This is a genomic window from Hoyosella sp. YIM 151337 (assembly GCF_026041215.1).
Classification (GTDB): Bacteria; Actinomycetota; Actinomycetes; order Mycobacteriales; family Mycobacteriaceae; genus Hoyosella.
In genome coordinates this window covers 56,812-172,154 of sequence record NZ_JAPEIQ010000006.1, presented here as the reverse complement: position 1 = coordinate 172,154, position 115,343 = coordinate 56,812, and the positions used below count along the sequence as shown (strand labels likewise).

Genomic DNA, 115,343 nt, shown 5'->3' with positions numbered 1-115,343 from the left:
GATTGTTCGCGGAATCCGGCTGACGGTCACAAGAAAGGCGGCGTTGCTGTCGTCGCTTGGGCTGAGCAGTGCCGTGATCGTTACTTCCTTAGACGCGCCGACGAACACGCTGACGAGCGCGAGAACAAGGAGGAGTACACCGATGACCACTCCCACCCAGGTCCGATTGGACTGAACATCGGTGGGAGCGGCCGTTGCGGCAGTGATTGTGGTGGTGGCTGAGATCACGCAGCGATCTCGAGGATTTGGTCGATCATGATCTGCGTGGTGGTTATGCCGCCGAAGACGATGTACCACGCGGTGGGGTCAAGGTAGACGATCTGGTTCTCCCGGTGGGCAGTTGTCTGGCGAACGATGGGGTTGTCCAGCACCACTCGTGCTGAATCGCCGTTCGCCTCCCCTGTTGCTGCGTTCCGGTCGGTGACGAAGAGGTAATCGGGGTCGTGTTCCAACAGGAACTCGAACGAAATGGGCTCGCCGTGCGTTGCTGCTTCGATGTCAGTGACGACTGGTGTGACGCCGAATACGTCATAGACAAGGCCGGTACGCAGATTCCGGTCTGAGTAGTCGCCGTTCGATGGCTTGAGGGCGCTGATCCGGTCGCCGCTCACAATCACGCTGAGGCCGGTGCCGATTCCCGCAGTCACCTGGCGTGCCTCTTCGATACCGGCGGTGAGCTCATCGAGCGCGGTGGCGGCAGCGTCTTCCGCTCCGAGGACCTCGCCGAGGAAAGTGACGTTGCGCGCCATAGTTTCTTCGAAAGACCCCTGTGAGGTCAGGTCGACGGTGGGGGCGATTTGGCTGAGCTCCTGGTACAGCGTGGATGACCGTCCCCCGATGAGGATGAGGTCAGGCTGGTTGGCTTCGATGGTGAGGAGGTCGGCTTCGAAGAGCGTGCCGGCGTCGTAGGCGTCGTCGGCCAGGTATTGCTGCAGGTAGTCGGGCACCCATTCGAGCGGCGCGCCGGCTGCTTCGCCCCCGAGCGAGCCGAACGTGTCGAGCGTCGCGATATCGAAGATGACGACGTTGGCGGGATTCTTCGGGACTTCGACCGTGGTCTCTTGATACACGGGGTCGTCGTCCGGGCCGGATGCGTACTCGAAAGTGAACTCGAAGGTTTCACCGGCAGCGGCGTCGCCATTTGTGTTGTTTGCGGTGCCGGATCCGCACGCTGTGAGGATCAAGGCAACGGTGAGGGTGATCGAGGCGGTGGCAACGCCCGATTTCACGCTTCTTCGCACGGTAGCTCCTACCGCCGGGTCCAGTGCCCGGCGCGTCATCATCGCAATCATCAATGTTGGTCAGGTTAGGCAAGCCTCATGAGGTGTGCCTAAACATAACATGATGTTTCGTCGCGTGATGAACTCGCCCTTGGGGACGTGTGAAGCGCGAAAAAGCGCTCGTCGCGCGGACGGGGTGTGCGCGCGACGAACGCTTATCTACCCGATCAGCTGCCGAACCCACCTGAGACGGTGAAGTCCACAAACAGTTTCCAGAGGTGGAGTCCGAAGTCGACCAATAGTGTGAGGTCCATCGAGAACACTCTCCTTGAGTCCCGACCCGTGCTGGATAAGAAGGCGACTAATGTTCGCCTAATTCCATTTTCTCAAAACTTCCGCAGGATTTCGAGGAAAATCTTTCATCTGGAATTAGTTACATTCTGTTTCTGAGGCTAATGATGTACAGGGGTGTAGTTGTGACGCCTGAGGGCGGCGACGGCGGATGTACACCTACCGCTGAACGGACGCGGGCCGGACAACGGCACATAACACTTGAGCGAAGATATCCGACACAGCTGCGCCTTACGCTTGCGTAGGCGAACTTCGGTCGATCACAGTGGTCACAATGCTCACACCAGGGCATATAAGCCACACCCTATCGCACCAAAGGACGCTGTTATGGGCCATTACATCAGCAATACGCGCGATCTCGAGTTCAATCTCTTCGAGTCACTCAAGCTTGATGATGTGCTGGCAACCGGTGAATTCGGGGAACTGGACACGGAAACGGTGCGAATTATTCTCGCCGAAGCACGCCGGCTCGCTGAAGGGCCTCTCGCGGAGCCTTTTGCCGAAGCGGACCGCAACCCGCCCGAGTTTGATGTCGCGAGCCATAGCGTGCGGCTCTCGGAGTCGCTGAAGAAGGCTGTGCGATTGTGGGCTGACGCTGGGTACTACCGGCTGGGACTGAATGAAGCCGTCGGCGGTGAGCGGGCTCCACTCATGCTGGCGTGGGCAATCCGCGAATTGATCCTGGGTGCGCAGCCCGTGGCGTATATGTATCACTCCGGACCGAAGGCGGCCGACATTCTCTACGGCATCGGCAACGAGCAGCAGAAACATTGGGCTCAACTCGCGGCCGAACGAGGGTGGGGCGCCACGATGGTGCTCACCGAGCCAGACGCAGGCTCCGATGTCGGCGCGGGACGGACTAAAGCAGTCCAGCAAGTCGACGGCAGCTGGCACATCGACGGTGTTAAGCGGTTCATCACCTCCGCTGATTCAGATGATCTCGCGGAAAACATCATGCATCTCGTGCTTGCCCGTCCTGAGGGTGCGGGACCTGGCACGAAAGGCCTCAGCCTGTTCTTCGTCCCTAAGTTCCTGTTCGATCCGGAGACCGGCGCGCCGGGCGAGCGAAACGGCGTTTTCGTCACCGGCGTTGAACACAAGATGGGCATCAAAGCCTCAGTGACGTGCGAATTGACCTTCGGTGGGCATGGCGTGCCCGCCAAGGGCTGGCTCGTCGGCGACGTGCATGACGGCATCGCGCAGATGTTCCGCGTAATCGAGGAAGCTCGCATGATGGTGGGGACGAAAGCCATCGCGACCTTATCCACGGGTTATCTCAACGCCCTCGCGTACGCGAAACAGCGCGTCCAAGGCGCGGATATGGTCAACATGACAGACAAGGATGCGCCGCGTGTGTCCACCATGCGGCACCCTGACATCCGCCGGTCGCTCATGCTGCAAAAGTCCTACGCTGAAGGCTTGCGCGCAATCTACCTGTATACCGCGGCGCACCAAGATGCTGCCGTCGCTGCGCTTGTGTCCGGCGCTGACGCGGAAATGGCCGGCCGAGTCAACGACTTGCTGCTGCCAATTGTCAAGGGTGTGGGATCCGAGCGTGCTTACCAGTTGCTCAACGAGTCACTGCAAACGCTGGGCGGCTCCGGTTTCCTGCAGGACTACCCGATCGAGCAGTACATCCGGGATTCGAAAATTGATTCGCTCTACGAGGGCACCACAGCCATTCAGTCGCTGGACTTCTTTTTCCGCAAGATTGCACGCGATCAAGGTGGCGCGCTCGGGCACGTAGCCGGCCAGATCACGGCGTTTCTCGATAGCCCGGACGCGGATGAACGCCTCGCAGATGGACGCGAGCTGCTGAAGACCGCGCTCGATGACGTCCAGGCCGTCCTCGCGACACTGTTCGGTCACCTGATGGGCTCGCAGAAGGAGCCCAAAGAACTGTACAAGATCGGCCTAGGCTCGGTACGCTTGCTCCTTGCTGTCGGCGATCTGCTGATCGGCTGGCAATTGCTGCGGCACGCAGAGATCGCGCTGCGGGCATTGGACTCCGGGACGAGCGACGTCGCGTTTTACCAGGGCAAAGTTGCGAGCGCCCTATTTTTCGCGCGGAACGTCCTGCCGGCGATCTCGTCGACGCGAAAGGTCCTCAGCGGAATCGACGGGTCGATCATGGACCTCGATGAGGCCGCTTTCTGACACGCGCTGGAGTTCAGCGTGCAAGTGATGCGTGAGCGGCGTATCAGCATGCGCCATCCACATGTCGTAGGTGAGTACGTCCTCGATGAGGACGAACGCGCGGCGGATCTGCTTCACCGGTTTCGCTTCCGGCGAGACCGCCAGCGTGTGCGTCACGAAGTCGAGTGCCCCCCGGCTTAATGTTGCCCGATAGATCTCGTTGAGGCCGATGGGCTGGCTGACCAGCAGTTCAGCCTGCCCACTCACCGTCCGGCGAAGGTAACCGCATTCGGTGTGCATCGGCTGCCCGGTGATGCCGTTCCACGTGCGCGAACGATACGAAAGGAATGGTTTGCCGCTGGGGGTGAACTCGATTTCTTCGCGGTACGCAAAGCTCTCGATCGTGGGGTAATGACCTGCCCCGGAACCGGCCCAGCGACCTGCGAACGCGGCGAGTTCCCCTAGGGGCGAATCGGACACGGTGTCGTTGTTCCTTCCCGGTGCTGATTACGGCGCGTTCAGCTCAGCACATGCTCCGCGTACCTGGCAACAGCGAGGACGAGGTCGTCGGAGTGGCGCGGTCCCACAATCTGCAGACCCACGGGAAGTCCAGCCTTCGTCTGCCCAACGGGGATGCTGATCGCTGGCTGCTGCGTCATGTTGAACGGGTAGCTGAACGGTGTCCATTGCGCCCAGCTGCGCAGCCCACTTTCCGGGGGCACGTCGTGTCCCGCTTCGAACGCGGTTATCGGCATCGTCGGCGTAAACAACAGATTGTGAACACTGTGGAATTTACCCATCGTGATGCCGAGTTGAGCGGCGATCGCGCGGGCTTCCAGGTACTCGACTGCGCTGTGAGACTCGCCCTTGTCCCACACCTGACGCAAGCCGGGATCGACCTTTTCTTTGGAGCCTTCCGGGAAGCCGGCGAGAAGCGTGGCAGCGCCTGCGGCCCACAACAGTTCGAACGCGTCGATCGGATCGCTGAAGCCGGGGTCGGCCTCGGTGACGGGCACGCCGGCCTCGTCAATCTTGCGTACCGCACGTTCCACGATCTCCGCGACCTCCGGGTCGACGTGGACGTACCCGAGGTCCCTGGAGTAGGCGACACCGAGCCCCCGCACATCGCGGTTCATCTGGCCGCGGTAAGTGGTGAAGACCGGTCCGAGCGACGTCGGGTCGCGGTAATCGGGCAGAGAGAGGATGTCAAGGAGCAGCGCGGTGTCCTCGACGGTGCGGGCCATGGGGCCGCCGTGGGCGAGCGGGCCGAATGGGCTGGCCGGGAACATGGGCACACGCCCGTGGGTCGGTTTGAAACCGACTATTCCGCAGAAGGATGCGGGTATGCGGATGCTGCCACCGCCATCCGTGCCCACTGAGCATGGACCGAGCCCAGCGGCGACCGCCGCCGCGCTGCCACCTGAGGACCCACCGGCTGTTTTCGACGGGTCGACAGGATTACGCGTGATCCCGGTCAGTGGACTGTCTGTGGTCGCCTTCCAGGCGATTTCGGGCGTGGTTGTCTTGCCGATGAAGATCATGCCGTCTTCGCGCAGCCGGGCACTCACCGGACTGTCAACCGTCCACTCCTGCCGAGGGTCAACGCACTGCGAACCACGCAGGGTCGGCCACCCCTTTGTCAGAAAGATGTCCTTGATCGACATGGGAACACCATCGAGCAGGCCTTTCACGTGCCCGTTCTGGTAGCGCTTTTCCGAAAGCCGGGCCTGCGCTAACGCGCGCTCTGCGTCGACGAGGCAGAAGGCGTTGATGTCTGGGTCCCGGCTATCGATCGCGTCTAGCACCGCCTTTGTTGCTTCAACCGGGGAGAGCGCACCGGAGGTGTAGGCGGTAACGAGATCGACCGCGGTCAGGGATGTGATCTCGGTGGGATTCATCTGTGCTCCTTTATCCCGGGACGTAGCCGCGCTCTTTGTCGACGACGTTGAGCAACGTATCGCCCGCAGCCCAGCGCCGGTAGTTGTCGGCGAACAGGCGCGTCAGATCGTCGCGCCAGCCCACGACGTCACCGGCGTGGTGCGGAGTAATGACTGTGTTGGGTGCCTCCCACAAGGGATGGTCGTCCGGCGGCGGCTCGGGGTCAGTCACGTCGAGCGCGGCTCCGGCGATCGTACCCGCACGCAGTGCCGCGATGAGATCGTCGGTGACGACGAGGTCGCCGCGCGCGACGTTGATGAAACACGCGGTGTCCTTCATAGCGCGGAAGGTGGTGGCGTCGAACATGTGGTAGGTCTGTGGCGTGCTCGGTGCGATCGCGATCACATAATCGGCGTGCGACAGTGCGTCTTCCAGGTTTTCCTGCGCGGTGACGGTGCCGAAATCGGGGTCGTTCGCACGCGCTCGCCGCCCAGAGGCCGTCACCTCCACGCCCGCTGCTTTGAGGAGTCGTGCGATGGCCCGGCCGATGGGGCCGGTGCCGACTATGAGGGCTCGGCTCCCGCCGACTCGCCGGGAATCGCGGTGTTTCCACTCCCGTTGCTGCTGCAGTTGCCATGACCCAGGGAAGTCTTTGGCGAACGAAATGATCTGCCCGAGTACGTATTCAGCGATGGTGTCGTCGAATATCCCGCGTGAGTTGGTGACGATGACTCCGCTGTCCCGAAGCTCGGGGAATATGAAGCGCTCGACACCCGCGGAGGCAATGTGGATCCACTGGAGGCTATCGGCTGCGCGCCAGTTGTCGGGCAGCGCGTGGCTGAAGAAGTCGTACGCGAAAAGAACATGTGAACCGGGCAGCGCTTCGGGCAAGTCTTCCGCACCAGCGAAGCGTACGGTGGCATGCTCGGTGACAGGGGCGAGGAGGCCCTCATCCGGTTTCGCGTCCGCGTGGAGGACCGTAACAACTGGGTTCTCGGTCACGTTGACACCGTAGGAGCCGCTCGTATGATTGTCAACAATCTGATTTATCGCTTGGCGTAGCCACCGAGTGAAGGTGAGGGCGGCCGTGGACCTCAATATCCCGGAATTCGATGGCCCCATCGCGCAGCGCGGCATTGGGATCATCGCCCCGTTCGATCTTGCACTCGAACGGGAACTGTGGCGATGGCTGCCCATGGAGGTGAGCCTGCACCTCGCGCGCACTCCCTACGAGCCTGTCGAGGTCAGCGCCGAAATGGCGGTGCTGGTTTCTGACCGCAGCCGGGTCATGATGGCGACTCGCGATGTGCTGCACGTCGAACCAGAAGTTGTGGCGTATCTCTGTACGTCAGGCAGCTTCATCAACGGCCTCGCGCATGAGCGCGGACTCGTCGACGCGATGCTGGAAGCTGGCGCCCCCGACGCGCTCACAACGAGTGGGGCCCTCGTCGAGGCGGTGCGGCATCTGGATTTGAGCCGGGTCTCCGTCATCACGCCGTACGATGCCGTGCTGACCCAGAAGCTGAACGAATTCCTCGGTGAACTCGGGGTCGACGTTGTGCAGTCCGACCATCTGGGACTCGGCGGCGGCATGTGGCGAGTGAACTACCGCACAATCGCAGAGCGCATTATCAAGGCCGACGATCCGCAAGCCGAAGCGATCTTCGTGAGTTGCACGAATCTGCCCACGTACGACCTGATCGAGCCGATGGAACGCACCCTCGGCAAACCGATCCTCACAGCCAACCAGCTGACCATGTGGGCGTGTCTGGGCCGCATGAAATTACCCATGATGGGGCCAGGAAAATGGCTCCGCGACGTCTTTCAGGGAGAGTGAATGAGCACAGCAATCGGCTTCATCTACCCCGACCACGCCGCCGAAGACGATTATCCGCGCGCCGAAAAGCTTCTGAACGACGCGGGCGCGACGGTCAGCCTCGAGGTGGTGCATATCTACGGAACTGACCTCCACGCGATACCCGAACTGCTCGATCTCGGCAGCCCCGAGAAGCTGGCACGCGGAGCCTCGCTGCTGACTGACAAGAAACCTGAAGCGGTCGTGTGGGCGTGCACCTCCGGCAGCTTTGTCTATGGTCCCGATGGTGCATCCGGTCAGATCGCGGACCTGGCCGATGTCGCGGGCGTGCCGGCGTCCAGCACGAGCTTCGCTTTCGTCAACGCGGCCCACGCTCTCGGGATAAAGAAGGTAGCGGTAGCGGCGAGCTACCCGGCGGAGGTGGCCGACCTCTTCGTCCGGTTCCTCGCGGCTGGCGGCATCGAAGTCGTGTCTATGGCAAGCAAAGGGATTGACACAGCAGCGGAAGTCGGGACGCTCACCCCAGACCAGGTACTCGATTTCGCGCGCGCTCATGACCACCCCGACGCGGAAGCTGTTTTGATCCCCGATACCGCGATGCACACGATCGGTGTGCTGTCCCAACTCGAAGCGGAGCTGGGGAAACCAGTGCTGACCGCCAACCAGGTCACCATTTGGGAAGGGCTGCGACTAGCCGGTTTCACCGACAAACAAGAGGCACTCGGTGCACTCTTCACATGAAAGACCACCACGATGACGATCTTCGACCTCGAACCCGTTGCCCGGCAGTCGACCGCGGAACTCATCGCCGACCAGCTGCGGATGGGGATCATGCGGGGCAGCCTGGTTCCAGGGAGCCAACTCGGTGAAGCTGATCTCGCTGCGAAGTTTCAGGTTTCGCGGGGGCCCATCCGCGAGGCCATGCAGCGGCTCGTTTCTGAAGGCCTGCTGCACAGCGTGCGGCACCGTGGAATCTTCGTCATCGACCTGACGCTGGACGACATCGAAGACGTGTACCACGCGCGCGCCGCCATCGAGCGCGGTGCCCTTGAACGAGTGCTCGATGGTCGTCGGCAAGAAACAGCCGCGGCGCTGACACCGGTCGTAATCATGATGCGTGACGCCGCCGACCGAAACGACATCAGCGCAGTGTCCGACGCAGACCAGCAATTCCACGAAACTCTGGTGCAGAGTTCAGGTAGTGCCAGGCTGGTCCGCGCCGCTCGCACGCTGTTGATCGAGACTCGCATGTGCCTCGGTGCCCTGCAGTCGACGTATCCCGATATTCATGAGCAGGTCACCGAGCATGAGGTGCTGCGGGATGCGATTGAGGAGGGCTCCGAGGAGCGAGCGTTCACGCTGCTCGCCGCCCACATGGACGACGCCGTGCGTCGGCTGCGTACGCAGCAAGCATCAGTACCGAGGTGAACTGCCAGCCCGGCGCGGTCACTCCGCGAGCCGGTCTGCCACGAGGTGCGCGGCGCAGTCCTTCGCGCTCATCCATACATCGCCCTGCTCGCCTGGCACCTCACACCGCAACTGCACTGCGGGATTCGCGTAGCTGAGATGCCGATCAAGCGGTGTGATCCCAGCCGTCCCGCGAGCGTTAGCTGCATCATCGGGGTGCTCGACCGGGTCACACACATTGTCACCAGGGATGCAAAACGACATCGTCAGCGTAGGGTGCTCGCGCATCCACGCATCCTGGCTGCCGTCGAGGAGTCCGAGTATGCGGAATATGCCGACGCCGTGCTGCGCGCCCACTGCGGTGAGAGTCTGCCGGTCTGCGCGGCTCGGGTCACCGAAGAGAACGATCGACGCGACGTTCTGGAAGTCCCCGGTTGGGGTGCGCGCCTCCGTGCCGAGGGCCAGATTGATGACATCGGCGCCCTGCGAATTTCCGGCCAGCACGATAGTGGTGCCGGTGCCCGCGCACGCCGCGTTGATTTGCTGCAGCGCCAGCCGAAGGTTCTCGGCACCCGCGCCGATCGACGTTGTGTAGTTCGCGAAGTACGAGGCTCCGCCGTTGCCCACGCGGACGGCTGGGTAGACCACGCCATATCCTGTCGGCACCATGATCGACCGCTCCGCCGCCCGCTTCACGACAGCGGCGTAAAAGGCACTGAGCAACGGTCCCATACCCGCGGTCGCGGTGGCCGCCGGATACACGGGCGGATCGTAGGATGCGCCATCCTGGGGTGGTTCATTTGAGCCGCGCAGCGCCAGCACAAACCCCGCCTCGCACTGTGAGCCGAAGGCAGAAGCGGTTTCGCTAGCGTAGGCGGCAGGTGCGGTCAGCCCAGTCGCAAGCATGGAGCCCGCGAGAATGGCAAAAGACCGGCGCACCGCTGCAGCGAAGATCACGCGTCAACTCTACGGTGAGCACCGCGTCTTCGCCCGGCAGCGTTCAGCTGTCGGCGCTGCGTGCCAGCATCGTTTCCGGCAGCGTGCTGCCCTGATCGCCGTGGCCGATCTTATCGGCGACCATCTTGACCGCACATTCCTTCGCCGAAAGCCACGTACCTGCGCTGACGCTGCTGGTCAGGCACTCCAAAGTGATGTTCTCGGTGTGGTAGCTTTCGTGCCTCGCGAAGGGGGAAACGCCGACGATCCCGGCCGCGTTGTCCGAATCCTGGGGGTGCTCGAGCGGGTCACACACGTTATCGCCGGGTATACAGAACGAGATCACGCTGCCGGGGCGTTCCCGCATCCACTCGTCTTGCGCGCCGTCCCCAATCGGGAACATACGGAAAAAGCCATCTCCATGGGTGGCGCCGACCTTCACGGAAGGTTGCGAACTAGATCGGCTGGGGTCACCGAAAAGGGCGACCGCTGACACATTACGGAAATCATCGGCTCCTGCTGCCACCTCGTCGCTCAGTGCCCGGTTGATGACGTCGGCTCCCTGGGAGATCCCCGTGACCACGACATCGGTGTGCTTGCCCGCACACAGTGCGTTGATTTCCTGCAGTGTTTCCCGAAGCCGCTGTGCGCCTTCCTCGATCGATTCACGGTAGTTGGCAGGGTAGCGGAACCACCCGTCGCCCACCCGAACCGCTGGGTAGACCACTCCGAAGCCGGCCGGCTCGGCGGCTCCGCGATTCTGCTGCTCGCGCACGAATGTGTCATAGAAGTCGTTCAGCAGTGGGCCCATGCCGCGTGTTTCGGTGTCCGCGGGGTAGACGGGATCCTCATAGATGACCGCCCTGTCCTGGGGCGGCTCGTTAGAGCCCCGCGTTGCTAGGACATAAAGCGGTTCGCAGTCGGTTCCCAACGGGTGCGCGGAGCGCTCGACCACTGTTGCGTGCTCAGGAATGGCATCCGGATCGCTGGGCGGATTAGCTGCTGCGGTCGGTACCGCTACGAGAGCCATCATCATCCCGGCCGTGAGGGCCTTGTGCATCCGCTGCCGAAAAAGCGGATGGTGGCGATGGGCGCTATGTCGACTGGGGTGGCTCATTACACTCCCATTGTTACGAAAACTTTCATGAAGCGGAATATTGACAGCGTGAATCTCACCTGTTCAACGCAGGTCAGCCCCCGGAAATCAGCACAATGTGATGTACATCTCCCCGGTGGATGTCAAGGGGTCAGCGGAAAGGAATCGCGCCGAGTGCCAGCGAGGCAGCTAGCACGAGGACACTAAACGCCCACATCGGAACGAACGAGTAGCGAATGTGCTTTCCAATGTCAGCCCCTACCAGGCCAAGGCCTAGCCACAGCGAGGCGTTGAACGGGCTGATGTAGGTCCCTATGACGTTGCCGACAATCACGGTGTAGGTGACTGCAAGAGTGCTGACCCCTGCCTCCGCGGCGATACTCTCAACAAGGGGCAGCAACGCGAAGTAGTGTGCGTCGGTGCTTAGCATCAGCTCGAGCGGCAACCCGAGGATGCCAACAATCAGATGCAGGTAGGGCACGGTCGCCGCAGGCAGCAGTCCAACGGCATCACTCGCTAGTGACTCGAGCATGCCGGACTCTTGCAGGATTCCCAGGAAGCATGCCGCGGCGAGGATGATTGCGCCTGTGCCCAGAGCGGCGCCCCCGTGCGCGCGGATCTGCTGCATCTGATCGGTGACTTTGGGGTAGTTGATGAGCAGGGCCACGCTCAGTGCGACGATGAACGCGAGAGACGGCGGCACGATATCCGCGATCAGCAAGCCCATGACAGTGAACACGAGCAGCGTGTTGGCCCAGAGATTCCTCGGCTTCTGCTCATGGTTTGCGGGTCCAGCAGCCCAGTCGCCGGCCTCCATCGGGCCGGGGGCAGAACCGCCGCCCGACCGGCCGCCGCTTCCTGCTGCAGCGAGTTGCTTCGTGTTCATGCGCTGGCGAATCCTGATGCGCCTCTTCTCGCGGATGCCCAACAACACGGCCATGCCGATAAGCAGCACCATACTGATGACTTGCACCGGGATCAGCCCACGCCAAATACTCACCGGATCAAGCCCGAGTGCAGCGGCGGAACGCCCCACTGGGCCGCCCCAGGGCAGCATATTCATGATGCCCATGCTGGTAGCCACCAGTAGGAGCAAAAGATACGGGCTCATATCCAGTCGCTTGTACAGCGGCAGGAGAGCCGGGATCGTGATGAGGAAGGTTGAGGCCCCGGCGCCGTCGAGGTGGCAAATGGCGGCTAGGACCACTGTGCCGACGCAAATCGCGACGACATTCCCGCGCGTGAGCCGAACCGTCAGGTTGATCAGCGGATTGAAAAGGCCCACGTCGTTCATGATTCCGAAGAAGATGATGGCGAAGACGAGCATCACGGCGACATCCATCACGGAACCTAAGCCCGTTTCGAAGAAGTCGCTGATCTCGCCGGGGGTGAATCCAGCCAGCAGCGCGCCGATGATAGGTATTGTCGTCAGCCCCACTACAGGCGATATGCGCCCCAGTATCAGCAAGGTGGTTATACAAGCAATTACGGCTAGGCCGACGAGGCTGAGCATTGTTCCTCCAGGTGGTGCGTAGCCACTGCGATCTGACGCACAACCTTGCCTGACTCGTGACTGGCATCACCTGGTTGTGAACGAAGGCGCGATAATGGTCATATTGGTCACGGGCCAATACGAGCAGAATGGCTTGATGCGAATGTCATTGACGCGCTACCTCTTCATTCTGAATACCGTTCTGCTGACCACCACCGTCGTCGTGCTTGGGGGTATGTGGTTTGCGCATCACCAGCGAATGGTGCAGAACGATATGGAAGAGCGCGCGATGACGATGGCCCAGTCGGTGGCCGCGATGCCGGATGTCAAAGAAATGCTCGCCGACACCAATCGGTCGCAGGAGCTGGCGACCCTGGCTGAGAACCTTCGGCACGCATCAGGCTTCGAGTACATCGTTGTTGCTGATCGGGAAGGGATCCGGCATTCCCATCCGGTCCCATCCGCTATTGGGCAGCCGACGAGCGTCGATCCGTCGGCGGTGCTCGCTGGAGAGACGTGGACCGGGGTCGAGCGAGGTCCTGCAGGTGTCACCCTCAGAGCGAGGGCTCCCATTTTCGGTGCTGACGAGAATGAGAGCGGGACCATCGGCTACGTATCAGTGGGCATCCTCGCGTCGGATATCGCGGGGAACGTGAGTACGGCTTTGTTGACAATCGGCGGGACCGTACTTGTGGTACTGGCGGGGGGTGCTATCGGCGCTTACGTCATTTCACGGCGGATACGGTCGCGCATCTACGGGCTGGAGCCGCACGAAATTGCCGAACTGCTCGACAACAGGGAAGCGCTGCTCTACGCGATCAGCGAAGGAGTGCTGGCTGTGGGGTCAGACGGCAAGATTGTCTTGGCCAATGCCGCTGCGCGGGACCTGCTCGGGCTTCATGCTTCAGACATTGGCGACACACCGGAGTCGACTGGCATCTCGGGCGAATTGCGGGATCTGCTGGAAAGCGGGGAGCCGGTGACAGACAGACTTATCGCTCTAGACGATCGCATTCTGGTCTGCAGCCGGCGGCCAGTGCGCGTGCGTGATGCCGATGGGGGCATAGTGGTTACTCTGCGCGACCAGACCGAGATGACCAAGTTGAGCGACGAACTCGACGGTGCGCGCACCGTGACCCGTGGCCTTCAGGCGCAGCGGCACGAGTTCGCCAACCGGATACATACGGTGGCGGGCATGCTCGAGCTCGGCGCAGTCGACCGCGCCAAGGCGTATTTGACCGGGCTATCCACCGCGACAATTCGTGCGAACTCGGAGGTCTCCGTTCGGATCGCCGATATCACTCTGAGCGCCCTGATTCTCGCCAAGTCGGTCCAGGCTGCAGAGCAGGGCACTACCTTCGAGGTCTCGCCGATGAGTCATCTAGCCGATGAACTAGACGACCGGTTGCGTGCTGACGTGCTGCTAGTGGTGGGCAATCTGGTGGACAACGCGCTGGAAGCCACTGGCGAAGGAGAATGGGTGGAACTGCTCGTGCGCCATCATGTGTCAGTCGAGGGTGAACTGATGGGCGACATTATCGAGGTCCGCGTGACAGACTCGGGGCCAGGAGTGGCCCCCGATTTCGAAGAGCGAATATTCTCCGCAGGTTTCAGCACAAAGGAGATGCCAGGCAGCGAGCGGCGAGGTCTTGGCTTGGCGCTTGTGCGACAGGCCTGTAAACGGTGGGGTGGAAAAGTCGTGGTCGAGAGTGCGGAGGAGACTGTCTTCAGCGCATACCTCCCCACCCGCCGGTTTTCGCGCGGCGGGATCACGTCTACTTCGGAGGTGTCCCAATGATCGAAGTACTCGTGGTGGACGACGACGTTCGTGTCGCTCAGAACCACCACGAATTAGTCGATTCTGTGCCCGGATTCAGAGTGGTGGGCATCGCGCACACCGCCCGGCAGGCGGTAGCCCAGGTACGTCGGCACTCGCCGGATCTGGTGCTGCTCGACCTCTTCCTCCCTGACGCCTCGGGCCTAGATGTTCTCAAAGAGCTCCGCGGACCACAGGCTGAAGCCTCTGGGCGTCTCGTCGACGTTTTGGTGATCACGGCCCTTCGAAATGTGGAACACCTGCGCTCAGCGCTCCACAATGGCGCCATCTACTACCTGCTGAAGCCTTTTCCCTTGTCCGCTTTGAGGGAAGGGCTTGAGCGTTACGCCGCGGCTCAAAAGAAGCTCACCCGAATGGACTCGGCCACCCAGAACGATGTTGACAGCCTGCTCGGCATCCTGCGTCCGCAGACGAGCACGCGGGTGCTGCCCAAAGGGCTCACCACTGCGACGGCGCAGCTGGTGGCAGATGCACTTCGCGAAGCCGGAACGCTGCTTTCAGCGGCGGAAGTATCGGAGCGAACTGGGGTCGCGCGGGTCACGGCTCGCCGCTACCTCGAACACCACTGCGCGGAGGGCCGGGCTGAGCTAGAACTGCGCTATGGCTCTGCAGGGCGTCCCGAGCACCGATACCGCTGGATCCTCTGACACGTTGTGCGAAGTGCCCCCGACAGGAATCGAACCTGTGGCCTACTCCTTAGGAGGGAGTCGCTCTATCCGACTGAGCTACGAGGGCGCTCACGCCGCCGTCTGTGGCGGGCGGCAGTGAGTCTACCGCGTTGAGCTGAGGCTTGTCGCATGGGTGCGACGCAACCGTGACAACGAACCTTGTCGACATTGTGCTATTGGAAATCGTGCGATCCCGGTTACACTCGTGGACATTCGGATGGGGATTGTCAACGACAACTGGTTGGTAGAACGGTCTGCGCAGGTCAGGCCGGGGACGTTGCAGGGACTGGTGTGAGAAACGAAGCTCAGCGTATTCTGTCGCCGCGACCGACGGTCGAGGTTCTTCGCCGAAACGAGATCTGCTCGCGCATCCTGGACGCTGCAGAGGAATGCCTGCTGCAATCCGGGTTCCGGTCGCGGGTGCATGCAGCGATTGCCCAGCGAGCGGGCCTTTCGCGGCCCACGGTTTACAAGTACTTCGGTGATCAGTCGGCGATCATCGAAGCTCTGTTCGAGAGGGAAGCCGCACGGTTTCTCACGCGGCTCAAGCCCGTGGCCGATAGCACTCACCATGCGAAGGCGCGACTCGTCGAGAGCATCGTTCTCATTGTCAGTCATGCCCGTGAGCACGAACTGCTCCAGAAAACGCTACGCGAAGACCCCCAATTGATCATGCAGTTGTTCGCTGCGCGCGGTGGCACTCTGATCGAGCGTGTTGCCGAATTCATGTCCCCTTACTTCATGCGTGGCACCGATGATCCAGACCAGAGTTCGCTCGTTCCACTCGCCGAGTGGCTGTACCGCATGGTGACATCGCTGATCACCACTCCGGGGCTCGTGGACACAGATAGCCCGGAGAAGTTGCGTGACTTCGTGACCGAGCTGCTAGAACTTCCGTCACTGGGAAGCGCGCCGAAGACACGGCAGGTCAGCGTCAGCGCAACAGTGTGACTGTGGCACCGTTAGCGGTATGCGGACGCTTTATGTCATCGGTATTGGTGCTGGAGACCCCGAACATCTCACGCTGCAGGCAATCAAGGCCATGCGTCGCTCCGACGTGGTTTTCATCGTCGACAAAGGGGCAGGTAAAGCTGAACTTGTCGACGTGCGCCGCGGGATGCTCGCGGAGCACGCGCCCGACTGCCGGATTGTCGAAATACCGGACCCGCCGCGCGACCGCACTGCGACAGGCGTCCAAGCGGCGTATGAAGGACAGGTTACCGACTGGCATCACCGTCGTGCCGCACTGTTCGCGGACGCGGTGCGCCGCGAACTCGATTACGAGAGCGTAGGCGCGTTCCTCGTCTGGGGTGATCCGGCGCTGTATGACAGCACGCTGCGCGTTATCGACTTGATGCTTGCCGCGAAGTCGGTGGAATTCGAATACGAGGTCATTCCAGGTATCACCAGTATTCAGGCGCTCGCAGCGAAGCACCGGATCCCGCTGAATCGGATCGGCGAATCGATACACGTCACCACCGGCCGTCACCTAGCGGAGGGACTACCGCCAGGTGTCGACAATGCGGTCATTATGCTCGATGGCGCGTGTGCCTTCTCCGACGTTCCCGGAGATGACTTCGACATATATTGGGGCGGCAACGTCGGCACCCGCAACGAGGTGCTTGTCGCGGGAAGCCTGCGCAGCGTGGAACACGAGATCGAAGCGCGGCGATCGGAACTGAAAGACCGCGCTGGCTGGGTGATGGACACCTACATTCTGCGCCGCCACCGGCCGTGAACCGCGCTAGTACAGCGCTGAGGGGCCACCTGGCCGGCCGAGGCCTGGCTGGTCGCTGTCCCAGCTCTGCGGTACCAGGCCCCACTTTTCTAGTTCACGAATCGCGAGACTTCGTAGCGCTTTCGAATCGGGAAAGCGGAGCGGATTCACGCCGATGACAGACAGGGTGTAGCGGCTGCCGCTGCGCACCAGGCATAGGTCGAGGCTGAACGGGGACTCCAGTGCAGCCATAGGTGTCAGCCCAGGATGCACGGCCCGTGCGGCAGTCGACTCGATCTGGTAGGGGCCCAGCTGTGTCAGACCCTCGGGAAGCTCGCCAACGTATGTGGCGACGGCATCGGCCAGGCCGGTTGTTCGCACGAGCCGCGCCGCGATGCGGTCCGGCACGATATCCAGGATTTCCGTAGGCATGCTGGCTGGCCGGGCATCCTGGGGGAACTTCTCGGCGACGGCTTTGGCGAACGCCACGCGACACGTGTCCCGCACCAGAAACAGCTCGCCGTACCGGGTACCGCGGGGGCGAAGCGTCACGGGGGCGATTGTCAGTTCGTTGGTTCGCACCGGTGTCCGGCCCGCGATGGTACCCAGCTCTGACAGGTCGACGGGCACGCCGATCGTGACGGTCTCATTCGCTGTTCGGGCACCGCTGCTGAAAAGCAAGTTGGCTGCAATCCCAACGAGCAGGCTATTGGGGGTGCCACCGGATTTCGCAGCGACGGCATCCCACTCCGCGGCGTCGACGTCGATGATGGTGGCAGGCTCCCGCCACGACTCATCGAGTCTGCCACTTTTTGCCAGCGTGACCGCACGTTTGCGGCGCAGCACATCAATCCGGTTGAGCCGCAGGTACCGCACGATCTCGTCCCGGTTGGAGCCCTGGATGAAGATCGTGTAGAACGCCACGAAGGCGCCAGCGAGTAGCGCCCAGTACTGTCGGCAGGCGGTCGCCAGTTCCCGCCAGATGCTCAGCCGCGTCGCTGGCAACTCGGGCACGTCCGAGACGCTGGCAGTATCTCCGCTGATCGCCGCGCGCACCGCGGCGATCATGCCCTGCGCGTCGGTGAGGGCGTGCGAGCACACCAGCGACATCACCATGCCGCCGTCTTCGAGACGCGCGACGCTGAACTCCCACCCGATCCCGTGTTCGGGGTTCAACCGGACTTGAGCGCGCTCGTCTGCCCAGTCGACGATGTCTTCACGGCGGATCGGCTGCGGGGCGCGGTGCACCGGTGCGATGCTTGCACCGCGCGCCCAGTAGTGGCGGCCGCCGGGGATTCTGGGGCGGACCGCTCGACGGTTGAGCGGCCCCACGGCCAGTCCGCTATGCAGGTCCGCGAGCGTAGCCTCGTCGACGACATCGCGGAGCATCCACAGCCCCTGCATGGCGACCTGGACACCGTGACCGCGATGCATGCGGACGAAATGCGTGTCGACAATGCTCAGGTATTCGACGGTGGCCTTGTGCTCGCTCATGCGCGTCCGCGCCACCTCCGGTACTGCGCGAGAAGTGCAGCGGTCGATGAGTCAGCGTCGCCGGCTGTCGCTTCCGCGCCGGTCACGGCGGGCAACAACGCTTTGGCCTGGGTCTTTCCGAGTTCGACGCCCCATTGGTCAAACGGGTTTATGCCCCATACCGTGCCCTGCACAAGCACCTGGTGTTCGTAGAGGGCTATGAGTTGTCCCACGGCGGACGGGGTGAGTTTGTGAGCGAGGATCGTCGTGCTCGGCCGGTTACCCGGCATGACCTTGTGCGGCACAATTGCGGCGGGTGTGCCCTCGGCGGCGATCTCGTCGGCAGTCTTCCCGAAAGCAAGCACTTGAGTCTGGGCGAAGAAGTTCGACATCAGGAGATCGTGCATGCCCACACCGTCACCGCTGTCGATGTCACCAGTGGGCTCAGCGAACCCGATGAAGTCGCAGGGGATGAGCCGCGTGCCCTGATGCAGAAGCTGATAGAAGGCGTGCTGACCGTTGGTCCCGGGTTCACCCCAGAAGATCTCTCCGGTGTCGGTCGTGACTGGTTCGCCGTCGATGCGCACCGACTTCCCATTCGATTCCATCGTGAGCTGTTGCAGGTACGCGGGGAAGCGGGCAAGGTCGTTCGAGTAGGGGAGCACCGCACGGGATTCCGCGCCGAAGAAGTTGGTGTACAGCACTCCGAGCATCCCGAGTACCACTGGTGCGTTCTGTTCTAAGGGCACTTCCCGGAAGTGCTCATCGATTCTGCGGAACCCGGCGAGGAACTCCGCAAACTGTTCCTTGCCGATGGTGAGCATAACGCTCAGTCCGATCGCCGAATCGACCGAGTAGCGGCCCCCCACCCAATCCCAGAACCCGAACATGTTGTCGGTGTCAATGCCGAATTCCGAGACACGGTCCGCGTTCGTGGACACCGCGACGAAGTGGTGCTTGACCGCCGTCTCGTCCGTCCGCAGTTTTTCGAGAAGCCACGTGCGCGCCGCACGGGCGTTGCTCAGCGTCTCGAGCGTCGTGAACGTCTTCGACGCCACGATGAAGAGCGTAGTGGCGGGATTGAGCCGGTCCAGCGTCGCAATGAGATCGGCGGGGTCGACATTCGACACGAAGTGAGCGGTAATGCCCGCGTTGGAATAGGCGCGCAATGCCTGGTAAACCATCGCTGGCCCTAGATCGGACCCACCGATGCCGATGTTGACGACATCCGTGATGCGTTCGCCGGTCGAACCACGGAAGACACCGTTGCGGACCGAGTCGGTGAACCCGCCCATCCGGTCGAGGACGCTGTACACATCACGGATAACGTTTTGGCCGTCGACCGACAGTGTGGACGTCCGCGCGGCGCGCAAGGCTGTGTGCAGAACAGCACGGTCTTCCGTTGTGTTGATGTGAGCGCCACGCAGCATCGCGTCACGCTGCTCGGGGAGGCCTGCGGCGCGCGCGAGGTTTGCGAGCAGTGAGATGGTTTCTGGGGTTGCGAGATGCTTGCTGAAATCGATGTACAGGTCCCCAGCGTGCAGAGTCATCGCACTGCCGCGCCCGGGGTCTTCGGCGAAGAGGGCGCGCAGACTCGTTTCCTTCAAGGTCTTTACGTGAGTTGCTAGGGCCTGCCATTCGGCAGACGCTGAAATATTGTTCACTATCGCTCCCGCTTGTGGCATTCGAAAAATCCGCCGGCTGGTGAGCAAACGCCCCGAACCGACAGGTCTGAGACTAGCGGGTGGACATCTTCGGTGACAGGCGAAGTCACGACACGGGCGGGACATGCCCGCACCAGCAAACAGCGTGCGGACGATGGCCCCTCGGGTGTAGGTTTCGACACATCAATGGTGGGAAGGTCCTGAGAATGCCAGCGCAACAAGATGAGTCACGTGAACAGCGCACCGAGCGGTTGCTTGAGGCAGTGCCGAAGGGCCTTTGGGTCGGAGGCAAACAGCAGCCTGCCGCGTCCGGCAAGACCTTTCCCGTGCACAACCCTGCGACCGGCGAAGTGCTGATCGAGGTCTCAGATGCTGGACCGGATGATGGGGCAGCAGCCCTCGACGCGGCAGTTGATGCGCAGGATGCCTGGGCGCAGTCCCCGCCACGGGAACGCGCCGAGATCCTGCGGGCCGCGTACACCGCGATTGCCGACCGCAAAGCCGATATGGCGCACCTGATGACGCTGGAAATGGGCAAGGCACTCCCGGAGAGTGAAGCCGAAGTTGCGTACGGTGCCGAATTCTTCCGCTGGTTCAGCGAGGAAGCCGCTCGAATCTCTGGTCGTTTCACGCCTGCCCCGGCAGGCAATGGGCGCATCCTCACCTTGCGGCGTCCGGTAGGCCCGTGTCTAGCTATTACGCCCTGGAACTTTCCGCTAGCGATGGGTACCCGCAAGCTCGGCCCAGCCATCGCCGCCGGGTGCACGATGATCGTCAAGCCCGCTGGCGCCACTCCGCTCACGATGCTGATGCTCGGCCAGATTCTCGCGGAAGCCGGACTGCCAAAGGGTGTGGTCTCCATTCTGCCCACCTCGCGCTCTTCGGATCTGTCTGCGCCGCTGCTCGGGGACGCGAGGCTTCGTAAGCTCACTTTCACGGGGTCGACGCCTGTCGGACGGGTGCTCGTCAAACAATCCGCGGAGCATCTGCTGCGAACATCGATGGAACTGGGTGGGAACGCGCCGTTTGTGGTGTTCGACGACGCGGACATTGATGCGGCCGTCGATGGTGCGATGCTCGCGAAGCTGCGTAACGGAGGGGAGGCCTGCACTGCGGCGAATCGCTTTCATGTTGCCAACGCTGTGCGGGCAGCCTTCACCGAGAAACTGGTGGCGCGCATGTCCGATGTACGGATGGGACCCGGTCTTGATCCAGGTGTTCAACTCGGCCCGCTGATCAACTCTGACCAGCTCACGACCGTCCAGGGGCTGGTGCAGGATGCGATCGCCAAAGGTGCACGGCTCCTCACCGGCGGTGTGGCCCCGGAAGGGCCCGGATACTTCTACCCACCCACCGTGCTGACCGATGTCCCGCGCGACGCGCGCATCCTCAAGGAGGAAGTCTTCGGCCCAGTCGTTGCGATCACTGGATTCGACACGGAAGGCGAGGGCATCGCGCTAGCCAACGACACCGAGTACGGCCTTGCCGCCTACGTCTACACCCGCGACCTGAGCCGGGCGTTGCGGATCGCCGAGAACGTGGAATCCGGCATGGTGGGAATCAACCGCGGCGTGATTTCTGACGTGGCTGCGCCGTTCGGCGGTATCAAAGCCTCCGGTTTCGGGCGCGAAGGTGGCATCGAAGGCATCGACGAGTATCTCGAGACGCGCTATGTGGCGCTGCCGGCGCCGTAGCACCGGCAGCAGGTGGCTTATTCGTGTCCGAGGCGGCCGCGTCCGAGGCGAAGAAGCAAGATCGCTAAGTTGTGGCCCTCGGGACCGAGCACACTGAAGCGTTCGATGACCTTCATCTCGCGGTTGTGCACGAGCCGGGTGCCGCCGGACGCCATGCGGAGCTGCCCGATTCGGCGAGATACCTCGGTCCGGCGCTGAACAGCTTCAAGGATCTGCTTGTCGAGGCGATCGATCTCCTCGCGCAGGGCATCGATCTCGGTATGTCCGCTTGGCTGTTCGTCACCGTCTGGGGTGGCGCCGTTATCTGCTGACTGAGTGGTCATCTTCTCTCCTGTGCGTGGGGTCACCGGGACTGCCGGATCCAGCAACACGCTGTTCGTGAATACCCTCTACCCGTGTCCGGACCCCTGAACACCAAATGCGTCCGATTGTGCCATGAGGTTGGCGGCGTGCAATCTTCGGTGCCGGGGAGCACCGGGCCAGAAACTGTCGGTGAGGGCACCTATGCTGGTAGAGCGAGTGGCCAGTTGTGGAAGAGGGATGTTGTCGATTACTGCGGATTCAATTGACCAAGACCAAAGGCCCCATCGGCCCCCGTCCGGTGGAGCGGAGGGGCTGCTTGACGGGCTGAATCAGCAGCAGCGGGAAGCTGTTCTGCACGAGGGTTCGCCGCTGCTTATTGTCGCTGGCGCGGGTTCGGGCAAGACTGCGGTGCTGACGCGGCGAGTTGCTTATTTGCTCGCGGAACGGCAGGTGCGGCCAGCTGAGATCCTCGCAATCACTTTCACGAACAAGGCTGCTGCAGAAATGCGTGAGCGGGTCGCCCAGCTTGTCGGCCCGCGCGCAGCGTCCATGTGGGTGGCGACCTTTCACTCGACGTGCGTGCGGATCTTGCGCTCGCAGGCCGGTCTGGTGGAAGGGCTGAACTCCAACTTCTCGATCTACGACGCTGACGATTCTCGCCGCCTTCTAGCGATGATCGCCAAGGATCTTGAGCTCGATGTGCGCCGCTACACGCCCCGAATGCTCGCTACGCAGATTTCCAACCTGAAGAATGAGCTGATCGGCCCGGCCGAGGCGGCACGGGACGCTGAGGGGGACTCCGCAGAGCTCACCCGCACGGTTGCGCGCGTGTACAGTCTCTACCAGCGCCGCCTGCGTGAGGCCAATGCGCTCGATTTCGATGACCTTATTAGTGAGACAGTCCGGATTCTGCAGGAGTTTCACGAGGTCGCCGCGTATTACCACCGGCGGTTCCGGCATGTGTTAGTCGATGAGTATCAGGACACTAACCACGCCCAGTACGTCCTAGTGCGCGAACTCACGGGTGCAGGTGCACAGGAGACCGAGGGCGTACCGCCCGCGGAGCTGTGCGTAGTGGGCGATGCGGACCAATCGATCTACGCCTTCCGCGGAGCAACCATTAGGAACATCGTCGAATTCGAGCGCGATTTTCCGGATGCGCGAACGATTCTGCTGGAACAAAACTATCGCTCGACGCAGACGATTCTGTCCGCCGCGAACGCAGTAATCTCGCGCAACGCTGGACGGCGGCCGAAGCGGCTATGGACCGACAGTGGAGATGGCGAGGCCATCGTCGGCTACGTAGCGGACAGTGAACACGACGAAGCCACCTTCGTTGCGTCCGAAATCGATCGTGTAACCGGCGGCGGAGCCATAGGTGGTGGTTCGGCCGAGAACATCAAATACAGCGACATCGCAGTCTTCTACCGCACCAACAGCTCCTCTCGCGCGTTTGAAGAGGTTTTTATCCGGCACGGTTTGCCGTACAAAGTCGTGGGGAGCGTGCGATTTTACGAGCGCAAAGAGGTGCGAGACATCGTCGCGTATCTCAGGGTCCTCGCGAACCCGGAAGATACGGTCAGTTTGCGCAGAATACTGAACACGCCGCGGCGCGGCATCGGGGACCGGGCCGAGGCTTGCGTCGCGGTGCACGCTGAGCAGCGTGGAATCAGCTTCGCTGAAGCGGTGCGGGACGCCGCTGAGGGCCGCGTGCCGCTGCTGGGGACGCGGGCGCACCGTGCGATCGCGTCGTTTGTGGAGTTGCTTGACGCGCTGCGCGCGCCCCTCCTTTCTCGGACACCCGATGCGCTCGACATCGGGGAGTTGATCGATGGCATCCTCACGATGACGGGCTACCGCAAAGAGCTCGAAGCCAGCAATGACCCGCAGGATGGTTCCCGGCTCGACAATCTCAACGAACTCGTCAGTGTTGGCCATGAGTTCAGTGCGGAAGCTGCTCAGTTGCTCGCGGATGGCTATGAGCCCGCGGAGGGTGATCCGGAGCCCGGTTCGCTCGACGCTTTCCTCGAGCGTGTGGCGCTTGTCGCCGATTCAGACCAGGTGCCGGATTCCACTGACGGAGTCGTCACCCTGATGACTCTGCACACCGCCAAAGGCCTGGAGTTCCCGGTCGTGTTCGTTACCGGCTGGGAGGACGGGCAGTTCCCGCACATGCGGGCACTCGGGGATCCAGACGAACTTGCCGAGGAGCGGCGCCTGGCGTACGTGGGTATCACGAGGGCGCGGCACCGCTTATATGTGACGCGCGCGGTTACCCGGTCCGCCTGGGGGCAGCCGGTGTCGAATCCAGAGTCGCGGTTTCTGCAAGAGATCCCCGAGGAACTCGTGGACTGGAAGCGCCGGGCACCCGCCGCGCGGGCTTTCGGTGGTGGCCGGGCTATCGGATCGCGGTGGGGTGGGTCCGGTGGTGCCGGGGGTTATGACTCTCCTTTTGGCGGCAGTCGCCCTGGCGCAGGGACCCGGGGGCGGGGTGGTGCACCACTGACGCTGAACCCAGGCGATCGTGTCAGTCACGACAAATACGGACTCGGTACGGTGCTCGCAACCGAGGGCAGCGGCAATCTCGCTCGCGCCACAATCGACTTTGGCGTGTCCGGAAAAGTGTCATTGCTGCTTATCGGCGGTGTACCTATGGTGAAGCTGTAGCGTCAGCACAAGCGAATATCCGCGCTGGACATCGTCCAGCGCGGATATTATGCCTACGGTAGCGGTTGCGAATTATCCGCGGCCGCCGAAAACGTCGATCCCGAGGCCCGCAAGCCACCCGATCGGATCAATCTTGTTGTCGCCGCCGATCCACACTTCGAAGTGAACGTGCGGGCCGGTGGAGAAGCCGCGGTTGCCAACTGTCGCGATCTGCTGCCCGGCGTGCACCCGGTCACCCACGGAAACAATGTTGGTGTCGTTGTGACCGTAAACAGTGATCGTTCCGTCGTCGTGGCGGATCCGCACCCACAAGCCGAAGCCGGCGGCCGGACCGGAGTCGATAACCTCGCCGTCGGCGGCAGCGACAATCGGTGTGCCAATAGGCGCGGCGATATCGATACCACCGTGCAGAGTGCCCCAGCGCTGACCGAAAGTAGAGGTCAGCACACCAATAACGGGAAGCGCGGCGACTGGGCGGCGCATCTCGGCCTCGCGGGCAGCCCGTTCGTCAGTGAAGCGCTTGGCGGTAGCAAGCTGCTGGGCGTACGACGAAGGATCGAGCGCACGTGCGACGTTAAGAACCTGCACGGTTCCGGACGGACTGGTGGAGTCCGCGGTCGCCGCGAATGCGGGGGCGTCCAGCGCGGTCCCCGTGCTAGCGAACGTAATATTGCTGTCGGCGTGTGCCGCTGTGTCGCCCATCAGCATGGCTTGGCCACCCACAAATGTGGCGCCAATGGTGACGGCGGCTAGTGCTATTCGGCCCTTCGGGGCACGTTTCTGGGCATGTTTATTTAGTGTGGTGCGCAGCATGGATTCCAGAAAGGGGTGCGAATCCCTCGGGTCGATTCTGCTACAGCGCCGCGACGCGCCGCAGTGTCATCCCGGTTGATGACTCCGGCGGGCGCTGTCGGGGTGCGCCGCACCGGTGCACGGTCGCTCAGCGCGGGCGGTAAATCTGTCGGGATGCCCGCAGTGTTCGTAGGACCGTGATTTCACTGCGATGAAAGGTAACGAAACGGTTGCGATGGCTGCAAGCAGTTCGGGTTTGATTCACGGAACTGAGAGCGCTCTCACATTTTCACCTGGGAAAACGTGAATTCAGCTGTGTGCACCGTTACTACACCTGCTTGCACCTTCTCACTATGTGGGAGTTGCGCCGAAGCGGATGTTTATTTCGCGAATACCGGTTTGTCGGGTTAGTGGGGGTCCGTGTCTGGGTGATGAACTCGAGCCAAAAGGCCCCCGCTGTGCGAAAGCCTCTTGAGAAAAGGGTCCGAACAAGGCCGCCGGCGCGATAGGTTAGACGTGACCAAAAAGTGACATATCACACGTCCCGGCATACCCCCTGTAGTGAGCTGGGCTGCCTCGACTAAGGTCCGACTTGGCTCACCCCAAACCTGGGTGGGCGACACAGTAGATGAGACGGTGAGCACATGGATCTCTTCGAATACCAAGCGAAAGAACTTTTCGCGAAGCACGGAGTCCCCACCACTCCGGGCCGGGTAGCTGACACGGCGGAAGAAGCCGAGCAAATCTCGGCCGAAATCGGAAAGCCCGTCGTGGTCAAGGCTCAGGTCAAGACCGGAGGACGTGGTAAAGCGGGCGGCGTCAAGCTCGCTTCGGATCCCGCCGATGCAAAAGCGAAGGCGGAGGGGATCCTCGGACTAGATATCAAAGGGCACGTCGTCAAGCGCCTCCTTGTAGCCGAGGCAAGCGACATCAAAGAGGAGTACTACATCTCCTTCTTGCTCGATCGCGCCAACCGGACATTCCTGGCGATGTGTTCCAAGGAAGGCGGCGTTGAGATCGAGCAGGTCGCCGCTGAGACACCGGAAGCGCTCGCTAAGGTTCCGGTCGACGCGACCGAGGGCGTTGATCTCGCGTTCGCGCGCAAGATCGCAGAGGACGGGAAGCTTCCCGCGGAAGTCCTCGACGCCGCAGCTGAAACCATTGCGAAGCTGTGGGAAGTCTTCGTGAAAGAAGACACCCTCCTCGTAGAGGTGAACCCGCTGGTCCGCACCCCGGACGATCAGATCCTTGCCCTCGACGGCAAGGTCACCCTCGACGGCAACGCCGATTTCCGCCAGCCTGAGCATGAAGAGTTCGTCGACGCCGAAGCTGCCGACCCGCTCGAAGCGAAAGCCAAGGCCAAGGGCCTCAACTACGTGAAACTCGACGGTGAGGTGGGCATCATCGGTAACGGCGCCGGACTTGTCATGTCCACGCTCGATGTTGTTGCCTACGCAGGTGAGAACTACGGCGGGGTGAAGCCCGCCAACTTCCTCGACATTGGTGGCGGTGCATCCGCAGAAGTTATGGCAAACGGTCTCGACGTGATCCTCAACGATCCCAGTGTCAAGAGCGTGTTCGTCAACGTGTTCGGCGGTATCACCGCTTGCGACGCTGTCGCAAACGGCATTGTGAAAGCTCTAGAAATACTCGGCGATGAGGCAAACAAGCCGCTCGTCGTGCGCCTGGACGGCAACAACGTCGTCGAAGGCCGCCGCATTCTCGACGATGCCGCGCACCCCCTGGTGCAGCAGGTGGACACCATGGACGGCGCGGCCGCACGCGCCGCTGAACTCGCCGCCGCGGCGAAGTGACAAGGAGCGGATCGTGGCAATCTTCCTGACCAAAGACAGCAAGGTCATCGTTCAGGGCATCACCGGCGCCGAAGGCACAAAGCACACCCGTCGCATGGTGAAGTCGGGAACTAACATTGTCGGCGGCGTGAACCCCCGCAAAGCGGGCAGCGACGTCGACGGCATCCCGGTGTTCGCGACCGTCAAGGAAGCTATGGAGAAGACCGGCGCGGACGTGACGGTCGTCTTCGTTCCGCCCGCATTCACCAAGGCTGCGGTGATTGAGGCAATCGACGCTGAGATTCCCCTCGCGGTCGTCATCACTGAAGGTATCCCTGTCCATGACACCACCGAGTTTTGGGCGTACAACCTCAAAAAGGGTGGCAAGACACGGATCGTTGGCCCGAACTGCCCGGGTGTTATCAGCCCCGAGCAATCGAATGCTGGCATCATCCCGGCAGACATCACGAGCGCGGGCAAAGTAGGTCTCGTGTCGAAGTCCGGGACACTGACGTACCAGATGATGTACGAGCTCCGTGACTTCGGGTTCACCACGTGTGTTGGCATCGGTGGTGACCCGGTGATCGGCACCACGCACATTGACTGTCTGCAGGCTTTCCAGGATGACCCGGAAACCGAACTGATCGTCATGATTGGTGAGATCGGCGGTGACGCGGAAGAGCGCGCGGCCGACTACATCAAGGCGAATATTAGTAAGCCGGTCGTTGGTTACGTTGCCGGCTTCACCGCCCCAGAGGGAAAGACGATGGGCCACGCTGGCGCCATTGTCTCCGGTTCGTCCGGTACCGCGCAGGCGAAGAAGGACGCACTCGAAGCGGCAGGTGTCCGGGTTGGCAAGACGCCTTCCGAGACCGCCGCGATCGCGCGCGAGATCCTTGAGAAGCTCTGACGCGCTCTACACCTCGCCGGGCCGCTGCCACAATTCGGGCAGCGGCCCGTCTGGTTTTTGGCCGAGCGCTGTGACCAAACGCGCGTCTGCGCTACGGCGCGCCTGCCGGCCTCGGCGCAGGGAAGGTGCCACCCTCGATAACGATGACTGATCTGCACGTCCGACCCGGAAATCCCGGTAGGGAAGAGTCTGCTCCAGGGGTGCCTCCGGAGGCGGCGCGGACCCTGATGAAAGCGGCATTTCTGCCGACCGGTGTGACTGCCGGAATCATCGTCATTATCGTGCTCGCGGTACTGCTCACCGGTGACGGTGACTTCACAGGAGCCTTTGCCGCGGTAGGTGCAGGCTGGCTCGCGATCCACCAAGTCTCACTGCCGATATCCGGTGTGCGGTTAGGTGTCCTGCCAATTCTGGCGACCGCGGCGATCTTCGCGGCGTCGTATCACCAGTGCAAGAAAGTGGCTCGTGGTGGGCTTGAGCTGCGGGACGCTGCCCAGCTCGCTGCAGCGGTCGTGGGCGTGCCGCTGGTGATGACGATCATCGCGCTCGCCGTCGTCAAGGACGCATCGACGGTGCTGAAGATCGCCACACCAAACTTCTTCCAGGCCTTCGCGTGGACGATCGGCATCCACGGAATCGCCGCCGCGTTCGCACTGGGCCGGTCTTTTTGGCAGCCGTACGCCGAGCTGCTGCGAATACCGGGCTGGGGCTGGGACGCTTTGCGTGCGGCACGGCGCGGAGGGGTGACCCTCGCCGCGGCGGGTCTCGCGGCCACGCTGGCGCTGCTAGCCGCGTCCCTCGACGATATCGTCGCTGTGCTGGAAGCTCACCACGGCGCCGCTGCGCCACTAGGTCTCACGGCCTTGTCACTGCTGTATCTGGCGAATGTGGTGGTGGGTGTCGTCGGCGTGAGCACGGGCGCTGCGATAACGATCGGCGAGGGCTACATCAGTCTGTTTGGATTCGTACCCGCGCCGGTGCCCACCGTGCCTGTGCTGGCGGCATTGCCGGTCTCCGGCCCGGAGCCGTGGTGGCCCCTGCTAATGCTTATCCCCGTTGCGGCTGGCGTGTCGATCGGACAGTTTCTGCACAGCGCCGCGCTGCCAGCGAGGCAGGCATTCAGCGCGGCCGCGTGCGCCGCAGTGGTGGCGAGCGCAGGTTACTTCCTGTTGGCCGTCGCAGCGGGCGGCGCGCTGGGAGTCTTCGGCAGCGCGACGCTGGCCCCCTTGTACGGCGGACTTTTCCTGTGCGGGTGGCTCCTGCTTTCGAGCAGTGCCGCGCTGGGGCTACTGCTGTGGATGTCGCGCAGGAAGGACCGGCACGAACGGCGTGCCGAGGTGGAGCGCGCGATCGCGGAAGCGCTCGCCGAAGAACAGGCGCGTGAGCAAGCCACGGCGGAGAAGCCCGAGACGGATGGTGCTGGCCCGGACACAAGCGAGACCGCGCAAAAAAGCGGGCTCCTCGCCCTGGTCCGCCAGCGGGTACCGGCGGTTCCCGTCTCCGTCACCGCAATCCCGGGGGCAGTGAGCAAGCTGCGCAAGAACCTGCCTGGTGTAAGCAAACCGGATAAGCCGGAGCCGGAAGTGGACGCCAGCTCGGCCGGGGAAGAAGTCAGTGCACCCGCGCAAGCGGCGCCGGAAGCTGACGATTCCGGGAATTCTGCCACGGACTCGGCCGCAGCGAAGTCCCCGGACAACGACGATGACGCGGTCGGCGAATCCAGGGACGGGAAGGCTGACAGCGCGCACGAGGGCGGAAACGAGAGCGACCCGCAAGACGTGCCCGCGAGTCATGGCCAGCAGAAGTGGAAGATCTGGCGCCGGAAAAAAGACCACTGAGCTGAGCCCGGTCTGCGACAGACGACGGGTCGGTGGAGCGGACCCCGGAAATTCGCCTTCGCGCCGAGCGGCTAGGCTATGTGCCGGTAGCAAGCTCTCATGAGCTGGCACGTTCGGTAATCAGGAGATCCGCGCTGAATAGCCACACTGACGTTGAATCCGCACCCGTCGCCGCAGCTGCGGGGGGCGCGCGTGAAGTGCCGTCTCGCCTCGTCGTGCTCGCCTCAGGCTCCGGAACGCTGTTCGAAGCCCTGGCAGAAGCCGCCCGAGGCGATTATCCGGCCCGAGTCACCGCGCTGGTGACTGATCGCGGGTGTGAGGCGGAAAAACGGGCGGAACGTTTAGGCATCGAGGTTGTGCGGGTCACTCCGCGGGAGTACGACAGCCGTGCGGACTGGAATCGTGCGCTGACGAAAACCGCCACTGACTACGACCCTGATTTCGTCGTCACCGCGGGTTTCATGAGAATCCTTGGGCCAGACTTTCTGTCAGCCTTTCCTGGGCGGATAGTGAACAGTCACCCGGCGCTACTGCCGGCGTTTCCTGGGGCGCATGCCGTGCGTGACGCCCTGGCATACGGAGTGCGGGTGACGGGAACGACGATCCACATCGTGGACGAAGGTGTGGACACGGGGCCAGTGCTTGCGCAGGAACCGGTAGCAATCGAGCTTGATGACTCAGAGGCGTCACTGCACGAGAGAATCAAGGCTGTTGAGCGGCGCCTCCTCGTTGAGGTGGTCGCCGGGCTAGTAACAAAAGGTGTGATTATCGATGGACGGAAGGCACTGATCCCGTGAGTCAAGCGAGCTCGCACGCCGAGCAGATCCCGGTTCGGCGTGCGCTGATCAGCGTGTACGACAAAAGTGGTCTCGAAGACCTCGCACGCGGACTCGCCGCCGCGGGTGTCGAGATTGTTTCCACCGGCTCGACCGCGAGCCGCATCTCGGCCGCAGGTGTCGATGTCACGCCCGTCGAGGAGTTGACTGGCTTCCCCGAGACGCTCGATGGCCGGGTGAAAACGCTGCACCCGCATGTCCATGCCGGCATTCTTGCGGACACCCGCAAACACGAGCACCTCGAAGCGCTCGATGAACTCGGGGTGGAGGCATTTCAGCTCGTGGTCGTCAACCTGTATCCGTTTACGGAGACGGTCGCATCCGGGGCAACCGAAGACGAATGTGTCGAGCAGATTGACATCGGTGGCCCATCAATGGTGCGTGCTGCGGCAAAGAACCACCCCTCAGTCGGAGTGGTGGTGGATCCCGCGCAGTACGGCCGCGTCATCGCGGCAGTTGATGCGGGCGGTTTCACACTGCAAGAACGCATCGAACTCGCTGCGGCCGCGTTTCAGCACACAGCCATGTACGACGTGGCGGTGGCGAGTTGGATGACCAGCGTGCGCGCGGCTGCGTCAGCCGATAGCCGTTTCCCCCGCTGGATGGGGGCCACCTGGGAGCGCCGCGCGTCGCTGCGGTACGGCGAAAACCCGCACCAGCAGGCGGCCCTGTACACCCGGCCCGGTGAAAGCGCCGGGATTGCGCAGGCGGAGCAGTTGCACGGCAAGGAGATGTCGTACAACAACTACACAGACACCGATGCCGCGTGGCGCGCGGCCTGGGATCATGACGGGCCGTGTGTCGCAATTATCAAGCATGCCAACCCCTGCGGTATCGCTGAATCCCGGCTCGATGGGGGTGCAGCGATCGCTGATGCGCATCGGCGCGCCCATGCCTGCGACCCGGTGAGCGCGTTTGGTGGTGTTATCGCCGCCAACCGGGAGATCACTGTTGAAATGGCGGAGCAGGTTGCGGACATCTTCACCGAAGTGATCGTCGCCCCTTCCTACGAAGAAGGAGCAGTCGACGTGCTGACACGGAAGAAGAACATTCGCATTCTGCGTTCTTCGGCACCGGCCCGGGCAGGTGCCGAGTTGCGTGCGGTTTCCGGCGGGGTGTTGCTGCAGGATCGCGACATTCTTGACGCGGAGGGCGACAACCCAGCCAACTGGACATTGGCGACCGGAGATGCGGCTGATGAAGCCACCCTGCATGACCTTGTTTTCGCGTGGCGGGCGTGCCGTGCAGTGAAGTCGAACGCGATTCTTCTCGCAGCCGACGGAGCCACGGTGGGGGTCGGAATGGGCCAGGTGAACCGCGTTGACGCGGCGCGTCTCGCTGTGACTCGTGCGGGCGATCGGGCGCGGGGGAGTGTCGCTGCATCAGACGCGTTCTTCCCCTTCCCCGACGGATTGCAGGTGCTACTGGATGCTGGCGTGCGGGCGGTCGTCCAGCCGGGCGGCTCCGTGCGGGACACTGAAGTTATCGCTGCGGCTAAAGATGCGGGCGTGGCGCTATACCTGACGGGGGCGCGGCACTTCGCGCACTGACAGCCTTGGCTTGTGTCATTCTGCCGCCGCTTTCCGAAGGCAGAATGACACAAGCGTCAGGCGAGCAAGAACGTGGCCGCCGCGATCGCGGGTATTGCCGTGAGCGTGGTGACTATCGCTGCGTCCCGGGCCAGCACAACTCCGCGCGTGTACCAGCTCGCGAAGATGAAGACATTCTGTGCCGTGGGGAGTGCTGCCATAACGACAACGCTGAACAGGGCGTGACCGTCCAGCCCGAACACGTATCGGCCGAGCAGATACGCGACAGCCGGCTGGATGAGTGTCTTAAACGTGGCCGCAAGTGCGACATCTCTGCGCGGACTGATTCCGCGCTGCAGGGCACGCTTGCCGTGCAGTGAGAGTCCGAATGCAATCAGTGCACCCGGAACGGAGATGCCTGCAACGAGGCTGATAGGCCGCTGCACAACTTCGGGCAGATTCGTGCCCAGCATCGAGAACAGGAGACCTGCCAGCGCCGCGATGAGGATAGGGTTCTTCAGCGGGGTGACGATCACCGTGAGTCGAGATCGGCGGTGACCACCCGGCAGCCGGGCCCGCATGGTGCTGACGTCCAGCACTGTGAGCGCAATGGGGTTGAGAACGAGCACCTGAAAGAGCAGGACCGGGGCAACGAGCGTCGCGTCCCCGAGAACGTAGACAGCGATCGGCAGCCCGAGATTTACGGCGTTGACGTATCCCGAGGCGAGCGCCCCGATCGTGGCTTCGGGCACTCTCCGGCGCAGCCACCACCGTGCGAGGACAAAGTACGAGACGCCGGCGACGAGAGCGGAACCGGCCGCGACTGCCAGCAGTGGCGAAAAGATGACTGCGAGGTCGGCGCGTGAGAGCGTGTCGAACAAGAGCGCGGGGGTAGCGACGAGAAATACCAGTCGGCTAATCGCTTGCTCCGCACCCGGGCCGAGTACGCCGGAACGGCCGAGGAGATACCCGACGACAACGATCGAGAAGATGACCGAGAAGCCGACGACCACTCCGGACACCTGGTACCCCTTTTCATTCGCTGCGCTAAGCAGCCTAGAGCCAGGAGTGGGCCGCACGGAATCCGAACGGCGGCAAATGTGATCAGGTACGCGCGCGTCGTGCTGTGACGAAAATTACCCTCACAGCGGAGTTGGCACAGCAAAACCCCCAGGGCACTCAACGTACTGCCTGGGGGTGTGAGCTATCGCGAAGTCAGCGGCTGGAGAAGGGAAGTAGCGCCATCTCGCGCGCATTCTTCACTGCTACTGCAACCTGGCGCTGCTGCTGGGGCGTCAGGCCGGTGACGCGGCGTGAACGGATCTTGCCACGGTCAGAGATGAAGGTGCGAAGCAGGTTGACGTCTTTGTAGTCAACCGTCTCGATACCCGCGGTGATCAGCGGGTTCTTCTTCGTCTTCCGGCTCTGCTCGCCACCCTTCTTCTTGGTGGCGACTGTTTTCTTCCCCATGTGTCCTTCGTTCCTGACGATCGTTGTTACCAGCTCGACTTGTTGACGCCGGGCAGTTCGCCGCGGTGCGCCATTTCGCGCAGCCGAACTCGAGAAAGCCCGAACTTGCGGAAGTACGCACGCGGACGACCGTCTACCGCGTCCCGATTACGTAACCTTACCGCACTTGCGTTGCGAGGCTGTCGCTGGAGTTCGCTGACGGCTGCCATCCGGTCCTCATCGGAGGTGGCCGGGTTGCGGATAATGTCCTTCAGTTCACTCCGGCGTGCGGCGTACTTTGCCACGACTGCCTTGCGTTGCTCGTTGCGAGCGATCTTCGATTTCTTAGCCATAAAACTCTACCTCAGCGCTCTTCCCGGAAGTCAACATGCTTGCGGACAACGGGATCGTATTTTTTCAGAACCAGCCGGTCTGGGTCGTTTCGCCGGTTCTTACGGGTGACGTATGTGAATCCGGTTCCTGCGGTGGACTTCAGTTTGATGATGGGGCGAACCTCATTGCGAGCCATTGTGTGTTCTCTCTTCGGGGGTGGGAAGCCGGCCGGTTAAATCTTGTCGCCGCGCGCGCGGATGCGTTTGACGACGGCCTCGATTCCGTCGCGATCGATCGTCTTGATGCCTTTTGCAGAAACGCGCAGCGTGACGTATCGGTTTTCGCTTGGCAGGAAGTAGCGGCGGCGCTGGATGTTGGGATCCCAGCGGCGGGACGTGCGCACGTGGGAGTGCGAGACGGACTTCCCGAAGCTGGGTTTGCGTCCTGTGACCTGGCAGTGCGCGGACATGGCGGCGGACCTCTCGTAAGTGACATTCGTTTTCGACAAAGCCGACTGAACACGGTACCTTCTTGAAAAGGATTCTGACAATCGTTACCGGCAACGGATTGCTGATAACCGCACAAGCGCAAGCTGTAAAGGGGAATGCTCGTGACCGATCAGCGCACACCAGTAGTGCTGGTCTGCGGATGGCAGGGAAGCTCCGCCGAACAGAAGGCCCGCGTGGTCGCGCAGTCGCTGCTGCGTGAGGGCACGACGATAGTCCACCACGACCTCAGCGAGGTGTCGACGGGGGTGGTGCGCCGAACGCTGATTACCGCAAACGGCCCGATTCCGCGGGAAAAGACGACGATCCTCGAGCTCGCGCACGGCTGCGTGTCGTGCACGCTGCGGGAAGATCTGCTGCCACTGTTGCGCCGGCTGCACACCCGCAGCCGGGTCGAGCGGATCGTGCTCCTGCTTGACCCGGTGCTGGAACCCGAGGCGCTGTCGTGGGCTATCGACAACGTGATGATCGAAGGCATGGTCGGTCATATCGACGGTCCCGCGAGCCTCGACGTCCGCGTCGACGCCACCGTCACGTGCCTCGATGCGGCGACGTGGCTCTCAGATGCCACCAGTGATGACACGCTGGAAGAACGCCAGATCACAGCGAGCCACGACGATGACCGCACAGTGGCGCAAGTCGTCGTGGGGCAGGTGGCATTCGCGGACGCCCTCGTCATTTCTGGGGACGCGGAGGACGGTTGGGAACAGGCGAAGTTGTGCGCCGTCCTGAGCAGGCTCGCACCAGGCGCGCCCATGGCGTGGATGGGAAACAAGCCGGCGATCGACGCAGAACGGCTGCTCGCGAACGTTCCCGCGCACTCGCGCCGCGGTGCAATCACCGACGCGCATTCGCCCATGCTTCGTGGCGAGCCGCCCCTCGATTCGGACTGCGGTGTGCAGATCGTCGAGTACACCGCGCAGCGTCCTTTCCACCCAGGGCGCCTGCACGAGGCGATCGACACGTTGCTCGACGGTGTCATCTGCACCCGCGGGCGCTTCTGGGTCGCGTCTCAGCCTGACCAGGTGCTGTGGATGGAATCAGCTGGCGGTGGCCTCCGCATCGCAGCCTCCGGGCTGTGGCTGGACGCGATGAGCCCAGCAGAACAGGGAGCCCAGCCGGAAGACCGCCGTGCTATTGCCGCCCTGCGGTGGCACCCACAGTTCGGTGACCGGGACTGCTCGATGGCGGTTCTTGTCCACGACGCTGACCCCCAGCGGATCACCGCGGCACTGGACATGGCGTTGCTGACTGACACTGAGCTCGCGCTCGGCGAGAAGGAATGGGCCACGTGGGACGACCCGTTCGGACAGTGGCATGAAGACCCCTGCGAAGACCTCGCCGGTACGGACAATGCGGTAGATCTCACCATCAGGAAAGAAGGACCCTAGTGAAAACTGGCATCCACCCCGACTATCATCCAGTCGTCTTCCAGGACGCAAACACGGGATCGATGTTCCTTACCCGCTCCACCGTTACGAGCGGCCGGACCATCACCTGGGAAGACGGAAACGAGTACCCACTGATCGTCGTCGACGTAACTTCGGAGTCGCATCCTTTCTGGACGGGCGCACAGCGTATCCTCGACACGGCTGGGCGGGTAGAAAAATTCCGTCAACGTTACGGCAACCGCGTGCGGCCTCGCGCCAAAGGCCAGTAAGCGGAAACTGAAAGGAACCTCATCATGGCAGTACCAAAGCGGCGGAAGTCCCGCTCGCGCACTCGCAGCCGCCGGGCGCAGTGGAAAGCCACCGCAGTCGACCTGGTGCCCGTGCGCGCCGGGGGCGAGGCGCTGCGTATCCCGCACCGCCTGCTCACCGCTGTCCGCCGGGGACTGATCGATCCGGATAAACTGCGCTGACCGCGTGCAACCAGAGGGCCCGTACGGATGTTTTTCCGTACGGGCCCTAGGCTTTGTGAGTGCTCCTCCGCATCCTCGACTTCTCAGGGATCGCTGTTTTCGCGGCCTCCGGCGCCCTTGTTGGAGTGTCGAAACGGCTCGACATCTTCGGTGTATGTGTCGTCGGAGTAATCACCGGGATCGGCGGCGGGTTGATCCGTGACGTCCTTCTGGGCATCAATCCGCCCACGTCGCTGCAAAATTGGCCGTACTTCGCCACCGCATTCGCGGCCTGCCTTGTGGTGCTGATACTGCATCCTGAAGTGCGGCGCATCCGGTCTGGCGTCCTCGTCCTTGACGCTGTCGGAGTTGGCGTTTTCGCAACTGGTGGCGCTGGCATCGCGCTCGCGAGTGGTGCGGGCGCGCTGGCGGCCACAATCATCGGGATGATCACCGCCATTGGCGGGGGTGTGCTGCGCGACGTCCTCGTCAACGAAATGCCGTTGCTGTTGCAGCGCGACTTATACGCGCTGCCAGCCCTGCTCGGTGCCATGGTGGTGGTCCTCGCAGACCTCTCACAGATGCCAGAGGACGCAGGCCTGATCGCTGGCAGTGTCATCGCGGCTGGGCTGCGCCTGCTGGCGCTGTGGCGCGGCTGGAATCTGCCGACAGCGCCCCGCCTCGCAGGGCGCTGACACGTCCGGCTGAGAAGAGATACGTTCCGAATGGGACGCTCTTAAGGATTACTTAGTTGCTCAGTACACACTAGGACCATGCGGATTCTCGTTGTGGATGATGACCGCGCCGTTCGTGAGTCGCTGCGGCGCTCGTTGTCGTTCAATGGTTACAGCGTCGACCTGGCGGTTGACGGTGCCGATGCGCTGGAAAAAGTAGCGGACTCAGCACCGGATGCGATTGTTCTCGACGTCATGATGCCACGGATGGATGGGCTCGAAGTGTGTCGTCGCCTGCGCAGTCAGGGGGACGAGCGCCCGATTCTGGTCCTCACCGCGCGTGACTCGGTGTCCGAACGCGTGTCGGGTCTCGACGCTGGTGCTGACGATTACCTGCCCAAGCCTTTCGCGCTTGAGGAACTGCTGGCGCGCCTGCGTGCATTGTTGCGCCGCCGCGCACCACATGAGGGGGGCGAGGGATCCGACACGATGGAATTCGCGGGTCTCAAAATGGATTTGGTGACGCGTGAGGTGACACGGAATGACCGTCCGATCAGCCTCACACGTACCGAGTTCTCGCTGCTTGAGATGCTGATGGCGAACCCGCGCCGCGTGCTCACTCGTGCGCGCATCCTCGAAGAGGTGTGGGGGTACGACTTTCCGACGTCCGGCAACGCGCTCGAGGTATACATCGGGTACTTGCGCCGCAAGACCGAATCCGAAGGGGAAGCGCGGATTATCCACACTGTGCGCGGCGTGGGTTACGTGCTGCGGGAAACGCCGCCGTGAGGGCGGACCGCCGGATCCTCACCCAGCCGCGCGAGTTCACCCGAACGATTTCCCTTCGTCTGCGCGTCGCGCTGCTCGCGACGACGGTTGTGGCATTCGCGGTTGCCCTGATGGCCGCTGCGGCGTACAGCGTCGTGTCGCGGGCGCTCTACAGCGAAGTCGATGAGCAGTTGCGCAACCGGGTCGACACGATGATCGACAGTTACACTGCGGAGCGGCTCGGGCCGGGTGCGCTGGGGACCGCGCGAGTGTTCTCTGAAAACCTCACCGTGATGCTGATTTTCCCCGACGGCACGTCGACGCACCTGCCGCCGCTGCTGGAGGTCGACGAGCCAGAATTCGCGGTGGTGCGCGGCGAAACCGAATCCTCGCTGCGGACAATTGGCAACCACCGGGTTTACGCGGAGCGCAGCCACGGCGGTGTCACCATCGTGCTCGGCCAGGACCTGGGTCCCACACGCGACATTCTCGACCGGATGGCGATTGTCCTCTTTGTCGTCGGTGGGTGCGGGGTTGTCTTGGCGGCCGCGGCAGGTACCGCGGTGGGGCGCACCGGTCTGCGGCCCGTGGGGCGGCTGACCGCGGCTGCGCAGCGGGTCGCGCGAACCGATGACCTCACGCCGATCCCGGTCACAGGGGATGACGAACTCGCGCGCCTGACTCAGGCGTTCAACGCGATGCTTGCCGCGCTGGCTGAGTCACGCGAGCGCCAAGCGCGCCTCGTTGCCGACGCCGGCCACGAGCTGCGCACTCCGCTGACTTCGCTGCGCACCAACATGGAACTCCTCATCGCGGCCAGCCGGCCGGAAGCTCCGGCGTTGTCCGCAGAAGATATGGAAGGGCTGCGCAACGACGTCATGGCGCAGATCGAGGAGCTTTCCACACTCGTCGGGGACCTCGTCGATCTCGCGCGCGAGGACGCTCCCGAGCCCGGTTTTGAACGAATCGACCTCGCTGATGTTGTCGACAAGTGTGTCGAGCGGGTGCGCAGGCGGCGCGGCGATGTGGTGATCGAGCCATACACTTTCCCATGGTTCACGTGGGGGGACCCAGGTGCGCTCAACCGGGCGCTGCTGAACGTCCTCGACAACGCCGCGAAATGGAGTCCGGATGGTGCGACCGTGCGCGTCCGGATGTCATTGCTTGCCCCGCGGACAGTGGAGATCTGTGTAGATGACGACGGCCCGGGTATACCGCCTGAAGAGCGACAACTCGTGTTCGAACGGTTCTACCGGTCAGATGCCTCGCGCTCGATGCCGGGCTCCGGACTGGGGCTCGCCATTGTGCAACACGTTATGCAGCGGCACGGTGGCACGGTGTCGATAGGGGAGTCGCCCAGCGGCGGGGCGCGCGTCACACTCCGCTTGCCTGGTGAGTCACCTAACGGTGCACCGGGGCCAACCTGATCTTTTCACGCCAGATTGACAGTTCCGTCTCACAGAAATTTCAGGCGGCACCGGCACGTTTGACGGAGTAGCGACGCTTGTGCCCGTGGGCATACCGGAAGAGGGGACAGATGAGTAACGAGCAGTATCCGCGCGAACCGCGCCCTGAGGAACCGGCCGCAGCTGGCAGCGGAGACACGCAGCGGTTTCCTGCTTATGATGCTCATCCCGACGCCGGCCAGCCAGGCGGGCTCGGTGTGCCGCCGCATGGTCATGGGCTGGGAGCGCACGGCCAGTATCAGCATGCCCCGTACCCGCAGGGGCCGCTATATCCGCCGGCTGAAACAGGTCAACCGCAGAAGCGCGGCACGAGCCGAACCGGCTTTATCGCGGGGGCGCTAGTGCTTGCGCTGCTGAGTGCGGGTATCGGCGGCGCGGTCGGTGGTTATGTGGCGAGCCAGGACTCGAACTCAGCTCCGCCGGCTGTTTCGGCTCCAGTCAGTTCTGGAGGCGGCGAAGCCGCCCCGGAAGGATCGGTGCAATGGGCTGCTGAGCGCATCATTCCCTCCGTCGTCATGATTGACGTGCGCACACAGCGCGCCTCGGGCAGCGGCTCGGGCGTAATTCTCAGTTCTGACGGGCTGATCCTCACCAACAACCATGTGGTTGCCCCCTCGGATGGGACGGTTGAGGTGTCCTTCTATGACGGGACCACCGCCACTGGACGGGTAGTCGCCGGTGATGTCAGCACCGACATCGCAGTGGTACAGGTGGAAGGCCGCACGGATCTGGTGCCAGCGACTATCGGCAGCTCTAGCGACCTCCGTGTGGGCCAGGACGTTGTCGCGGTGGGTTCACCGCTTGGGCTCGATGGCACCGTCACGTCAGGGATTGTCAGCGCCCTGCACAGGCCGGTGTCCGCGACTGGGGAGACGGGGCAGGACGGCACCACGTCGTACACCGTCATCGACGCGATCCAAACCGACGCCGCCATCAACCCAGGGAACTCCGGCGGTGCGCTGGTGAACATGAACGGTGAACTGGTGGGTATCAACACGGCCATCGCCACGCTAGGGTCAATGCCGGGCCTAAACCCTGGCTCGATCGGGCTTGGTTTCTCAATCCCCATCGATCAGGCACGCCGCATCGCCGAGCAACTTGCCAGCACGGGTCAGGCCACCACTGCACGGCTGGGGGTCTTGCTCGACACGCGTGATCCGGTGCGGGGGGCGCTTGTGACTGAGGTCATCGGCGGGGCAGCTGCGGACGCCGCCGGGATTCCCGAGGGCGCGATCATCACGCGGCTCGATGATCGGATCATCACCGGCGCGGCCGGACTGATTGCAGCTGTCCGGGCGCAAGCACCGGGCGATACGGTGACAATCACCTGGACTGACTCACCAGGGGGAGAGGAACGCACAGTGGAGGTTGAATTGGGTGCTGAGGAGGCGACGCGGTGACGAGTTGGGTGACGACCGGGGATGCGCTGTCGGCGGCCCCAACCGTGGGCATTACCGTAAAGAGCATGGAGATGCAGACGTCGCCGGGCGGGCGCGCACTCGTCGTGATTGTTGACGATCGACAGGCACACGGCGAAAAGGCAGACAACATCGGGCCGCTGGTACGGGAACTGCTGACTGAAGCGGGCTACCATGTCGACGCCACTGTTGCTGTCGCGGCTGATGAGGTGGAAATTCGCAACGCACTCAACACCGCGGTGATCGGCGGTGTTGATCTCGTGATTTCGATCGGCGGGACCGGCACGTCCGCTCGTGATGTCACACCGGAGGCAACGGCAGCGGTTCTTGATCGTGAGATTCCGGGGATCGCGGAGGCGCTGCGGGCTTCTGGGCGGACTGACGGAGTGCATGACGCAGCTCTATCGCGCGGGCTCGCGGGCATTTCCGGCAGCACCGTGGTGGTCAACCTGGCGTCATCGCGCGCTGCGGTCCGCGACGGAATGGCCACCATCGGCCCGCTGGTCGCGCATGTCACTGCCGAGCAGTCGACGTTCGAGGAAGACTAGTGTCCGGTTCGGCGGCGCGCCACGAAACTCACGATCAGGCTCGTGGCGCGAAGGATCGCGTGAAAGACGATGTCCGGCGGAAAGCTGCGCTCGATGCTGTGTTCGGTGCCGTGCTTCCAGAGGACCCGGATGGTCCGGCGGGCCCTGCTGGCCGGGGCGGTGGGGACGCTTCGGTGCGCAGCGACGATTGGCTGCTGGAGAATCGCCCGCCGCACCACGGCTGAGCCTGCCGCCTGGCAGCTGCGACGAACAATTATGGCCCTGTGCTCATTGCGAGCACAGGGCCATAATCACGTTCGAGTCAGGACGTAGCCGGAGGCTGTGCGTTGCGCTGCGCGGCGAGGAGGTCGCGGATCTCCGTGAGGAGTTCGATGTCGGTCACGCCGGCCTCTTCCTCCGCATGCTGCTCCCTGATCAAGCGCTTCTTCGCTGCAGTGAAGGGCACGATGAGCACGAAGTACACCACTGCAGCGATAATCACGAAGTTGATGACGGCGGTGATAACAGCGCCAATGTCAACGAACGTCGCGGGCGCGCCGGACCGTAGGAGGATGCCAAGTCCTTCGACGTCCTGGTCGGCACCAATAGCGGCGATCAGCGGATTGATGATGTTCTCCGTGAACGCCGTCACGATTGCGGTGAAAGCCGTACCGACGACGACCGCAACGGCGAGGTCGAGCACGTTACCGCGCATCAAGAAATCGCGGAAACCCTTGAGCATCGGGCGGACTCCTTCTTTCTGGAGGGATGGACGGGCGACCATCGACTGTCGAGATCGTATACGAGCGAAAGGCCGTTCGCTCTGCAGAACGCTTGCTTTCAGCGCAGCGTGACGGTAATTGCGCTCGTCATGGACGCAGCGGCAACGGCGAGGGCCTGAGGAGGTTCCAGTGCCAGCACGACGAGTGGATCGCTCCGCTCAGAAACGTGCGCAATGAACAACACTGCGGCATCCTCGGCCAGGGCAGCGGGCTCACTGTCCGCGTCACTCCCGCCGCGCGAGTGCGCACTCTCAGCGAGAACATCAACACGGTCGCCTGGGCGCAGTAGTCCTGCGACGGCGGGATCCGCAAGCCTGACAGGCACGGCTCGCGCGGGTGCGTTGCCGGCGATTTCGCCGATGAGGTGGGGCGTGAGTATCCGGGCATCGGTGAGCACCTCGCCCGCCCGTACAGGGCTCGCGGTGCGCTGGCCGATGGCTTGCCCCGCTTCTCCCAAGGCCGTGGCGGGCGCTTCGCCTACCGTCGCAGATGCCACGTCGGTGGGGGTGAGTTCCTCACCAGCGCCTATATCGCGTGCCGCAACGAGAACGGCCTGGCCGTTGCCACCGCCTGCTTGCAGAGCCACGACACAACCAGCCAGGGCGAGCAGACCTGCGGCGATTCGCCGGAGCACGCTTGCACGCGCCCGTATCCGCTGCGCCAGCGCCACCGCTCTGTCGCGGACTTGCGGTGACAGTGAGGCGAAATCCTCGCCCTCGCGCCCTGCCTCGTATTTCCGTCCCCCCACGTGCCCTCCCCGGCCGCGCACTTGATCTGTTCAGCGCCTTATTGACCGAAGCGTAGACGCGGACATGAGGGAGGAACCAGACCCGCTCATCGAACTGTGGATAACTGGCCGACTGTGGAAAACTCAGGACGCTGCTGCTGGTGCGCTTGCCGCCGGCGTGCTGCTGGAACTCGAGGAGCTGGAACCAGCCGAGCTGGAGCTGGAAGAGTCGGAAGATGCCGCTGTGCTCGATGACGACGAAGCGCGGTTGTCAGTGCGGTAGAAGCCGCTTCCCTTGAACACGATCCCCACGGTATTGAACAGTTTGCGCAGCTTACCGTCGCACTTTCCGCACACGGTGAGCGCATCATCCGTGAACGACTGCACAATGTCGAACTTATCGCCGCAATCGGTACAGGCGTAGGAGTAGGTCGGCACAGGGCACCTCCGAAGGCACAAACAAGGTCTTAGCACTCTAGCGTGAAGAGTGCCAAATGAGAAGGCTACTGAGGTGAACCCCACATCTGGCGGCCTTATTCCCCGCTGGAGTCGCTTGAGATCGTCATGAGCCCCGAAACGGGTGTGACAACACCGTCGACGCGCCGGTCATGGGCTGACTCCGGCAGTTCCGCGACGAACTCTGCGTCCCTGACGATGGCAAGAACCGAGCCGGTCACCAAGGTGGCGGCCAGCGCGCGATCGTAGTAGCCCGCGCCGCGGCCGAGCCGAACGCCACGCCGGTCGACGGCGAGCGCAGGTACGAAGATGACGTCCGCGGTGCCGAGTGCCGCGGCGCCGAGGCGGGGACCGGTAGGCTCGAGCAGTCCGTAGCGCGCGGTTGTGAGTGGATACTCAGGGTGATATTGGCCCCAGTCGAGCGTGTTTCCCGGCGCGGTGATCGGTAGCAGCACCTGTGCGCCAGCCGCAGCGAGGGCGTCAAGCATCCCAATTGAGCCGGGCTCATCCCGTGCCGGTACATAGGCAGCGACTACCGCGCTGGCTGGTGCAAATGATGCCGAGGCCGCAGTAAGGGCCAGTGCGGTCAGCACCTGCTCAGTCAGCAGGTTAGCCTCCGCAGCCGCCGTTTGCCCACTCAGCGCCGCGCGTTCCGCAAGGATCGCCGCACGCCATTTATCCTTCGAGTCGAGCCGCGTTTGATCTCCCGCAAAATGCGGTATCTGTACCGGTGCAGGACTGGCACCGAACTGCTCACCCTTATCGCTCATAACTGAATACTCACATGTCTTCCTGTTGAAAACTCCCCCAAGGTGCGAGACGCTTTGCGGGACTGGCCACGAGCATGTTTTCGGGCGCTTGCGCAGGCAAGCTTCGCGGGAGCCTGCTGGATGGCCCACGAACTAGCAACGAGGTGATCTATGACTGAGGCCAACGGGCAGCTGGTGCCGCCGTTCCGGACGGCGATCGTTCCTGCCGCCGGGCTCGGCACACGTTTCCTCCCCGTCACAAAGACGGTACCGAAAGAACTACTACCGCTGGTCGACACCCCAGCGATCGAGTTGGTCGCGACTGAGGCGGCCGAAGCTGGTGCGGGCCGATTGGTGATCATCACCTCAGAAGGCAAGGAGGGCGTTCTCGCTCATTTCGTGCGGCACGAGCTCCTTGAAGGCACGCTCGAAGAGCGCGGCAAGCACGCATTGCTAGACAAGGTTCGGCGCGCACCCGCACTTATGGACGTCGAAGCGGTCGTTCAGGAGGAACCGCTCGGGCTCGGCCACGCAATCGCGTGTGCGGAGGCCGCGCTGGATGACGATGAGGAAGAAATTGCGATTCTGTTGCCTGATGACCTCGTACTGCCCTCCGGTGTCCTCACGAAGATGGCGGACGTCCGTGCGCGCTATGGCGGCAGTGTTCTGTGCGCCATTCCGGTAGATCCGCAGGAAGTCAGCGCGTACGGCGTCTTTGCTGTCGAGCCGACCGGCGATCCCGCTGAAGCCGATAGCGTCATGCAAGTCACCGCGATGGTGGAAAAGCCCTCAGCGGATGAGGCACCGTCCAACTTGGCAGCGGCGGGCCGATACCTGCTCGATCGCGAGATCTTTGGTGCGCTGCGGCGCATCACGCCGGGCACGGGCGGCGAGCTCCAGCTGACCGACGCGATCGCGCTGCTTGTCGAAGAGGGCCACCCGGTGCATATTTTTGTTCACAAGGGCACCCGACACGACCTCGGAAATCCCGGCGGGTTTCTCAAAGCTGCGGTTGACTTTGCACTCGACGACAAGGAGTACGGCCCAGAGTTGCGCTCGTGGATCACTGAGCGGCTTGGGCTGACAATCCCCAGCGATGACCGCTCCGCAGAAAGCGGAGTGGCGGCAGCGGGGAGGTGAAGGAAGGGAAGGGGTTCATGCGCTCGGTTGAGGAACAGCAAGCCCGAATACGGGCCGCCGCCGTAGCGCCGCAACCTGTTCGCGTAGCGATATCCCAGGCCCACGGCCTAGTCTGCGCCGAGGAGGTCGTGTCCGAGCATCCGCTTCCGGGATTCGACCAGGCCGCGGTGGACGGTTACGCCGTTCGCAGCGTTGACGTGACGGAAGCCGGCCCGGACTTCAAGGGACAGTTCGGGCAGCCAGCGGATTTCACGCTCCCCGTCGTGGGGGAGATCCGCGCTGGCTCGCGCCAGCCGGCCCGGCTGCAGCCGAAACAGGCTGTGCGCATCGAAACGGGTGCGCCAATGCCTACTCTCGCGGACGCGGTGGTGCCACTCGGATGGACCGATTCGGGTCGCGCGAAGGTGAAAATATACCGTTCGGTGCGCCAGGGCGATTATGTGCGCAGTGCTGGCGACGACGTTCGGCTCGGTGACATCGCGGTGGCTGAAGGTGCAGTGATTGGTCCCGCACAGGTCGGGCTGCTCGCCGCTGTGGGACGGCAGCGCGTACTGGTGCGCCCCCGGCCGCGCGTCGCGGTCGTTTCCGTCGGGGCGGAGCTTGTCGATATTGACCGTAAACCCGCGTCGGGCCAGGTGTTTGACGTCAACACTTACGCGCTCGCAGCCGCGGCCCGTGACGCCGGGGCCGACGTTACGCGCGCCGGAATTGCGGGCAGCGAGGTCAGCGAGATTCGGGCGGCGATCGAGAGTCAGGTCAGTCGCTCGGAGATCATCGTGATCAGCGGTGCTGTGGGCGGCACTGCGTCCGAGATCGTCCGTGAAGCGCTGCTCGATCTGGGGCATATGGAGATTGGCCGCGTCGCGATGCACCCCGGCTCGGTACAGGGATTCGGCCAGCTCGGCGATCTTAAAGTGCCGACGTTTCTCCTTCCGTCGAACCCTGTCAGTGCGCTCGTCGTTTTCGAAGTGATGATCCGGCCCTTGATCCGGCTGGGCCTGGGGAAGAACAACCCGATGCGCCGCGTCGTCCGTGCAGCGCTGATAAACGACGTCACGTCAATCGAGGGCCGTGCGGGTTTCATTCGTGGCCAGCTAATGCGTGACCGCGAAGGCAACTACGTGGTCCGGGCGCTCGGTTCGGGCACTATGTCGAACCTGCTCGCTGACCTGGCGGAGGCGAACTGCCTCATTCAGGTAGCCCCAGAGGCGACCCACGTCGGAGCGGGCGAGGACGTGGATGTCGCGTTCCTCGCGCAGCGCGGGTGAGCCAGCCTGGCTGGCCGGCCGCGGCTGGCCCTGTGACAGTCGCCGGCGGGGTAGTGCGGCTGCGCCCAGTCCGGCTCCGAGACGCGGCCACCTGGAGCCGCTACCGGCTGAACGACGAGGACTACCTCCGCCCGTGGGAGCCATCTGGCCCTGGAACGTGGGAGTCCCGGCACCGCGCCACAGCCTGGCCGTCGGTGTGCATGAATCTGCGAAACGCAGGACGCAGGGGCATGATGCTGCCTTTCGCGATCGAACTCGACGGACAGTTCTGTGGACAGCTGACGATCGGCAATGTGGTGCGCGGCCCTCTGTGTTCGGCCTGGATCGGGTACTGGGTGGCTCGTGAACTTGCCGGTCAGGGTATTGCCACTGCCGCATTGGCCATGGGGGTGGATCACGGCTTTCAGGCAGTCGGACTGCATCGGCTTGAAGCCACGGTTCGGCCGGAAAATGATGCGAGCAAGGCGGTGTTGCGCCGGGTGGGATTCCGGGATGAGGGGCTGCTGCGACGCTACCTGCATGTGGACGGGGAGTGGCGTGACCACCACCTCGTCGCAATTCTCGTGGACGACTACCCAGACAGCGCGGTGGGGCGATTGGTCCGGCAGAACCGTGCTCAGTGGTAACTAAAGTTGCGCGTGTGGTCATTCACACATGATCGCCGCATCTCACTGGCGTGATCTTCGGCGTGCCTTCCGTTGTCTTACCGTTATTCGCCCTAGCCTTGCTTCAGGATCACGAATTGATCCTGGCCCGCTGCGCACCAGGGAAGGAGAACTGACCCGTGCCGAATTCGTTCTTGTGGCTTGGTCTGGTCGTTCTCAGTCTCTTTGTGCTCGTTCCGATGGTCGTCAATCTGCGGCAACCGATCTTCCGCGCGGGGGATCGTGCGCTGTCTTCACGGTTGCTGCACCGGGGCGGGGGGCGGCTCCGCCTGGCAAGACAAAACCAATCAGGGATTGGCGATAGTTCTGACGGTGCTGCAGACAGTGCGCACGTCAGGGCACACGTCAGGGCGCACCTCGACGCCCAGATGAACACAATTCACGGGGAGGACGTGATGGATTCTCGCGCTCACAACACCGGCGGGTTCGCAGGTAGCGGCTACCGCACGCCCGACGATGCTGAACTTGAACTCGAGAGCGAGCAGGTACACACGCGACGCGGCCGGGGCGGATACGATCCCGAGGCCGACGAGATTGCGGCTGCGGCGCGTTACACGCTGCGGCAGCGCATCGTGATCGCATTAGCGGCTGTCGTGGTCCTCAGTGTCGTGGTCGCGATCCTATTCACCTCGTACGCTTGGTACGTCACAGCCGTGTCGTTCGTTGCGCTCGCAGGGTATCTCGTTTACCTGCGCACACAGGTGAGGATCGAACGCAATATCCGTGAGCGGCGTTTGGCGCGGCTGCGCGGTGAGCGCCGCCGTGACGAGTCAGCCGAAGCCGGTGATGGGTCGGTTGTAGGCATCGACGATGAGAATCCGGCCTTTGACCATCTCGATCGGTTCGGTGAGTCTCCTGCAGGAGCTCGGCGCTTCGGTCAGTGATGCGTGCGTGACACGTCGCGAGGTGCGTCGCTAAGAAGTTCGACAATCTGGTCTGCTGTGCTGGTGTCGGTGAGCAGCATGCACCATCGGGCTCCGGACTTGCTTTTGATCTCGACGAGCCCGTATTCGACGATAGGCAGCTCTTGGTTGTCGCGGCGCCGACGGTCAGGGCTGCCGTCTTTGTTCGTGTAAAGCCACGTGTGGTCGACGATCTGGGCACTGTCAGGCAGCGTCTCCTGTTCGGTGAAGCGCAGTTTGCGTGCAGACACGGTGAGGAGATCGTAGGTCGCGTCGGAGAACGTGTTGTGTGCGCGTGCGAGCACGCGATCGGGCAGCAGCGACAGTGTGTGCGTCCCGCAGGAGAATGTTGGCACCCTCAGGTTGCTCACAAGTGGGTACTCGGGCCGGGTGCTGACATGGATCGGCTGGCGCGGCAGGGTGGTATCGATGCCGGTGCCCGCGCTGGCGGAGGGTGACTCGGCGAATCCGGCTGTGTCGATGCGCCACAGGTGGTGACCTAGTTTGAGCTGGCGTACCGCTTCGGTGAGCTGCCCGTACCAGCGTTCTGCCTCATCGCCGAGTTCGTAGTGAACGGCGACGGTTCGGTTTCTCCGGTCGTACAGTGCGAGCCACCAGACAATCGGCACCGCGGCGAGCCAGACACCAATGCCCCACGGCAGCGTTGCCGCACCGGCCACGCCCAGCAGTGCGGCAACCCACGGCGCAAGGGTGTGCTTCGCGGCAGCCTGGTTGAGATGACCAACCAAGTCCGCGCCGGGCGGGATGGCGGCAGTGACCGTCCTGCCTTTTAGACCATTCATCGCGGCCTCCCCAGGTGTAACACCATTGTTGCTCCTAGTGCTCTAGAGAAAACGCGTTGCGGGGCAGGGAAATTCCCGCAACGCCCCTGCTCAGGGGTGTATTCTTGCGCCTCCTCTACATATCCAGTGTGCCCCTGGGGTCTGACAAAAAACGCCGCTGGCGAAGTTCGTTGCCGAGTAGTTACCAGGTATATCGCCGGCGCTGCGCACAACGTTGCGCGCCGGTTTCACTAGCGGATGCGCGGCCTGCTAAGGTTGCCGATGCAGTGACACAATCACTGCGCCTGGGGCTATAGCGCAGTTGGTAGCGCGTCTCGTTCGCATCGAGAAGGTCGGGGGTTCGATTCCCCCTAGCTCCACAGTGTGCGAAGACCCCGGTCATTGGCCGGGGTTTTTCGTTTGGACTCCTCAGTTGCCCTGTTGCCGGGAATTTGCCCCGGCCGCGCGCCGGGCAAGTTCCCAGCGAGAGGGCAGATTCGATCTGATCGGCCGCCATCGCGAAAGTTCACCCTCACAGCTTCGCCAGAGGTGCGTGCGACGCGTGGCTCGCCCCCACCGAAATGCTGAGCGCCAGACAGCGTTGCACTCGGCCTGCACGAGAGATATTTGAATCAAAGTACAACTTGTATTATCGTTCAAATAAATATCCCTAGGCGGGAGGCTGGAATGCACGAACACTCGGTACGGGCCGGACCCCGCCAATGGGCTGGGCTTGGACTACTCGCCTTGCCGACGGTGCTGCTGGGCTTGGACGTGACTGTGCTGTATCTGGTAGCGCCGAGCATGGTCGCCGACCTGACGCCTTCGGCTCCGCAGCTGCTATGGATCATGGACGCCTACGGGTTCTTCATCGCTGGATTTCTCGTCACGATGGGCACGCTGGGGGATCGAATAGGGCGGCGCCGGTTGCTGATGATCGGATTGGCCGCGTTTGCAGCTGCGTCAGTCTTCGCCGCGTTCGCACCAACCGCAGAGCTGCTGATCGTCGCCAGGGCGCTCTTGGGGGTCGCCGGCGCGACGCTCATGCCGTCGACGTTGTCGCTGATCTCGAACATGTTTCCGGACGTTCGCCAGCGCGCGGTCGCGATCGGCGTGTGGGCGACGATGTTCGCGCTGGGCATGGCAGCGGGGCCCGTTGTGGGCGGGTTGCTGGTTGACGCGTTCTGGTGGGGCGCAGCGTTCCTGCTAGCGGTGCCTATCGCGATAGCCGTGCTCGCTGGGGCCCGAGTTCTGCTGCCGGAGTTCGCTGACCCGTCCGCAGGGAAGCTCGACCTATTCAGCGTGGCTCTGTCACTCGCCGCGATTCTTCCGATGATCTACGCCATCAAGCACATGGCCGCCTACGGACCCCAAGCAGAATCGTTGTTACTCGCTTTGGCAGGCGTCATGGCGGGGCTGCTGTTCGTGCGACGGCAGCGACGGCTACCCGACCCCCTGCTTGATCTGACGCTTTTCCGCATCCGGGCCTTTAGCGTGGCGCTGAGCGTGCTCTTGGTCGGTCTCGTGGGAGTCGGTGGCTCGATGTTCCTGGTCACCCAGTACCTCCAGTTGGTCGAAGGACTCACGCCATTCGTTGCTGGGCTGTGGATGGGCCCTCCGGCGCTGGCGATGTTTGTCGCCGCGATCGGGGCACCGCTGATCGCGCGCCGCGTGCGCCCCGGCTATGTCATGGGCGCCACCCTCGTGATCTCGCTCGTCGGCTACGCCTTACTCGCGACCGTTGGCCTGGACGGCGAGGTCACCGTAGCGATCGGATTCGCCTTCGTTTATCTCGGCCTCGGTGCCATCGCCGCACTCGGCACCGACATGGTGGTTGGTGCGGCGCCGCCCTCAAAGTCGGGGTCGGCAGCATCGTTATCGGAGACGGTCCAGGAACTGGGCATTGCCCTCGGTGTTGCGTTGCTGGGCAGTCTCGCCGCTGCCGTCTACCGTGCTCGGGTATCCGTACCCGACGGTCTGGCCGGGGACGCGTCGCACGCGATCGGTGACAGCCTCAACAGCGCCATCCTCTTTGCCGACAGGCTCCCAGCCGGGGCCGTTGAAGATGCTCAGCGCGCGTTTACCGGGGGCCTCAACGTCTCATCGATCGTCGCGGGAGCTGTAATCGCAGCGGTGGCGGTGCTGTGCTTGTGGATGCTGCGCCACGTGCCTCGCCTCGGGCACAGTGCCGCACCGCAGCGCGAACGCTCCACTGACGGTTCGGCTAGCGTAGGGGTGAGCGAGGAGGGAGCATGGACCACGCCCGCGAAGACGGCGAAGCTCGCGACGGCCGTCGGCTGCGCGGAGCGAGGCGGCGCGCCGAAATAATCGACGCCACCCTGGCCGTAGTCACGCGCGATGGCGCCGCCGGTGTCACGCACCGCACTGTTGCGAAACAGGCTGGCATCGCGACGTCGCTGAGCACGTATTACTTCTCCACTCTCGATGACCTGCTCGTCGCTGCGCTTACCAGCGTCGCCGACGAATACACCACCCGGATCCGTGAGATCCTTGACGGCCCTGGCGACAAACTCGCAGGCCTCGCCCAGCTCATCGCTGAGTCCGCGGGTCCGGGCCGGGAACGAGCATTGGCGGAGCGCGAACTCACCACCCTGGCCGCCCGCCGTCCCGCGTTGCGGCCCGTGGCGCGGCGGTGGCGCGAGAATATTGCCGAACTTGCCGCTTCGCTCACTGAGGACCCGCAATCGATCGACGCCCTCGTCGCTGCGTCCGACGGCTTGTGCACCGCAATCCTCCTCGACAACGCTCCGGCGAACCCGCACCACCTTCGTGCGGTCTTAGAGCGCGCGATTGGGAGTTGAATAGTTCTTGCCTCCGCATTTGCGGGTGACGCCACGGCAACTTCTACTGTGACTGCTATGGAAAGTGCGTGCAGCGAATGTGCCGCGCCGGGCCGGTATGGGCCTTGCGCTGGCTTGTTCATGGCCTTGCTGGCGCTGGATCACGAACGTCGACAGCCGTGGGGGACTATCACGCGGTTAACGTGGCCTGCTACCTCCTCCGGCATCCCTCACAGAGTAGGGCGGACGTGCTGGCGGGGCAGTGGCGAATCATTGATGCGTTTCTGTTCGGTGGCTTGCAGGCAGTGACAGCGCTGACGGCGCGTGCGGTTCGGCACAACCGGGGCCGTGTGCGGCGACCTAGCCTCACACCGGATTGGCCCCCACAGGCCAGGACGGTGGACGGCTTCGTCTCCATGACGATCGAGGATGTGTCTGTTGACGGCACTTTCCCGGCTCACGGGTATGACGACCGGATAGCGGAATGGGCACTGGCAGTTGCCTACCCGCGCGGACCGCAAGCGTGATTGATCAGAATTCGAGAAGTGCGGATCGTCGCCATTGGCTAGCTTGGATTCGTCAGGAAGAGCAGCGACGCAGACGAAGGAGCCACCATGGGCGCATCATCGGACTCTGGGTTTTCCGACCTTGAGCGCACCGCGATGAAGGAGCGGTCCGCGGAGTTGACGGCGCAGAAGCGGCGCAGCCGAGCCGCGGATAAAGCCGCTGCCGACGAGGCCGACGTGCGCGCGAAGATTGCGCAGATGCCCGAGCCGGATCGGCACATGGCCGAGCGTGTGCACGCGATAGTGACATCTGTTGCGCCGGACCTCGCGCCAAAGCTGTACTACGGGCAGCCCGCTTACGCCAGAAAAGGAAAGGTAGTGTGCTTTTTCCGCAGCGGGCAAATGGATAAGGAGCGCTTCTCGACCTTCGGATTCAGCGCGGAGGCGAGCCTGGACGAAGCGAGCGGAATATGGCCCACATCGTATGCGCTGACCCAGGTGACCGAAACGGGCTGGGCACGTCTAGCTGACCTGGTTAAGCAAGCTGTACGCTGACGGCCGTCTTACGCGATTGCGAATGCGCAACGTCCAGGAATCACACGATTTGCTGAGCACAAGTGCAATTGCCCATTCGGTCACATCTCCTGGTTTTGTTCGAAGTGCGGGCGGGTCGTAGCGGGGCGCAACAGTTCGAACACGCGAGCCACGACTGACCTGGGGATTCGCCAAGGCAGCGTGTGGCCAATGTGATTATTTTAGATTCGTGGGACGTTCGTGACATTAACGGCAACTTTGTTCCAAATGGGTACCTAGAGGACCGGATAAATGCTTATCCTAGCGAATTAGTTTCTGTCTGTTAGAAACAAGATCATCAACGTGTAGGTCAAATTAGGGACGGAAATTTAGGGGACACAATTAGTGATTCTCTGTGACGCAAATGTGATATACCTCATTATGGCTGCACGTGGTGTGTGGTGATGTTCTCGAGATGGAGGCGATGCGGTGTCCAGCGACTTCCTTAACTGGGTGTTCAACTTCAGTTCTGACTGGGCGTTCAGTTCAGAATGGTTCAACTTCATGAGTTCAGACTTCCTGAACTTGACCATCGGCAGCTAGACGGGCCAGCGAGCGGGTGCTGGGCGCGGATACCGCGCCCAGCACGCCGCATTTTTCGGGTAATAACTCCTTCTTCGAGCTTGGAGGTCTGGGGAGTGAGACTCAGACTACGCACGGGCGCACTTCTCGCGCTCGCCCTCTTGTTTGTTCAGTCATCCGTCGCGTCTGCGCAGCCCGGCTTGCCAGGGCAGAACGGAGACCCGGAAACCGGGCCGCCACCGTCTGTCAGCACGACTGGCTCCTATCTAGACCGTATTGAGCGCATTAGTGACCGCGAGGCGATGCTTTACGTCTACTCGGCGGCGATGCAAAAGGTCATTCCGCTCGAGGTGATCACTCCGGCCGACAACTCGGTTGCACGCCCGACTCTGTACTTGCTGAACGGTGCAGGCGGGGGAGAAGACTCGGCCACCTGGCGTGAGCGGACCGATCTCTTCGGCTTCTTCATGGACAAGAATGTCAACGTGGTGACGCCCATTGGCGGCGCGTACACGTACTACACAGACTGGATTAACGAGGACCCGGACCTTGGAATCGTCAAGTGGGAAACCTTCTTAACTCGCGAATTGCCGCCCATTGTCGATACCGCGCTCGGCGCCACGGGCCGCAACGCTATCGCGGGTTTGTCGATGTCAGCGACGTCGGTGCTTGCCCTCGCGATAGCTGCGCCAGAGGTCTATGACGCCGTAGGTTCTTACAGCGGGTGCGCCAGAACCAGTGATCGGCTTGGCGAATTCTATGTGCGAACGGTGCTGGCTGGCCCGGGCGACGTCGACAACATGTGGGGACCATCAGGCTCGCCCGCCTGGCGTGAGTACGATCCGTACCTCAATGCTGAAGGGCTGCGGGGGACAGTCGTTTACGTCTCTAGTGCCACCGGGCTTCCGGGACCATACGACACGTTCGACAACGACTTCGTGCAGGGAAGTCCGGCGAGGTATGCGAACCTCCTCGTTGTCGGCGGGCTTCTCGAAGCCGCCACCTATCAATGCACCGTGGACTTCGCCCGCCGCCTTGATGAGCTGAACATCCCGGCGCACATCAACCTGCGCCCCGCTGGGACGCACTCATGGGCCTACTGGGAAGAAGATCTCCGCGTTTCGTGGCCAATCCTCAGCGAAGCGATCGGGCTCGGATAGATCATTTAGGTGGCACAACTACTTTCCGTAAGGAGCGCGTGAATGGACATCATTCTCGACCTGATCAACATGGCACTGCCGGAAATCTCGCTGGGCTCAATCATTGATTTCCTGACCGCCGATACCTTCCCGTTCAGTTCTGGCTGGACCTTCAGCCAGGGCTGGTTCAATCTGCCGTCCTAACGGGAACCGCCCCGACGCTTCGTGAACAGCGTCGGGGCGGCCAAGTACTGGCGAAAAAACGGCCTACTTCGATTCGAGATCGCGGCGCCGGAAACCGGCGAGCCCCGCGGTGGTCAGTGCCGCCGTGAGCGCAATCAGGACGATCAGCGGAGTCCACTCGAGAGGCGCAGCGGGTACTTCGGAGATATGGCCGAACGGCGAGTAGTTGTACATCCATTCGGGGAATCCGAAAATCGCACCCATGTACACGACGAGGACGCCGTAGACCGGGATAACCCAAGCGAGTCCCTGCAGTCGCGGCGCAACGCCGAACAATGCCGCCGCAACTCCGACCGCGAACCACACCGCCGGGATATGCGCAGCTGCCGCGCCCAGCATTCGGACGAGGAATTCCGGGTCACCCAACGCGATTGCACCAGCACCGCCGAGGCCGAGCCCTGCAGCCATCACGACTAGCGCGCTGCTGACGAACGCGACGGTGAGGTGGCTCCCCATCCAGCGGCTGCGCGAAACACCAGTGGCGAGAATGGGTTCGGCGCGCCCCGCGTTTTCCTCGCTGCGCAACCGGTTGACGGCGAGCACCGCCTGGATCGACGCGATGATCGACAGGAAGGTGATCAGCATCGCGACCCAGGAATCGACGAGGCTCGCGCCCGGGATGTCAGGCAGAACGTCACCGAGGGCAGTGAGTTGCTCAAGCATGTCTTCCACGCCGTTGACGAGCATTCCGTAGGTCAGTCCAAAAACGGCGAGGCCCGCGATCCAGGCGATCGCCGCAGCGCGCTGCAGCCGTACGGCGAATCCGAGCGGATTTGTCAGGGCTGCGGACCCCTCCGGAGCGCCGAGCTTGGGTGGTCGAAGTCCTGCGCCGACATCGCGCATGATGCTCATCCGGAAGCCAACGAGGATCAGAATTCCAGCCGTAGCCAGGGTTAGTGCGAGTGGCCACCAGCGCTCGTCGACGGCGAATGGCCGCGACGCTTGTCCCCAGAAAAGGGGTGAGAGCCAGCGCAGGAAGTTCTCACCAATGTCGCCCGCCGCGCGGAGGGCGTACGCACCCCCCAGTACGCCGAGCGCCATGCCCATGGCGCCGCGCCCATACTCAGTGATCTGGACAGTGATCGCGGTGACGCCCGCGAAAACGATGCCAGCGGCGGCCAGGCTCGCGCCGTACAGGAATGACCCGCTTGTCGTGATTCCCTCAAGCCCGCTGCTGGCAACGCCGAGCGCGGTCAGCAGTCCCGCCAAAAGGTTCGCGCTGACGACGAGGATAAGCGCAGACGCGAGCGTCGCATGGCGCCCGACAACGCTGGAGCGCAGCAGCTCCGCGCGTCCGGCTTCTTCCTCGGCCCGCGTGTGCCGCACCATCAGCAAAATGCTCATCAGACCGAACACCAGTGCCGTCATGACCGTCATCTGGTGGCCCAGCATCACACCGAAGTTGTAGTCCTGCGGCTGGTAACTACGCCCAACCATGCCGATCATGGCCGGCAGATCCGCGAGTTGCGCCACGGTCTGCCGGTCTTCGAGCGTGGGATACGTGTCGCGGAAGCTCTGCAGGCTGCCGACAGTGAGCAGGGTGAGTGCACCGACCCAGACGGGCACCCGGATTCGGTCGCGGCGCAATGCCAGCCGTGTCATGGTCGCGGTACCCGCGAAGGGGTGGCGGGCACCCCCGGAGCCCATGACCTCGGGGCCGCGCCGGCGGGCCGTGGCGGTAGTCATGTGCGTGCTCCTGCAGTCTCAGTGGTGCCGTTCAGTTCGTCCTGGTAGTGCCGCAGCATAAGTTCTTCGAGTGTGGGCGGGTGGCTCACGAGGCTGCGGATGCCGTATGCGCTGAGTTCGCGCATGACGTCGTCGAGTTGGTCACTGTCAACCGCGAACCGCACCCGGTCGTGATCGACAGTGAAGTCATGTACGCCGCGCATCCGCTCGATGTCGGTTGCCGCAGTTGCGGTGGTCGCTTCCACTGTGGTGCGCGTGAGGTGACGCATTTCTGCAAGGGTTCCGGATTGCACGACCTCGCCGAGGCGGATGATGCTGATTTGGTCGCAGAGCTTCTCAACCTGCGCCAGAATGTGGCTCGACAGCAGCACCGTCGTGCCCTCGGCTGCAGCTTCTTTGATGTAGGTCTGGAAGACTGTCTCCATCAGCGGATCGAGCCCCGCCGTGGGTTCGTCGAGAAGCAGCAGTTCAACGTTCGACGCTAGTGCCGCGATGATCGCGACTTTCTGGCGGTTTCCTTTCGAGTATGTTCGGCCCTTTTTCGACGGGTCGAGGTCGAACTTTTCGATCAGTTCGGCGCGGCGCCTTTTGTCTAGGCCACCGCGCAGACGGCCCAGCAGGTCGATCGCTTCGCCACCGGTCAAGTTCGGCCAGAGTTCGACGTCACCGGGGACATACGCGAGGCGCTTGTGAAGCTCGACCGCGTCGTTCCAAGGGTCACCGCCGAGCAGTTCGGTCCTGCCGCTATCTGCCCGCAGCAACCCGAGAAGCACGCGAATGGTGGTGGACTTTCCGGCACCGTTCGGGCCTAGGAAGCCGTGCACTTCGCCAGTTTCGACGTGCAGGTTCAGGTTGTTCAGGGCGCGTGTTTTCCCGAAGGTTTTCACGACGCCGTTCATGTCGATCGCCGTAGTCATGGGTAGAGCGTACAGGGATTTCACAAAACTGTGAACTATTTGAATATTGTTAAGCTAGGATTTGGTGTAGAGAGTAGTCGGGAGGTGCTGAGTGCCAGACGAGACGCAGGGCGAATACCAGGAGCGGCTGCTCCAATTCACGGAGCGGCTGGCTATGCTGCTCAATGAGGCCGGGTTGCCGCGCATGTCGGCGCGTGTGTTCGCCTTTGTTCTCGCCGAGGACTCGGACAAGTACACGGCAAAAGAGCTGGCTGATGGCTTGCGCGTGAGTCCGGCCGCGATCTCCGGCGCCGTTCGGCCCCTTGTGCAGGCTGGCTTGCTGATCAGGGGCCGTGATCCGGGGGAACGTGCGGACCATTACCGCATCGACGATGCGGACGTGTGGGGAACGATCATGAGTCAGCGCCGCCCGCTTTTGCGCCGCTACATCGACATTCTCGAAGAGGGCGCCCGGGAACTCGGGGGCGCGCGGCGCGGTCCCCGGAGGCTGCGTGAGACTGTGGAGTTCTACCGGTTCATGGACCATGACCTCGGGGAAATGCTCGAACGATGGAAGGTGCGCCGCGCCCAGTGGGTTGAAGAAGAGGCAGATCCTGCCGCAACGTAGTACCTCGCCGCGAAAGGAGTCACCGATGGCTGACACATCAGCGACACCACTGCGTCCTCTCCCGGAGGACTGGAGCCGCGCGTTGTTCGTCGTCGCGCACCCCGACGACGTCGAGTATGGCGCCGGGGCTGCCGTGGCGAAATGGGTGGCGCAGGGCAAAACGGTGGCCTACGTCATGATGACGAGTGGTGAACAGGGCATCGAGGGGATGACGCCTGAGGTATGCGGACCGCTCCGAGAAAAAGAGCAAATTGCGAGCTCGAAGATTGTCGGTGTGCACGACGTGCGGTTTCTGCGGTTTCCGGACTTCACGCTCGAGAACACGCCAGAGTTGCGCGCCGCACTCACGGAGGTGCTCAGGGATTTTCGGCCGGACATCGTTCTCACACTCAACTTCCGGGGTAGCTGGGGGGAAGGCTTTGAGAACTCCGCCGACCATATGAACGCGGGCGCTGCTGTGGTCGACGCGGTGCGAGAAGCGGGAGGCGGTGTGCGGTTCATCGCCGCCGCGTCATCGCCACAATCAGGCCACGCGGTTGACGTCACGGGCTACGAGGACGTTGCTATTGCGTCGCTGCGTGAACATCGCGCGTATCTTGAAGGGCTTGGCGGCGAAGCGGAGTCCCTCACGATGATCCGTGAGGGACTCGCCGCTGCAGGCAAGCAGTTTGGATCACCATCCGCCGTGAGCTTTGAACTGATCGACGTGGCTGGCGCTACGCGAGCGTAAGGAAGAGCTTCTCGATCTCATCGGCCGACAGCGGGTTTTCCTCGCCAGCCTCGCTTTTGGTCAGGCACTCGCGCAGCGATGTCGCGACGATCTTGAACCCGGCGCGATCCAGGGCTCGCGAGACCGCGGCGAGCTGCGTGACAACATCCCGGCAATCGCGGCCTTCCTCGACCATGCGGATGACGCCGGCGAGCTGGCCGTGCGCCCGGCGCAGTCGATTGAGGATCGCGGCAGCGTCTTCAGCAGTGTGTTCCATGGTGGGCCTCCGGACTGGCGGAAAGATTTCATCACCGATGATACCCTGAGGGGTATCATCCCCCAAGTGCCTCTACCGGTGCTGCTCGCATCGCCCGTCGCGCGGGCACAAGCGTCGCGAGTACGGCCGCGCCGAGCGCAAGGCATACGATCACCGCAAGCTGCGCGGCAGGGATGGCACTGAGGGCAACCTTGTCACTGCCAAAAACCGACGCGGTTCCTGCGATTCCGAATACTAGCCCCAGTCCAGCCCCCAGGGCGGCGGCGCAGCCCGCTACTAGCATCGCTTCCCACACCAGCAACGTGCGTAGGCTCTGCCGGTGTAACCCCGCGACGCGAAGCAAAGCTGACTCCCGCCGTCGTTCGAGCACAGCAAGCGCCATCGTGTTCCCCACGCCAATGAGGGCGATCACAACGGCAATCGACAGCAACCCGGCGACGATCATGACCATCGTGTCGATGATGGTCTCAATGACGGCGCGCTCTGAGGCAGTACCCACGATGTCGGCTCCGGGCGCAAGCTCGTCGACGATCGCTGCGATGTGCTGCTGAGTCTCGCGGAGCTGGTCGCCGTCGAGCCCATCGGACAGCCGCACCGCGACCGTGATCCAGGTGGGCGGCGAGTCATCCACTGACTCCATGCTGATGAGGGCGATCTGCTTCTCGCCTCCCCGCACTGCGCGCAGCGGCGTTCCGCCGGGCGTTGTCAGTGTGTCACCCTCGGCGACATCGGCGGAACTGGCCGGCAGCACCAGCTCTCCCGGGTTCGGGAGGGCGGTGTTACCGCGGACGACGGAGCCGAACTCCGGCGTGACCGCGAACGCTGTCACGGTGCTGTCACCGCTGAGCACGGTTTGTTTCAGCGCACGCGCAGCGGCATCCACGCCAGGCACGGCAGCAATCTGCTTCTCAATATCGAGCGCGACCGTCGCCACGTCACCCTCCACGCCGCCGTCCGCGAGAGTCACCGCGACGTCGACCGGAAACTCCTCGTCCACGCTGGCCGCTGCGGCAACCTTCGAGAGCCCCGCCCCCGTCACGATGGTCGCGGTGAGAGTGACACCGATCAGCAGCGCCAGCGCGGTCGCGGTGGTCCGCCGCGGATTGCGTCCAGCATTGCGCGCCGCTAAGTCGCCGACAGGACCACTCACGCGCGCCAGCACGGCTCCGGCGCTCGCTACTGCGCCCGGAATGATTCTCGGCGCGAGAACCACGACGGCAAGGAAGGAAGCAAGCCCGCCGAGGCAACCCAGCATGACGCTTTCCGACGCTGCCCCGTACACCAGCAGGCCAGTGCCGACTGCGGCGAGGAGCGCGCCAGCACCCATGCGCATCCGGGTAACGCCGACAGCGTCAGGGACCGCTTCGAGCGGGCGCAGCGCGGCCAGCGGCGACACTCGGGTCGCGGCTTGCGCAGGTGCGTGAGCCGCGGCGAGAGATACCGCAATACCCACAAACAGTGCAGCAGCCACGCCGGTCCACGGCACGGCAACAGAATGGATCGGGATAGGTAAATCGATGGCGCTCCCGAGCGCTCGCAGCGCAAAGGCCAGCCCAGCGCCCAGCGCGATGCCCGCCACCGATGCCGCCACACCGACGATGGCTGCCTCTGCACGGACGGATCCTCGCACCTGGTGGCTCGTTGCGCCGACGGCGCGCAGCAGCGCAAGTTCACGCGTCCGTGCGGCAACAATTACAGCAAACGTGTTAGCGATGACTAGTCCAGCGACCACCACTGCGATAGCTGCGAAACCGAGCAACACATTGCGGAGCAAACCGGATGTGCCGAGATACTGCTCTGCGGCTGCTGAGGCAGCCTCGGTGCCGCTTGCCACGGTCGCCTCGGGAAAGGCGGCGGCGAAGTGGGCTTTCAACGCATCTGCGTCAGCGCCCGCGACATGGATCGAGGTTACCGGTAGCCCGAGTGCCGCCAGATCAGACTCGGACGCGTAGAGTGCGGCGCCGTTCATCGCCTGCGGCGAGCCGCGCAAATCGACTATCCCGACAACAGTCCACACGGCACGTGTGCCCTCGCCGTGTGCGGCGCTGAGGGTAATGGCAGTGCCAGGCACGAAACCTGACGTCGAACCTGCCAGCACTTCGCCGGGCGATTCCGGATACCTTCCCTCGGCAAGTGTTTGCCAGCGCAGCGGACCCGCGGCAGGCAGCGCCTCGGCAGTCGCCCAGCCGGCGCCACTTCCGGGCGCGGTAGTCGTCACGAACATTGAGCCGCCAGCCGCAGCAGCGGCAACACCAGGAGTGGCACGGACCAGTTCGACGTCAGCGGGCGCGAATTCGCCTTCGAGAACCACGTCTGTACCGCGGTACTGCATGCCCAGCGAATCCGTGATGCTGCGCTCCACGGTCGCGGCAAGCGTCATCGTGGTCACGATGAAGGCCACGGCGATCATCACCGCAACTGCCGATGCGGCATAACGTCCTTTGTGAGCCCGGACGCTGGCAAGTGTCACACCAAGCATCAGCGCGCCGCCCCCACACCACTGAGACGGCTGGCTGGTGCACTTATGTGGCGCAGCGCGTTCAGCACCTTCTCTGGTGATGGATCGTGCACATCGTCGGCGCGTTCACCGTCCGAGAACAGCATCACACGGTCCGCGTAGGACGCTGCCACAGGGTCGTGCGTCACCATGATCACCGTCTGTCCCATGTCGTGAACACTGTGCCGCAGCAGGGATAGCACCTCCGCACCCGCGTGCGAATCAAGGTTTCCTGTCGGCTCGTCAGCGAAGATCACATCCGGGCGCGGCAGCAGCGCCCGGGCAACCGCTACCCGCTGCTGCTGTCCACCTGAGAGTTCGTGCGGCAGATGATGCATCCGGTCAGCCAGACCGAGCCTGGTGATGACCTCGTTGTACCAGACGGGGTCTGGCCGCTTGCCCGCGAGACGCAGTGGGAGCAACACGTTCTCCGCCGCGGTGATGACCGGCAAGAGGTTGAACGACTGGAATACGAACCCGATCCGCTCGCGCCGCAACTCGGTCAGCGCACGATCGGAGAGGCCGGTGATCTCTGTCCCACCGAGGTGTATGCGGCCCGCCGTAACCGCGTCCAGGCCTGCGAGCACGTGCATCAGCGTTGACTTACCTGAACCGGACGGACCCATGATCGCGGTGAGATTGCCGTGCTCAAATTCTGCGTCGACGCCACGCAGCGCGTGCACTTCGGCCGCGCCGTGCCCATAGGTCTTCGTGACGCCGGCGGCGTGCACCGCGTATCGCTTCTCAGTCATGCTTCCCCTCTTCCTGCGGTCGTGTCTATGACGCTAGGAAGGTCCGGCATGAAGATCGCCGGCGTACAGCATGATGTGCGTGACGAAACTGTCATACCAGGGTCGTAGGCGCGACGGAAAGCGGCACCGAATCGCTGAAGACTGCGCGCGCGCAAGGGCATCGGCGGTAGCCTCACCTCACCGGCAGCGCGAGAGGAAGAGGCAGGCGATGACCACTCACCCTGACTCCCCAGAGACCTTCAACCGTTTCAACATCCGGATCATCGGGATATGCGTCGCCGCTGCGCTCGGCGGCTTCCTGTTCGGTTTCGACACCGCAGTCATCAACGGTGCAGTCGACGCTATGACCGAGACCTTCGCGCTCACTCCCGCGCTGCAGGGGTTTGCGGTCTCGTCAGCACTTCTCGGCTGTGCAGCCGGTGCGTGGTTCGCGGGCCCTATCGCCAACCGGCTCGGCCGAGTCCCGGTGATGCTGATCGCCGCGTCGCTGTTCCTCGCGTCATCGATCGGGTCTGGACTGGCGTTCACCGTCGTCGACCTCATCGTCTGGCGCGTGATCGGTGGTCTCGGTGTCGGGGCGGCATCCGTAATCGCGCCCGCGTACATCGCTGAAGTCTCGCCCGCCCGCATTCGGGGCCGACTCGCCTCGCTGCAGCAACTCGCAATTGTCACTGGTATTTTCGCGGCACTCCTGTCGGACTCGATGCTGGCGGACCTCGCCGGCGGGTCGATCGAGATCCTCTGGTTCGGGCAAGAAGCGTGGCGCTGGATGTTCATGGCTGAGGCCATTCCCGCCGTCATCTACGGCTTGGCGGCGCTCAGACTGCCGGAATCGCCCAGATACCTCGTTGCGAAGAACCGCATTGAGGACGCGACCCGGGTGCTGCGGGTTTATACCGGCATCGTGGACGTGTCAGACAAGGTCACGGCAATCAAGGAATCGCTGCGGGCGGACCACCGATGGTCCCTCGCTGACTTGCGGGGGCGCCGGCTCGGCCTCAAACCGGTGGTGTGGGTTGGCATCTTGCTATCGGTGTTCCAGCAGTTCGTTGGTATCAACGTCATCTTCTACTACTCGACGACGCTGTGGCGCTCGGTCGGCTTCGAAGAGGCGGACGCCCTGCAGATTACGGTGATCACGTCCGTCACAAACATCGTGGTGACCCTCGTCGCGATCGCCCTAGTCGACAGGGTGGGGCGCAGGCCGCTTCTTCTCACTGGCTCGGCAGGGATGTTCGTGTCGTTGCTGACGATGTCGATCGCGTTCTCTCAGGCCACCCTCATCACCAACCCGGATGGGACGACGAGCGCTGACCTCCAAGGTGGATGGGCGACCACGGCCTTGATCGCGGCGAACGCGTTCGTTGTCTTCTTCGGGGTCAGCTGGGGTCCGGTCGTGTGGGTTCTGCTCGGTGAGATCTTCCCCAACTTCATCCGTGCGGGCGCGCTCGCAGTCGCTGCCGCAGCGCAATGGCTGGCGAACTTTGCGATTTCTACCACATTCCCGACGTTCAGCGAGATCGGACTGACCTTTGCCTATGGCTTCTACGCCTTCTTTGCCCTCCTGAGCTTTGTGTTTGTGTTTACCCAGGTCCCCGAAACGAAGGGCCGAGAGCTCGAAGACATGTCCTACGAGGTGCACTCACGCCGTCGCTGACAGCCATTTACCCGTAGATCATGTCCGCTCTGTGGGAATTATCGCTCGAATAGTGCCCAAAGCGCCGGCGTGTCGCGGCCCGGCGGGAATCCGCGGTGACGCTCGGCGCCGCGCGCCATTAATATCGTGGATCGGTCGGTATCGGGAGTCCGGGCAGCGGCCGCACGTAGCGAGTCAGGGAAGAAGGGTGGCGTTAGTGGCGCAGGGCGGCAGCGTTCCATCGAGTGGTTCAGCAGCATCGATTGGAGACTGGCTCAGCGACCGCGAGTACGAGATAACCACGCGGCTCGAACGGGCGACGCTGGTGATCGAGGCGCACCCCGGTCCCGCCGCCGCGGAGGATATCGCGCGCGCTTACGCACAGCAGGCCGCGCGTCTCGCCGGTCCTGGCGTGTCACCGGGCGCGGCATTGGTACGCAAATATCCGGCGCTGACTTTGCTCACCCTGGTCTCCCACGCATCCGCAACCGGGCGGACATCCGATTTTTGGGAAAGCTATTGGGCCGCACTCGGCATCGCGCGCGACTCGAAAACCGAAGCTGACCTGCGCCAAGCCATTCCCAAGCTGCTTCGCAGGTTCTCCCTGGCCGAGTTTCCCAGGCTGCGCGGCCGCTACGTGCACATCCTCAGCGTGCACGCTGGGGTGCCGGTGCCCCACGTTGCAGCGCTTGTCGGCGTGCTCGCTGATCATCTGGCGCGCGGGGGTGAACCGAACGGCTCCAGCTTCACGAACTGGCTGACCGATCCGCGCAAACCGCACCGCCTCGCCCGTGTGGACGTGCCGGTGCGCACCTTTATTACTGAAGGCGGCGAGTTCGCGATCGACTTCATCGATCGGGTACTCGATATCGTCGCGGTGTCGATGAGTAACCCCTCGACGTGGCACGGCACCGTCGGCACACTCGCCGTGACGAGTGGTTTGCCAGACGTGATCTTTCAGCAGGCAGTCGCCGCGATTACCGAGTTGGAGCAGCCTGGCTCCGAGCGTGGGCTCCTCGCGGGGGACGGCCACATCGAGCCGCCGCGGCTGCGCCTTGACATTGCTGATGGCGCTGTGCAGCTTCTTGTTCCCCATCCGCCCGCGCAGCCTGGCGATCGATGGCAGATCTCCGCGGACGGAGATGTCACTGACGTGCGCGTCCCCGGCAGCATCACGCACCCAGCGAACCCCGCCTGGATGACCGCACCGCACGCGCTGCACACCATCACGAGCCCCGCGCGGCACGTCAGCGCCGAACATCCGTCGATCCCGCGGCGTTTTGTCTATTCCCTGGTGGATCCGAAGGATCCGCTGGTGCTGTTTACCGATGGTGGGAAACTGCTCGGACGGCGGCTGCCGGTGCCCCTCGGCACCGTGTACGCGCTTGTCCCACGCGGCCACCAGGTGGTCGACAGTGTGGCGGGCAAGGCTGTCGAACCGGATGCTGACCGTGGCCACCCCGCGGGCTGGGACGATTGGCAGCTGCTGCAGATCGATACGACGGAGCGGCGTTCGCTGCAACTCGTCAAGGGCACCGACAAGGTCGGTACCGTCCGCCTCGTGCGCCGCAGCTACCTGCCCGAAGTGCTCTTGGCTGATCCGCTGCGCGGTGTACGGGCGGCGAACGGTTCACCGCTGTACAACGAGCGTCCCGCCGTGTGGCTGCCGGGTGACGCTTTGGGACACAAGGTGCAGTGGCGGGTCAGCGCACGCCGCCTTGGTTCGGCAGAGTGGGTCGCGACCTTCGTGTGGACGCTCGAGGGTGAGGACTTCAGCTGCGATCCCTTTGACGAGGTCACTGCGGGTCTCTTCGGCACCTACGAGATCGTTGTTCGCGGGCCGCTCGGTGCGGACCTGCGAAAGGTCGTCCATCTGGCCGAAGGGCTCGATGTCTCGGTCAGCCCGGACTATCGGGTGCCCGCACGCGGCGGCCAGTCTGAATCGCTTATCGAGTTGACGTGCGACAGCGCGCTCACCGCGGAACCCGGGTCACTGCATTTCGGAAGCGATGAGTCGGAGAAAGTCGCCGTAGTACGCGGGGCAGGAGCGCTTCCCTTGCTCGTTCACCCGCCGCAAGCGGAGATTCGTCTTTACGACGCAGGCACGCAGGGCGGCAGCGCGCCGGTGCCGTGGTCGGCCCTTCCCCATGTCGTGACAGTCCAGGAACTGTCCGAGGACCGGATACTTGCATATCGCGTCCCAGCCACAACCGATATCAACACCTGGGTTGAGCTGCGCGACCGCAGTGGCAAGGTCCGTCTGCAAGAGCCACCGGGTTACAACGAGTACACCGATGCTTTCGAGGTCTCCACAGCACGGCTTGCGGCGGGCTTGGGGCGGCTGCGTGCGGCGCGAATCACCGCCGTTGTTCAGGCCGAAGGTGAGGACCCGCATTTTGTTGATCTCGCGAACGTGCGTCCCGCCGGATTGTGCTCCGAGATCCGGCTCGACGGAGACGCGCTGGTCTTCGATGACCTCGCCGAGGTGGCAGGACTCGCGGCGCAGATTTGGCCGGAATCCGCGCCCTGGATGGAAATGGTGGTGCTGCCTGTCCGTGAGGAGCGCGTCGCGCTGCCCGGCGACCTGGTGGCGGCGGGCCCGCTGCGAGTGCGACTCGTGGTGAGCGATCAGGCAACCGCAGCAGCGACCCCGCCGCCGGACACGGTTCGCCTGCCACAGGCTGGCTGGGTACGCAGCGGAGACCCGGCGATGGACGCATTGGCGTGTTGCCTCGCCGGCGAGGCTGACCTGCCGTCAGGGCTCGCGCCGAGCCCGCACATGTGGACGGCGCTGCATGTGCTGAGCACTGCCGATGACCATGAGGAAGTTCGCGCGGGACTTGGCGCGATGCTTCGCGAACAGCCCCGCGAAGCGGTGCTCGCGCTTACCCACAGCACGATTCCCGTTTCTGAACAGCCAGCGCTGCTGATCAGCACCGGGCTGGCGCAGGCGAGTTTCGAAATTGACGATCCAGCGGGGGCGACTGGTGCGAACTCGTGGGTACAGTGCCTCGTCACACTCGCGGATCTTCCGCAGTTTCAGCGTGGCGGTGAAGAGTGGGAGACTGCCCGCGAAGAGCTCGACGAGCAGGGTGGAGAGGCGCTGCTTCGCGTTCTGGATACCGGACGTGACACCGAACTGGCGAAAGCGCTGTTCGATCACACCACGGTGATGCTTCACCATATGCCAGCTGAGCAGGTCGATCAGATCTTCAACGTGGCACGCATCATCCCCGGTGCGGTGCTAGACGTCGACACCCGGGTAAGTGCAATCGCGGAAGCATTCGCGATGCGTGAGCGCTGGGCCGAAACAACGAGTCACACCGAACTCATCGTGCGTGCGAAGAAATTCGTCCGCGCGATCCGCAAGGCCGGAAAGCAGTTCTACGATCAGATCGCGATCCGCAGCGACGCCCTGGGAACTGCTGACACACAGGCACATCCATGGCTGATGATCCCCATGGTGTCGCTGATCATGGCATTGCTCGCTCGGCTTGAAGCACACGGCGGAGTGAAGGATGGCGTTATCGACAGCGACGTCATGGGAGCATGGGCCGATCTCGCCAGACTGTGTCCACAACTGACGCGCATCGACCTGGTGTTCGCTGAGTCTCTCATCGTGCACGCCAGGATCGAGTCGGGGCTGACGTGGAAGTGACATAGCGCGGTCCAGGTTTCCCGGGCGTACTGTCAACAACATGACATCCGCCCTGTGGGAGCAACATTGCTGTCTCCCGTTGTCCGCCAACGCTGACCTCGGCGCTCTCGCCGCCTACGGTCCGGGTTTTGTGTCCGTGAACGTCGGATACGCGCTGCACGACAAGGCACACGTTCTCGGAGTTATCGACCACTTCACGCGCGGAATCGCGAAGGATGATCGGCTCGTGCCCGCAGACAGTTGGAACGCGGTCGACGCAGCCGTCGCAAACGGAAAAACCGCTGTTGCTTTTGATTTGGAGGATTCCCGGCCGCTTGACGGTGATCCCGCGAACATCGAGCTTTTCTACCTGTTAGGCGTGCGCACCCTTCTGCCAAGCTACAACTTCGTCAATGCGGCTGGATCGGGCTGTCTGGATGCGGTCGACCGGGGCCTCACTGCGTACGGACGGGAACTCGTCACGGAAATGAATCGAGTCGGCATGGTCGTCGACGGGTCGCATTGCAGCACGAAGACTGGGCTGCAGTTAAGTGAGGCATCCGCGTCACCGATGGTGTACTCCCACTCGTGCATGCGCGCGGTGTGGGAACACGAGCGCAACATCACTGACGAGCAGGCGATCGCATGCGCGGAAACCGGTGGTGTTGTAGGGATTACGGGTGTAGGAATCTTTCTCGGACCGAACGAGGCGACGGTGGACGCGATGATCCGCCACATTGATTACGCTGTTGACCTCATCGGCATCGACCACGTCGGCGTCGCCTCCGACTATCCCTTCGACTACGAGGATTTCCGTGCGGAGATGCTGAGCAATCCGCAGGTCTTCCCGGAGCCCTACACCCGTTACGGCCCTATCGATTTCGTTGCTCCGAGTTTGATGCTGCAATTGCACGATGCGCTGGCGGCGCACGGGTATCCCGATGAAGCGGTGCACAAGATCCTTTGGGCGAACTTCGCGCGAATTGCCGCTGCGGTCTGGCGCTGACGGTTCACCGTGGGCTGGGGCGCGCCTGGCAAGTGGGGCACAGGTAAACGATTCTTTCGTCCGCTGTTGGCCGTGCGCCCTGCGTGAAGCCCTCCTCGGCGATCAGGTGTCGCTGGATCAGGGTGCCGCAGCGCCAGCAGGGTTCGTGTTCACGTCCGTATACCCACAAGGTGTGGCCGCGCCGCATGTTGCCGGTGGTGCAGCGCTGCGCGCGGTCCTTGTTGGCCCATAACATCCGGTGCGCGAGGGCAAGCAGCGCATCGAGGTCGTGCACGCTGGCGGCGGGTGTGCGCGGGTCAAGGCCACGGACGAAGCACAATTCGCTCCGGTACACATTGCCGATGCCTGCGAGGTTCCGCTGATCGAGCAGTGCCATGCCAATTCCGCGTGCAGGACGAGTCAGGATCCGTTCCCGAGCTTGCCCGATATCCCAGTCCGAACCGAGGAGGTCCGGGCCGAGGTGCGCGGTGCGGGCCCCCGCGTCAGATGTGTTCATGACTTCAAGAATCCCGAGCCTGTAGCCGACCGCTTGCCAGCTGTCTGTCTCGAGCACGACGCGTGCCTGCCAGGCTGGTTTTCGCCATTTTTCACCGCTGCGGTACGCGTGCCACGCGCCTTCCATCTTGAGATGAGAATGTATGACGTGATCCCCAGCCTGGATGAAGAGGTGCTTGCCGTGCGGCCACACGCGCGCCACGGTAAGACCGGCGAGGTCGAGGTTCGCGTACGTGTTTACGCGAAACTGGGTGCGTGAGAGGACGTTGCCTTCAAGAGCTGCGCGGAGCTTGGCCGCGGTGCGATAGACGGTGTCGCCTTCAGGCATCGATTACCGCCGGAACCGATAGCCGCGCGGCACCACCGCGAAACCGTTTTCCGATAGTGCGCGCGCGAAGAAGCCAGCCGCGCCGGTCGCGTGTTCAGCCTGTGGCGCGGGCACACCATTAATGGTTTCGATGAGTAGTTTGTCGAGCGCGCCGCCCTGTGCCGTCGTCACCAGCGCACGTGCCGCGGCGTGGAGCGCGTCGTTCTCGTCGCTGTAGACGAGAACGGTTTTTCCGCCACGTTCGAGGTACACCTGCAACTCGCCATCGACGAGAACAACGAGTGCGCCCGCCTTTCGGCCCGCACGGTGACCGCCCGCAGGCGGGTCGGGCCACGGCAGTGCCGCGCCGAAGGGGTTCGCTGGATCCACCGCCGCTAGTGCCACCGCTGTCCCGTCGGGTGGTGCCTCGGCGACGCTGCGCAATTCATCGACCACCGCTGACGTGGCGAACTGAGCTGCTCCCAGCGTCTCGACGAAATAGCCGCGGCGGCACAACCCGCGCTCCTCCAGCTCTCGAAACACCTTGTACAGCACGGAGAAACTCGACGTCGCGGGATCGGTTGTCCGCTCAGCGGTCAGGACGTTTTTCGTGACGAGCCCGTATCGAGCGAGCAACTGCTCACACATGCCGTGTGCGCGCACGGTGGAATCGGGTTCGAGGTTCGGAACTAACGACCAGCGTCCCGCCACTGTTGGTGGCCCTGACCTGGTCGGCAGCGCTGCGCGTGGCAACCGGGTGGTCCGGAATGTGCGGGCCCGCGCAGTCGGCCGACGGGTGCGGTGCGCGGTACCTGTGCGCCCCGACGACAGACGGGCACGCACAGGAGAGTATGTGTCATTGGTGACGAGACCGGCCCACACGAGTTCCCACAACGCGTCGATAAGGGCGGCGTCCGCTGGCGCTTCAACGCCCTCTGCCAGGCTGTCACGACCCACCGCGTCCGCGAGGTCGCGGAAGAAGTACCCGCCCCCGCGTACGAGGACGGACTGGATGCGCAGAGCCACTGACGACACGTCTGTGGCGGCGGGTGCCAGTGTGATCGAAGCAGTATCAGCGAGGTGGAGGCTGATCCAGCCGTCACGCGTCGAGAGGGCCCCAGCGCCGGACCACAGCACTTCGCCGGACGCGGTGAGCTCGTCGAGATAGGCGGGTGAATAATCACTGACTCGGGGCGCGAGAACAAGAGGCTCCAGTGCGGACGCGGGCAGCGCGAACCCCGCAAGCTGGTCGATCACCGCGAGTACGCCGTCTGCACCGCGGCTGCCGCGTGCACCCACACCGAGCCAGCTTGGCAGAAAACGTGCGAGCGCCGTGGTACTGACGGGTTCGATCGCGTCACGGAGTTTCGCGAGTGAACGCCGGCGCAGCACTGCAAGCACCCCGAGGTCGCACCACTCGGGGATCCCGTCGTTTCCAGGCCGGAATTCGCCTTCGACAATTCGGCGATCGGCGGCGAGCGCCCGCAACACCGAGACGACGAGTCCGTGCGGGAGATTGAAACGCGCGGCGACAGCCTGCGCCGTGAAAGGGCCGTGTCCGCGCGAGTAACGCGCGACAAGGTCGTGCAGCGCGTTCGGCACGGCGTCAAGAAACGCAACCGGCACGCCGACGGGCAAGGGCGCACCGAAGGCATCGCGCACCCGGCCTGCGTCTTCGGACACAATCCACCAGGTACGGGCCCCGAACGTCACTTCAATAACGCGACGGTCCTCGCTGAGGCCCCGCAGCCACCCGGCTGGATCGGCAGCGCAGCGTTCCGCGATTTCTGTGCCGGTGAGCGGTCCGATGGTGCGCACCATGTCGATGAGCTTCTCTGCGCTATCGGCTTTGCGGGAGCGCCACTGCAGGTAGTCCTCGTAATCAGCGATGATGTCACCGTCGAGGAGATCCCGCATTTCCAGTCGGCCCAGGAGTTCTGCGAGCAGCGCGGTGTCGAGCGACAGTGCCGCGGCTTTGCGTTCCGCGAGTGGGGAATCACCCTCGTAAATGAACGCTCCCGTGTAACCGAACAGCGCCGACACAGCGAATGGCGAGGGCGTCGCGGTCTCGGTCTCGACGATCCGTATTGCCCGGCGTTCCACGCTGGCGAGCAGCCGCGTGAGCCCGGGCACGTCGTACACGTCTTGCAAGCATTCCCGAATTGCTTCCAGGACCACGGGGAACGTGGGGTAGTTGCGCGCCACTTCGAGCAACTGCGCGGAGCGCTGGCGCTGCATCCACAGTGGAGAACGTTTGCCCGGATCCCGCCGCGGCAGCAGTAAAGCGCGCGCAGCGCATTCCCGGAACCGCGCTGCGAAGAGCGCCGAACCGCCGATTTCAGCGGTAACGATTTCGTCGATTTCGTCGGGACTGAACGCGAACAATTCAGCGCCGGGCGGTTCTCCCTCCGTGTCGGGCAGCCGGACGATAATCGCGTCGTCGGTGGTGACGGCAGCACCATCAAGCGCGTAACGCTCGCGGATCCGCGCATTGACGGCAAGCGCCCACGGCGCGTGCACCGGCAGCCCATAGGGGGAGTGAAGGATGATGCGCCAGTCACCCAGTTCGTCACGGAAGCGTTCGACCAGCAACGTGGTGTCGGACGGGACAACGGACGTAGTGTCGCGCTGCTCCCTGACGAAAGCGATCGTGTTCGCGACGGCGTTCTCATCGAGCCCGGATGCGGTCAGCCGATCACGGACGTGTGCGCCGTCGGCCGCGATCTCACGAACGAACGCGCCAAGTGCCGCCCCCAGTTCAGAAGGCCGTCCCAGGCTGTCGCCGATCCAGAATGGAAGCCTGCCGAATTGACCGGGGGCGGGGGTTACGAGTACTCGGTCATGAGTGATGTCTTCGATTCGCCAGCTCGTCGCGCCGAGGGCGAAAACATCACCAACACGCGACTCGTACACCATTTCTTCGTCGAGTTCACCCACCCGCGTGTTCTTTTCACCCACCATGAGAACTGGGTACATGCCGCGGTCGGGGATGGTTCCGCCGGAGGTCACCGCGAGGCGCTGTGCACCGGGCCGTCCAGCGACCACACCGGTGTCGCGATCCCAGACGATGCGCGGCCGCAGCTCCGCAAACTGGTCCGACGGGTACTTGCCGGACAGCAAGTCGAGCGTCGCATCGAACGCGGAACGCGGCAGCGAACTATACGAACCGGTACGGCGAACGGTGTGGAACCACTCCTCAACATCCAGGGGCTCGAGCGCGCACGCAGCCACAGTCTGCTGCGCGAGCACATCGAGCGGATTAGCCGGGATCCGCACGGCCTCAATAGCGCCTGCCCGCATCCGCTCTACTGCCACCGCGCAGTGCAGCAGGTCTGCGCGGTGCTTGGGGAAAAGCACACCGCGAGATACTTCGCCGACTTGATGTCCAGCGCGGCCGACACGCTGCAGGCCGCTTGCTACTGAGGGTGGCGATTCCACCTGGATCACGAGGTCGACGGCACCCATGTCGATACCCAGCTCGAGGCTGCTGGTAGCGACAACACATGTCAGACGGCCTGACTTCAAATCGTCTTCGATGACAGCGCGCTGTTCTTTGCTGACGGATCCGTGGTGTGCCCGGGCGAGTACCGCGGGAGCGTCGCGGGCAGTGCCACTTTGTGCGATCATCTCGGCGGGCGAGCGGACCTGGCCGGGAAGCTCGAATCCGAGCCGCTCACTGTAGATCTCGTTGAGCCGGGCGGTCAGGCGCTCCGCGAGGCGCCGCGAGTTCGCGAACACGATCGACGAGCGGTGCTTGAGGATCAAGTCAGCCAGCTGCTCTTCCACATGGGGCCACAGTGAATTCGCGGAGAGGTTGTTCGCACCGGAAGTGCTTGAATCCTGGGCCGGGGTGCCGACGGCGGGGGGTACGTTCGCCATATCCTCGACGGGAACTGAAACGGTGAGGTCGAAGCGCTTGTCCGCTGGCGGCGCGACGATGCTGACCGGCCGGGCGCCCGCCAGGAACCGTGCGACCTCGTCGTGCGGCCGGACGGTCGCGGAAAGGCCGATGCGTTGCGCAGGCTTATCAAGCAGCAGATCGAGACGCTCAAGTGACAGGGCGAGGTGGGTGCCCCGCTTGGAATCCGCGATCGAGTGAATCTCGTCCACGATCACGGTATCGACGCTTTTCAGCGTTTCTCGCGCCGACGACGTCAGCATAAGGAACAGCGATTCGGGCGTCGTGATGAGAATGTCCGGGGGATTGCGCAGCATCGCTTGTCGCTGTGCATTCGGGGTGTCACCGGTTCGCACACCGACCGTGACGGCAGGCGGTGTAAGCCCCTTAATCTTCGCCGTATTCGCGATGCCGGCGAGAGGGGCGCGAAGGTTGCGTTCCACATCGACTGCCAGGGCCTTCAGCGGTGATAGGTAAATGATCCGGGTGTGGTGCTCGTCCCCGGCCATCAACCGGTCGAGCGCCCACAAGAACGCGGCGAGCGTTTTCCCTGAGCCGGTCGGTGCGACAACAAGAGTGTGGTTGCCCGCGCTGATTTCGCGCCACGCCTCCTCTTGCGCCGCGGTGGGGCCGCCGAACGCGCCGCGGAACCACTCGCTCGTGGCGGGGGAGAAGGTGTCTAGGGCACTCACGGTTCCATGATGCCGTGTCCCCCTGACAACTCTTCACGATCATTGCAGAAAGTCGGACACCTCGCGCCCCGGTGTGAGCCTCTTGTTGTCCGCCGGCGGGTTCTCAAAATGACTGTCACGCTCCGCGCGAATGGGTTTAATCCTGCTCGCTATCCTGTTGGTGCCTTCTAGCGACATGCCTGATCCCTGGGAAGTCCAGTTCAAGCTCGTCGATTTCTCTGCCACGGAGGATACGGACACGAGGTCTGTTGGCTGAATCGTCGCTAGTGTCAGCGGATTGAGTTCCGGACGGGACGTTGGCGTCGAGTCCGGGTGCGGGCCCTGCCACGGCGATCCGGGCGTCGTCAGCGCAGCCGTGCAGGTCAAAGCGCGACGCATGGAGGTGGACGTGCCGCCAGTCCGCGTCTGCATCGTCGTTTCTCACCTGTGGCGGGAGTTCCGTTTCAGGAGTAGCCGTGAGGCTCACGATTGGTTCGTCCCAGGCACGGTCGATTTTCTTCAGGCGCTGAAGACCTATGATTGACGATTCTGCAGGCGTAAAGATCAGTAGATAATTCTCGGTCGGCTCGGTGACGTCACGATCCCAGTTGATATCACGCCCGCGAGCGTGAGCCCGCACCCGTATGTTCCTGCGCCTTGCCATTGATTGCTTGGCACGTGCAACACGATCTCGCCGTGCAGTGTCATCACGACTGGATTCGACGAGAACGGGACAGTGGCCTCCTCAACCACCTCCCACTCCGAGAAATCGGCGTCGTCGTGCAGCGAATCCGCCTGCGTGAACTCGACCGAGACTGGCCCGCAAGCAATCCCGCTCTTCAGCGTCACAAAGTCCCTGCCCACCGTGAGCAAACTGCCCGAAGCGCGTTCAGCGAGCGTATCGGCGCCAGCACTTCCGAACATGAACTGATGGTGGTCAACCGTGACGAACCCTGAAATGCCCATTGACTGCAGTATCGCACTGCGAGAGGAAGCGGGGATATCAGGACGAAGGGACTCAGGAAGTCTGAAGCGCGCGGAGGTTGATGCAGTCGGGTGTTGACCTGTGGAGGCAGATTTGGTGCGGTGGTGGCATGTGGATTCTTCGGCCAGTGCGGGACACTGATTCGTCGCAACTCATCGACTTGATCGGCACGTGCTGGGCCGAATTCCCGGGATGCATTCTCGACGTCGATGCGGAGGAGCAGTGGTTGCGCGCGCCAGCCACGGCGTATGCGCAGTACGCGGGTGAATTTTGGGTGGCTGATGATGACGGCGAGGTTGTGGGTTCTGCCGGTTATCGTCCAGTGACGGACGCGATCGCCGAAATGAAAGGCGTTTACGTCAGTCCAGTTATTCGGCGGCAGGGGCTCGCCAGCGTGCTGGTTAAAAACGCTGAACAAGCAGCGCTTACCGCTGGATTTGATCAGGTGCAGGCGTGGTCGGACACGCGGTTTACCGGCGCGCATGTCCTCTACGAGCGTCTTGGGTATCGGCGTACCGGCCGTAGCCGCCGGTTGGAGGATTTGTCGGATTCCACGGAAATCGAATTCACCAAGCCGCTATAGACGATCGACGGCGGCCTGCATCGAGGTGACAACCTTGTTGCCGAGCCGCTCGAAATACAGCCGCATCACGGGTGACGCCAGTTTAGCGACCCCGTGGAACGTGATGTCCGCGGTGTATCTGACTTCGGTGCGATCGCCCAGCGGCCGCAGCCGAATGTCGTCGACCGACGTTGCGGTTTTGTTTCTGCCGACGAATTTGACGTGATCCTCGCGCATCGCGACTAGTTCGTACACCAGCTCGGTCTCGCGCCCCAGCACGCGCGAGGTGTTTCGCCACTTGGCTCCGGGGCGGAGGGGCCCGGAGTCCACCCGCGCGCAGGCCACCGTGCCAGGATCCCACTCGGTCGCGTGAGCGAAATCAGCCAGGTAGTCAGAAGTGACCTTGTTCGGCTTGTCGACGACGAATGTGCGGTGGACATGCACCATTTTTTCCTCCGAGATGTCAACGGCTCTTTCGCTGACATTCGGAGGAAATAACAGGGGGGATTGGCGGGCCCGCTATTTATCTTCGGCGGCTGGGTCCCCATTCTGCTCTGCGGCAACGATTGCACCCTGGTGCGAGGCCGCGAACTCCGGAGTGTCGAAGACTTCCCCGCCCAGCGGGTCTTCGACGGGCGCGGCGCTCACGATGACGGTGCCTGTTTCTGGGTCGATCGCGACGTCAGTGGGTGGCACCGCACGAACCGACACGAGCAGCCCGGAGCTGTCGCGGCGCGGTACTTGTGGCTGCCAGGTGGACAGACCCGCGAATGTCGCGGAAATGCCGCGGACACCGCGCCACGCCCGTTTCGGGCCATGCTGGGGGAACGGACTGGACGGTGGCGGTGCGGCGATGGGCAGGGTGATGCCACCTGATGTCGCTGCCGCGCTTTCGGCCGGTGTGCCCGCGTCCCCGGCACTGCTCGACACTTGTTCCACCCGCACGTAGGTGGGCATTTGCGCCACGTCATACCGGAAAGCGCGCAGTAGCGAGAAACAGGCCAGCACCATGATGATCGAGAACGGTACGGCTGTCGCGATTGATGCGGTCTGCAGGGCAGTAAGGGCTTCACCGCCACCAACGATCAACAGCACCGCAGCCGCGAAGCCCTCGAGGACTGCCCAATATACGCGGGTGATTCGCGACGTTTCCACGGCTCCACCGGTAGCGAGAATGTCAACGACGAGGGAACCGGAGTCAGATGAGGTTACGAAGAAGAACACCACGACCAGGATCGCGACGACGCTAGTTAGGGCCGCCAGCGGGAGCGTGTCGAGGTACGCGAATAGGGCAGTGTCGGCGTTCACCGCTCCCTCGGGTGCGACGTCACCGACGTCGCGCTGACGCAGGATGGCCGAGTCACCGAAGATCGTGAACCACAGCGAGCTCACCAGTGTGGGGGCGAGCAGTACACCGGCGACAAATTCGCGGATGGTGCGGCCGCGCGAAATACGTGCGATGAACATGCCGACGAACGGGGCCCAACTGATCCACCAGCCCCAGTAGAAGATCGTCCATCCGGCAGCCCAGCCGTCTTCGGAGAAGGGGGCGGTGCGCAGCATAAGCTCCGGCAACGCCTGAACGTAGTTACCCAAATTCTGGACCCAGGCCTGCAACAAGAAGAGCGTGGCGCCTGCGACCGCAACAAACAGTGCCAGCATCGTCGCGAGGGTCATGTTGATGTTTGACAGCCACTTCAGGCCTTTGTAGACGCCCGACACCACTGACAGGGTCGCGATCAGCGTGATGACCGTGACGATGATCAGAATCCACTCATTCGACGCTTCGATCCAGCCAAGGAACTCTAGGCCGGACATGATCTGCTGCACACCGAAGCCGAGCGAGGTCGCGACACCGAACAGCGTGCCCACGATGGCCACGGTGTCGATCGTATGGCCGATCCAGCCTTCGACGCGTTCACGGCCGAGCAGTGGCTCGAGCAGCCAACGCACCGCAAGTGGGCGGCCTTTGCGGAAAGTCATGTACGCCAAGCCAAGACCGACGACGACATAGATGGACCACGCATGCAGGCCCCAGTGGAACATCGTCAGTTCGAGTGCCTGGTTGGCCGCCGCATCGGTGGCACCCGCCACTTGGCCGGCCTCCGGGGGCGTCAGGTAATGCATGAGGGGCTCAGCGACGCCGTAGAACAGCAGGCCGATGCCCATGCCCGCGCTGAACAGCATCGCGAACCATGAAAGAAGGCCGAACTCGGGCTCTTCGTCGTCGCGACCCAGCCGGATTCTGCCGATCTTCGTCACCGCGCAATACACTGCAAATACGACGAAGCCAGTGGCGGCCAGGATGTACCACCAGCCGACACCGTTCGCGATGAATTCATTAAGCGTCGAGAACGCGTCTTCCGCGGTTCCGCCATATACGGCCGCAAATGCAATGAGAATGACGATTGCCACGGAAGCGGGGACGAAAACGGGCTTAAGCAGCGACGACCAGGCCCTCACGAGCGCCGATCCGCTCCCGGAAGTGGCGTTCTGCGGAGGTTTTGCGGACACACTTCCTCCTCTTTCCATTTCACTTGTTAATTACAAAATTACCCCACCGCGGAATACGCTGCGATCTGTTAGCCCGGAAATTCTAGTCAGCGCCCGAGAAGCGCGTGCCGGACCGCATCGAGGGCATCACGGTCAACGCGCAGGCCACGGGTGACGTAGTCCTCGATAGTGCCGAAATGCTCGGTGACCGAGCGGCGTGCTTCCGCGAGGTATGCCGGTCGCACCTGGAGGACTGGCTGCAGCAGTTCGCGCGTGAGGCCGCGCTCGGCGGCGACCGTGTAGATGGGTGCGAATAGTTCTTCCACCGCCGGGTTCACTGCGAGGTACTCGGCCTCGAGATCTGCTTCGCCAGCACCGGCAAGCCACAGCAGCATCGTGGCGGCCCAGCCGGTTCGGTCTTTGCCGGCGGTGCAATGGAAGAGCAGCGGATGGTTCGCCGGATCCGCGACAACCTCGAAGAAAGTGCGATACGCGTCTTGTGCTGCCCCATCGAGGACGAAGAAGCGGTAGATCTTGGTGATTTCACGTTCGGCGGAACCGTCCGCCAGGAGGCGGGTGGCGCGCTCGGGGTCAGCTAACGCGCGCGCAAATTGTGCGGCGACGCCGTCCGGCCGGGCCGCAAGGACATCGGCGATTACCGTCTTCACGCCTGGGGGCAGCTCTGTTGGCTGGCGCAGGCGCTCAGGACCCGAACGCAGGTCGATGACCGTGCGGACGCCGAGGCGGTCAAGCGCTTCGGCATTACTCTCGCCGAGGTGGGCGGACCGGTAGAAGACTCCACTCTTGGTGTGGTGACCGCTGCCAGTGGGGATTCCGCCGAGGTCGCGAAGGTTGGGGATTGTATTCGTTATTGAGGGCACGTTCTCAGTTTTGTCGCTCTTCGATTTCTTCAATGAATTCGGTCGCCATCTGCGCAACCAAGTCCGGCTGATGGCTGGGCAGCCAATGCCCGCCGTCGACGAAGCGTATGCGGCAGTCAATGGCCCATTCAGCAGCACCCGCCTGCGCGGGTGGCGGGAATAGCTTGTCGTTTTCAGGGACGATCACCAGCGAGGGCACAGGCTTGCGCGGTTCACTGGTATTTCGGGGCGGTTTGGCGCCGAACAGGAGACTGTAGATGTTCGCGGAGTAGATGCGTAACCCGTCACGGTTACGGGACGCTAGCCGGCGTCCATAGCCCGCGGGTTCAGACCCTTTTTCGAACTTCCATTTCGCGAACAGCATCGCGGCGTCCGCGACGCCGACCCGGAACAGCGCTGGCGCGATAACAGGTACCTGGAAGAACGTCATATAGGTGTTGATGCTCCATGTGGAGAACAGATCACGCAGGTGGTGCCAGTTAAAGCGGAGCTGATCGCGCACCCAGGCCGAGTAGTACTCGGCGGAAGCGGAGCCGATGGTCGTCAGTGAGAGCAGTTCGATGCCGTCGACCGGGTTCAGTGCGAGGTCCCATGCTGCGGCACCGCCCCAGTTGTGGGCGAGCAGATGGACGCGCCCGTTGTCGGCGACTGTGCGTGCCACGGTGGCGATGTCGTTCGCCAACTGGGAGATTGTGTACTCGGCGACCTGCTTAGGCCGGTCGGATCGTCCGGCGCCGCGCATATCGAACAACACCACGTGGTACTGCTCCTGGAGCAGCGCAGCCACGGGATCCCAGACGCCATGATCGTCGGGGAATCCGTGAACGCAGACGACGGTCGGCTTAGCGGGATCGCCCCGGGTGTACAGCGCCAGGCGGAACCCGTCTGAGGTGATAACCCATTTATCGGGTTCGGTTCGCTGGGTAGGCTGCGGCCGGCGTGGCTCCGCAGATGATTCCGTGGCGTCACGCGTACCGCCATTGCCGGAGGTGCGCTCCGTGTTTGCCATGAAGACCTCTATGTCGTTCTCGGCTGGACTGAAGGCTGCTGTCTTCGTACGTTACAGGCAGGCTAACGCAGGATGGGTCATGCTGCTAGCACCTGCAAGCGGAAGTGCACTTTCCTCAAGCGCTGTCCGTCACAAGATTTCGGTAACCGTGTGGGCCGGCCTGGCCAGGCGTACGCCCTTGGGGGTAGCGACGAGTGGCCGCTCGATGAGAATGGGGTGCTCGAGCATCGCGTCGAGCAGTTGATCGTCGGTTACGCCGGGTCCATCAAGCCCGAGTTCCTTGTAGAGCTTTTCCCGTTTGCGTATCGCATCGCGGGGTGACAGCGACGCCGCCGCGAGCAGTGCGGTCAGGGTGTTTCGGTCGGGCGGCGTTTCAAGATACTTGACGATATCCGGTTCGGTACCGGTCTCGCGGATGAGGGCAAGCACGTTGCGTGAGGTCGAACACCGTGGGTTGTGGTAGATCGTCACATCGCTCATACGAACAATGATCGCCGACTTGCCCACAACGCGTCGCAAAGGGGCGATACTTAGCTGTGGCGTTTTCACGGGTTGTACGGCCAGGGCGTCGCTGGCGAAGGAAGGTGCGCGGTGCTGCTGTCGATCGACACTGAGTCGTCAGTGCCGCCTTACGAGCAAATCTGTACGCAGGTCATTGAACTGGTGCGGGCCGAGCGGCTGCCGGCCGGGTGCAAGTTGCCAACTGTGCGGCAGCTTGCGACTGAACTCGGGATCGCGCCCAACACGGTCGCGCGTTCTTACCGAGAACTCGAGGCTGCCGGCGTGATCGAAACCCGCGGGCGCCGCGGGTCTTTCGTCGCGGCTTCCGGTGACCCGACGCGTGCGCACGCGCAGTCCCAGGCGGTGTGTTACGTGACGGAACTGCGGGGACTCGGCTTCAGCGACGAGGAGATCCGCACGTTCGTCGACGCGGCCCTGAAGGGGCTTGGCTGAGCTGTCAGGCCGTGAGAAAGCGGCCGACTGCGACGGCCGCGCAGAGGATGAGCAGAGTTCCGGTGAGGGGCAGGTAGGTGTCCAGCTCTCGCCGACGGCGCAGCACGATCATTGCGAGGATGAGGAGCAGGGCCAGTCCGATAGCGGCGACGGGGGTGAGAATGGGGTAGAGGCCGGTCGCTTGGGGCAATACCAGTCCAATAGCGCCGAGTATCTCGACGATTCCGATCGCGCGTACCGAACCCGGGGAGAATTCCGTTGCCCACCCGGAGCCCCTCTTGGTGACATACTTCTCATAGGGTGTGGACGTCTTGGTCACGCCACTCATGAGGAACGCGGCGGCAAGGATGGCGGCTGGTATCCACAGCACCAGGTCCATTCCGTCTCCTTTGAAGTGCGCGAGAGCTGTCCGCTTTGATCAATATCGCGGTACGTGGGTGGTCTCGCAACAGTACCGGCTGGCTGGGATGAGACCGCCACAAGGGGACAATAGTTGCGCAGTCAACTATTGTCGGATTAGGCTGAAAGCACAATGGGCAACCGCGCCCCATCCGGGCGTGCAACAAAATCGGAGGCATCGTGGGAACTGGCTGGCACCGTGACATCGCTTTACTGATAGCGCGCGTGGGTATCGGCGTCATTTTCGTCGCTCATGGCTGGCAGAAACTCAACGAATCGACCATCGAAGGTGTCCAGGCCTTCTTTACGTCGATCAACGCGCCGCTCCCTGAGATAACCGCGTACGTCGTGACCTATCTCGAACTCGTGGGCGGTGCGATGCTCATCATCGGTGTGCTCACCCCACTGGTGGGTTTCCTTCTGTTCTGCAACATGGTGGGCGCTTTCGTCCTGGTCCACGTCGAGCACGGCGTTTTCGTCGAGGATGGTGGCTTCGAGCTCGTCCTGGCCCTGGGCGTCGGCTCACTGCTCATTGCGGCGTGCGGCGCCGGTGCGATAAGTCTCGACCGGATGCTTCCCGGGCTCAGCCGCTTCTCCTGAAGGCTGCCGCGCATTTCGCGGCAACAGTTGTCAGCGCCAGCTGGGCAGCCACAGCTGGCGCTGCCACATTTCGGGGGTTATGGGCAATGCCGTCAGGATCGGGTACAGCCAGATGAAGTTGGCAATGACGACGGCCAGGTATACGCAGACCACGAGTGTGGCGAGTTGCCGTCGCTCGGGGATGCGGGGGCGCAGCTTGCCCCGTTCGTGTCGTCCAATGAGATCTCCGAGTGCGAGCGCGAATAGCATCACCATGAAGGGCGCCATCGGCGCAGCGTAGAAGTAATACATTTGCCGATCGAGAGCGGCGAACCAGGGCACGAATACCGCGAGATATCCCGTGAGTGCCGCCGCATAACGCCAATCGCGGTAGCCGATGATTCGCCACGCCGACCAGGCGAGCACGGGTAGTGAAAGCCACCACATCGCTGGAGTTCCGACCAGCATGACGGCCCGAACGCACTCCGTCGCACCGCAACCTGAGATCTCGTCGCTTTGTGCGAAGTAGTACAGCATCGGCCGCAAGCCCATCGGCCATGTCCACGGTTTCGACTCCCAAGGGTGAATATGCCCTTCGGAGTTCGTCAGCCCCGCGTGGAACGACAGAATGTGGCTGTGGTTGTACCAGAGAGCGCGCAGCGAATCCGGGAGGAAACTCCAGGTTCCGCCTGTCCCGATCACGCGTCCGACTGCGTGCCGGTCAATCGCGGTTTCGCTGGCGAACCACGCCCAATAACTCCCCACGTACACAGCCGCCGGGATGGCGACGAGCGACCCCAAAGCTGGCACTAGGTCACGCATCGCAGTGCCCGCGACCGGACGTCTGACGGCGAAGTGATGGCGCGCGGCAAGATCGAATGCCACCGCCAGCAGGCCGAAGAACGCGACGACGTAGATGCCGGACCACTTCGTCGCACACGCGAGCCCAAGCAACACGCCGGCACCGAATCGCCACCAGCGGAATCCCATTCGGGGGCCGAAGGCCGATTCATCGATCCGGCCCTCGTCGTAAACACGCCGGTACCGTCGCCGGACATCATCACGGTCAACGATGAGGCAGCCAAAAGCTCCCACGATGAACACGACAAGGAAGATGTCGAGCATTCCGATCCGCGACGTCACGAATGTCACGCCGTCGGCCAGTATCAACACCCCAGCGATCGCGCCCACGAGAGTCGACCTGGCCAGGCGGCGCGCGATGCGGGTGACGAGCAGCACAAGCACCACGCCTGCCACTGCCGCAGCGGAGCGCCACCCCAGCGCGGAGTAGCCGAAGACAGCTTCACCGAGCGCGATGAGCTGTTTGCCCACCGGTGGGTGCACGACCAGCCCGTACGCTGGGTTATCTTCGACCCAGCCGTTGCCGAGCATCTGCCAGGCCTGGGTGACGTAATGCTTCTCGTCGAAGACCGGTGTGCCCGCGTCTGTCGGTGTGTGCAGACCTGCGAAGCGGGTGATTGCCGCGAGCAGCGTCAGGAATCCGGCAACGAGCCAGCCCCGCTTGGTGTCCGGCGGCATCGGGTCAGGCGCCGGATCAAGAGATCCAGGGCTGCGGACCGGCTTAGAATCCCGCGCGGCGGGCGCTGCGCATCGCGCCGCGTGAGCGGGCACACGACGGGCAGTACTAAGCACGGGCACGCGACGATCGTAGGCTGTATGACCATGGCCGGACAGCTTGTACTCGCCGCAACACCGCTCGGTGATATCCGTGACGCCTCGCCGCGACTCACTGACATGCTGGCAAAAGCCGACATCATCGCGGCAGAAGATACGCGCCGCACCCGTCAGCTCGCCGCCGCGCTCGGTGTTGCGCTGACAGCGAAGCTGGTCAGTTTCTATGACCATGTGGAGAAAACGCGCTTGCCGGCCCTTGTCGACGAGGTCGCTCGCGGCCGCACAGTCCTGCTCGTCACCGATGCCGGGATGCCGTCGATCAGCGATCCGGGCTACCGACTTGTCGCGGCCTGCGCCGAGCGCGCCCTCGTGGTGACATGTCTGCCCGGGCCGTCTGCGGTCACGACCGCACTCGCACTCTCTGGCTTGCCTGTCGACCGTTTTTGCTTTGATGGGTTTCCGCCGCGCAAATCCGGGCAGCGCCGCGAATTCTTCGAAACGCTTCGTGACGAACCGCGCGCTTGTGTGTTTTTCGAAGCGCCGCACCGTCTTTCCGACTGTCTCAGTGACGCGGTCAGCGTCCTCGGTCCGCAGCGGCGCGCGGCGGTGTGCCGGGAATTGACGAAAACCTACGAAGAGGTCAAACGCGGTACCCTCCAGGAACTCGCGGACTGGGCGGCGGCTCAGCCGGTACGGGGCGAGATAACGGTCGTTCTCGAAGGCGCGGCGCCCGCGGCGCAGAGTGTGCACGATCAGGTGGCGGACGTCGAACGGCTGGTCGCTGCGGGAAGCCGGCTAAAAGCGGCGTGCGCTGTTATCGCGGAACGCGCTGGCGTTTCGAAGCGCGAATTGTACGAGGCAGTCCTCGCAAGGCGCGCGCCGGATGGCGATTGACGCGTTGACTAGAGCGGCGCCGAGGCTTGCAGTCCTATGATGGTCGCAGCCTTGTCCAGGCATTCCTGCCACTCGCGTTCGGGTTCGGAGTCGATGGTGATACCGCCGCCCACACCTAGCCTGCAGTCACCGCGCGCGGTGAACTCCACCGTCCGGATCGCCACGTTCAGCTCGAGACCTGCCACGGGCGAGTGGAAACCCACTGTGCCGCAGTAGACCCCGCGCGGCTCGGGCTCCCACTGTCGCAGCAGGGTGCGTGCCCGGTGTTTCGGTGTGCCGGTCACAGAGGCCGGCGGGAAGGCAGCGGCGAGCAGGTCACTGAGTTCGATTGCGGGGTCGACATGCGCTTGCACGGTGGATACGAGGTGCCACACACCCGGCGCGGGATACACCCCGAGCAGGTCTGTGACGGTCACTGAACCGAGCGCGGCGACGCGGCCGAGATCGTTCCGAACGAGGTCGACAATCATCACGTTCTCTGCGACATCCTTGACCGAGGAGCGCAGCAGCGCGGGGTCCTTGTCGATCGGCAAGGTCCCTTTGATGGGACTCGACCGAACGATCGCACCCTTTCGGGAGAGAAACATTTCCGGCGAGAGGGATGCGACCGCGCCCCACTCTCCCTGCAGATACGCGGCCTTGGCCGGGCGTGTAGCGGTGATGGCGTCGGCGAAGAAATCGGCGGGTTCACCGGTGAAGTGCCCCGTGAAGTGTCCACACACGCATGCTTGGTACACCTCGCCCGCCCGGATGGCCTCGAGACAGGATTCGACACCAAATCGGTGTGCGGCGCGGCTCGGGGGCGTCCACCGGCACGACCACTCCGCGGATGGGGCGGAGCCGCTGACGAGGCGGGCCAGCCAGTCCGGGCACGTCTCATCAGCAAGCGATTCGAACCACCAGTTTCCCGCGGCATCGAGCCGCAGCACGTGATCGGTGAAGCCGCCGGCCATTGCGGGCAGCGGGCCGTATTCTCCGTGCGGTCCGGGATCGGGGTACGAGAGATACCCGAACCAGCCGCCGCCGACTGCATTGGCGGGCTCCGCCGAGTCGCGGTCCGTCGCGCTTCCGGTCGCGACGTGTTCACCGAACGGATGCGCACTGCCCGGGTGTGCATGGCCGGTTTCCATCGCGGTCAGCGCGGGCGCGATTATCGCGCGTGAACCCAGCCAGTTACCGGTCACCGCGGCGGGCGGGGGAGCCCCGAGTTCGCGTGCCCGGCGAGCGAGTGCACGCACCACATCCGCTGCGCTCGCGCAGTCATCGCCTGCACCTATGCGTTCACATCGCATTGGATAAGAGTGGCACGTGCGTCGTGGTGGCTACTGCGCGGCCTCGATGCGTGCCGCGGCCGGTTGAAGAACGGCTTGGTCAGCGGCTACTTTCCCGGCTATCCAGCCGCGCGCGTCCATGGGTGCGGCGGTCTGCTTCTCGGTACGCGGAAACAGACGCTCGAATTCAGCGTTCACCGCTTCGTTCTGGGCCGCGAGAATCGGCAGCAGCCGCTTGCCCCGGAGACGGGCGCGCTTCGCCGCCCGCGCGGTGGTTTCTTCGCCCACTTCTTGTAGCCGCTGGCCCACCCGAACCGCGAACGCGAACAGAAACGCGCGGCGGAAGCTGGCAGTACGTGTGGCGGGGTCATCGCTGTTCCGGCCAAGATCGGTCATCGCGTGTGTCGCCTGGACAAGCACTGACGTGTACAGCATTTCGACTTGGCGCAGGTCAACAGGGGTTCCCACCGCGGTGGCCACTGCATACTGTGCGTCCCATACGACTCGGACACGGTTGGCGAGACTGATCTCGTGAAGCAGATGTACCTTCGCTTTGGTGTACGGATTCTCGATGTGAATACGCGTGGTCTGCACGTCGCCGCGAGCGAAGTTGGAGCGGAGCAACGCCGCGTCGATCGCGTAACGCGTCATCAATTCCTGTGCCTTCGCGGTGAACGCGTCCGCTTCACTCGTGTACGTTGTCGCCTCAGCTTTGGCGAGCAGGCTGCGCACTTTATTCAGCACGCGTGTGTCAACCGGACCGGCGCAGCTGGTTCGGGGTGCGGCGTCGGTTCGCTGCTCGGGCCACTGCGATGGCGGGTCGCAGACTAGCGGCCACACGGGGAGGTCGTGCCACTGCCCGATAAGCCTCAGGAGGGCAGGCCAGTCGGTTTGGAGCGGCGGTTCGCCACCGAGCGCCAGCAGAAAGGGCCGGTTCCCGGGGTTGCGCGTTGCCGCCCAGTGAACACTGGCGGCGACGGCGGAGCTCATGGCCGCGATGTCCTCGAGCTGTTCGGCCCACATCAGCGGCGCGCGCTGCGTCGCGTTCGATAACGCGGCCTGGTAGGTGACTGTGGCCACCGCCAGGTCGGTTACCGGCTGGGGGTGTGCGCGGCTGACGACGTGGATGACATCCCGCGGCTGCCAGCCGTGTTCGTAAAGAGAGTCCATCGCGGAGAGCAAGATCTCGCATGCGACGCGGGTGGCGAGCCACGGTTCCCGCCCGGCGTCCGCGCGCGCTAGCTGGTCGGCGATGTGTGCTGCGTGTTCGCGGCGGTGTTTCGGACCGACTGCCGCGTCCGCACCGGTGAGGATCATTTCCTGCACGACCGTCTGCGGGTCGGTGCCGGGACGCACGATTCCGCCCGGCCAGTTGAGGGCGTGCCATTGGTCGCCAGACTGGTGTCCGTGCGCGTGGCCGTCCGGCGCGTCAGACCAGCGGACAGAGGAAGATTTGCGGTGGGCGTCCCCGTTAGGCTTCGGCCTGCGGTGAGAGCCGTCACTACGGCGGGTGCCGCGCGCCCGCCGGGGCTGCTCCGTGGTTTTCCCCATAGCACCGCAGTATGCCTGTTCTTGACCCGCAGGTGTGGGAACCGGCGGGGGGCAGGCTGGCAAAATGGCCGGTTGGGAATCCACCACCCACAACGAATAGGCTGGTACGCATGTCTACCCGAGTTCTCACGGCGGTCGCCTGGCCGTACACGAATGGCCCGCGCCACATCGGCCACGTGTCAGGTTTCGGCGTTCCGTCCGATGTCTTCGCCCGATACCAGCGCATGGTGGGTAATGACGTGCTGATGATCTCGGGTACGGACGAGCATGGGACACCGATCTTGGTGCAGGCGGACCAAGAGGGGACGACGCCGCGTGAGCTGGCCGATCGCTATAACCGGGTGATCGTGGAGGACCTCGCGGGACTCGGGCTGAGTTACGACCTGTTCACCCGCACCACCACCCGCAATCACTACGCAGTGGTGCAGGAATTGTTCCGCACACTGCACAAGAACGGCTATCTGGTCCCCAAGACGACGACTGGTGCCATCAGTCCTTCGACCGGCCGGACGCTGCCAGACCGGTACGTCGAGGGCACCTGCCCGATCTGCGGGTATGACGGTGCGCGCGGTGACCAATGCGACAACTGCGGTAATCAACTCGACCCGATCGACCTAATCAATCCACGCTCAAAGCTCAACGGTGAGACGCCAAAGTTTGTCGAAACTGAGCACTTCTTTCTGGATCTTCCCGCGCTTGCAGACGCGCTCGGAACGTGGCTCAAAGGCCGCACCGATTGGCGGCCGAACGTCCTGCGCTTCAGTCTGAACCTGATCAACGACCTGCGGCCCCGCGCGATGAGCCGCGATATCGACTGGGGCGTGCCCATTCCACTTGACGGGTGGTCCGACCGTCCCGACAAGAAGCTGTACGTGTGGTTTGACGCGGTGATCGGGTATTTATCCGCGAGCATCGAATGGGCGGTGCGCAGCGGCGACCCCGAGGCGTGGCGCAAGTGGTGGACCGATCCCGAAGCGGTCAGCTACTACTTCATGGGCAAGGACAACATCACCTTCCACTCGCAAATCTGGCCTGCCGAACTCCTCGGCTATGGAGGCCGGGGTGCGCATGGTGGTGCGCCCGGTCCGCTTGGGAATCTGAATCTGCCTACCGAGGTGGTCTCGAGTGAGTTCCTGACCATGAGCGGATCAAAGTTCTCGACGAGCCGTGGCACAGTCATCTATGTGCGTGATTTCCTGCGCGACTTCGGTGCGGATCCGCTGCGCTACTTCATCGCGGTCGCGGGCCCAGAGTCGCAGGACACGGATTTCACCTGGGATGAGTTTGTGCGCAGGACGAACTTCGAGCTGGCCAACGAGTGGGGCAACCTCGTCAACCGGGCGGTGTCGATGGCGAACAAGAACTTCGGTGAGATCCCGGCGCCCTCCTCGCTGACCGATGCTGATGCTGAGCTCCTGCGCACAGCCGAGGCGGCTTTCCAGACTGCCGGGCAACACTTGCAGCGAAGCAGGTTCCGGGCCGCGGCGACTGAGGGTATGCGGGTAGTGACGGCGGCGAACAAGTATATTTCCGCACTCGAGCCCTGGAAACTTGCGAAGGAACCCGACCAGCGCGATCGGCTCGCGACAGTGCTGCACACGTCCTTGCAGGTAGTCTCCGACGCGAATTCGCTGCTGACTCCGTTCCTGCCGCACGCTGCGCAGAAGGTGCACGAGCTGCTGGGCGGGGAAGGCGTGTGGGCCGCTGAGCCGGAGGTCCGTGAGGTTACTGATGACACAGCTCAAGTGGAGCCGGTGGGGGTGAACCTGCCGGAAGCCGGGCGCTCTTATCCCGTTCTGATGGGTGACTACGCCAGTGAACAAGCGCGCTGGGGCCGCACCGACATCAAGCCGGGCACGAAACTGTCAAAACCCACGCCGCTGTTCGGCAAACTGGACGCGGAACTGGGCGAGACCGGCCCCGAATGGGCGCCGATCAAGAAATGAGCACGAAGGCGTCGAAGAAGGAACGTCCAGCGCCACCGCAACCAGAGCGGCTGGCGCCGCTGATTGACGCCCACACACACCTCGATGCCTGCGGCGCGGTAGATGAGGAATCGTTGCGTGTGATTGTCGATCGAGCCGCCGCTGTGGGTGTGGAGACGATCGTGACCGTCGCGGACGATCTCGCTGCGGCCGAACTGGCCAGCACGCTCGCGCACTGGGATGATCGGGTGTTTGCCGCCACGGCGCTGCACCCCACCCGCGCGAATCACCTCGATGACCACGCGAAAAGCGTGCTCGAGAAGCTCGCCGGCGATCCGCGTACCGTCGCAGTGGGTGAGACCGGTTTGGACTACTACTGGCCGGGCAAGCTCGAGGGCTGCGCTGAGGTCTCGGAGCAGGAGGAAGGCTTCCGCTGGCATATCGATCTGGCTAAGCGCTCCGGCAAGCCGCTGATGATTCACAACCGGGAGGCAGACGCTGATCTCGTGCGCGTGCTTCTGAGCGAGGGCGCACCAGAAACCGTCATTTTTCATTGCTTCTCGTCTGGACCTGAGATGGCCCGGACCTGCGTGGATCAGGGGTGGGTGCTTAGCCTTTCGGGGACAGTCAGCTTTCGTAACGCGCGGGACCTGCACGAGGCAGCCCGGCTTATCCCCGCTGGTCAGCTGCTAGTGGAGACCGACGCGCCATACCTGACTCCGCATCCGTATCGGGGCGCTCCGAACGAGTCGTACTGCCTGCCGTACACGGTTCGGGCACTGGCCGAGATCCGCGGTGATGACGCGGCAGAACTGGCGACGGCAACCACGTCGACGGCGCGCCGCGTCTACGGCATCTGAATTGCGTTCAAACGTAATTTAAGGTTCTTCAGGAAGTGACGATGGTCACATTTATCCCCGAATGAGTTTTGTCTGGCCTGGTGCGGAAGTTGCGAATGTGACGACTGGCACATCACGGGAAAATTGTGAATTAACAAATTGTTCGTTTTTTTATACGCGTTCTACCAGCGGATTTAGCTGAGCGATAAGGCTGAAATATAACGCTTGAATAATTGTTTCCCGAAAATCCGGTATTTCGGAGAAATGTGGAACAGCTCTCATTATCGTGAGATTGCTTGCTCCAGTTAGCAGCACCTCGTTACTGTTTTGTTATCGACATCCGGGGTGGAGAAGCCCGACTCAGCACGTTCCCGACACCACGCTTTGCGTGCTGACTTCACCTGCCCGGCCAGCCAACAGTCAGGAAGACAATGTCGCAAGCACCGCGTACCTCCAACTCCAAGAAGGCGCAGATCGTCGCTGGCGGCGCTCTCGTCGCCATGATCGCCGGAGCCGGAACCGCCGTCGCGACCCACAAAGACGTCACCCTCGAGGTTGACGGCGAAACTCGCACCGTCAGCACCTTCAAGGGCAGTGTCAGCGGCGCACTCGCGGCCGCCGGTCTTCCCCTGACTGACCACGACGTCGTCGTCCCGGCAGCAAACGAGTCGATCTCCAACGGCGACACGATCGTGCTGCAGCGCGCTAAGCCACTCGAAGTCACCATCGACGGCGAAGCCCGCGAGATCTGGACGACGGCCCAGACAGTCGACGAGGCCCTCGCGCAGCTCGACCTGGCCGGCCGGGAACTGGGCGTGTCAGCGTCACGCTCGGAACGGATCCCGTTCGATGGGATGCAGTTCTCGGTGAGCACTCCCAAGACCGTCAAGATCACTGACGGCGAACACGAAGCGGAACTCAGCACCACGGCCTTCACAGTGGAGGATGTGCTCGCTGAACTGGGCGCACCGCTGGCCGGTTTCGATGCCGTGAGGCCGCATGCTCGCACGCCACTCGCGGAAGGTATGGAGATCGCGGTCGAGCGGCTCCGGGTCGCACGTGAGGTCCTCGAAGAGGAGTTCCTCCCCGAGAACGTCATTGAAGACCCCAACATGCTTGAAGGCGACACCCGGGTCGAGGTTGCTGGCGAGGCTGGTGTCGCCACGAACACCTACGTCATTGTTCACGCCAACGGTGGTGAATCAGCACGCACCAAGGTTGCTTCTGACATCAGCCGTGAGGCGCAGCCGAAGGTGATTCGCGTTGGCACCAAGCCACGGCCCGCCGCACCCGCCGTGTCCAACGGCTCCACCTGGGACGCGCTGGCGCAGTGCGAGTCAACTGGCAACTGGGCAATCAACACTGGCAACGGCTACTATGGCGGCCTGCAGTTCTCGCAGAGCACCTGGGCGGCCTACGGCGGCACCCAGTACGCGCCGCGTGCTGACCTCGCTACCCGCGAGCAGCAGATCGCGATCGCCGAGAAGACCCGCGCTGGACAGGGCTGGGGCGCATGGCCAGCCTGCTCGTCGAAGCTCGGTCTGCGCTGATCTGCTGACCTGACCGACGCGGCGTCCGCCGCACCAAACGCAAAGGCGTAACCGCACTGAGCACCGACCAGCACGGCGGAACCACGGAAGACCGGCAAGACCCCGGGGCCCTCGCGGACCCGGGGTCTTCGCGTGCGCGCAGCGCGCCCCACGCCGGGGTAAACCTGCTGGGGCCGGCGGAAATTCGTGGCCTCGCCGACCGCATCGGCGTGCGCCCGAGCAAACAGCGGGGACAGAACTTTGTTCACGATCCCAACACGGTGCGCCGCATCGTGAGCGCCGCAGGCCTCGCGACAGGCGAAACAGTGCTCGAAGTCGGGCCGGGGCTAGGTTCACTTACGCTCGCCCTCCTCGAGGCGCGACATCCGGTTGTGGCGGTAGAAATCGATCCGGTGCTTGCTGCGCAGCTTCCCGAGACGGTCCGGGCGCATGCGCCAGAGTCGGCAGATGAGCTCGCAGTGCTGACGGCAGACGCACTGCGGGTTACTGCCCCGGAACTTCCACACACGCACAGCGCGCCGCGGGCGATGGTGGCGAATCTGCCTTACAACGTGGCCGTTCCGGTGCTCCTGCATCTGCTCGCCGAGCTTCCGACGCTGCGAACAGTCCTCGTTATGGTGCAAGCTGAAGTGGCTGATCGGCTCGCAGCTCCGCCCGGCAGTCGCACGTACGGCGTACCGAGCGCAAAAGCGGCATTCTTCGGATCAGTCAAACGGGCCGGTGCAGTCGGCCGCGCCGTGTTCTGGCCGGTTCCGAATGTGGATTCTGGCCTGGTTCGCATCGATCGGTACCAGCAACCGCCGTGGGACATGTCGCGCTCGCATCGGACCGCTGTGTTCGCGGTAATCGATGCGGCCTTTTCCCAGCGTCGCAAAACACTGCGTGCCGCGCTGGCGTCCTGGGCGGGCTCCGCAGCCGCAGCCGGACACATTCTGCAGGCGGCGGGTGTTGATCCGGCGCAACGTGGAGAAAAGCTGTCCATCGCTGACTTCGTACGAATCGCAGCCGCCCGCGACGCGCGCGAGCCGAGCTGATCGACGCTATAAGCTGTCCAACTGTGTTGCATGTCGTTGACGAACCGGTGACGGTCCGCGCCCCCGCTAAGGTGAACCTGCACCTCGCTGTGGGTGATCTGCGCGACGACGGCTATCACGAACTCACCACCGTATTCCAGGCGCTGTCTTTGTATGACGAGATCGCGGTGACCCGTGCGGATGATCTGACTGTCACAGTCCGCGGCGAGGGTGCTGGTCAGGTGCCCGTGGACAAGACCAATCTGGTGTGGCGGGCCGCGGAATTGATGGCAAAGCAGGCGCGCCGTACCCCGCGTGTGCATATTGCGATTACCAAGGGAATCCCGGTGGCTGGCGGGCTGGCGGGCGGCAGCGCGGACGCTGCGGCCACACTCGTCGCGCTCAACTCGCTGTGGCACCTCGAGTTAGGCAAAAACGAGCTGGTGGAGATTGCCGCCGAACTGGGGAGCGACGTGCCGTTCTCGCTGCGCGGCGGTACCGCAATGGGAATCGGGAGGGGCGAACAACTGCTGCCGGTCCTCTCGCGGAGCACCTACCATTGGGTGCTTGCCTTCGCGAAGGGCGGCCTCAGCACCCCGGCCGTCTACAAGGAACTGGACCGGCTGCGGGAAGCAGGTAACCCCCCGCGCGCCGGTTCCGCCGATGAGCTGATGCACGCACTGACGCTTGGTGACCCCGCGGTGCTGGCACCGCTGCTCGGCAATGACTTACAGGCAGCGGCGATCTCGCTTATGCCGCGCCTGCGGCGCACGTTGCGGGCCGGGGTGGACGCGGGCGCGCTCGCAACGATCGTGTCGGGCTCTGGGCCCACCTGCGCGTTCTTGTGCCGCGATGCGGATGACGCGGTAAATGTTGGCGTGGAAGTGTCCGCCACCGGGGTGTGCCGAACCGTGCGAACGGCGACCGGCCCGGTGCCGGGGGCCCGGCTGGTCGATCCCGGTGGCAGTCCAGATGATCCGGCAAACGAACGTGCCGTCGATGGGGGTGCATGAGTGGCGAACCTGGTCAATCTCGAGCAGGTCAGCAAGTCCTTTGGCGTCAAACCACTGCTCGACGGTGTGTCACTGGGCGTCGAGGAGGGTGAACGGATCGGCGTCGTCGGTCTCAACGGCGGCGGAAAGACCACGCTGCTCGAGGTGCTCGCTGGCCTCACCCCGCCCGATGCCGGCCGCGTGAGTCGCCGCGGTGATGTGCGGCTCGCGGTGGTAACGCAGCGCGGCGAACTGCCAGGCGGTGCGAGCATCGGCGATGTCGTGTTCGGCCCCCTCGGTCTGGCAGAACACGAGTGGGCCTCCGACGCTCGCATCCGCGGCATTCTCGAAGGCATTGGATTGCGCGAGGCGCAGCGGCACCTGGATACACCGATTGATGAGCTTTCCGGTGGGGAGCGCCGCCGCGTCGCTCTCGCCGCCGCGCTGGTCCAGGACCTGGATTTGCTGATACTCGACGAGCCGACCAACCACCTCGATGTCGAGGGCGTGGTGTGGCTTGCGGAACACCTCATCGCGCGCCGCTGCGCGCTCGTCGTCGTTACGCACGACCGCTGGTTTCTCGACACCGTCGCGACCCGGACGTGGGAGGTCGTCGGTGGCAGCGTCGAAAGCTACGAGGGCGGGTACAACGACTGGGTGTACGCGCGGGCGGAACGCGCCCGCATCGCGGACGCCCAGGAAGAGCGCCGCCGCAACCTCGCGCGCAAAGAGCTGGCGTGGCTGCGACGCGGGCCCCCGGCCCGCACATCCAAACCGAAGTACCGCATCGAGGCTGCGGAAAGTCTCATCGCCGACGTGCCGCCACCGCGCGACTCGGTCACGCTTTCCGCGTTCGCCACGCGGCGCCTCGGGAAGGTCGTCATCGAGCTAGAAGACGCCACCCTCGCCACCCCTGACGGCCGTACGTTGCTGACTGGCATGACGTGGCGGCTCGCACCTGGTGAGCGCGCCGGCATTGTCGGCGTGAACGGTTCTGGGAAGACGACGCTGCTGCGGGCGCTGGCGGGCGCGGCAGAATTGGTGTCTGGCCGGCGTATCGTCGGCCAGACTGTGCGGGTTGGCTGGCTGCGGCAGGAGCTGGACGATCTTCCAGAGCAGATGCGTGTGCTCGAAGCGGTCGAAGATGTCGGGCGCCGGGTGGTTCTCGGGGATAAAGAACTGTCCGCCTCGCAACTAGCCGAGCGGCTCGGCTTCCCCGCCGCCCGCCAGTGGACGCCGATTGCGGATCTCTCCGGCGGCGAGCGGCGCCGACTGCAGCTGACGCGCATCCTTATGGCTGAGCCCAACGTGCTGTTACTCGATGAACCGACAAACGACCTGGACATCGACACACTGCAACAGCTCGAGGATCTCCTCGACGGATGGCCGGGCACACTCGTCGTCATCAGCCACGATCGTTACCTGACCGAACGCATCTGCGACTCGGTGTACGCACTTTTTGGTGACGGACGGCTGACGCACCTTCCGCGCGGCATCGAGGAGTATTTGCAGCGGCGCGCAACGATCGCGGAGAGCGCACCCGTCCCAGCTGATGCGAGCCAGGCGGCACGGGAGACGGGTTCTCGCCAGAAGGGCGGTGCCGCCGAGCGTGCGGCGCAGAAGGAACTCGCCAGGCTTGAGCGGGCGATTGCGAAGCTGGAGGAGCGGCAGGCTGTTCTGCACGAACGGCTTGCGGCGGCCGCGACGGACCCAGAAAAGCTGCAGCGCCTCGGTGGCGAATTGAAGGATGTCGACGCCGAGCATGCGGAGCTCGAAGAGCGGTGGCTCGAACTTGCTGACGAGCTAGGCTGACCCCGTCTCACGCAACCTGCCCCATTGGATTTACCGCCCGAGTAACCTCAGCCCATGGCTGCGAAGAAAAACCCCGGTGGGGAAGCAGAGTTCAATGGTCGAGCGAAGCCGGCAGAGCGGAAGCTCCCGCTGGATGTGTACGAGCCCGAATTGAAGCGGTTGCAGGCAGAACTCGTGTCGATGCAGCACTGGGTTCAGGAGACAGGCGCCCGGGTCGTGGCGCTGTTCGAGGGGCGGGATGCGGCCGGCAAAGGATCCGCGATCAAACGGATAACCGAGTATCTGAATCCGCGGCATTGCCGCGTCGTGGCCCTTCCAGCACCAACGGAGCGTCAGCGCACACAGTGGTACTTCCAGCGCTACATCCAGCATCTGCCGGCCGCCGGGGAGATCGTTCTGCTAGATCGCTCGTGGTACAACCGGGCGGGTGTCGAACGCGTCATGGGGTTCTGCACGACCGACGAATACCGCCGGTTCCTGCATCAGGTGCCTATCTTCGAACGACTGCTCGTTGAGGACGGAATCATGCTGCGCAAGTTCTGGTTCTCGGTCTCCGATGTTGAGCAAGAGCGGCGTTTTCACTCGCGCCTCCAAGACCCGATGCGCCAGTGGAAACTGTCACCGATGGACCTGCAGTCGATCGTCCGGTGGGAGGAGTATTCGCGGGCGAAAGATGAGATGTTCGTGCACACCGACATTCCCGAAGCGCCCTGGTACACGGTGGAGAGCGAGCATAAGCGGAACTCGCGCATCAACGTGATCAACCATCTGCTGAAATCCATTCCGTTCGAACATGTGACGCCGCCACAGGTGGAGATCCCCCCACGGCCGGCCGCGACGAATTATGAACGCCCGCCGCGTGCCCAGTTCCGCTACGTTGAGGATTACGCCGCGATGCTGCTCGACAACACGAAGAAGGCGAAGAAAAAGAAGAAGGCGAAAGCGGGGAAGTGAAGGGCGATGAGCGATCCGGAAGCACCGACTGCCGGGGCAGACCACCACGTTGCTAGCGGGTTCCCGCGCTCGGGTGCCGTGCCGTACCTCATCGTGAATGGGGCTCAAGAGGCGCTGAACTGGTATTCGAAGGTTTTCGGCGCATCGGTACAGAGTGAACCGATCATGATGGAAGACGGGCGTGTGGGGCATGCCGAACTGACCGTTGGTGATGGCGTTATCTATCTCGCTGAGGAGTTCCCCGAAATGGGGCTGACAGCGCCGCGGACCGGCACCGCATCGGTGAGCCTCATGATTCCGGTGGATGATCCCGATCTCGTGCTGACGCGCGCCCGTGAAGCGGGCGGCCGGGTGGAGCGGTGGACATATGAGAGCCACGGACAGCGGAACGCGACACTGATTGACGCGTTCGGTCACCGCTGGATGCTCGCGGCGCCGCTCGGCGGTGCGTTGCGGCCAGGTGATATCGCCGCGCTCACAGTCTGCGCACCCGACCTTGAACGCGCCGCGCGCTTCTATCACGCGGTGCTGGGCTGGCAGACAGTGCCAGCTGAAGAGCAACTGCGCGTCACGAACACGTCCGCACCGGTCTTTCTGGAGGGTGGCCATGACGTGAGCCAGCTCCGGTGCAGGTTCGCGGTGAAGCACCTCGGCGATGCGCTCGCCGGCGTCGAAGCGGAGGGCGGAAGTTGGACGCAGCACGGTGAACTCGTGTCGTGCGAGGGACCCCATGGCGTGCGGTTCGAACTCGTCGAGATCACCGGCAGCGAAAGGCGCCCCGCGATCAACGGCGACGGGCCGGGAGATCCTGCGTACCTCACTTTGGAGGCGGTCGACGTAGGGGAGACACAGCAGTTTTACCGGGACGTGCTGGGCTGGGATTTCGACGGAAGCGAAGAGCGCGGCGGATTCGAGATAGTGGGGATCCACCCAATGACGGGCCTGACGCGTGGCCCCGAGGATCGCGTTGTCCCGATGTGGCGCGTCGAAGATGCCGCTGCGGCAACGAAGTACGTGCCCGAGGCGGGCGGAGAGATCCTCGCGGGGCCAGAGGTCCGCGAGTACGGTGTGTCTGTGCACTGCCGGGATGACCAGGGTGGGCGCTTCTACCTTGGTTCGTAACAGGAGTGACAGGATGCCGTCGGTTGTGGAGCGTGCGCTCGGAGCGAGGTTCGCCAAACTCCACCCCAAAGTGCAGTGGCGCTTCGGCATGTCGGCGGCGGACGGCCTCTGCCAGGTGGGAACCGGTGTGATGGAAGAAATGTCGCACTCCCTTGCCGTACCCTTGCCTGTGGCCAGATTTCTTGGAGCACGTCGGGTTGCACCCTCGCACACCGGATTTGACGTGCCGTTTCGGGTTGAGAATTACGCGTACACCGACGCCGTGGGACGGGAAACGCTGGCCACGGTTCGAACGTTCGGCTTTGCGTCGCGCAGCGCTGAGATGGATTCGACCATGGTGGGCGGAAAGACCGGACCCTACGTGGTGGACTACCTGGGGTCTGCGCCAGACTTGGCGGTGAAGACGCAGGTGTGGGTGGATAACCATGGTGCGCTCCGCCTTACGAGCGGTCCGCCGAAATTCCTCATCCCATTCGCACCGCGGTTGCCGGTTCTCGTTTCGGCGACAACCGAGGCGCGGGAGTGGTGGGATGAGGAACAGCAGCGGCATGGCATCGAAGTGACGGTGAAGAACCCGGTGCTCGGCCGGATGTTTCACTATCGGGGTCACTTCACGGCGGTGGAGAAGCCGTGCCCTGCGGGGGAGATACCGGATCGGGCCTACCCCCGCACCGTCGACACCCGAGAGTGACGATCACGCTGCGCAGAGCGTGGGCGTCGCGCGATCACGAAGCGGTGATGGCGAGGAGGGTGCCCGTGCCCAGAGTTCAGTCTTCGGTGGTGATCATGACGGCGCCTTCTACTGGGATACGCCGGGCCCGGCGAGGTTGAGTGCGGTGAGTGCGCAGGTCACAATGCGCTCCGGATTGTCTCGAAGGTCCACGGTGACGCCGTCCTCGTCGGACTGGAGCGGTTCAAGGTCGCCAAACTGTGAATTCAGCAGCGATGGAGGCATGAAGTGTCCGCTGCGCTGCCCGATGCGTTCCGCGACCACTGGCGCGGGGCCGTGGAGGAAGACGAAGCGGACCCGTGCGTTCGCCTCGCGCAGCACGTCTCGGTATGAGCGTTTGAGGGCTGAGCAGGTGAGGACGACGTTTTCGCCTGCTTCGGCGCGATCAGTGATCCAATCGCGGATCGCCCGCAGCCAGGGTGTCCGGTCATCGTCACCGAGGGGGATGCCAGCCGACATCTTGTCGATATTGGCTTGCGGGTGAAATTCGTCGGCTTCCGCACGTTTCCAGCCGAGTTCCCTGGCGAGCAAACTAGCTGTCGTTGTCTTGCCGACTCCGGCGACACCCATAACGACCAGGGCGGTCCGGGGCGATTCAGCTGGCATCCGATGCTTCTCCTCTACTCGACGCCCAAAGGTACTACCTTTGACTGTGAAAGGTATCACCTTTAGTGGGTGATGTGAAGTCCCCCGTAGCGATAGGCTGGACAAGTGAGCATCTCCGGGAACCCCAGCAGCACCAGCGCTGCCGGTGCGAGTTCTAGTGTTGCTGGCGTGCTGCACAATTCGGTGCTGGACATGCTGGGCAGCGACATCACCGCCGGAGTGCTGCCCGAAGGGCACGTCCTCACGCTCGAGAAGATTCAGCAGCAGTTCGGCGTCTCCCGAACGGTCGCGCGTGAAACGATGCGGCTGCTCGAATCGCTCGGACTCGTCACGTCACGGCGGCGGGTGGGCATCATCGTGCAGCCCAAATCATCGTGGCGCGTCTTCGACCCGCGTGTGATCTGGTGGCGGCTCTCCGGCGCGGACCGCGACGCACAGTTACGCACACTTACTGAACTCCGGATTGCTATTGAACCGATCGCCGCTGCTGCGGCCGCGCGCGGGGCGTCAGCGGAGCAGCGTGTGAAAATCCGCACGATCGCCGCTGAGATGCGCGCGCTGGGTGAAGCTGGCAACCTCAGCGACTTTCTCGATCGCGATATCCATTTCCACACGATGCTGCTCGAGGCAGGGGGCAACGAAATGTTTGCCGCACTCGTCGACGTCGTCGCGGTGGTGCTGCGCGGCCGAACGATACTGGGACTCATGCCCCACCACCCGGAACCGGCCGCGTTAGATCTGCACGAAGCGGTCGCGCATGCGGTTGCTGAAGGCCGCGGCGCCGACGCGGAGAACCACATGCGTCAGCTACTTGGCGAAGTGCGGGCCGCGATGCAGCGATTCTAGGGGCTCAGTCAGCCGTCGCGACTAGTGGTTCAAGCGTCAGATCAGGACGCTCCTTCTGGATGAACTGCAAGCGCCACTTGTCGCTGACCAGCGCGAGCAACACACCATCTGTACGCAGGAACACCTCCACCCCGCGCTGACGGGCAAGTTCATCAGCGGACTCCGCGTCGGTTCGCCGGGCGAGCGTAAACGGCAGACGATCCAGCTGCGTTTCCACATTGAACTCGGTGCGCATCCGCGCGGTCACAACCTCGAACTGCATCGGCCCCACCGCCGCGAGCACCGGCGACGCGTCGCCACGCACATCGTTGCGGAGCACCTGCACGACGCCCTCTGAATCCAGCTGGTCAATCGCCTTCCGAAACTGCTTGTACTTGCTTGCGCTTGACGCTCGCAGCACAGCGAAATGCTCAGGCGCGAAGGAGGGAATCGGCGGGAACTCCACTTGCGGCCCATCGAAGAGAGTGTGCCCCGGCGCTAGGGCGGTCGCGTTGACCAGCCCTACCACGTCACCCGGATACGCGGTATCGACGGTGGACCGGTCCCGGCCGAACATTGTTTGCGCGTATTTCGTCGCGAAAGGCCGCCCGGTCTGTGCGTGCGTGACCACCATGCCGCGCTCGAACTCACCTGACACGATGCGCATGAATGCGATCCGGTCACGGTGTGCGGCGTCCATGCCAGCCTGAACCTTGAACACGACGGCTGAGAAGGGGTCCGTCACCGCGCGCGCTGCGCCTTGCGCGTCGTCTCGTGAACGGGGCGGCGGGGCAAGCTCAACAAGGGCATCAAGCAGTTGCCGCACACCGAAATTCAGCATCGCGGAGGTGAAAATCACGGGCGAAGTCTCGCCCGCCAGGAACGTCTCCTGATCATGATCTTGCCCTGTTGCCGAGAGTAGTTCGCTTTCCTCCACGGCGGTTTCCCACTCGCTGCCTTCAATCGTGTGTGCAGCCTCGGGTGACAAGATCTCTTCCGGCGCTACCGTCGCACCGCCAGCGGTGCGAGTGAACTTGATGTACTCGGTGGCCGCGCCGTCCGTCCCGCGGCGCAGCAGGCCGCGAAAATCTCCGGCGATGCCCACCGGGAGGAACAAGGGGGTGGGCAGCAGTCCGATACGCTCACCGACCTCGTCGAGCAACTCCAGCACCGTTCGGCCCGGACGGTCCCATTTGTTCATCACCGTAATGACCGGGATGCCCCGATGCTTACACACCTGAAACAGCTTCAAAGTCTGCGGCTCAAGACCCTTTGCCGAGTCGATGAGCATGACTGCACAATCGACCGCCGTCAGCACCCGGTAAGTGTCCTCGGAAAAGTCAGCGTGGCCCGGTGTATCGACGAGGTTGATCACGCACTCCGCACCGCCCGACGTGGAATACGTGAACTGCAGCGCTGTCGAACTCACTGAGATGCCGCGTGCTTTCTCCATCTCCATCCAGTCCGACACCGTGGACTTGCGCCCCGCTTTGCCGTGTACCGCACCGGCCTCCGCGATGACTTTCGCATGCAGCGCGAGTGCCTCCGTAAGCGTTGATTTACCGGCGTCGGGATGGGAGATGACAGCGAAGGTCCGGCGCCGTTGCGCTTCGGCCGCGACAGGGGAGTTCCCCCGCGGTGCGGTGTCGCTGCTAGGGACGGCCTGCTCGATATCGGTCACGCTGCTACCTCAAAAGATCGTGTCTCTGGTCTATGCCCAGTGTGGATGCCCAGTGTGGATGCCCAGTCCAGAGTAGTCGGTGATGCGCTGGGAACTTAATCGTCAGAAAGTGCCAAAGCGGGGGCGCGCGAACCCACGCGAATTAGGCTGAAGCGGTCACACCTGTGCCGTTATGCAGCGCCGTGCATCCGTGCATCCGTACGTGGCCTAAGGAGAATGCATTGAGCAGGTTCACCGATGAGATGTACGCCACGGCGGCATCAAGCCTTACCGGTCTGGTGACTGGCGAGCCGGACGCGCCCCTTCGGCAAACGTGGGGCGAAGTCCATCAGGTAGCCCGCGGTATGGCGGGGGGACTCGCCGCTGTTGGTGTCGGGCCTGGCGATGCGGTCGGGATTCTTGCCGGGCAGCCGGTAGAGATTGCTCCCGCCGTCCAATCCATCTGGATGCGCGGTGCCTCTGTCACCATGCTCCACCAGCCCACACCCCGGACAGATCTCAACCACTGGGCGGAAGAGACACAGACTGTCATCGACATGATCCAGGCCCGGGCAATCATCCTCAGCGCGCCGTTCGAGCCCGTCGCCCCCATCTTGGCCGACAAGGGCATTACCGCGGTGTCAGTCGCGGACCTGCAGCAGGGCCCTGCGATCGACCCGCTTGACCCCGCTGAAGACGACATCGCCTTGCTGCAACTCACCTCTGGGTCCACTGGGTCACCCAAGGCTGTTCGCATCTCGCACGCCAACTTCTACACCAACACGCACGCCATGGTGGATGCCGCGCATTACGACTTCGATACCGACGTGATGGTGAGTTGGCTCCCGCTCTTCCATGACATGGGAATGGTGGGTTTCCTGACAACGCCCATGCAGGTGGGATGCGAAACAATCAATGTCACCCCACTGGACTTCCTGCAATCGCCCTTGCTCTGGGCGGATCTGATCACGAAGTACCGCGGCACCGTCACCTCAGCGCCGAACTTCGCGTGGGCACTGCTCGCGCGCCGGCTCCGCCAGGCGCCTGACGGCTGCTGTGATCTCTCGTCATTGCGTGTCGCGATGAGCGGTGCTGAACCTATCGACGCGGACACCATGCTCGACCTTCTCGAGGCTGGTGCTCGCTTCGGCCTCAAACCCACCGCGCTCGCCCCGGCATACGGCATGGCCGAAACAACGCTTGCCATATCCATGGCTGTCGATACAGGCATGACCATCGACGAGGTTGACGCCGACCTTCTTGAAGCGATGCATACCGCCGTGCCGGCGCAGAAGGGCGCGAACACTCGCCGTCTCGTCACACTCGGACCACTCGTGCCCAACCTAGAAGGCCGCGTCGTCGACAACGAAGGCAACGAACTCGCCGCTCGTGGTGTCGGAACGATCGAAGTGCGCGGACCCGCAGTGAGTCCGGGATACGTCACCGTTGACGGGGAAAAGCCCACCCAGGACACGGCCGGGTGGCTCAACACCGGCGACATCGGATATTTCACGGAAGAGAAGCACATCGTCGTCTGTGGGCGCGCGAAGGACGTCATCATCATGGGCGGACGCAACATCTATCCCACCGATATCGAGCGGGCCGCGTCGACTGTGGCAGGTGTGCGGCCCGGGGCCGCTGTCGCGGTTCGCCTGGACGCCGGCGATCGGCGTGAAAGCTTCGCGGTGGCTGTCGAGACGAAGCAGCACGGCGATCCAGACGAGGTTTCCCGCATTCAGCACGAAGTCGTGCACGCGGTATTCGCGGAGGTCGGGGTCCGGCCGCGCACGGTCGCCGTGCTGGCGCCCGGCGCGATTCCCAAAACACCGTCGGGAAAGCTGCGCCGGTCGAGTTCGGCGGGCCTCGTCGGATTCTGAGTCAGCGTGCGTGTACCCGGTTCTGTGCCGCCTCGAGTCCGACCTCGATCAGCAGTTCCAGTGCGTCGGCCGACTCTTCGACGATGACGCCGAGTTCTTTGCGCTCGACCGTAGAGAATGGCTTCAGGACGTACGTGGCCGCCGCCATTTGACCAGGGGGGCGGCCCACACCGACGCGTAGCCGCAGATAATCGCGAGTGTGCAGGTGCGACGTCAGCGACCGGAGGCCGTTGTGTCCGCCTTCACCCCCACCGCGCTTTAACCGCACTATGCCGAAATCGAGGTCAAGATCGTCATGGATCGCGATCACATTATCGGGCGGCACCGAGAAAAACTTTGCGGTCGCGGAGATGGGCGCGCCGGAGAGATTCATATACGTGTGGGGTTTCGCGAGCACGACCTTGTGTCCCGAGACGCGGATCTCCGCGAGGTCAGCCCGCGTCCGCTTCTGGCCGGAAAACCTGGTGCCGTGCCGAGCGGCGAGAACATCCGAAACGAGGTAACCGATGTTGTGCCGGGTCGTTTCGTACTGCGCGCCCGGATTGCCCAGCCCTGCCACGACGAACGTCACTCTCCGGCCTCCTCACCTTGACGCTTGTTGTACTGATCCTCACACAGCAGACGGCGCGCCGCCGGTGAGGACGACGCGCCGCCTGGTGAGGTGATATCACTCTTCAGTAGCTGCTTCGGCTGCTTCTTCGCCTTCCGGCGCCTCAGCCGCCACAGCCTCGGCCTCCTCGCCCTCCTCAGGCTCTTCAGCTGCCTGCGCGACGGTGACGTTGACGACCAGTGTTTCCGGATCGCTTTCGAGCTCGACACCGGCGGGCAGGGACACCTCGCTCGCGAGAACCTGAGTGCCAGCTTCCAGGCCCTCCACGGAAACCTCGAACTCCTCGGGGATATTCAGCGCATCCGCGAGGACGGTCAGGGTGCTCGCGTCCTGGGTGACAATGGTTTCCGGAGCGGCTTCGCCAGTGACGACGACCGGTACGTCAACGCTGAGCTTCTCGCCCTTCTTCACGACAAGCAGGTCAACGTGCTCAATGACCGGGCGGATCGGGTGCGTCGACACCGACTTCGTGAATGCCAGCGACTTCTTGCCGTTGATGTTCAGCGAGAGGATCGCGTTGGTGCCCCCAGAGCGAAGGACGGCGGCAAACTCAGTGAACGGAAGCAGCAGGTGCTGCGGGTCAGCGCCGTGGCCGTAGAGAACCGCGGGGATCTTCCAGTCGCGACGCGCACGGCGCGCAGCGCCCTTACCGAACTCGGTGCGCACCTCTACATCAAGGTCATAAGTATCAGCCATCGTGTACTCCTCTGCCGGGACGTGTTGTCGCGTAGTCCCGTACGAGTGCGCACACCAGCAGAAAACCAGTGAGATCGGGCGTATACCCGTCGCGCCGATAACGGGGCTCAAGCGTGTTTACGCGAAACACTTCCAGGGCCACCCTCGCCGAGACAACTCGACCATGGTAGCGGTGCGGGAGGCGTATCGCGAAATTAGCCCAGCCGGATTACGGCAGCAGGTGCCCACCCTCGACGACGATGTAGCCCGCGTCACCGAACAGCATGTTGCCGGCGGGGGTAACGAGCGGCACAACGAGATGCTCCCTGAGTTCGTCCGGGTCGTCGGGAAACTCATCACCGACGAGGCAAGCAGAGACGTGACGATAAACCCCGGGCAAGGGTACGTCCACGTCGAGCGTTCCGGAGGAACGGGGCTTTACCAGCGTGACCGGCGGCATACCCAACTGCGTGAGAGGCAGCCCAAAGTACTGCAGCGCGCCGAAGCAGGAGGCTGACTCGTCCGCGTCGTTGTGGAATGTGAAGGTGACGGTACTCCCGTCGACGTCCAGAGTCGCTGCGTTCCGGGGCGCCGACTGTGAATACGCGGGCGCCGCAGCGACAGCGGATGCTGACACTACGGCGGCCGTGATCAAACCTGCGGCAACTGCCCGGGCTGAGAAACTCACGCTTACTCCCTCGCTCGTCATGATGACGGCGATCGTAAGCACAAGCAGTCGCTACTGTGGGCGCTTCAGCCACATGGTGGCCTGAGCGTTACCGGATTCTTTTGAAGTTGCGACGCGTTACGCGCTGCCGTCGAATAGTGAAGTGACTGAGCCGTTCTCGAAGACTTCGCGAATCGTCTGTGCAAGCAGCGGCGCGATCGACAGAACTGTCAGCTGTGGGAAGCGCTTGTCGTCAGTGATAGGCAGCGTGTTGGTGACAACCACTTCCTTGGCGCCGCAGTTCGCGAGCCGTTCCGCAGCCGGATCGGAAAGGACGCCATGCGTCGTCGCGATCACGACATCGCCCGCACCCGCTTCTTTGAGCAGGCCCACTGCGCCCGCGATGGTGCCGCCGGTGTCGATCATGTCGTCGATGAGGATGCAGGTGCGCCCCTCCACTTCGCCGACCACCCGGTTCGATTTCACCTGGTTTGGCACCAGGGGGTCACGTGTCTTGTGAATGAACGCCAGCGGTGCGCCGCCGAGGAGGTCCGCCCACTTCTCCGCCACTCGCACGCGTCCCGAATCGGGGGACACCACGGTGATCTTGTCCAGTGAGTAGTGGTCGCGAATGTATTCCGAGAGCTGCGGTGCGGCACGCATGTGGTCCACTGGGCCATCGAAGAAGCCCTGGATCTGATCCGTGTGCAGGTCGACAGTGATGATGCGATCGGCGCCAGCTGTCTTCAGCAGGTCTGCGACCAGACGGGCTGAGATGGGCTCGCGACCGCGGTGTTTCTTGTCCTGGCGTGCATACGGGTAGAACGGCAGGATCGCGGTAATACGCTTTGCTGAGCCACGTTTGAGCGCATCGATCATGATCAGCTGTTCCATCAGCCAGCTGTTCAGCGGATACGGATGGCTCTGGAGGACAAAAGCGTCGCAGCCGCGCACGGACTCCTGGAAACGGACGAAGATCTCGCCGTTCGCGAAGTCACGCGCAGTCTGCGGAGTGACCGAGATGTCGAGTTCCTTTGCGACCTGCTCGGCGAGCTCGGGATGAGCCCGGCCGGAGAAGAGCATCAGGTTCTTCTGATTATCAACGGAAATTGCGCTCACTCGGTGCCGCCGTCCTCGGTTGCGTTGTGTTTCTTCTTAGCTGCATTGCGGGCCTTCACCGCTGCTTTCGCTGCAGCGGTGCCGGGACGTTTCGCATCGACCCAGCCCTCAATGTTGCGTTGCCGACCGCCGGAAATCGCGAGAGCTCCGGGCGGGACATCTTCGCGGAGCACAGTACCTGCTCCGGTGTATGCGCCGTCACCGACGTGCACGGGCGCGATGAACATCGTGTCGGAACCGGCTCGCACGTGCGAGCCCACCACGGTCCTGGTCTTGTTGATTCCGTCGTAGTTGACAAAAACGCTCGATGCGCCGATGTTCGTGTGTTCGCCGATGGTGGCGTCGCCAACGTATGTGAGATGCGGAACCTTCGTGAACGAACCGATGTCCGCGTTCTTCGTCTCGACATAGGCGCCGATCTTGGCGTGGTCACCGATCACGGACTTTGGCCGCAGGTACGCAAACGGGCCAACCACCGCACCTGCACCTACAGCCGAGCGTTCGCCATGAGAGCGGATCACGCGGGCGTCCGCACCGACAGTGACATCAGCGAGTGTGGTGTCAGGCCCGATCTCAGCCCGGTCGCCGATTACCGTTGATCCGTGCAGCTGCACGTTCGGCAGCAGCGTCGCATCCCGGCCGAGCCGCACACCGACGTCGATCCACGTGGTGTCGGGGTCAATCACGCTGACGCCTTCACGCATCCAATGCTCAACGATGCGGCGGTTCATTTCTTTGCGCAGCACAGCGAGTTGCACCCGGTCGTTGACTCCGGCAACCAGGGCCGAATCCTCCAGATGCAGCGCGCGGACGATACGGCCCTGATTGCGTGCTATCTCGATGACGTCGGTCAGGTAAAGCTCACCCTGCGCGTTGTCAGCACTGAGTTCCGAGAGCGCCGCGCGCAGGTGCTGCGCGTCGAATGCGTATACGCCCGCGTTCACCTCAGTGATGCTGCGCTGCTCATCCGTCGCGTCTGCTTCCTCGACGATCGCGGCGATCGCGCCATCATCCGTGCGGAGTATTCGCCCGTAACCACGCGGCTGACTCACGGTGAAGGTGAGCGCGGTGACCGCAGCACCGTCGCCTGCGAGATGTGTCTCCACGAGGTGTAAGAGGGTAGCGCCGTCGAGCATCGGGACGTCACCCGCGGTGACGAGGACGGTTCCGGCGAAGTCGGGCGGAAGCACAGCCAGTCCGCAGCCCACGGCATGACCAGTCCCGTTCTGTTCTTCCTGTACCGCGACGGCGATATCCCGATCGAGCGCTTCCGCGACGTCTTTCACGGCGGCTGTCACACGTTCGCGCTGGTGTCCCACCACGGCGACGAGAGCGTGCGGCTCAACCGCACTGGCCGCGGCGAGAGCGTGGCCGATCATCGACCGTCCGCACAGCGTATGCAGGACTTTCGGGACATCCGACTTCATCCGTGTGCCAGCCCCTGCGGCGAGCACGATGACCGCCGTTGCTGCTGTTGATGACGCAGATGTCGCGCCAGGAACCACTGCAGCAGCTGGTGGAGTCTGCGGCATTCTTCTCCCTTGCTCACAGCGAGTCGGGTGTCAGTCAGTCAGGTGACATCGTTGCGCGGCGCGTCCCTGCGCCGATCGTCGATAATACGCAGATTATGCCCCTGAGCCGAAACGCATCGCCGATTTGTCGCCGACCTGTGCACGGGTGCGCCGGGTGGGACGTGAGTGGCGCGCGCGCCATCACCGGCGCCCGGACAGGAAAGCCACAACTGATCCCGCCAGCAGAACCACGGCGAAGACCGTGGCTGCAAGCGCGGGGTCCCCGGTACGCACACCAATGAGGCTGGCAGCGACCATAGAGGCCGCCAGTGCCGTGATGAGCAGCCGCTTCGTCTTGTAAGTGAGATTCACAATGTGGCACCCCGCAGGTCGATGAGAACACCGGAACCTTCTGTGGTGTTCATCGCATTTCGCAGGCGGTGTATTCCACTTCGGTTCTCAGTCTTCATGCCCGCCGCCAGTCGAAGCTGTTAAATAGCGCTCGTGGATCTGAGCCTGTTTCTTGCGGTTTTCGGTGGCCTCGCATTGGTCATTGCGGCGTCCTCGGCTTCACTGCGCAAATGGCCCGTATCCGAACCGATGCTCGGATTGCTTGCGGGCGTGCTTCTCGGCCCCCACGTTCTCGGCGCGCTGCAACCGCCCGCGGATCAGGCAGCGATCCTCAGAGAGGCGACAAACCTTTTGCTCGCGCTCTCGGTCATGGGCGTCGCCCTGCAATTCCCGGCGCGATCGATACGTAAAGAAGTCCGCGCGATCAGCATCCTGCTGCTCATCGTCATGCCATTGATGGCCGCCATGACGACCGGGCTCGGCTGGCTGCTGCTCGGTCTGCCCCTCGCCGGGTGCATCCTGCTGGGCGCGGCACTGTGCCCCACCGACCCCGTGCTGGCATCGAACGTGGTGGGCGGACGGCTCGCCGAACACGACATTCCCCGGCGGACCAGGAAGCTGCTGCTCATCGAAGCTGGCGCGAACGATGGTCTCGCCCTGCCGATCGTGCTGATAGCGATCGCCGTCACGGGCGCGTTGACCCTCGGGGACACCGTCCTCGAATCGCTGTGGCAGGTGGCCGGTGCACTCCTCATCGGCGCGTCAGCAGGGTGGTGCGGCGGCAAAGCACTGCGTATCGGGGAGAAACACGGCTCCACCGAGACCGGGCCGATGCTGTTCTTCGCGGTCGCGCTTGCCATCGGCATCCTCGGCCTCTCGGATCTGATTCACGCGGACGGCGTGCTCGCGGTATTCATCGGGGGACTGGCATTCAATATGGCCACGACTGGTCGTGAACGAGAATCCGAGGTGCGCATCGATGAGGCGGTCAACCGATTCGCAGTGCTGCCGCTGTTCATGCTCTTCGGAATGGTCTTGCCCTGGGATGACTGGTCACGACTTGGGGCAGGAGGGATCGTGTTCGCGTGTGCCGTGCTGTTGCTGCGGCGCTTGCCTGTGGTGCTCGCGCTAGCTCCGCAGTTGCGCCTGAAGTTTCGCGACGCGATCTACCTCGGCTGGTTCGGGCCAGTCGGTGTGGCAGCACTGTTCTACCTGCTGCTCATCGAAGACAGGATTGGGCTGGACCCTGCCATGTACGGGGCGGGAACACTCGTCATCGCGCTCAGCACGGTTGCGTTCGCGCTCACGGCGGCACCCGGGCGCGTCGTGTACCGTCGCGCGGCTGGCGAGAAAACTAGATGACTTTCTCCTCTTGGGATACGCAGCCTCGCGCGGCAGTGTCACGGTGGAAGGTTCGTAGCCGTACATGAGTTGAGGGGATTCCCGTGAAATTCAATGATGTGCTGACGTCGGCGCGCGAGGCCGCATCCGTACGACGCGTTTTCGGTGAACCAATAGAGCGGGACGGTGTCACTCTCGTCCCTGCGGCCCGGATCTCCACCGGAGGCGGTGGAGGCGATGGTCACGACGAAAGCGGCCAGGGTGGCGAAGGCGGCGGATTTGGGGCAGGCGCGAAGGCGGCGGATTTGGGGCAGGCGCGAAGCCGGTGGGTGCGTACGTGCTGAAAGACGGCACAGCCCGATGGGTGCCCGCTGTGGATGTCAACAGGTTGCTGGCCATCGTGGGAGTTGTTGCGGTCGTGTTCCTCTTCACCAGAGTTCGGCTGGAGAAAGAACGCGCGCACAGCACCGCTGGGTGACGCAGTCGGCGACTCGGGACTAAGTGTCAGGCCCAGCGAATAGCATGAAGAGGTGCAGCTGGTTGAGCCCGCACCGAAGCGCTGCCCCCGTGGGCATCCACTCGGCCCTGGCACTGTACTTGTGGGCTGGCAGACCACATCAGAGCCGTTTTGCCGTACGTGGGAGTGCCGGACGTGTGGGGCGATCATCCGGGACCGCCCTGCGGCTGCCGCGTCCGGCCGCCGCTCGCCTGGCAGCCCCGGACGACGTACACGGAAGGCTGAACCGTCTAGTTGAAAGCGCGGTATTTGATGTTGAAAGCCACTGCGGCGGAGTAAACTCCACCTATGAGCGAGGCTGTTCACGCGGTCGGCAGCTTCCGTTATTGGCCGAAAGCCGACCGGTGGGAGTGGTCCGACGAGGTTGCCGAAATACATGGCTATGCGCCGGGAACGGTGGAGCCGACCACTGAACTCGTGATGCAGCACAAGCATCCCGATGACGTGAAAGCGGTCGCGGATCTGCTGGAGCGGACCAGGAAGTCGAATGTTCCCTTCAGCGGGCGTTACCGGATCATCGACACGAGTGGCCGTGTCCGCTATGTCGTTGTGGCGGGTCGCACCGTCTACGACGAGAAGGGCGAGCCAGACGGCACGGAGGGCTTCTACATCGACGTGACCGACACCTGGGTCCATGACATGCAGGTCTCCGCCGACGAGGCAGTGGCCGAGGTCGTCAAGAGCCGCGCAGCCATTGACCAGGTCAAAGGCATGCTGATGCTCGTCTACCGAATCGATGCAAACCGTGCATTCGAGGTGCTGCGCTGGCGCTCACAATCGACGAATATGAAGATCAGCAAGATAGCCCGCCGGGTCCGGCGCGCAGCGATTCAGATCGAACTCAGTGAAGATTCACGGAGCGCCTTCGATGATCTGCTGCTAACCGTGCATGAACGACGTTCGGAATGAAGTTGCCCGGCGCTGCGGCACCTTTCTATACGCCCATCCCTCCGATGTACGACAGGATCGTCGACGGAGGATGCCCGATCGTCGCGAGTTACGGAAGACGCGACCCGGTGGACCCCGGCAACGCGACGCGGCTCCGCAAGACGCTGGAGCGAAAGGGCATCGAGCATGACTTCAACGAGTATCCCGGTGTCGGACACAGCTTCGCGACCGAGTTGCCTGCACAGGCGGTGACCCGGATCGTTGGATTCAGGTACGACGCTGACGCGACTGAAGACGCGTTCGCACGCGTATTTCAATTCTTCCGCGCGCACCTCGCCAGAGCAGCTGCTGGGCTTCGGCTGCGCGGGTCATTGTCCGCCCCAGTGCCCCTACTTCTAGGGCTACCGGTGACTGTTCCCTCCGGGTAGACGGTTTCCATGCGGAGAACAGCGGCGGCACTCGCCATCTTGGCGCTCACTGCGGCGGCTTGCGCTTCAGACGGGGGCGACCCGGGCGGTGACGAACCGGCGGCCACGACGACTCCCGTTGCGCCCGTAACTCCCACTGAAACGGCAACCAGCGAGGCGGAGATGCCGCCCCCACCGCCCGCATCGCCGCAACCGGCGACCCAGGCGCCGGCACCGGTCATTGTGGACTGCCAAACCGGCCTCGGCCCGATCGTGACGTACTGGTCTGACGGTTCAGTCACCGGCTACTCCGACTACTGCCAATCAGTGCACGATGAGGTGCTCCGGCATGAGCGTGAAGCGAACACGTTTGAGTGTGATGGAGTCGTGTGCAGGAATCCGTACACGGGCGTCGAAATGCCGGACCCGAGCGCAACACATGTTCCGGATTACAGCGGCGGTCCCTCCTCGGGCGAGGTGCAGATGCGGTACGCGTGCGAGCAGGGCTACGCCGACCGGGCGGATTGCGAAAGCCTCGGCTTCCCGTTCGGGGAATGAGGCGCCCAGGCCGGTTACGGGTGGGCAACGGATCGGTGTGAATTAGTACACTTCGGGTTTTTTACGCGTTAAGCGTACGGGTATAAAAGATGCAGGCCCCAAAGAGTGTGGCTCAGTTCACCGTCATCCTTCGCTCCCCATCGCCGCCAGAGGACGTGTATTTGCCATGCCAGAAAACCGCCTGAAGATCAGTGTCGTAATCCCTGCATACAACGAAGCCACCACCATCGGGGCGTGTCTCGAATCGCTTCAAGGGCAGTCCGTGGACGAAGTAATCGTGGTTGACAACAACTCGACGGATGGGACAGCTGATATCGCGCGGTCATACAGTGGCGTGACGGTGGTCCATGAACCACAGCAAGGCGTCGTCCATGCCCGCACTACCGCGTTCAACTCGGCCAATTACGAGATCATCGCGCGAATCGACGCCGATACCCGCGTGATGGAAGGCTGGGCCGACGCTATCCGCGAATATTTTGAGACCCATCCCGACGTCGATGCGCTCGCAGGATTGAACTATCTCTACGGCACGCCAGTCGCTGGCTGGTGGAACGGGCGGCTGGACAAGAAAACGGGCTCCCGCCCGGCAGGGTTGTTTTCCGGGAACAACATGGCCATGCGGCAGCAGGCGTGGCAGAAAGTCCGAACTGAAACGAGCACCCGAACTGACCTGTTCGACGACATCGATATGGCGCTGTGCCTAACCCAGCGCGTCGGCGGTACGATTCACCAGCTCTTCGAGATGCGCGCTGAAGTCTCGGCGCGCCGCTACCTGTCGTCACCCTGGGAGTACCGCCAGTACGCGCGGGCAATCAGCCGCACCCTCAAGCACCACGAGATGCGCGGGATGAAACTGAACCTCCTGCTCGCGCTCAATCGTTTGGAGCACTTCGCAGTGTGGGCGGTCACGAGGCCCTTCGGGAAACAGGGTGCGACCCCAATTCCGGTCGGCTAACCAGCGAAGTGGGCGTGTGAGCGGCGGGACGTCAGCGTTCGAAAGTTAGTGTCGCGACGGCCCGTCCGCGCAGCGTGAAACCCACCTAGCGCCACCGGGTCACGCGGATCCGACCGGAACGGTCTGCCAAATCTAACCGCGTTCGACCCAATGGTGACCCCGCGTTAACGCGAGGAAGTAGTCGACGCCACGAGGGCGTATCGAGGTTTCAGAATTACGATAACACTGAAATGAAGTGTGTCGTCCCAGCTAGACTTAATTTCGTCTATGTCAATAGAATTACTCGGGATCGCGGAGCACCCGATGCGCAAAGTGGCCAAAGCCGCCGCGGAACACGGTAAGGAAGCAAGGGGGACCAGCAGCCATGGCCAGAAGCGCCTACGACGTCAAAGTGACCCGAGAGGGTCGCTGGTGGATCGTGCGGGTGCCAGAACTTGACGAACTCACTCAGGCGCGCCGCGTAAGCGAGGTCGAGCAAATGGCTCGCGAACTTATCGCCATAACGACAGATTCGAAGATTTCCGACGTGCAGGTCACCGTCACCGTCGAGGTGGAGGGACTCGGTGACGTCGTCGGCGAAGCGCTGCACATTAGATCACTCCGCGAACACGCAGCGAAACTCGAAGCGCAGGCAAGTGACCGCGCCCGCTACCTAGCGCAGGCGTTAGCCAGCGCCCACGTTCCAGTCCGTGACATTGGATCCGTCCTTGGTGTCTCCTACCAACGCGCACACCAACTAATCGACCGGTAGGGCTAGGGCATACGAGCGTGAAAACGACCCTCGACACCTACACCCATCTATGGCCCGCAGAGGACGACCGCACACGCGAAGCGATCGACCACCTTTTTCTGGCTGGCCGGGAATGGCCGGGAAACCCCCTATGGGCCGCATGTCGGAAGCTAGAAACCGGCCCTATCTGCGTAAAGCTCCGCCGCCAGGACTCGAACCTGAACTAGCTGAACCAAAATCAGCGGTGCTGCCAATTACACCACGGCGGATTGCATGCCACACCCGGCTGACCCCAGTGCTCGGCTGGGGAGCGAATGTGCGCAATGATCCTTACATACAGAGTGGTCTTTGGTCGACTTGGTTGCGATTTTGATTTCGCTGGAAGGGTGATTCGTGATGACGAGCGCACGCAATTCGAGTGCGGAAGCCGCTGGTCCGGGCCCTGTCGGTGGGCCGGAGCGGGCTCCGCGTGCTCGGATGACGGGCGCTGAGCGCCGCAATCAGTTGATTGAGGTGGCTCGCTCCCTGTTCGCGGAGCGGGGCTACGAGGCGACCTCGGTGGAGGAGATCGCGCAGCGGGCTCAGGTCTCTAAGCCTGTGGTGTACGAGCACTTCGGAGGTAAGGAGGGCATCTACGCGGTCATCGTTGACCGGGAGATGTCGGATCTGCGTGACCGGATTACGTCGTCCTTGTCGTCGCACCGGTCGCGGGTGCGCGTAGAGCAGGTCGCGCTCGCGCTGTTGACGTATATCGAGGAGTGCACCGACGGGTTTCGGATACTGGTGCGTGACTCGCCGAAGGGCGCGAGTTCAGGAACGTTTTCGAGCTTGCTGAATGACGCGATCAGCCAGGTCACGCATTTGCTCGCATCGGACTTTGCGAAGCGGGGTTTGCAGCCCGAGTCAGCTGAACTGTATGCGCAGGCGCTGGTGGGCATGGTGTCGGTGACCGCGCAGTGGTGGCTTGATGAGCGGAATCCGCCGAAGGAGATCGTCGCGGCACACCTGGTGAACTTGTGCTGGAACGGTCTGATGAACCTCGAGGAGGAGCCGCACCTGCACGGAACGGACGCCTCAGGAACGTAATAGGCTGGGCTGGCCGCGGCCGATGACATCGGGTGCGGACATTGTCAGTGTGCGGAATTAGAATCGTGGCCGCTGGTCCGCGCGATGCAGGCCGGCAGGTGGGGATTCAGTTCTATCGCGTGAGGAGCCTCGGGGTTGTCCGCTCAGCAGTCACGGCAAGGAGCGTCCTCGGCGCTGTTCGAGTTCGCGTGCAGAGATGCCGCGCTGCGCCGCGTGCGCGACGCCGCGGATACGCCAGAGTGCACCTTCGTCGCGCCGCCCGGTGCGCGCCCATTTTTCGCTGCGTCACTCGCTGCGGCTGCGCCGGTGCTGCTGGTCACCGCGACGCGGCGGGAGGCGGAGGATCTCACAGCTGAGCTGCAGGGCACTATGGGTGCCTCGGTGGCGCTGTTTCCGTCGTGGGAGACGCTGCCGCATGAGCGGCTGTCCCCGGGTGCGGACACAGTGGGGCAGCGCCTGCAGGTATTGCGCCGCCTAGCTGACCCTGATGACGCGGTTTTCGGGCCGCCGCTGCGGGTGATCGTCGCTCCCGTGCGGGCGGTGATCCAGCCGATGGCACGCGGGCTTGGCCAACGGCCACCGATCGTCCTGCGCCTTGGTGACGAACGGAATTTCAGCGATCTGATTGCTGAGCTCACCGAGTTCGCGTACAAACGCGTCGACATGGTTGCCAAACGTGGTGAGTATGCGGTCCGTGGTGGCATTCTCGATGTCTTTCCGCCGACCGCTGAGCATCCGGTGCGCGTGGAGTTCTGGGGCGACGAGGTAACTGAGCTGCGCGAGTTCTCTGTCGCCGATCAGCGGTCGCTGTCCGGCGGTGTGCTGGACGTTTTGATCGCGCCGCCCTGCCGCGAATTGCTACTTACTGAGCAGGTACGCGACCGTGCCGCCGCACTGGCCGTTGAGCACGCGGGCAACGACACGCTCGTCGAGCTATTCGACAAGCTGTCGTCCGGAATTCCTGTGGAAGGGATGGAAGCACTCATACCGGTCCTTGCGGAGGGACCTCTCGAGCTTCTCCCAGATTTGCTGCCACGCGGCACGGTGATCGTGATGTGCGATCCGGAGAAGGCGAGCGCGCGTGCCGATGATCTGCGCAGCTCAGGAACTGAGTTTCTTGAGGCATCCTGGGCTGCGGCGTCGTTCGGTGGCGCGGCCCCGATTGATTCGGGCACGCTCGACCTCTCTGCGTCCGCGTTCAAACCGCTGCCTGTGGTGCGCGAGCGTGCACTCGGCGAGGGGATGCGGTGGTGGAACCTCACGCAGCTGGCCAGCGGCAGCGACGACGAGATTGTGCTGCCGATCCACGCGGCACCCGCAACGCGTGGCAGTGACCAGGAGATCGCGACAACGTTCGCGATGCTGCGTGCGCACGTGTCTCACGGCGGTCATGCGGTCATTGTCGTGCCCGGCGCAGGCACCGCAC

110 protein-coding genes, 3 tRNA genes and 1 pseudogene (2 of these 114 only partly in view) are annotated in these 115,343 nt (G+C 63.3%); 64 read left to right on the top strand and 50 right to left on the bottom strand.

The annotated features are described in order from the left end of the window. Together ONR57_RS02210 and ONR57_RS02205 are read right to left on the bottom strand one after the other, a co-directional pair. On the bottom strand, positions 1-228 hold the 5' end (the start) of the coding sequence (locus tag ONR57_RS02210) for an ABC transporter permease (RefSeq protein WP_265121220.1). The gene continues 804 nt to the left of window position 1, outside the view; the window shows 228 of its 1,032 coding nt (coding positions 1-228); it begins with the start codon at positions 226-228; its stop codon lies beyond the left edge, outside the window. Then, on the bottom strand, positions 225-1,241 hold the full coding sequence (locus tag ONR57_RS02205) for an ABC transporter substrate-binding protein (protein ID WP_265121219.1): 1,017 nt from the start codon (positions 1,239-1,241) through the stop codon (positions 225-227). The genes ONR57_RS02210 and ONR57_RS02205 overlap by 4 nt, the downstream gene beginning before the upstream one ends. A 657-nt stretch (positions 1,242-1,898) precedes the next feature. On the opposite strand from ONR57_RS02205, the gene ONR57_RS02200 reads away from it, so the two are divergent. Continuing rightward, positions 1,899-3,728, top strand: a complete 1,830-nt coding sequence (locus ONR57_RS02200) for an acyl-CoA dehydrogenase (protein WP_265121218.1) — start codon at positions 1,899-1,901, stop codon at positions 3,726-3,728. Here ONR57_RS02200 and ONR57_RS02195 read toward each other — a convergent pair. The 3 genes and pseudogenes from ONR57_RS02195 to ONR57_RS02185 form a co-directional block, all read right to left on the bottom strand. Beyond that, positions 3,729-4,187 (bottom strand): annotated as a pseudogene (locus ONR57_RS02195) (FABP family protein); the annotation flags it as partial. It abuts the gene before it with no gap. Positions 4,188-4,225: 38 nt separating this feature from the next. Beyond that, entirely contained in the window at positions 4,226-5,605 is a 1,380-nt protein-coding gene (locus ONR57_RS02190) for an amidase (protein ID WP_265121217.1), read from the bottom strand. A 10-nt stretch (positions 5,606-5,615) separates the two neighbouring features. Then, complete coding sequence (locus tag ONR57_RS02185; protein WP_265121216.1) at positions 5,616-6,587, bottom strand: D-2-hydroxyacid dehydrogenase; 972 nt, start codon at positions 6,585-6,587, stop codon at positions 5,616-5,618. Positions 6,588-6,672: 85 nt separating this feature from the next. On the opposite strand from ONR57_RS02185, the gene ONR57_RS02180 reads away from it, so the two are divergent. The 3 genes from ONR57_RS02180 to ONR57_RS02170 are packed head-to-tail and all read left to right on the top strand — an operon-like array spanning position 6,673 to position 8,829. Beyond that, positions 6,673-7,422: an Asp/Glu/hydantoin racemase gene (locus ONR57_RS02180; RefSeq protein ID WP_265121215.1), complete on the top strand. Its 750-nt coding sequence runs from the start codon at positions 6,673-6,675 to the stop codon at positions 7,420-7,422. After that, entirely contained in the window at positions 7,423-8,142 is a 720-nt protein-coding gene (locus tag ONR57_RS02175) for a maleate cis-trans isomerase (RefSeq protein ID WP_265121214.1), read from the top strand. A gap of 12 nt (positions 8,143-8,154) precedes the next feature. Then, positions 8,155-8,829 carry a GntR family transcriptional regulator gene (locus tag ONR57_RS02170; protein ID WP_265121213.1) on the top strand — a complete coding sequence of 225 codons (675 nt, stop codon included), beginning with the start codon at positions 8,155-8,157 and terminating at the stop codon, positions 8,827-8,829. A gap of 18 nt (positions 8,830-8,847) precedes the next feature. Here ONR57_RS02170 and ONR57_RS02165 read toward each other — a convergent pair whose 3' ends face one another. The 3 genes from ONR57_RS02165 to ONR57_RS02155 form a co-directional block, all read right to left on the bottom strand. Next, positions 8,848-9,765, bottom strand: coding sequence for a cutinase family protein (locus tag ONR57_RS02165; protein WP_265121212.1), 918 nt, complete (start codon positions 9,763-9,765; stop codon positions 8,848-8,850). Between the two features lie 43 nt (positions 9,766-9,808). Further along, positions 9,809-10,861, bottom strand: a complete 1,053-nt coding sequence (locus ONR57_RS02160; RefSeq protein WP_265121211.1) for a cutinase family protein — start codon at positions 10,859-10,861, stop codon at positions 9,809-9,811. Between the two features lie 130 nt (positions 10,862-10,991). Beyond that, positions 10,992-12,353 (bottom strand): CitMHS family transporter, encoded by a 1,362-nt coding sequence (locus ONR57_RS02155; protein ID WP_265121210.1) that lies wholly within the window; start codon positions 12,351-12,353, stop codon positions 10,992-10,994. Between the two features lie 136 nt (positions 12,354-12,489). Here ONR57_RS02155 and ONR57_RS02150 point away from each other — a divergent pair, with 136 nt between their 5' ends. Continuing rightward, positions 12,490-14,130 carry a sensor histidine kinase gene (locus tag ONR57_RS02150; RefSeq protein WP_265121209.1) on the top strand — a complete coding sequence of 547 codons (1,641 nt, stop codon included), beginning with the start codon at positions 12,490-12,492 and terminating at the stop codon, positions 14,128-14,130. Continuing rightward, positions 14,127-14,816, top strand: a complete 690-nt coding sequence (locus tag ONR57_RS02145) for a response regulator (RefSeq protein ID WP_265121208.1) — start codon at positions 14,127-14,129, stop codon at positions 14,814-14,816. The genes ONR57_RS02150 and ONR57_RS02145 overlap by 4 nt, the downstream gene beginning before the upstream one ends. 14 nt (positions 14,817-14,830) lie before the next feature. Here the strand turns inward: ONR57_RS02145 and ONR57_RS02140 are convergent. Next, positions 14,831-14,904: transfer RNA gene (locus ONR57_RS02140), tRNA-Arg, on the bottom strand. 224 nt (positions 14,905-15,128) lie between these two features. Here ONR57_RS02140 and ONR57_RS02135 point away from each other — a divergent pair. Both ONR57_RS02135 and cobF read left to right on the top strand, forming a co-directional pair. After that, entirely contained in the window at positions 15,129-15,788 is a 660-nt protein-coding gene (locus ONR57_RS02135; RefSeq protein ID WP_265121207.1) for a TetR/AcrR family transcriptional regulator, read from the top strand. A 19-nt stretch (positions 15,789-15,807) separates the two neighbouring features. Beyond that, positions 15,808-16,575, top strand: coding sequence for a precorrin-6A synthase (deacetylating) (cobF, locus tag ONR57_RS02130; protein WP_265121206.1), 768 nt, complete (start codon positions 15,808-15,810; stop codon positions 16,573-16,575). 6 nt (positions 16,576-16,581) lie between these two features. On the opposite strand, the gene ONR57_RS02125 is transcribed toward cobF, so the two are convergent. Further along, positions 16,582-18,048, bottom strand: a complete 1,467-nt coding sequence (locus ONR57_RS02125) for a hypothetical protein (protein ID WP_265121205.1) — start codon at positions 18,046-18,048, stop codon at positions 16,582-16,584. Next, the gene (pgi, locus tag ONR57_RS02120; protein ID WP_265121733.1) at positions 18,045-19,694 is read right to left on the bottom strand and encodes a glucose-6-phosphate isomerase; all 1,650 of its coding nucleotides are present in this window, start codon (positions 19,692-19,694) and stop codon (positions 18,045-18,047) included. Before pgi ends, ONR57_RS02125 begins: the two co-directional genes overlap by 4 nt. Positions 19,695-19,897: 203 nt before the next feature. Here pgi and ONR57_RS02115 point away from each other — a divergent pair, with 203 nt between their 5' ends. Further along, positions 19,898-21,385 carry an NAD-dependent succinate-semialdehyde dehydrogenase gene (locus ONR57_RS02115; RefSeq protein ID WP_265121204.1) on the top strand — a complete coding sequence of 496 codons (1,488 nt, stop codon included), beginning with the start codon at positions 19,898-19,900 and terminating at the stop codon, positions 21,383-21,385. A 17-nt stretch (positions 21,386-21,402) separates the two neighbouring features. Here the strand turns inward: ONR57_RS02115 and ONR57_RS02110 are convergent, their stop codons facing one another. Beyond that, positions 21,403-21,708 (bottom strand): chorismate mutase, encoded by a 306-nt coding sequence (locus ONR57_RS02110; protein ID WP_265121203.1) that lies wholly within the window; start codon positions 21,706-21,708, stop codon positions 21,403-21,405. 217 nt (positions 21,709-21,925) lie between these two features. Between ONR57_RS02110 and pcrA the strand changes: the two genes are divergently transcribed. Next, positions 21,926-24,355: a DNA helicase PcrA gene (pcrA, locus tag ONR57_RS02105; RefSeq protein ID WP_265121202.1), complete on the top strand. Its 2,430-nt coding sequence runs from the start codon at positions 21,926-21,928 to the stop codon at positions 24,353-24,355. Between the two features lie 72 nt (positions 24,356-24,427). Here the strand turns inward: pcrA and ONR57_RS02100 are convergent, their stop codons facing one another. Further along, on the bottom strand, positions 24,428-25,168 hold the full coding sequence (locus tag ONR57_RS02100; RefSeq protein WP_265121201.1) for a M23 family metallopeptidase: 741 nt from the start codon (positions 25,166-25,168) through the stop codon (positions 24,428-24,430). A 623-nt stretch (positions 25,169-25,791) separates the two neighbouring features. Between ONR57_RS02100 and sucC the strand changes: the two genes are divergently transcribed. From sucC to purH, 5 genes are all read left to right on the top strand, one after another. Further along, entirely contained in the window at positions 25,792-26,961 is a 1,170-nt protein-coding gene (sucC, locus tag ONR57_RS02095; protein ID WP_265121200.1) for an ADP-forming succinate--CoA ligase subunit beta, read from the top strand. Between the two features lie 13 nt (positions 26,962-26,974). Then, entirely contained in the window at positions 26,975-27,850 is an 876-nt protein-coding gene (sucD, locus tag ONR57_RS02090; RefSeq protein WP_265121199.1) for a succinate--CoA ligase subunit alpha, read from the top strand. Between the two features lie 143 nt (positions 27,851-27,993). Beyond that, complete coding sequence (locus ONR57_RS02085; RefSeq protein ID WP_265121198.1) at positions 27,994-29,688, top strand: DUF6350 family protein; 1,695 nt, start codon at positions 27,994-27,996, stop codon at positions 29,686-29,688. 197 nt (positions 29,689-29,885) lie between these two features. Further along, a complete protein-coding gene (gene purN / locus ONR57_RS02080) occupies positions 29,886-30,485 on the top strand; it encodes a phosphoribosylglycinamide formyltransferase (RefSeq protein WP_265121732.1) in 600 nt (199 codons plus the stop codon). Continuing rightward, positions 30,482-32,074, top strand: a complete 1,593-nt coding sequence (gene purH / locus ONR57_RS02075) for a bifunctional phosphoribosylaminoimidazolecarboxamide formyltransferase/IMP cyclohydrolase (protein WP_265121197.1) — start codon at positions 30,482-30,484, stop codon at positions 32,072-32,074. The genes purN and purH overlap by 4 nt, the downstream gene beginning before the upstream one ends. Positions 32,075-32,130: 56 nt before the next feature. On the opposite strand, the gene ONR57_RS02070 is transcribed toward purH, so the two are convergent. The 5 genes from ONR57_RS02070 to rpmB form a co-directional block, all read right to left on the bottom strand. Further along, entirely contained in the window at positions 32,131-33,075 is a 945-nt protein-coding gene (locus ONR57_RS02070) for an AEC family transporter (protein ID WP_265121196.1), read from the bottom strand. 193 nt (positions 33,076-33,268) lie between these two features. Further along, entirely contained in the window at positions 33,269-33,523 is a 255-nt protein-coding gene (rpsR, locus tag ONR57_RS02065; protein WP_265121195.1) for a 30S ribosomal protein S18, read from the bottom strand. Between the two features lie 26 nt (positions 33,524-33,549). Then, positions 33,550-33,855 carry a 30S ribosomal protein S14 gene (rpsN, locus tag ONR57_RS02060; protein WP_265121194.1) on the bottom strand — a complete coding sequence of 102 codons (306 nt, stop codon included), beginning with the start codon at positions 33,853-33,855 and terminating at the stop codon, positions 33,550-33,552. Positions 33,856-33,866: 11 nt separating this feature from the next. Next, complete coding sequence (gene rpmG / locus ONR57_RS02055; RefSeq protein WP_265121193.1) at positions 33,867-34,031, bottom strand: 50S ribosomal protein L33; 165 nt, start codon at positions 34,029-34,031, stop codon at positions 33,867-33,869. A 36-nt stretch (positions 34,032-34,067) separates the two neighbouring features. Next, positions 34,068-34,304, bottom strand: coding sequence for a 50S ribosomal protein L28 (rpmB, locus tag ONR57_RS02050; protein WP_265121192.1), 237 nt, complete (start codon positions 34,302-34,304; stop codon positions 34,068-34,070). Between the two features lie 141 nt (positions 34,305-34,445). On the opposite strand from rpmB, the gene mrf reads away from it, so the two are divergent. From mrf to ONR57_RS02005, 9 genes are all read left to right on the top strand, one after another. Beyond that, positions 34,446-35,732: a ribosome hibernation factor-recruiting GTPase MRF gene (gene mrf / locus ONR57_RS02045; protein WP_374116368.1), complete on the top strand. Its 1,287-nt coding sequence runs from the start codon at positions 34,446-34,448 to the stop codon at positions 35,730-35,732. Continuing rightward, complete coding sequence (locus ONR57_RS02040) at positions 35,732-36,001, top strand: type B 50S ribosomal protein L31 (protein ID WP_265121190.1); 270 nt, start codon at positions 35,732-35,734, stop codon at positions 35,999-36,001. The genes mrf and ONR57_RS02040 overlap by 1 nt, the downstream gene beginning before the upstream one ends. Before the next feature lie 24 nt (positions 36,002-36,025). After that, positions 36,026-36,202 (top strand): 50S ribosomal protein L32, encoded by a 177-nt coding sequence (gene rpmF / locus ONR57_RS02035; RefSeq protein ID WP_265121189.1) that lies wholly within the window; start codon positions 36,026-36,028, stop codon positions 36,200-36,202. A gap of 59 nt (positions 36,203-36,261) precedes the next feature. After that, positions 36,262-36,876, top strand: coding sequence for a trimeric intracellular cation channel family protein (locus ONR57_RS02030; RefSeq protein ID WP_265121188.1), 615 nt, complete (start codon positions 36,262-36,264; stop codon positions 36,874-36,876). A 78-nt stretch (positions 36,877-36,954) separates the two neighbouring features. Continuing rightward, positions 36,955-37,644, top strand: a complete 690-nt coding sequence (locus ONR57_RS02025; protein ID WP_265121187.1) for a response regulator transcription factor — start codon at positions 36,955-36,957, stop codon at positions 37,642-37,644. Beyond that, the gene (locus ONR57_RS02020) at positions 37,641-39,050 is read left to right on the top strand and encodes a HAMP domain-containing sensor histidine kinase (RefSeq protein ID WP_265121186.1); all 1,410 of its coding nucleotides are present in this window, start codon (positions 37,641-37,643) and stop codon (positions 39,048-39,050) included. The genes ONR57_RS02025 and ONR57_RS02020 overlap by 4 nt, the downstream gene beginning before the upstream one ends. 110 nt (positions 39,051-39,160) lie before the next feature. Beyond that, a complete protein-coding gene (locus ONR57_RS02015) occupies positions 39,161-40,489 on the top strand; it encodes a S1C family serine protease (RefSeq protein WP_265121185.1) in 1,329 nt (442 codons plus the stop codon). Between the two features lie 65 nt (positions 40,490-40,554). Then, entirely contained in the window at positions 40,555-41,055 is a 501-nt protein-coding gene (locus ONR57_RS02010; protein ID WP_265121731.1) for a molybdenum cofactor biosynthesis protein B, read from the top strand. Next, on the top strand, positions 41,055-41,279 hold the full coding sequence (locus tag ONR57_RS02005) for a hypothetical protein (protein WP_265121184.1): 225 nt from the start codon (positions 41,055-41,057) through the stop codon (positions 41,277-41,279). Before ONR57_RS02010 ends, ONR57_RS02005 begins: the two co-directional genes overlap by 1 nt. Positions 41,280-41,356: 77 nt before the next feature. Here ONR57_RS02005 and mscL read toward each other — a convergent pair whose 3' ends face one another. The 4 genes from mscL to ONR57_RS01985 form a co-directional block, all read right to left on the bottom strand. Further along, the gene (gene mscL / locus ONR57_RS02000; protein WP_265121183.1) at positions 41,357-41,776 is read right to left on the bottom strand and encodes a large-conductance mechanosensitive channel protein MscL; all 420 of its coding nucleotides are present in this window, start codon (positions 41,774-41,776) and stop codon (positions 41,357-41,359) included. Between the two features lie 98 nt (positions 41,777-41,874). Next, a complete protein-coding gene (locus ONR57_RS01995; protein WP_265121182.1) occupies positions 41,875-42,564 on the bottom strand; it encodes an RcpC/CpaB family pilus assembly protein in 690 nt (229 codons plus the stop codon). A 123-nt stretch (positions 42,565-42,687) separates the two neighbouring features. After that, a complete protein-coding gene (locus ONR57_RS01990; protein ID WP_265121181.1) occupies positions 42,688-42,981 on the bottom strand; it encodes an FmdB family zinc ribbon protein in 294 nt (97 codons plus the stop codon). Positions 42,982-43,076: 95 nt separating this feature from the next. Next, the gene (locus tag ONR57_RS01985) at positions 43,077-43,769 is read right to left on the bottom strand and encodes a 5-formyltetrahydrofolate cyclo-ligase (RefSeq protein WP_265121180.1); all 693 of its coding nucleotides are present in this window, start codon (positions 43,767-43,769) and stop codon (positions 43,077-43,079) included. A 150-nt stretch (positions 43,770-43,919) separates the two neighbouring features. Between ONR57_RS01985 and ONR57_RS01980 the strand changes: the two genes are divergently transcribed. From ONR57_RS01980 to glpR, 4 genes are all read left to right on the top strand, one after another. Further along, on the top strand, positions 43,920-44,888 hold the full coding sequence (locus ONR57_RS01980; RefSeq protein ID WP_265121179.1) for a UTP--glucose-1-phosphate uridylyltransferase: 969 nt from the start codon (positions 43,920-43,922) through the stop codon (positions 44,886-44,888). 17 nt (positions 44,889-44,905) lie between these two features. Continuing rightward, positions 44,906-46,156 carry a gephyrin-like molybdotransferase Glp gene (gene glp / locus ONR57_RS01975; protein WP_265121178.1) on the top strand — a complete coding sequence of 417 codons (1,251 nt, stop codon included), beginning with the start codon at positions 44,906-44,908 and terminating at the stop codon, positions 46,154-46,156. Further along, entirely contained in the window at positions 46,153-46,782 is a 630-nt protein-coding gene (locus ONR57_RS01970) for a GNAT family N-acetyltransferase (RefSeq protein WP_265121177.1), read from the top strand. Before glp ends, ONR57_RS01970 begins: the two co-directional genes overlap by 4 nt. A 158-nt stretch (positions 46,783-46,940) precedes the next feature. Then, complete coding sequence (glpR, locus tag ONR57_RS01965) at positions 46,941-47,705, top strand: gephyrin-like molybdotransferase receptor GlpR (protein ID WP_265121176.1); 765 nt, start codon at positions 46,941-46,943, stop codon at positions 47,703-47,705. On the opposite strand, the gene ONR57_RS01960 is transcribed toward glpR, so the two are convergent. Continuing rightward, a complete protein-coding gene (locus ONR57_RS01960) occupies positions 47,699-48,526 on the bottom strand; it encodes a hypothetical protein (RefSeq protein ID WP_265121175.1) in 828 nt (275 codons plus the stop codon). The genes glpR and ONR57_RS01960 overlap by 7 nt on opposite strands. A 286-nt stretch (positions 48,527-48,812) precedes the next feature. Between ONR57_RS01960 and ONR57_RS01955 the strand changes: the two genes are divergently transcribed. The 7 genes from ONR57_RS01955 to ONR57_RS01925 all read left to right on the top strand — a co-directional run bounded on the left by ONR57_RS01955 (position 48,813) and on the right by ONR57_RS01925 (position 54,250). After that, positions 48,813-48,885: transfer RNA gene (locus ONR57_RS01955), tRNA-Ala, on the top strand. A 307-nt stretch (positions 48,886-49,192) separates the two neighbouring features. Then, a complete protein-coding gene (locus ONR57_RS01950) occupies positions 49,193-50,833 on the top strand; it encodes an MFS transporter (protein ID WP_265121174.1) in 1,641 nt (546 codons plus the stop codon). Beyond that, the gene (locus ONR57_RS01945; RefSeq protein ID WP_265121173.1) at positions 50,758-51,327 is read left to right on the top strand and encodes a TetR/AcrR family transcriptional regulator; all 570 of its coding nucleotides are present in this window, start codon (positions 50,758-50,760) and stop codon (positions 51,325-51,327) included. The genes ONR57_RS01950 and ONR57_RS01945 overlap by 76 nt, the downstream gene beginning before the upstream one ends. Before the next feature lie 77 nt (positions 51,328-51,404). Next, positions 51,405-51,833 (top strand): DUF5946 family protein, encoded by a 429-nt coding sequence (locus tag ONR57_RS01940; RefSeq protein WP_265121729.1) that lies wholly within the window; start codon positions 51,405-51,407, stop codon positions 51,831-51,833. Between the two features lie 87 nt (positions 51,834-51,920). Next, the gene (locus ONR57_RS01935; protein ID WP_265121172.1) at positions 51,921-52,367 is read left to right on the top strand and encodes a DUF1801 domain-containing protein; all 447 of its coding nucleotides are present in this window, start codon (positions 51,921-51,923) and stop codon (positions 52,365-52,367) included. A gap of 656 nt (positions 52,368-53,023) precedes the next feature. Beyond that, complete coding sequence (locus ONR57_RS01930; RefSeq protein ID WP_265121171.1) at positions 53,024-54,067, top strand: alpha/beta hydrolase family protein; 1,044 nt, start codon at positions 53,024-53,026, stop codon at positions 54,065-54,067. A gap of 42 nt (positions 54,068-54,109) precedes the next feature. Further along, on the top strand, positions 54,110-54,250 hold the full coding sequence (locus tag ONR57_RS01925) for a hypothetical protein (protein ID WP_265121170.1): 141 nt from the start codon (positions 54,110-54,112) through the stop codon (positions 54,248-54,250). 63 nt (positions 54,251-54,313) lie between these two features. On the opposite strand, the gene ONR57_RS01920 is transcribed toward ONR57_RS01925, so the two are convergent. Next, positions 54,314-55,975, bottom strand: a complete 1,662-nt coding sequence (locus tag ONR57_RS01920) for an ABC transporter permease (protein WP_265121169.1) — start codon at positions 55,973-55,975, stop codon at positions 54,314-54,316. Beyond that, complete coding sequence (locus ONR57_RS01915) at positions 55,972-56,892, bottom strand: ABC transporter ATP-binding protein (protein ID WP_265121168.1); 921 nt, start codon at positions 56,890-56,892, stop codon at positions 55,972-55,974. The genes ONR57_RS01920 and ONR57_RS01915 overlap by 4 nt, the downstream gene beginning before the upstream one ends. Before the next feature lie 91 nt (positions 56,893-56,983). Between ONR57_RS01915 and ONR57_RS01910 the strand changes: the two genes are divergently transcribed. Together ONR57_RS01910 and ONR57_RS01905 are read left to right on the top strand one after the other, a co-directional pair. Then, complete coding sequence (locus tag ONR57_RS01910) at positions 56,984-57,499, top strand: GbsR/MarR family transcriptional regulator (protein ID WP_265121167.1); 516 nt, start codon at positions 56,984-56,986, stop codon at positions 57,497-57,499. Between the two features lie 25 nt (positions 57,500-57,524). Further along, positions 57,525-58,229, top strand: a complete 705-nt coding sequence (locus tag ONR57_RS01905) for a PIG-L deacetylase family protein (RefSeq protein ID WP_265121166.1) — start codon at positions 57,525-57,527, stop codon at positions 58,227-58,229. Here the strand turns inward: ONR57_RS01905 and ONR57_RS01900 are convergent. The 3 genes from ONR57_RS01900 to ONR57_RS01890 are packed head-to-tail and all read right to left on the bottom strand — an operon-like array spanning position 58,216 to position 61,734. Further along, complete coding sequence (locus ONR57_RS01900; protein WP_265121165.1) at positions 58,216-58,485, bottom strand: metal-sensitive transcriptional regulator; 270 nt, start codon at positions 58,483-58,485, stop codon at positions 58,216-58,218. The genes ONR57_RS01905 and ONR57_RS01900 overlap by 14 nt on opposite strands. A gap of 55 nt (positions 58,486-58,540) precedes the next feature. Continuing rightward, complete coding sequence (locus tag ONR57_RS01895; protein ID WP_265121164.1) at positions 58,541-60,964, bottom strand: ABC transporter permease; 2,424 nt, start codon at positions 60,962-60,964, stop codon at positions 58,541-58,543. Further along, positions 60,964-61,734: an ABC transporter ATP-binding protein gene (locus ONR57_RS01890; protein ID WP_265121163.1), complete on the bottom strand. Its 771-nt coding sequence runs from the start codon at positions 61,732-61,734 to the stop codon at positions 60,964-60,966. The genes ONR57_RS01895 and ONR57_RS01890 overlap by 1 nt, the downstream gene beginning before the upstream one ends. A gap of 208 nt (positions 61,735-61,942) precedes the next feature. Between ONR57_RS01890 and ONR57_RS01885 the strand changes: the two genes are divergently transcribed. The 3 genes from ONR57_RS01885 (at position 61,943) to ONR57_RS01875 (ending at position 68,013) form a co-directional block, all read left to right on the top strand. Beyond that, a complete protein-coding gene (locus tag ONR57_RS01885; protein WP_265121162.1) occupies positions 61,943-63,391 on the top strand; it encodes a sugar porter family MFS transporter in 1,449 nt (482 codons plus the stop codon). A 187-nt stretch (positions 63,392-63,578) separates the two neighbouring features. Next, entirely contained in the window at positions 63,579-67,028 is a 3,450-nt protein-coding gene (locus ONR57_RS01880) for a hypothetical protein (protein WP_265121160.1), read from the top strand. A gap of 40 nt (positions 67,029-67,068) precedes the next feature. Then, entirely contained in the window at positions 67,069-68,013 is a 945-nt protein-coding gene (locus ONR57_RS01875; RefSeq protein ID WP_265121158.1) for a dipeptidase, read from the top strand. 4 nt (positions 68,014-68,017) lie between these two features. Here the strand turns inward: ONR57_RS01875 and ONR57_RS01870 are convergent, their stop codons facing one another. The 4 genes from ONR57_RS01870 to ONR57_RS01855 all read right to left on the bottom strand — a co-directional run bounded on the left by ONR57_RS01870 (position 68,018) and on the right by ONR57_RS01855 (position 74,350). Then, complete coding sequence (locus ONR57_RS01870) at positions 68,018-68,836, bottom strand: DNA-formamidopyrimidine glycosylase family protein (RefSeq protein WP_265121157.1); 819 nt, start codon at positions 68,834-68,836, stop codon at positions 68,018-68,020. A gap of 3 nt (positions 68,837-68,839) precedes the next feature. Next, positions 68,840-73,405 (bottom strand): ATP-dependent helicase, encoded by a 4,566-nt coding sequence (locus ONR57_RS01865; RefSeq protein ID WP_265121156.1) that lies wholly within the window; start codon positions 73,403-73,405, stop codon positions 68,840-68,842. Positions 73,406-73,444: 39 nt separating this feature from the next. After that, on the bottom strand, positions 73,445-73,816 hold the full coding sequence (locus ONR57_RS01860) for a hypothetical protein (protein WP_265121155.1): 372 nt from the start codon (positions 73,814-73,816) through the stop codon (positions 73,445-73,447). Positions 73,817-73,948: 132 nt separating this feature from the next. Beyond that, the gene (locus ONR57_RS01855) at positions 73,949-74,350 is read right to left on the bottom strand and encodes a hypothetical protein (protein WP_265121154.1); all 402 of its coding nucleotides are present in this window, start codon (positions 74,348-74,350) and stop codon (positions 73,949-73,951) included. A gap of 146 nt (positions 74,351-74,496) precedes the next feature. Here ONR57_RS01855 and ONR57_RS01850 point away from each other — a divergent pair, with 146 nt between their 5' ends. Beyond that, positions 74,497-74,952, top strand: coding sequence for a GNAT family N-acetyltransferase (locus ONR57_RS01850; RefSeq protein ID WP_265121152.1), 456 nt, complete (start codon positions 74,497-74,499; stop codon positions 74,950-74,952). On the opposite strand, the gene ONR57_RS01845 is transcribed toward ONR57_RS01850, so the two are convergent. From ONR57_RS01845 to arsC, 5 genes are all read right to left on the bottom strand, one after another. Beyond that, positions 74,947-75,378: an SRPBCC family protein gene (locus ONR57_RS01845; protein ID WP_265121150.1), complete on the bottom strand. Its 432-nt coding sequence runs from the start codon at positions 75,376-75,378 to the stop codon at positions 74,947-74,949. The two genes, ONR57_RS01850 and ONR57_RS01845, sit on opposite strands and share 6 nt — an antisense overlap. A gap of 72 nt (positions 75,379-75,450) precedes the next feature. Then, a complete protein-coding gene (locus ONR57_RS01840; RefSeq protein ID WP_265121148.1) occupies positions 75,451-77,445 on the bottom strand; it encodes a BCCT family transporter in 1,995 nt (664 codons plus the stop codon). Positions 77,446-77,531: 86 nt separating this feature from the next. Next, on the bottom strand, positions 77,532-78,305 hold the full coding sequence (locus tag ONR57_RS01835) for a tyrosine-protein phosphatase (protein WP_265121147.1): 774 nt from the start codon (positions 78,303-78,305) through the stop codon (positions 77,532-77,534). 4 nt (positions 78,306-78,309) lie between these two features. Next, positions 78,310-79,314, bottom strand: a complete 1,005-nt coding sequence (locus ONR57_RS01830) for an alpha/beta fold hydrolase (protein ID WP_265121146.1) — start codon at positions 79,312-79,314, stop codon at positions 78,310-78,312. A 129-nt stretch (positions 79,315-79,443) separates the two neighbouring features. Then, on the bottom strand, positions 79,444-79,794 hold the full coding sequence (gene arsC, locus ONR57_RS01825) for an arsenate reductase (glutaredoxin) (RefSeq protein ID WP_265121145.1): 351 nt from the start codon (positions 79,792-79,794) through the stop codon (positions 79,444-79,446). A gap of 111 nt (positions 79,795-79,905) precedes the next feature. Here arsC and ONR57_RS01820 point away from each other — a divergent pair, with 111 nt between their 5' ends. After that, positions 79,906-80,268 carry a GntR family transcriptional regulator gene (locus tag ONR57_RS01820; protein WP_265121144.1) on the top strand — a complete coding sequence of 121 codons (363 nt, stop codon included), beginning with the start codon at positions 79,906-79,908 and terminating at the stop codon, positions 80,266-80,268. 4 nt (positions 80,269-80,272) lie between these two features. Here ONR57_RS01820 and ONR57_RS01815 read toward each other — a convergent pair whose 3' ends face one another. Further along, positions 80,273-80,647 (bottom strand): DoxX family protein, encoded by a 375-nt coding sequence (locus ONR57_RS01815; protein ID WP_265121143.1) that lies wholly within the window; start codon positions 80,645-80,647, stop codon positions 80,273-80,275. 200 nt (positions 80,648-80,847) lie between these two features. Here ONR57_RS01815 and ONR57_RS01810 point away from each other — a divergent pair, with 200 nt between their 5' ends. After that, positions 80,848-81,267: a DoxX family protein gene (locus ONR57_RS01810; protein ID WP_265121142.1), complete on the top strand. Its 420-nt coding sequence runs from the start codon at positions 80,848-80,850 to the stop codon at positions 81,265-81,267. 30 nt (positions 81,268-81,297) lie between these two features. Here the strand turns inward: ONR57_RS01810 and ONR57_RS01805 are convergent, their stop codons facing one another. Continuing rightward, positions 81,298-82,785, bottom strand: a complete 1,488-nt coding sequence (locus ONR57_RS01805) for a dolichyl-phosphate-mannose--protein mannosyltransferase (RefSeq protein ID WP_265121728.1) — start codon at positions 82,783-82,785, stop codon at positions 81,298-81,300. A 144-nt stretch (positions 82,786-82,929) separates the two neighbouring features. Here ONR57_RS01805 and rsmI point away from each other — a divergent pair, with 144 nt between their 5' ends. After that, positions 82,930-83,775, top strand: coding sequence for a 16S rRNA (cytidine(1402)-2'-O)-methyltransferase (rsmI, locus tag ONR57_RS01800; protein WP_265121141.1), 846 nt, complete (start codon positions 82,930-82,932; stop codon positions 83,773-83,775). 8 nt (positions 83,776-83,783) lie between these two features. Here the strand turns inward: rsmI and ONR57_RS01795 are convergent, their stop codons facing one another. After that, on the bottom strand, positions 83,784-85,067 hold the full coding sequence (locus tag ONR57_RS01795) for an aminodeoxychorismate synthase component I (RefSeq protein WP_265121140.1): 1,284 nt from the start codon (positions 85,065-85,067) through the stop codon (positions 83,784-83,786). 30 nt (positions 85,068-85,097) lie between these two features. Further along, positions 85,098-86,597, bottom strand: coding sequence for a DUF2786 domain-containing protein (locus ONR57_RS01790; protein WP_265121139.1), 1,500 nt, complete (start codon positions 86,595-86,597; stop codon positions 85,098-85,100). 110 nt (positions 86,598-86,707) lie between these two features. Here ONR57_RS01790 and metG point away from each other — a divergent pair, with 110 nt between their 5' ends. The 9 genes from metG (at position 86,708) to ONR57_RS01740 (ending at position 97,495) form a co-directional block, all read left to right on the top strand. Next, positions 86,708-88,543, top strand: coding sequence for a methionine--tRNA ligase (metG, locus tag ONR57_RS01785; protein ID WP_265121138.1), 1,836 nt, complete (start codon positions 86,708-86,710; stop codon positions 88,541-88,543). Next, complete coding sequence (locus ONR57_RS01780) at positions 88,540-89,382, top strand: TatD family hydrolase (protein ID WP_265121137.1); 843 nt, start codon at positions 88,540-88,542, stop codon at positions 89,380-89,382. The genes metG and ONR57_RS01780 overlap by 4 nt, the downstream gene beginning before the upstream one ends. Before the next feature lie 410 nt (positions 89,383-89,792). Continuing rightward, entirely contained in the window at positions 89,793-90,911 is a 1,119-nt protein-coding gene (locus ONR57_RS01775) for a resuscitation-promoting factor (protein WP_279347339.1), read from the top strand. Positions 90,912-91,075: 164 nt separating this feature from the next. Next, positions 91,076-91,945, top strand: a complete 870-nt coding sequence (rsmA, locus tag ONR57_RS01765) for a 16S rRNA (adenine(1518)-N(6)/adenine(1519)-N(6))-dimethyltransferase RsmA (protein ID WP_265121727.1) — start codon at positions 91,076-91,078, stop codon at positions 91,943-91,945. A gap of 23 nt (positions 91,946-91,968) precedes the next feature. Beyond that, positions 91,969-92,937 (top strand): 4-(cytidine 5'-diphospho)-2-C-methyl-D-erythritol kinase, encoded by a 969-nt coding sequence (locus ONR57_RS01760; RefSeq protein WP_265121135.1) that lies wholly within the window; start codon positions 91,969-91,971, stop codon positions 92,935-92,937. Beyond that, on the top strand, positions 92,938-94,728 hold the full coding sequence (locus ONR57_RS01755; protein ID WP_265121134.1) for an ABC-F family ATP-binding cassette domain-containing protein: 1,791 nt from the start codon (positions 92,938-92,940) through the stop codon (positions 94,726-94,728). It abuts the gene before it with no gap. A gap of 54 nt (positions 94,729-94,782) precedes the next feature. Beyond that, entirely contained in the window at positions 94,783-95,682 is a 900-nt protein-coding gene (gene ppk2, locus ONR57_RS01750) for a polyphosphate kinase 2 (protein WP_265121133.1), read from the top strand. Between the two features lie 6 nt (positions 95,683-95,688). Then, positions 95,689-96,804 (top strand): VOC family protein, encoded by a 1,116-nt coding sequence (locus ONR57_RS01745; RefSeq protein WP_265121132.1) that lies wholly within the window; start codon positions 95,689-95,691, stop codon positions 96,802-96,804. Between the two features lie 13 nt (positions 96,805-96,817). Further along, positions 96,818-97,495: a DUF4166 domain-containing protein gene (locus tag ONR57_RS01740; RefSeq protein WP_265121131.1), complete on the top strand. Its 678-nt coding sequence runs from the start codon at positions 96,818-96,820 to the stop codon at positions 97,493-97,495. Positions 97,496-97,603: 108 nt separating this feature from the next. Here ONR57_RS01740 and ONR57_RS01735 read toward each other — a convergent pair whose 3' ends face one another. Further along, complete coding sequence (locus ONR57_RS01735) at positions 97,604-98,140, bottom strand: gluconokinase (protein WP_265121130.1); 537 nt, start codon at positions 98,138-98,140, stop codon at positions 97,604-97,606. Positions 98,141-98,245: 105 nt separating this feature from the next. On the opposite strand from ONR57_RS01735, the gene ONR57_RS01730 reads away from it, so the two are divergent. Then, entirely contained in the window at positions 98,246-98,986 is a 741-nt protein-coding gene (locus tag ONR57_RS01730) for a FadR/GntR family transcriptional regulator (RefSeq protein ID WP_265121129.1), read from the top strand. A gap of 4 nt (positions 98,987-98,990) precedes the next feature. On the opposite strand, the gene ONR57_RS01725 is transcribed toward ONR57_RS01730, so the two are convergent. Further along, complete coding sequence (locus ONR57_RS01725; RefSeq protein WP_265121725.1) at positions 98,991-100,637, bottom strand: peptide chain release factor 3; 1,647 nt, start codon at positions 100,635-100,637, stop codon at positions 98,991-98,993. A 230-nt stretch (positions 100,638-100,867) separates the two neighbouring features. Here ONR57_RS01725 and ONR57_RS01720 point away from each other — a divergent pair, with 230 nt between their 5' ends. Then, the gene (locus tag ONR57_RS01720; RefSeq protein ID WP_265121128.1) at positions 100,868-102,502 is read left to right on the top strand and encodes a fatty acyl-AMP ligase; all 1,635 of its coding nucleotides are present in this window, start codon (positions 100,868-100,870) and stop codon (positions 102,500-102,502) included. Between the two features lies 1 nt (position 102,503). On the opposite strand, the gene pth is transcribed toward ONR57_RS01720, so the two are convergent. The 6 genes from pth to ONR57_RS01690 form a co-directional block, all read right to left on the bottom strand. Further along, the gene (pth, locus tag ONR57_RS01715) at positions 102,504-103,073 is read right to left on the bottom strand and encodes an aminoacyl-tRNA hydrolase (RefSeq protein WP_265121127.1); all 570 of its coding nucleotides are present in this window, start codon (positions 103,071-103,073) and stop codon (positions 102,504-102,506) included. A 96-nt stretch (positions 103,074-103,169) separates the two neighbouring features. Continuing rightward, the gene (locus ONR57_RS01710) at positions 103,170-103,808 is read right to left on the bottom strand and encodes a 50S ribosomal protein L25/general stress protein Ctc (RefSeq protein WP_265121126.1); all 639 of its coding nucleotides are present in this window, start codon (positions 103,806-103,808) and stop codon (positions 103,170-103,172) included. 208 nt (positions 103,809-104,016) lie between these two features. Beyond that, positions 104,017-104,475, bottom strand: coding sequence for a hypothetical protein (locus ONR57_RS01705; protein WP_265121125.1), 459 nt, complete (start codon positions 104,473-104,475; stop codon positions 104,017-104,019). Positions 104,476-104,592: 117 nt separating this feature from the next. Then, the gene (locus tag ONR57_RS01700) at positions 104,593-105,573 is read right to left on the bottom strand and encodes a ribose-phosphate diphosphokinase (RefSeq protein WP_265121124.1); all 981 of its coding nucleotides are present in this window, start codon (positions 105,571-105,573) and stop codon (positions 104,593-104,595) included. After that, a complete protein-coding gene (gene glmU, locus ONR57_RS01695; protein ID WP_265121123.1) occupies positions 105,570-107,105 on the bottom strand; it encodes a bifunctional UDP-N-acetylglucosamine diphosphorylase/glucosamine-1-phosphate N-acetyltransferase GlmU in 1,536 nt (511 codons plus the stop codon). The genes ONR57_RS01700 and glmU overlap by 4 nt, the downstream gene beginning before the upstream one ends. Positions 107,106-107,285: 180 nt before the next feature. After that, a complete protein-coding gene (locus ONR57_RS01690; protein ID WP_265121121.1) occupies positions 107,286-107,456 on the bottom strand; it encodes a hypothetical protein in 171 nt (56 codons plus the stop codon). 132 nt (positions 107,457-107,588) lie between these two features. Between ONR57_RS01690 and ONR57_RS01685 the strand changes: the two genes are divergently transcribed. From ONR57_RS01685 to ONR57_RS01655, 7 genes are all read left to right on the top strand, one after another. Further along, positions 107,589-108,797: a cation:proton antiporter gene (locus ONR57_RS01685; RefSeq protein ID WP_265121119.1), complete on the top strand. Its 1,209-nt coding sequence runs from the start codon at positions 107,589-107,591 to the stop codon at positions 108,795-108,797. Between the two features lie 83 nt (positions 108,798-108,880). Beyond that, positions 108,881-109,120 carry a hypothetical protein gene (locus tag ONR57_RS01680; RefSeq protein ID WP_265121117.1) on the top strand — a complete coding sequence of 80 codons (240 nt, stop codon included), beginning with the start codon at positions 108,881-108,883 and terminating at the stop codon, positions 109,118-109,120. 461 nt (positions 109,121-109,581) lie between these two features. Continuing rightward, positions 109,582-110,202: a PAS and ANTAR domain-containing protein gene (locus ONR57_RS01675; protein WP_265121116.1), complete on the top strand. Its 621-nt coding sequence runs from the start codon at positions 109,582-109,584 to the stop codon at positions 110,200-110,202. Further along, the gene (locus ONR57_RS01670) at positions 110,199-110,609 is read left to right on the top strand and encodes a dienelactone hydrolase family protein (RefSeq protein WP_265121115.1); all 411 of its coding nucleotides are present in this window, start codon (positions 110,199-110,201) and stop codon (positions 110,607-110,609) included. Before ONR57_RS01675 ends, ONR57_RS01670 begins: the two co-directional genes overlap by 4 nt. A 9-nt stretch (positions 110,610-110,618) precedes the next feature. Then, positions 110,619-111,146: a hypothetical protein gene (locus ONR57_RS01665; protein ID WP_265121114.1), complete on the top strand. Its 528-nt coding sequence runs from the start codon at positions 110,619-110,621 to the stop codon at positions 111,144-111,146. A gap of 166 nt (positions 111,147-111,312) precedes the next feature. Then, complete coding sequence (locus ONR57_RS01660) at positions 111,313-112,101, top strand: glycosyltransferase family 2 protein (protein ID WP_265121113.1); 789 nt, start codon at positions 111,313-111,315, stop codon at positions 112,099-112,101. Positions 112,102-112,465: 364 nt separating this feature from the next. After that, positions 112,466-112,852, top strand: coding sequence for a HicB family toxin-antitoxin system (locus ONR57_RS01655; protein ID WP_265121112.1), 387 nt, complete (start codon positions 112,466-112,468; stop codon positions 112,850-112,852). A gap of 176 nt (positions 112,853-113,028) precedes the next feature. Here ONR57_RS01655 and ONR57_RS01650 read toward each other — a convergent pair. After that, a tRNA-Gln gene (locus ONR57_RS01650) sits at positions 113,029-113,100 on the bottom strand. Between the two features lie 127 nt (positions 113,101-113,227). On the opposite strand from ONR57_RS01650, the gene ONR57_RS01645 reads away from it, so the two are divergent. After that, positions 113,228-113,917, top strand: coding sequence for a TetR family transcriptional regulator (locus ONR57_RS01645; protein ID WP_374116367.1), 690 nt, complete (start codon positions 113,228-113,230; stop codon positions 113,915-113,917). Positions 113,918-114,052: 135 nt separating this feature from the next. Beyond that, positions 114,053-115,343, top strand: the beginning of a protein-coding gene (mfd, locus tag ONR57_RS01640) for a transcription-repair coupling factor (RefSeq protein ID WP_374116366.1). 2,315 nt of this gene lie beyond the right edge of the window; the window shows 1,291 of its 3,606 coding nt (coding positions 1-1,291); it begins with the start codon at positions 114,053-114,055; its stop codon lies off the right edge, out of view.

Bases quoted from the DNA above. Each gene is read 5' to 3' on its own strand.
- ONR57_RS01775 (WP_279347339.1), top strand. From the start codon at position 89,793: ATGTCGCAAGCACCGCGTACCTCCAACTCCAAGAAGGCGCAGATCGTC.
- ONR57_RS02110 (WP_265121203.1), bottom strand. From the start codon at position 21,708: ATGACCACTCAGTCAGCAGATAACGGCGCCACCCCAGACGGTGACGAA.
- ONR57_RS01960 (WP_265121175.1), bottom strand. From the start codon at position 48,526: ATGAATGGTCTAAAAGGCAGGACGGTCACTGCCGCCATCCCGCCCGGC.
- rpsR (WP_265121195.1), bottom strand. From the start codon at position 33,523: ATGGGGAAGAAAACAGTCGCCACCAAGAAGAAGGGTGGCGAGCAGAGC.
- ONR57_RS01985 (WP_265121180.1), bottom strand. From the start codon at position 43,769: ATGAGCGATAAGGGTGAGCAGTTCGGTGCCAGTCCTGCACCGGTACAG.
- ONR57_RS01890 (WP_265121163.1), bottom strand. From the start codon at position 61,734: ATGACTGAGAAGCGATACGCGGTGCACGCCGCCGGCGTCACGAAGACC.
- ONR57_RS02160 (WP_265121211.1), bottom strand. From the start codon at position 10,861: ATGAGCCACCCCAGTCGACATAGCGCCCATCGCCACCATCCGCTTTTT.
- ONR57_RS01815 (WP_265121143.1), bottom strand. From the start codon at position 80,647: ATGGACCTGGTGCTGTGGATACCAGCCGCCATCCTTGCCGCCGCGTTC.
- pcrA (WP_265121202.1), top strand. From the start codon at position 21,926: ATGTTGTCGATTACTGCGGATTCAATTGACCAAGACCAAAGGCCCCAT.
- ONR57_RS01645 (WP_374116367.1), top strand. From the start codon at position 113,228: ATGACGAGCGCACGCAATTCGAGTGCGGAAGCCGCTGGTCCGGGCCCT.
- ONR57_RS01805 (WP_265121728.1), bottom strand. From the start codon at position 82,785: ATGCCGCCGGACACCAAGCGGGGCTGGCTCGTTGCCGGATTCCTGACG.
- ONR57_RS01830 (WP_265121146.1), bottom strand. From the start codon at position 79,314: ATGGCAAACACGGAGCGCACCTCCGGCAATGGCGGTACGCGTGACGCC.
- rsmI (WP_265121141.1), top strand. From the start codon at position 82,930: ATGGCCGGACAGCTTGTACTCGCCGCAACACCGCTCGGTGATATCCGT.
- ONR57_RS01795 (WP_265121140.1), bottom strand. From the start codon at position 85,067: ATGCGATGTGAACGCATAGGTGCAGGCGATGACTGCGCGAGCGCAGCG.
- arsC (WP_265121145.1), bottom strand. From the start codon at position 79,794: ATGAGCGATGTGACGATCTACCACAACCCACGGTGTTCGACCTCACGC.
- ONR57_RS01940 (WP_265121729.1), top strand. From the start codon at position 51,405: ATGTGCCGCGCCGGGCCGGTATGGGCCTTGCGCTGGCTTGTTCATGGC.
- ONR57_RS01905 (WP_265121166.1), top strand. From the start codon at position 57,525: ATGGCTGACACATCAGCGACACCACTGCGTCCTCTCCCGGAGGACTGG.
- ONR57_RS01870 (WP_265121157.1), bottom strand. From the start codon at position 68,836: ATGCCTGAAGGCGACACCGTCTATCGCACCGCGGCCAAGCTCCGCGCA.
- ONR57_RS02115 (WP_265121204.1), top strand. From the start codon at position 19,898: ATGCCAGCGCAACAAGATGAGTCACGTGAACAGCGCACCGAGCGGTTG.
- metG (WP_265121138.1), top strand. From the start codon at position 86,708: ATGTCTACCCGAGTTCTCACGGCGGTCGCCTGGCCGTACACGAATGGC.
- ONR57_RS01925 (WP_265121170.1), top strand. From the start codon at position 54,110: ATGGACATCATTCTCGACCTGATCAACATGGCACTGCCGGAAATCTCG.
- rpsN (WP_265121194.1), bottom strand. From the start codon at position 33,855: ATGGCTAAGAAATCGAAGATCGCTCGCAACGAGCAACGCAAGGCAGTC.
- rpmG (WP_265121193.1), bottom strand. From the start codon at position 34,031: ATGGCTCGCAATGAGGTTCGCCCCATCATCAAACTGAAGTCCACCGCA.
- ONR57_RS01945 (WP_265121173.1), top strand. From the start codon at position 50,758: ATGGACCACGCCCGCGAAGACGGCGAAGCTCGCGACGGCCGTCGGCTG.
- ONR57_RS01950 (WP_265121174.1), top strand. From the start codon at position 49,193: ATGCACGAACACTCGGTACGGGCCGGACCCCGCCAATGGGCTGGGCTT.
- ONR57_RS01935 (WP_265121172.1), top strand. From the start codon at position 51,921: ATGGGCGCATCATCGGACTCTGGGTTTTCCGACCTTGAGCGCACCGCG.
- ONR57_RS02200 (WP_265121218.1), top strand. From the start codon at position 1,899: ATGGGCCATTACATCAGCAATACGCGCGATCTCGAGTTCAATCTCTTC.
- ONR57_RS02010 (WP_265121731.1), top strand. From the start codon at position 40,555: ATGGAGATGCAGACGTCGCCGGGCGGGCGCGCACTCGTCGTGATTGTT.
- ONR57_RS02145 (WP_265121208.1), top strand. From the start codon at position 14,127: ATGATCGAAGTACTCGTGGTGGACGACGACGTTCGTGTCGCTCAGAAC.
- ONR57_RS01860 (WP_265121155.1), bottom strand. From the start codon at position 73,816: ATGCAGACGCGGACTGGCGGCACGTCCACCTCCATGCGTCGCGCTTTG.
- ONR57_RS02085 (WP_265121198.1), top strand. From the start codon at position 27,994: ATGACTGATCTGCACGTCCGACCCGGAAATCCCGGTAGGGAAGAGTCT.
- ONR57_RS02190 (WP_265121217.1), bottom strand. From the start codon at position 5,605: ATGAATCCCACCGAGATCACATCCCTGACCGCGGTCGATCTCGTTACC.
- ONR57_RS01710 (WP_265121126.1), bottom strand. From the start codon at position 103,808: ATGGCTGATACTTATGACCTTGATGTAGAGGTGCGCACCGAGTTCGGT.
- ONR57_RS01885 (WP_265121162.1), top strand. From the start codon at position 61,943: ATGACCACTCACCCTGACTCCCCAGAGACCTTCAACCGTTTCAACATC.
- rpmB (WP_265121192.1), bottom strand. From the start codon at position 34,304: ATGTCCGCGCACTGCCAGGTCACAGGACGCAAACCCAGCTTCGGGAAG.
- ONR57_RS01920 (WP_265121169.1), bottom strand. From the start codon at position 55,975: ATGACTACCGCCACGGCCCGCCGGCGCGGCCCCGAGGTCATGGGCTCC.
- ONR57_RS02150 (WP_265121209.1), top strand. From the start codon at position 12,490: ATGCGAATGTCATTGACGCGCTACCTCTTCATTCTGAATACCGTTCTG.
- ONR57_RS01670 (WP_265121115.1), top strand. From the start codon at position 110,199: ATGAAGTTGCCCGGCGCTGCGGCACCTTTCTATACGCCCATCCCTCCG.
- ONR57_RS01745 (WP_265121132.1), top strand. From the start codon at position 95,689: ATGAGCGATCCGGAAGCACCGACTGCCGGGGCAGACCACCACGTTGCT.
- ONR57_RS01915 (WP_265121168.1), bottom strand. From the start codon at position 56,892: ATGACTACGGCGATCGACATGAACGGCGTCGTGAAAACCTTCGGGAAA.
- ONR57_RS02170 (WP_265121213.1), top strand. From the start codon at position 8,155: ATGACGATCTTCGACCTCGAACCCGTTGCCCGGCAGTCGACCGCGGAA.
- ONR57_RS02100 (WP_265121201.1), bottom strand. From the start codon at position 25,168: ATGCTGCGCACCACACTAAATAAACATGCCCAGAAACGTGCCCCGAAG.
- ONR57_RS02175 (WP_265121214.1), top strand. From the start codon at position 7,423: ATGAGCACAGCAATCGGCTTCATCTACCCCGACCACGCCGCCGAAGAC.
- cobF (WP_265121206.1), top strand. From the start codon at position 15,808: ATGCGGACGCTTTATGTCATCGGTATTGGTGCTGGAGACCCCGAACAT.
- ONR57_RS02125 (WP_265121205.1), bottom strand. From the start codon at position 18,048: ATGAGCGAGCACAAGGCCACCGTCGAATACCTGAGCATTGTCGACACG.
- rpmF (WP_265121189.1), top strand. From the start codon at position 36,026: ATGGCAGTACCAAAGCGGCGGAAGTCCCGCTCGCGCACTCGCAGCCGC.
- mscL (WP_265121183.1), bottom strand. From the start codon at position 41,776: ATGCTCAAGGGTTTCCGCGATTTCTTGATGCGCGGTAACGTGCTCGAC.
- ONR57_RS01900 (WP_265121165.1), bottom strand. From the start codon at position 58,485: ATGGAACACACTGCTGAAGACGCTGCCGCGATCCTCAATCGACTGCGC.
- ONR57_RS01655 (WP_265121112.1), top strand. From the start codon at position 112,466: ATGGCCAGAAGCGCCTACGACGTCAAAGTGACCCGAGAGGGTCGCTGG.
- ONR57_RS01665 (WP_265121114.1), top strand. From the start codon at position 110,619: ATGCGGAGAACAGCGGCGGCACTCGCCATCTTGGCGCTCACTGCGGCG.
- ONR57_RS01980 (WP_265121179.1), top strand. From the start codon at position 43,920: ATGACTGAGGCCAACGGGCAGCTGGTGCCGCCGTTCCGGACGGCGATC.
- sucC (WP_265121200.1), top strand. From the start codon at position 25,792: ATGGATCTCTTCGAATACCAAGCGAAAGAACTTTTCGCGAAGCACGGA.
- glmU (WP_265121123.1), bottom strand. From the start codon at position 107,105: ATGCCGCAGACTCCACCAGCTGCTGCAGTGGTTCCTGGCGCGACATCT.
- ONR57_RS01790 (WP_265121139.1), bottom strand. From the start codon at position 86,597: ATGGGGAAAACCACGGAGCAGCCCCGGCGGGCGCGCGGCACCCGCCGT.
- ONR57_RS01875 (WP_265121158.1), top strand. From the start codon at position 67,069: ATGACATCCGCCCTGTGGGAGCAACATTGCTGTCTCCCGTTGTCCGCC.
- glp (WP_265121178.1), top strand. From the start codon at position 44,906: ATGCGCTCGGTTGAGGAACAGCAAGCCCGAATACGGGCCGCCGCCGTA.
- ONR57_RS02155 (WP_265121210.1), bottom strand. From the start codon at position 12,353: ATGCTCAGCCTCGTCGGCCTAGCCGTAATTGCTTGTATAACCACCTTG.
- ONR57_RS01735 (WP_265121130.1), bottom strand. From the start codon at position 98,140: ATGCCAGCTGAATCGCCCCGGACCGCCCTGGTCGTTATGGGTGTCGCC.
- ONR57_RS01780 (WP_265121137.1), top strand. From the start codon at position 88,540: ATGAGCACGAAGGCGTCGAAGAAGGAACGTCCAGCGCCACCGCAACCA.
- ONR57_RS01895 (WP_265121164.1), bottom strand. From the start codon at position 60,964: ATGCTTGGTGTGACACTTGCCAGCGTCCGGGCTCACAAAGGACGTTAT.
- ONR57_RS02015 (WP_265121185.1), top strand. From the start codon at position 39,161: ATGAGTAACGAGCAGTATCCGCGCGAACCGCGCCCTGAGGAACCGGCC.
- ONR57_RS01845 (WP_265121150.1), bottom strand. From the start codon at position 75,378: ATGGTGCATGTCCACCGCACATTCGTCGTCGACAAGCCGAACAAGGTC.
- ONR57_RS01740 (WP_265121131.1), top strand. From the start codon at position 96,818: ATGCCGTCGGTTGTGGAGCGTGCGCTCGGAGCGAGGTTCGCCAAACTC.
- ONR57_RS01660 (WP_265121113.1), top strand. From the start codon at position 111,313: ATGCCAGAAAACCGCCTGAAGATCAGTGTCGTAATCCCTGCATACAAC.
- ONR57_RS01855 (WP_265121154.1), bottom strand. From the start codon at position 74,350: ATGGGCATTTCAGGGTTCGTCACGGTTGACCACCATCAGTTCATGTTC.
- ONR57_RS02025 (WP_265121187.1), top strand. From the start codon at position 36,955: ATGCGGATTCTCGTTGTGGATGATGACCGCGCCGTTCGTGAGTCGCTG.
- ppk2 (WP_265121133.1), top strand. From the start codon at position 94,783: ATGGCTGCGAAGAAAAACCCCGGTGGGGAAGCAGAGTTCAATGGTCGA.
- ONR57_RS01675 (WP_265121116.1), top strand. From the start codon at position 109,582: ATGAGCGAGGCTGTTCACGCGGTCGGCAGCTTCCGTTATTGGCCGAAA.